This window comes from Actinomycetospora cinnamomea, from assembly GCF_003096675.1.
Lineage (GTDB): Bacteria > Actinomycetota > Actinomycetes > Mycobacteriales > Pseudonocardiaceae > Actinomycetospora > Actinomycetospora cinnamomea.
The window spans coordinates 1-115,046 of record NZ_QEKW01000003.1 but is presented as its reverse complement, the minus strand read 5'-3'; the positions used below and the strand labels follow the sequence as shown (position 1 = coordinate 115,046).

At 74.9% G+C, this 115,046-nt stretch carries 106 protein-coding genes and 1 pseudogene (1 of these 107 running past the window's edge); 68 read left to right on the top strand and 39 right to left on the bottom strand.

Going from position 1 to position 115,046, the window contains the following annotated elements; translation table 11 throughout:
• Positions 1-1,005 carry the 3' portion of a gluconeogenesis factor YvcK family protein gene (locus C8D89_RS07505; protein ID WP_279323360.1) on the top strand. 87 nt of this gene lie to the left of the window's left edge, so 1,005 of the gene's 1,092 nt are visible here — the last part of the coding sequence; the start codon falls outside the window, past its left edge; the stop codon is at positions 1,003-1,005.
• On the top strand, positions 996-1,985 hold the full coding sequence (gene whiA, locus C8D89_RS07500) for a DNA-binding protein WhiA (RefSeq protein WP_116707496.1): 990 nt from the start codon (positions 996-998) through the stop codon (positions 1,983-1,985). Before C8D89_RS07505 ends, whiA begins: the two co-directional genes overlap by 10 nt.
• On the opposite strand, the gene C8D89_RS07495 is transcribed toward whiA, so the two are convergent.
• Positions 1,951-3,324 (bottom strand): MFS transporter, encoded by a 1,374-nt coding sequence (locus tag C8D89_RS07495; RefSeq protein ID WP_116707495.1) that lies wholly within the window; start codon positions 3,322-3,324, stop codon positions 1,951-1,953. The genes whiA and C8D89_RS07495 overlap by 35 nt on opposite strands.
• A 243-nt stretch (positions 3,325-3,567) precedes the next feature.
• On the opposite strand from C8D89_RS07495, the gene gap reads away from it, so the two are divergent.
• From gap to C8D89_RS07465, 6 genes are all read left to right on the top strand, one after another.
• Positions 3,568-4,584, top strand: coding sequence for a type I glyceraldehyde-3-phosphate dehydrogenase (gap, locus tag C8D89_RS07490; RefSeq protein WP_116707494.1), 1,017 nt, complete (start codon positions 3,568-3,570; stop codon positions 4,582-4,584).
• Complete coding sequence (locus tag C8D89_RS07485) at positions 4,584-5,819, top strand: phosphoglycerate kinase (protein ID WP_116707493.1); 1,236 nt, start codon at positions 4,584-4,586, stop codon at positions 5,817-5,819. The genes gap and C8D89_RS07485 overlap by 1 nt, the downstream gene beginning before the upstream one ends.
• Positions 5,819-6,607, top strand: a complete 789-nt coding sequence (tpiA, locus tag C8D89_RS07480) for a triose-phosphate isomerase (protein ID WP_116707492.1) — start codon at positions 5,819-5,821, stop codon at positions 6,605-6,607. The genes C8D89_RS07485 and tpiA overlap by 1 nt, the downstream gene beginning before the upstream one ends.
• Before the next feature lie 225 nt (positions 6,608-6,832).
• Positions 6,833-7,069, top strand: a complete 237-nt coding sequence (gene secG, locus C8D89_RS07475; RefSeq protein ID WP_116707491.1) for a preprotein translocase subunit SecG — start codon at positions 6,833-6,835, stop codon at positions 7,067-7,069.
• A 54-nt stretch (positions 7,070-7,123) separates the two neighbouring features.
• The gene (locus C8D89_RS07470; RefSeq protein WP_116707490.1) at positions 7,124-7,468 is read left to right on the top strand and encodes an RNA polymerase-binding protein RbpA; all 345 of its coding nucleotides are present in this window, start codon (positions 7,124-7,126) and stop codon (positions 7,466-7,468) included.
• Positions 7,469-7,482: 14 nt separating this feature from the next.
• Entirely contained in the window at positions 7,483-8,757 is a 1,275-nt protein-coding gene (locus C8D89_RS07465; RefSeq protein ID WP_116707489.1) for a TrpB-like pyridoxal phosphate-dependent enzyme, read from the top strand.
• 12 nt (positions 8,758-8,769) lie between these two features.
• On the opposite strand, the gene C8D89_RS07460 is transcribed toward C8D89_RS07465, so the two are convergent.
• Complete coding sequence (locus C8D89_RS07460; protein WP_116707488.1) at positions 8,770-9,309, bottom strand: DUF488 domain-containing protein; 540 nt, start codon at positions 9,307-9,309, stop codon at positions 8,770-8,772.
• 94 nt (positions 9,310-9,403) lie between these two features.
• Here C8D89_RS07460 and mdlC point away from each other — a divergent pair, with 94 nt between their 5' ends.
• A complete protein-coding gene (mdlC, locus tag C8D89_RS07455) occupies positions 9,404-10,987 on the top strand; it encodes a benzoylformate decarboxylase (protein WP_116707487.1) in 1,584 nt (527 codons plus the stop codon).
• On the opposite strand, the gene C8D89_RS07450 is transcribed toward mdlC, so the two are convergent.
• Together C8D89_RS07450 and C8D89_RS07445 are read right to left on the bottom strand one after the other, a co-directional pair.
• A complete protein-coding gene (locus C8D89_RS07450; protein WP_116707486.1) occupies positions 10,984-11,859 on the bottom strand; it encodes an alpha/beta fold hydrolase in 876 nt (291 codons plus the stop codon). The genes mdlC and C8D89_RS07450 overlap by 4 nt on opposite strands.
• 68 nt (positions 11,860-11,927) lie before the next feature.
• The gene (locus C8D89_RS07445) at positions 11,928-12,314 is read right to left on the bottom strand and encodes a nuclear transport factor 2 family protein (RefSeq protein ID WP_116707780.1); all 387 of its coding nucleotides are present in this window, start codon (positions 12,312-12,314) and stop codon (positions 11,928-11,930) included.
• 88 nt (positions 12,315-12,402) lie between these two features.
• Here C8D89_RS07445 and C8D89_RS07440 point away from each other — a divergent pair, with 88 nt between their 5' ends.
• Both C8D89_RS07440 and C8D89_RS07435 read left to right on the top strand, forming a co-directional pair.
• On the top strand, positions 12,403-15,567 hold the full coding sequence (locus C8D89_RS07440) for an ATP-binding protein (RefSeq protein WP_165825591.1): 3,165 nt from the start codon (positions 12,403-12,405) through the stop codon (positions 15,565-15,567).
• Positions 15,568-15,669: 102 nt separating this feature from the next.
• Positions 15,670-16,842: an MFS transporter gene (locus C8D89_RS07435; protein WP_165825590.1), complete on the top strand. Its 1,173-nt coding sequence runs from the start codon at positions 15,670-15,672 to the stop codon at positions 16,840-16,842.
• A 16-nt stretch (positions 16,843-16,858) separates the two neighbouring features.
• On the opposite strand, the gene yczR is transcribed toward C8D89_RS07435, so the two are convergent.
• Entirely contained in the window at positions 16,859-18,358 is a 1,500-nt protein-coding gene (yczR, locus tag C8D89_RS07430; protein ID WP_116707483.1) for a MocR-like transcription factor YczR, read from the bottom strand.
• A 121-nt stretch (positions 18,359-18,479) separates the two neighbouring features.
• Between yczR and C8D89_RS07425 the strand changes: the two genes are divergently transcribed.
• Positions 18,480-18,761, top strand: coding sequence for a hypothetical protein (locus tag C8D89_RS07425; RefSeq protein ID WP_116707482.1), 282 nt, complete (start codon positions 18,480-18,482; stop codon positions 18,759-18,761).
• Here C8D89_RS07425 and pgl read toward each other — a convergent pair.
• The 6 genes from pgl to tkt are packed head-to-tail and all read right to left on the bottom strand — an operon-like array spanning position 18,758 to position 27,015.
• Positions 18,758-19,534: a 6-phosphogluconolactonase gene (gene pgl, locus C8D89_RS07420; protein ID WP_116707481.1), complete on the bottom strand. Its 777-nt coding sequence runs from the start codon at positions 19,532-19,534 to the stop codon at positions 18,758-18,760. The two genes, C8D89_RS07425 and pgl, sit on opposite strands and share 4 nt — an antisense overlap.
• Positions 19,531-20,493: a glucose-6-phosphate dehydrogenase assembly protein OpcA gene (locus C8D89_RS07415; protein WP_116707480.1), complete on the bottom strand. Its 963-nt coding sequence runs from the start codon at positions 20,491-20,493 to the stop codon at positions 19,531-19,533. Before C8D89_RS07415 ends, pgl begins: the two co-directional genes overlap by 4 nt.
• 16 nt (positions 20,494-20,509) lie before the next feature.
• Positions 20,510-22,075: a glucose-6-phosphate dehydrogenase gene (zwf, locus tag C8D89_RS07410; protein ID WP_243417932.1), complete on the bottom strand. Its 1,566-nt coding sequence runs from the start codon at positions 22,073-22,075 to the stop codon at positions 20,510-20,512.
• Positions 22,072-23,766: a glucose-6-phosphate isomerase gene (locus C8D89_RS07405; protein WP_116707478.1), complete on the bottom strand. Its 1,695-nt coding sequence runs from the start codon at positions 23,764-23,766 to the stop codon at positions 22,072-22,074. The genes zwf and C8D89_RS07405 overlap by 4 nt, the downstream gene beginning before the upstream one ends.
• The gene (gene tal, locus C8D89_RS07400; protein WP_116707477.1) at positions 23,763-24,887 is read right to left on the bottom strand and encodes a transaldolase; all 1,125 of its coding nucleotides are present in this window, start codon (positions 24,885-24,887) and stop codon (positions 23,763-23,765) included. Before tal ends, C8D89_RS07405 begins: the two co-directional genes overlap by 4 nt.
• A 31-nt stretch (positions 24,888-24,918) precedes the next feature.
• Positions 24,919-27,015: a transketolase gene (tkt, locus tag C8D89_RS07395; protein ID WP_243417971.1), complete on the bottom strand. Its 2,097-nt coding sequence runs from the start codon at positions 27,013-27,015 to the stop codon at positions 24,919-24,921.
• A 537-nt stretch (positions 27,016-27,552) separates the two neighbouring features.
• On the opposite strand from tkt, the gene C8D89_RS07390 reads away from it, so the two are divergent.
• The gene (locus C8D89_RS07390) at positions 27,553-28,488 is read left to right on the top strand and encodes a heme o synthase (protein WP_243417931.1); all 936 of its coding nucleotides are present in this window, start codon (positions 27,553-27,555) and stop codon (positions 28,486-28,488) included.
• Between the two features lie 112 nt (positions 28,489-28,600).
• Positions 28,601-29,452: a hypothetical protein gene (locus tag C8D89_RS07385; protein WP_133251836.1), complete on the top strand. Its 852-nt coding sequence runs from the start codon at positions 28,601-28,603 to the stop codon at positions 29,450-29,452.
• 73 nt (positions 29,453-29,525) lie between these two features.
• Here the strand turns inward: C8D89_RS07385 and C8D89_RS07380 are convergent, their stop codons facing one another.
• From C8D89_RS07380 to mptB, 5 genes are all read right to left on the bottom strand, one after another.
• Positions 29,526-30,500: a quinone oxidoreductase family protein gene (locus tag C8D89_RS07380; protein ID WP_116707473.1), complete on the bottom strand. Its 975-nt coding sequence runs from the start codon at positions 30,498-30,500 to the stop codon at positions 29,526-29,528.
• A gap of 1 nt (position 30,501) precedes the next feature.
• Positions 30,502-31,476, bottom strand: a complete 975-nt coding sequence (locus C8D89_RS07375) for a COX15/CtaA family protein (protein ID WP_243417930.1) — start codon at positions 31,474-31,476, stop codon at positions 30,502-30,504.
• 65 nt (positions 31,477-31,541) lie between these two features.
• Positions 31,542-32,255 carry an ABC transporter permease gene (locus C8D89_RS07370; protein WP_116707779.1) on the bottom strand — a complete coding sequence of 238 codons (714 nt, stop codon included), beginning with the start codon at positions 32,253-32,255 and terminating at the stop codon, positions 31,542-31,544.
• A 148-nt stretch (positions 32,256-32,403) separates the two neighbouring features.
• Entirely contained in the window at positions 32,404-33,333 is a 930-nt protein-coding gene (locus C8D89_RS07365; protein ID WP_116707471.1) for an ABC transporter ATP-binding protein, read from the bottom strand.
• Positions 33,334-33,343: 10 nt separating this feature from the next.
• Positions 33,344-34,891, bottom strand: a complete 1,548-nt coding sequence (gene mptB / locus C8D89_RS07360) for a polyprenol phosphomannose-dependent alpha 1,6 mannosyltransferase MptB (protein WP_243417929.1) — start codon at positions 34,889-34,891, stop codon at positions 33,344-33,346.
• A gap of 188 nt (positions 34,892-35,079) precedes the next feature.
• Here mptB and C8D89_RS07355 point away from each other — a divergent pair, with 188 nt between their 5' ends.
• The 7 genes from C8D89_RS07355 to C8D89_RS07325 are packed head-to-tail and all read left to right on the top strand — an operon-like array spanning position 35,080 to position 41,547.
• Positions 35,080-35,787: a helix-turn-helix transcriptional regulator gene (locus C8D89_RS07355; protein ID WP_116707470.1), complete on the top strand. Its 708-nt coding sequence runs from the start codon at positions 35,080-35,082 to the stop codon at positions 35,785-35,787.
• On the top strand, positions 35,784-37,250 hold the full coding sequence (gene sufB / locus C8D89_RS07350; RefSeq protein ID WP_116707469.1) for a Fe-S cluster assembly protein SufB: 1,467 nt from the start codon (positions 35,784-35,786) through the stop codon (positions 37,248-37,250). The genes C8D89_RS07355 and sufB overlap by 4 nt, the downstream gene beginning before the upstream one ends.
• Entirely contained in the window at positions 37,247-38,527 is a 1,281-nt protein-coding gene (sufD, locus tag C8D89_RS07345; RefSeq protein WP_116707468.1) for a Fe-S cluster assembly protein SufD, read from the top strand. The genes sufB and sufD overlap by 4 nt, the downstream gene beginning before the upstream one ends.
• Positions 38,528-38,587: 60 nt before the next feature.
• Positions 38,588-39,370 (top strand): Fe-S cluster assembly ATPase SufC, encoded by a 783-nt coding sequence (gene sufC, locus C8D89_RS07340; RefSeq protein WP_116707467.1) that lies wholly within the window; start codon positions 38,588-38,590, stop codon positions 39,368-39,370.
• On the top strand, positions 39,367-40,680 hold the full coding sequence (locus C8D89_RS07335) for a cysteine desulfurase (protein ID WP_116707466.1): 1,314 nt from the start codon (positions 39,367-39,369) through the stop codon (positions 40,678-40,680). The genes sufC and C8D89_RS07335 overlap by 4 nt, the downstream gene beginning before the upstream one ends.
• Complete coding sequence (gene sufU / locus C8D89_RS07330; RefSeq protein WP_116707465.1) at positions 40,677-41,156, top strand: Fe-S cluster assembly sulfur transfer protein SufU; 480 nt, start codon at positions 40,677-40,679, stop codon at positions 41,154-41,156. Before C8D89_RS07335 ends, sufU begins: the two co-directional genes overlap by 4 nt.
• Complete coding sequence (locus tag C8D89_RS07325; RefSeq protein WP_116707464.1) at positions 41,149-41,547, top strand: metal-sulfur cluster assembly factor; 399 nt, start codon at positions 41,149-41,151, stop codon at positions 41,545-41,547. Before sufU ends, C8D89_RS07325 begins: the two co-directional genes overlap by 8 nt.
• Positions 41,548-41,687: 140 nt before the next feature.
• Here the strand turns inward: C8D89_RS07325 and C8D89_RS07320 are convergent, their stop codons facing one another.
• The 5 genes from C8D89_RS07320 to C8D89_RS07300 form a co-directional block, all read right to left on the bottom strand.
• Complete coding sequence (locus tag C8D89_RS07320) at positions 41,688-42,746, bottom strand: adenylate/guanylate cyclase domain-containing protein (RefSeq protein ID WP_116707463.1); 1,059 nt, start codon at positions 42,744-42,746, stop codon at positions 41,688-41,690.
• Complete coding sequence (locus C8D89_RS07315) at positions 42,743-43,189, bottom strand: universal stress protein (protein ID WP_116707778.1); 447 nt, start codon at positions 43,187-43,189, stop codon at positions 42,743-42,745. The genes C8D89_RS07320 and C8D89_RS07315 overlap by 4 nt, the downstream gene beginning before the upstream one ends.
• Before the next feature lie 71 nt (positions 43,190-43,260).
• Entirely contained in the window at positions 43,261-44,493 is a 1,233-nt protein-coding gene (locus tag C8D89_RS07310) for a lycopene cyclase family protein (RefSeq protein ID WP_116707462.1), read from the bottom strand.
• Entirely contained in the window at positions 44,490-44,927 is a 438-nt protein-coding gene (locus tag C8D89_RS07305; RefSeq protein WP_207787115.1) for a hypothetical protein, read from the bottom strand. Before C8D89_RS07305 ends, C8D89_RS07310 begins: the two co-directional genes overlap by 4 nt.
• 59 nt (positions 44,928-44,986) lie before the next feature.
• Positions 44,987-45,760, bottom strand: a complete 774-nt coding sequence (locus C8D89_RS07300) for an SDR family oxidoreductase (RefSeq protein ID WP_116707461.1) — start codon at positions 45,758-45,760, stop codon at positions 44,987-44,989.
• Positions 45,761-45,865: 105 nt separating this feature from the next.
• Here C8D89_RS07300 and C8D89_RS07295 point away from each other — a divergent pair, with 105 nt between their 5' ends.
• The 7 genes from C8D89_RS07295 to egtD all read left to right on the top strand — a co-directional run bounded on the left by C8D89_RS07295 (position 45,866) and on the right by egtD (position 54,709).
• Positions 45,866-47,491 (top strand): ABC-F family ATP-binding cassette domain-containing protein, encoded by a 1,626-nt coding sequence (locus C8D89_RS07295; RefSeq protein WP_116707460.1) that lies wholly within the window; start codon positions 45,866-45,868, stop codon positions 47,489-47,491.
• 170 nt (positions 47,492-47,661) lie between these two features.
• Positions 47,662-47,871, top strand: coding sequence for a helix-turn-helix domain-containing protein (locus C8D89_RS07290; RefSeq protein ID WP_116707459.1), 210 nt, complete (start codon positions 47,662-47,664; stop codon positions 47,869-47,871).
• 144 nt (positions 47,872-48,015) lie between these two features.
• Positions 48,016-49,881, top strand: a complete 1,866-nt coding sequence (locus C8D89_RS07285) for an ABC transporter ATP-binding protein (protein WP_116707458.1) — start codon at positions 48,016-48,018, stop codon at positions 49,879-49,881.
• 150 nt (positions 49,882-50,031) lie between these two features.
• Positions 50,032-51,456 carry an ergothioneine biosynthesis glutamate--cysteine ligase EgtA gene (egtA, locus tag C8D89_RS07280; RefSeq protein ID WP_243417928.1) on the top strand — a complete coding sequence of 475 codons (1,425 nt, stop codon included), beginning with the start codon at positions 50,032-50,034 and terminating at the stop codon, positions 51,454-51,456.
• Positions 51,453-52,850: an ergothioneine biosynthesis protein EgtB gene (gene egtB / locus C8D89_RS07275; protein ID WP_116707457.1), complete on the top strand. Its 1,398-nt coding sequence runs from the start codon at positions 51,453-51,455 to the stop codon at positions 52,848-52,850. The genes egtA and egtB overlap by 4 nt, the downstream gene beginning before the upstream one ends.
• A gap of 1 nt (position 52,851) precedes the next feature.
• Positions 52,852-53,685 (top strand): ergothioneine biosynthesis protein EgtC, encoded by an 834-nt coding sequence (gene egtC, locus C8D89_RS07270; protein WP_116707456.1) that lies wholly within the window; start codon positions 52,852-52,854, stop codon positions 53,683-53,685.
• A gap of 52 nt (positions 53,686-53,737) precedes the next feature.
• Positions 53,738-54,709 (top strand): L-histidine N(alpha)-methyltransferase, encoded by a 972-nt coding sequence (egtD, locus tag C8D89_RS07265; protein ID WP_116707455.1) that lies wholly within the window; start codon positions 53,738-53,740, stop codon positions 54,707-54,709.
• Positions 54,710-54,717: 8 nt separating this feature from the next.
• On the opposite strand, the gene C8D89_RS07260 is transcribed toward egtD, so the two are convergent.
• The 3 genes from C8D89_RS07260 to C8D89_RS07250 are packed head-to-tail and all read right to left on the bottom strand — an operon-like array spanning position 54,718 to position 56,197.
• Positions 54,718-55,200, bottom strand: a complete 483-nt coding sequence (locus C8D89_RS07260) for a cupin domain-containing protein (RefSeq protein ID WP_116707454.1) — start codon at positions 55,198-55,200, stop codon at positions 54,718-54,720.
• Positions 55,197-55,664 carry a hypothetical protein gene (locus C8D89_RS07255; RefSeq protein ID WP_116707453.1) on the bottom strand — a complete coding sequence of 156 codons (468 nt, stop codon included), beginning with the start codon at positions 55,662-55,664 and terminating at the stop codon, positions 55,197-55,199. The genes C8D89_RS07260 and C8D89_RS07255 overlap by 4 nt, the downstream gene beginning before the upstream one ends.
• Positions 55,661-56,197: a DUF1772 domain-containing protein gene (locus tag C8D89_RS07250; RefSeq protein WP_207787114.1), complete on the bottom strand. Its 537-nt coding sequence runs from the start codon at positions 56,195-56,197 to the stop codon at positions 55,661-55,663. Before C8D89_RS07250 ends, C8D89_RS07255 begins: the two co-directional genes overlap by 4 nt.
• Before the next feature lie 173 nt (positions 56,198-56,370).
• Between C8D89_RS07250 and C8D89_RS07245 the strand changes: the two genes are divergently transcribed.
• Together C8D89_RS07245 and C8D89_RS07240 are read left to right on the top strand one after the other, a co-directional pair.
• Positions 56,371-57,513: a sensor histidine kinase gene (locus C8D89_RS07245; RefSeq protein WP_116707452.1), complete on the top strand. Its 1,143-nt coding sequence runs from the start codon at positions 56,371-56,373 to the stop codon at positions 57,511-57,513.
• Positions 57,510-58,172, top strand: a complete 663-nt coding sequence (locus C8D89_RS07240) for a response regulator (RefSeq protein WP_116707451.1) — start codon at positions 57,510-57,512, stop codon at positions 58,170-58,172. The genes C8D89_RS07245 and C8D89_RS07240 overlap by 4 nt, the downstream gene beginning before the upstream one ends.
• Here C8D89_RS07240 and C8D89_RS07235 read toward each other — a convergent pair.
• The 5 genes from C8D89_RS07235 to C8D89_RS07210 form a co-directional block, all read right to left on the bottom strand.
• Positions 58,136-58,834 (bottom strand): hypothetical protein, encoded by a 699-nt coding sequence (locus tag C8D89_RS07235; protein WP_116707450.1) that lies wholly within the window; start codon positions 58,832-58,834, stop codon positions 58,136-58,138. The two genes, C8D89_RS07240 and C8D89_RS07235, sit on opposite strands and share 37 nt — an antisense overlap.
• A gap of 55 nt (positions 58,835-58,889) precedes the next feature.
• Positions 58,890-59,330 carry a hypothetical protein gene (locus C8D89_RS07230; RefSeq protein ID WP_116707449.1) on the bottom strand — a complete coding sequence of 147 codons (441 nt, stop codon included), beginning with the start codon at positions 59,328-59,330 and terminating at the stop codon, positions 58,890-58,892.
• Positions 59,331-59,397: 67 nt separating this feature from the next.
• Entirely contained in the window at positions 59,398-60,216 is an 819-nt protein-coding gene (locus C8D89_RS07225; protein WP_116707448.1) for a hypothetical protein, read from the bottom strand.
• Positions 60,217-60,642: 426 nt separating this feature from the next.
• Positions 60,643-60,891: a DUF397 domain-containing protein gene (locus C8D89_RS07215; protein ID WP_116707446.1), complete on the bottom strand. Its 249-nt coding sequence runs from the start codon at positions 60,889-60,891 to the stop codon at positions 60,643-60,645.
• 106 nt (positions 60,892-60,997) lie between these two features.
• A complete protein-coding gene (locus tag C8D89_RS07210) occupies positions 60,998-61,873 on the bottom strand; it encodes a helix-turn-helix domain-containing protein (protein ID WP_116707775.1) in 876 nt (291 codons plus the stop codon).
• A 193-nt stretch (positions 61,874-62,066) separates the two neighbouring features.
• Between C8D89_RS07210 and C8D89_RS07205 the strand changes: the two genes are divergently transcribed.
• The 5 genes and pseudogenes from C8D89_RS07205 to C8D89_RS07185 all read left to right on the top strand — a co-directional run bounded on the left by C8D89_RS07205 (position 62,067) and on the right by C8D89_RS07185 (position 67,648).
• Positions 62,067-62,906: an SAM-dependent methyltransferase gene (locus tag C8D89_RS07205; RefSeq protein ID WP_116707445.1), complete on the top strand. Its 840-nt coding sequence runs from the start codon at positions 62,067-62,069 to the stop codon at positions 62,904-62,906.
• 10 nt (positions 62,907-62,916) lie between these two features.
• Positions 62,917-63,453, top strand: coding sequence for a class I SAM-dependent methyltransferase (locus tag C8D89_RS07200; RefSeq protein WP_116707444.1), 537 nt, complete (start codon positions 62,917-62,919; stop codon positions 63,451-63,453).
• A 99-nt stretch (positions 63,454-63,552) separates the two neighbouring features.
• Positions 63,553-65,055, top strand: coding sequence for an aldehyde dehydrogenase family protein (locus C8D89_RS07195; RefSeq protein WP_116707443.1), 1,503 nt, complete (start codon positions 63,553-63,555; stop codon positions 65,053-65,055).
• A 46-nt stretch (positions 65,056-65,101) separates the two neighbouring features.
• Positions 65,102-66,742: pseudogene (gene betA, locus C8D89_RS07190) on the top strand (choline dehydrogenase); the annotation flags it as partial.
• A gap of 243 nt (positions 66,743-66,985) precedes the next feature.
• Complete coding sequence (locus C8D89_RS07185; RefSeq protein ID WP_116707441.1) at positions 66,986-67,648, top strand: HAD family hydrolase; 663 nt, start codon at positions 66,986-66,988, stop codon at positions 67,646-67,648.
• A 63-nt stretch (positions 67,649-67,711) separates the two neighbouring features.
• On the opposite strand, the gene C8D89_RS07180 is transcribed toward C8D89_RS07185, so the two are convergent.
• Positions 67,712-68,737, bottom strand: a complete 1,026-nt coding sequence (locus tag C8D89_RS07180; protein ID WP_116707440.1) for a class I fructose-bisphosphate aldolase — start codon at positions 68,735-68,737, stop codon at positions 67,712-67,714.
• A 176-nt stretch (positions 68,738-68,913) separates the two neighbouring features.
• On the bottom strand, positions 68,914-71,754 hold the full coding sequence (locus C8D89_RS07175) for an aconitate hydratase (protein ID WP_116707439.1): 2,841 nt from the start codon (positions 71,752-71,754) through the stop codon (positions 68,914-68,916).
• A gap of 402 nt (positions 71,755-72,156) precedes the next feature.
• On the opposite strand from C8D89_RS07175, the gene C8D89_RS29700 reads away from it, so the two are divergent.
• The 10 genes from C8D89_RS29700 (at position 72,157) to C8D89_RS07125 (ending at position 82,397) form a co-directional block, all read left to right on the top strand.
• The gene (locus C8D89_RS29700; RefSeq protein WP_207787113.1) at positions 72,157-73,500 is read left to right on the top strand and encodes an NlpC/P60 family protein; all 1,344 of its coding nucleotides are present in this window, start codon (positions 72,157-72,159) and stop codon (positions 73,498-73,500) included.
• 166 nt (positions 73,501-73,666) lie between these two features.
• A complete protein-coding gene (locus tag C8D89_RS07165; protein WP_279323359.1) occupies positions 73,667-74,767 on the top strand; it encodes an AAA family ATPase in 1,101 nt (366 codons plus the stop codon).
• 103 nt (positions 74,768-74,870) lie between these two features.
• Positions 74,871-75,947 carry a DUF58 domain-containing protein gene (locus tag C8D89_RS07160; RefSeq protein WP_423716858.1) on the top strand — a complete coding sequence of 359 codons (1,077 nt, stop codon included), beginning with the start codon at positions 74,871-74,873 and terminating at the stop codon, positions 75,945-75,947.
• On the top strand, positions 75,947-76,921 hold the full coding sequence (locus C8D89_RS07155; protein WP_165825609.1) for a VWA domain-containing protein: 975 nt from the start codon (positions 75,947-75,949) through the stop codon (positions 76,919-76,921). The genes C8D89_RS07160 and C8D89_RS07155 overlap by 1 nt, the downstream gene beginning before the upstream one ends.
• Before the next feature lie 112 nt (positions 76,922-77,033).
• A complete protein-coding gene (gene fabG / locus C8D89_RS07150; protein ID WP_116707438.1) occupies positions 77,034-77,738 on the top strand; it encodes a beta-ketoacyl-ACP reductase in 705 nt (234 codons plus the stop codon).
• A gap of 21 nt (positions 77,739-77,759) precedes the next feature.
• Positions 77,760-78,527 (top strand): enoyl-ACP reductase FabI, encoded by a 768-nt coding sequence (gene fabI, locus C8D89_RS07145; protein ID WP_116707437.1) that lies wholly within the window; start codon positions 77,760-77,762, stop codon positions 78,525-78,527.
• A 37-nt stretch (positions 78,528-78,564) separates the two neighbouring features.
• Positions 78,565-79,623, top strand: coding sequence for a ferrochelatase (locus C8D89_RS07140; protein ID WP_165825589.1), 1,059 nt, complete (start codon positions 78,565-78,567; stop codon positions 79,621-79,623).
• A 144-nt stretch (positions 79,624-79,767) separates the two neighbouring features.
• Positions 79,768-80,589 carry an N-acyl homoserine lactonase family protein gene (locus C8D89_RS07135; protein WP_116707436.1) on the top strand — a complete coding sequence of 274 codons (822 nt, stop codon included), beginning with the start codon at positions 79,768-79,770 and terminating at the stop codon, positions 80,587-80,589.
• Positions 80,590-80,605: 16 nt separating this feature from the next.
• Positions 80,606-81,898 (top strand): hydroxyacid-oxoacid transhydrogenase, encoded by a 1,293-nt coding sequence (locus C8D89_RS07130; protein ID WP_116707435.1) that lies wholly within the window; start codon positions 80,606-80,608, stop codon positions 81,896-81,898.
• 19 nt (positions 81,899-81,917) lie between these two features.
• Positions 81,918-82,397 carry an FmdB family zinc ribbon protein gene (locus tag C8D89_RS07125; RefSeq protein ID WP_116707434.1) on the top strand — a complete coding sequence of 160 codons (480 nt, stop codon included), beginning with the start codon at positions 81,918-81,920 and terminating at the stop codon, positions 82,395-82,397.
• A gap of 117 nt (positions 82,398-82,514) precedes the next feature.
• Here the strand turns inward: C8D89_RS07125 and C8D89_RS07120 are convergent, their stop codons facing one another.
• Complete coding sequence (locus tag C8D89_RS07120; RefSeq protein WP_116707433.1) at positions 82,515-83,306, bottom strand: hypothetical protein; 792 nt, start codon at positions 83,304-83,306, stop codon at positions 82,515-82,517.
• Positions 83,307-83,593: 287 nt separating this feature from the next.
• Between C8D89_RS07120 and C8D89_RS07115 the strand changes: the two genes are divergently transcribed.
• The 9 genes from C8D89_RS07115 to C8D89_RS07075 all read left to right on the top strand — a co-directional run bounded on the left by C8D89_RS07115 (position 83,594) and on the right by C8D89_RS07075 (position 92,401).
• The gene (locus C8D89_RS07115) at positions 83,594-84,535 is read left to right on the top strand and encodes a DUF3097 family protein (RefSeq protein WP_243417927.1); all 942 of its coding nucleotides are present in this window, start codon (positions 83,594-83,596) and stop codon (positions 84,533-84,535) included.
• A gap of 41 nt (positions 84,536-84,576) precedes the next feature.
• The gene (locus C8D89_RS07110) at positions 84,577-85,053 is read left to right on the top strand and encodes an NfeD family protein (RefSeq protein WP_116707431.1); all 477 of its coding nucleotides are present in this window, start codon (positions 84,577-84,579) and stop codon (positions 85,051-85,053) included.
• A complete protein-coding gene (locus C8D89_RS07105) occupies positions 85,053-86,234 on the top strand; it encodes an SPFH domain-containing protein (protein WP_116707430.1) in 1,182 nt (393 codons plus the stop codon). The genes C8D89_RS07110 and C8D89_RS07105 overlap by 1 nt, the downstream gene beginning before the upstream one ends.
• Before the next feature lie 30 nt (positions 86,235-86,264).
• Positions 86,265-87,932 (top strand): glutamate--tRNA ligase, encoded by a 1,668-nt coding sequence (locus tag C8D89_RS07100; RefSeq protein WP_116707429.1) that lies wholly within the window; start codon positions 86,265-86,267, stop codon positions 87,930-87,932.
• A gap of 3 nt (positions 87,933-87,935) precedes the next feature.
• Positions 87,936-88,718 carry an alpha/beta fold hydrolase gene (locus C8D89_RS07095; protein ID WP_116707428.1) on the top strand — a complete coding sequence of 261 codons (783 nt, stop codon included), beginning with the start codon at positions 87,936-87,938 and terminating at the stop codon, positions 88,716-88,718.
• 107 nt (positions 88,719-88,825) lie between these two features.
• Positions 88,826-89,332, top strand: coding sequence for a PH domain-containing protein (locus C8D89_RS07090; RefSeq protein WP_423716856.1), 507 nt, complete (start codon positions 88,826-88,828; stop codon positions 89,330-89,332).
• Positions 89,329-90,882 carry a PH domain-containing protein gene (locus C8D89_RS07085; RefSeq protein ID WP_243417925.1) on the top strand — a complete coding sequence of 518 codons (1,554 nt, stop codon included), beginning with the start codon at positions 89,329-89,331 and terminating at the stop codon, positions 90,880-90,882. The genes C8D89_RS07090 and C8D89_RS07085 overlap by 4 nt, the downstream gene beginning before the upstream one ends.
• A 72-nt stretch (positions 90,883-90,954) precedes the next feature.
• Positions 90,955-91,407, top strand: a complete 453-nt coding sequence (locus C8D89_RS07080; RefSeq protein ID WP_133251835.1) for a hypothetical protein — start codon at positions 90,955-90,957, stop codon at positions 91,405-91,407.
• Positions 91,408-91,414: 7 nt separating this feature from the next.
• A complete protein-coding gene (locus C8D89_RS07075; protein WP_116707426.1) occupies positions 91,415-92,401 on the top strand; it encodes a DUF3616 domain-containing protein in 987 nt (328 codons plus the stop codon).
• Between the two features lie 47 nt (positions 92,402-92,448).
• On the opposite strand, the gene C8D89_RS07070 is transcribed toward C8D89_RS07075, so the two are convergent.
• Complete coding sequence (locus C8D89_RS07070; protein ID WP_116707425.1) at positions 92,449-93,915, bottom strand: NAD-dependent succinate-semialdehyde dehydrogenase; 1,467 nt, start codon at positions 93,913-93,915, stop codon at positions 92,449-92,451.
• A gap of 113 nt (positions 93,916-94,028) precedes the next feature.
• Here C8D89_RS07070 and C8D89_RS07065 point away from each other — a divergent pair, with 113 nt between their 5' ends.
• The 3 genes from C8D89_RS07065 (at position 94,029) to C8D89_RS07055 (ending at position 96,847) form a co-directional block, all read left to right on the top strand.
• The gene (locus C8D89_RS07065; protein WP_279323358.1) at positions 94,029-95,555 is read left to right on the top strand and encodes an FAD-dependent oxidoreductase; all 1,527 of its coding nucleotides are present in this window, start codon (positions 94,029-94,031) and stop codon (positions 95,553-95,555) included.
• A gap of 169 nt (positions 95,556-95,724) precedes the next feature.
• Entirely contained in the window at positions 95,725-96,018 is a 294-nt protein-coding gene (locus C8D89_RS07060; protein ID WP_133251834.1) for a hypothetical protein, read from the top strand.
• Between the two features lie 139 nt (positions 96,019-96,157).
• Positions 96,158-96,847, top strand: coding sequence for a class I SAM-dependent methyltransferase (locus tag C8D89_RS07055; protein WP_133251833.1), 690 nt, complete (start codon positions 96,158-96,160; stop codon positions 96,845-96,847).
• Between the two features lie 77 nt (positions 96,848-96,924).
• Here the strand turns inward: C8D89_RS07055 and C8D89_RS07050 are convergent, their stop codons facing one another.
• Positions 96,925-99,024: an alpha/beta hydrolase gene (locus C8D89_RS07050; RefSeq protein WP_116707421.1), complete on the bottom strand. Its 2,100-nt coding sequence runs from the start codon at positions 99,022-99,024 to the stop codon at positions 96,925-96,927.
• Between the two features lie 152 nt (positions 99,025-99,176).
• Here C8D89_RS07050 and C8D89_RS28700 point away from each other — a divergent pair, with 152 nt between their 5' ends.
• Positions 99,177-100,850 (top strand): bifunctional AfsR/SARP family transcriptional regulator/alpha/beta hydrolase, encoded by a 1,674-nt coding sequence (locus C8D89_RS28700; protein ID WP_165825588.1) that lies wholly within the window; start codon positions 99,177-99,179, stop codon positions 100,848-100,850.
• Here C8D89_RS28700 and C8D89_RS07030 read toward each other — a convergent pair.
• Together C8D89_RS07030 and C8D89_RS07025 are read right to left on the bottom strand one after the other, a co-directional pair.
• Positions 100,777-101,400 carry a TVP38/TMEM64 family protein gene (locus C8D89_RS07030; protein ID WP_133251831.1) on the bottom strand — a complete coding sequence of 208 codons (624 nt, stop codon included), beginning with the start codon at positions 101,398-101,400 and terminating at the stop codon, positions 100,777-100,779. The two genes, C8D89_RS28700 and C8D89_RS07030, sit on opposite strands and share 74 nt — an antisense overlap.
• A gap of 112 nt (positions 101,401-101,512) precedes the next feature.
• Entirely contained in the window at positions 101,513-102,103 is a 591-nt protein-coding gene (locus tag C8D89_RS07025; protein ID WP_207787112.1) for a putative glycolipid-binding domain-containing protein, read from the bottom strand.
• A gap of 113 nt (positions 102,104-102,216) precedes the next feature.
• Here C8D89_RS07025 and C8D89_RS07020 point away from each other — a divergent pair, with 113 nt between their 5' ends.
• From C8D89_RS07020 to C8D89_RS07000, 5 genes are all read left to right on the top strand, one after another.
• Entirely contained in the window at positions 102,217-103,452 is a 1,236-nt protein-coding gene (locus tag C8D89_RS07020; RefSeq protein WP_116707418.1) for a DUF7847 domain-containing protein, read from the top strand.
• A gap of 2 nt (positions 103,453-103,454) precedes the next feature.
• Positions 103,455-104,111, top strand: a complete 657-nt coding sequence (locus C8D89_RS07015) for a DUF4129 domain-containing protein (protein ID WP_116707417.1) — start codon at positions 103,455-103,457, stop codon at positions 104,109-104,111.
• A complete protein-coding gene (locus C8D89_RS07010) occupies positions 104,108-105,331 on the top strand; it encodes a DUF4350 domain-containing protein (protein WP_133251830.1) in 1,224 nt (407 codons plus the stop codon). The genes C8D89_RS07015 and C8D89_RS07010 overlap by 4 nt, the downstream gene beginning before the upstream one ends.
• A 70-nt stretch (positions 105,332-105,401) precedes the next feature.
• The gene (locus tag C8D89_RS07005; RefSeq protein WP_243417969.1) at positions 105,402-106,385 is read left to right on the top strand and encodes an AAA family ATPase; all 984 of its coding nucleotides are present in this window, start codon (positions 105,402-105,404) and stop codon (positions 106,383-106,385) included.
• Positions 106,386-106,393: 8 nt separating this feature from the next.
• Positions 106,394-107,701: a DUF58 domain-containing protein gene (locus tag C8D89_RS07000; RefSeq protein WP_116707415.1), complete on the top strand. Its 1,308-nt coding sequence runs from the start codon at positions 106,394-106,396 to the stop codon at positions 107,699-107,701.
• A gap of 57 nt (positions 107,702-107,758) precedes the next feature.
• Here the strand turns inward: C8D89_RS07000 and C8D89_RS06995 are convergent, their stop codons facing one another.
• Genes C8D89_RS06995 through C8D89_RS06985 form a run of 3 tightly spaced genes read right to left on the bottom strand, consistent with a single transcriptional unit; the run spans position 107,759 to position 109,669 of the window.
• Positions 107,759-108,187, bottom strand: a complete 429-nt coding sequence (locus C8D89_RS06995) for a VOC family protein (RefSeq protein ID WP_116707414.1) — start codon at positions 108,185-108,187, stop codon at positions 107,759-107,761.
• A 35-nt stretch (positions 108,188-108,222) separates the two neighbouring features.
• Complete coding sequence (locus C8D89_RS06990; protein ID WP_243417924.1) at positions 108,223-108,654, bottom strand: helix-turn-helix transcriptional regulator; 432 nt, start codon at positions 108,652-108,654, stop codon at positions 108,223-108,225.
• A gap of 7 nt (positions 108,655-108,661) precedes the next feature.
• On the bottom strand, positions 108,662-109,669 hold the full coding sequence (locus C8D89_RS06985) for a stage II sporulation protein M (RefSeq protein ID WP_116707764.1): 1,008 nt from the start codon (positions 109,667-109,669) through the stop codon (positions 108,662-108,664).
• A 41-nt stretch (positions 109,670-109,710) separates the two neighbouring features.
• On the opposite strand from C8D89_RS06985, the gene C8D89_RS06980 reads away from it, so the two are divergent.
• The 5 genes from C8D89_RS06980 to C8D89_RS06960 all read left to right on the top strand — a co-directional run bounded on the left by C8D89_RS06980 (position 109,711) and on the right by C8D89_RS06960 (position 114,951).
• On the top strand, positions 109,711-110,658 hold the full coding sequence (locus C8D89_RS06980) for an RDD family protein (RefSeq protein ID WP_116707413.1): 948 nt from the start codon (positions 109,711-109,713) through the stop codon (positions 110,656-110,658).
• Positions 110,659-110,818: 160 nt separating this feature from the next.
• A complete protein-coding gene (locus tag C8D89_RS06975) occupies positions 110,819-111,277 on the top strand; it encodes a hypothetical protein (RefSeq protein ID WP_116707412.1) in 459 nt (152 codons plus the stop codon).
• A complete protein-coding gene (locus C8D89_RS06970) occupies positions 111,274-113,166 on the top strand; it encodes a cytochrome c oxidase assembly protein (RefSeq protein WP_116707411.1) in 1,893 nt (630 codons plus the stop codon). The genes C8D89_RS06975 and C8D89_RS06970 overlap by 4 nt, the downstream gene beginning before the upstream one ends.
• A 59-nt stretch (positions 113,167-113,225) precedes the next feature.
• Positions 113,226-114,428, top strand: coding sequence for an MFS transporter (locus C8D89_RS06965; RefSeq protein WP_116707410.1), 1,203 nt, complete (start codon positions 113,226-113,228; stop codon positions 114,426-114,428).
• A 4-nt stretch (positions 114,429-114,432) separates the two neighbouring features.
• Positions 114,433-114,951: a GNAT family N-acetyltransferase gene (locus C8D89_RS06960; RefSeq protein ID WP_116707409.1), complete on the top strand. Its 519-nt coding sequence runs from the start codon at positions 114,433-114,435 to the stop codon at positions 114,949-114,951.
• Positions 114,952-115,046: the final 95 nt, after the last annotated feature.

Below are 115,046 nucleotides of genomic sequence, written 5' to 3'. Positions count from 1 at the left end.
GACGACATCACCGCGGTCGTGGTGGTCGCCGACGACGGCGGCTCCTCGGGGCGGATCCGTCGCGAGCTGGACATGCTGCCGCTGGGCGACCTGCGCATGGCCCTGGGCGCGCTGGCCGGCCAGGAGCACCCGGGCCCGGAGAACACGCTGTGGCAGCGGCTGTTCGAGCACCGCTTCGGCGGGCACGGGGCGCTGGCGGGGCACGCGGTCGGGAACCTCGTGCTCGCCGGCCTGCTGGAGGTCCTCGACGACCCGGTGGCCGCGCTCGACCAGGCCTGCCACCTCCTGGGGGTGCGCGGGCGGGTGCTGCCGATGAGCACGCACCCGGTGGACATCGAGGCCGACGTGACCGGCATCCGCGGTCCCGCCGGCGGTGACGAGGGCCGCGACGTCGCGCACCGCATCCGTGGTCAGGTCGCCGTGGCCACGACGCCCGGGCGCGTGCAGCAGGTGCGCCTCGACCCCCGCCGGCCGAAGGCCTGCCCCGAGGCGTGCGACGCCCTGCGCCGTGCCGACGTCATCACGCTCGGGCCGGGCTCGTGGTTCTCGAGTGTGCTGCCGCACCTGCTGGTCCCCGAGCTGTTCACCGCGCTGAACGAGAGCGAGGCGCGGCGCGTCCTCGTCCTCAACCTGGCGCCGCAGCCCGGCGAGACCGCCGGGTTCTCGCCCGAGCAGCACCTCGAGGTGCTGGCCGCGCACGCCCCCCGGCTGCGCCTCGACGTCGTCGTCGCCGACACCGCCGCGGTCCCCGAGCCCGACCGTCTGCGCCGCGGCGCGGAGGCGTTCGGCGCGGAGACCCTGCTGACCACGGTCGGGACGCCCGACGGCAGCGCCCGCCACGACCCCGAGGCGCTCGCCGAGGCCCTGGCCGACGCCGCACACCACCGGATGGAGCACCGCGAGCCCTCGGGTGTCGCGGCCCGGTCCGGCGGCACGGGCACGACCATCGATGGCGGCCCCGACCCCGCCCGCCCGCACCAGGAGGAGGACCGAAGGTGGCCATGACCGCAGCGGTCAAGGACGAGCTCAGCCGGCTCGCGGTGACCAAGACGTGCTGCCGCCGCGCCGAGGTGGCGGCCCTGCTGCGCTTCGGCGGCGGGCTGCACATCGTCGGCGGCCGCGTCGTCGTCGAGGCCGAGCTCGACACCGGTGCCGGGGCCCGCCGCCTGCGCGGGGAGATCCACGACCTGTACGGGCACAACCCCGAGGTCCACGTGCTCTCGCAGGGCGGCCTGCGCAAGGGCACGCGCTACGTCGTCCGGGTGGCCGCCGACGGCGACTCGCTCGCGCGCCAGACCGGTCTGCTCGACCCGCGGGGCCGCCCGGTGCGGGGGCTGCCGCCGCAGGTCGTCTCCGGCGGCGTGTGCGACGCCGAGGCCGCGTGGCGCGGGGCGTTCCTCGCCCACGGCTCGCTCACCGAGCCCGGCCGCAGCTCGGCGCTGGAGATCACCTGCCCGGGCATGGAGGCCGCGATGGCGCTGGTCGGCGCCGCCCGACGGCTCGGCGTGGTGGCCAAGGCCCGCGAGGTCCGCGGCGCCGACCGGGTGGTCGTGCGCGACGGCGACGCCATCGGCGCGCTGCTGACCCGCCTCGGCGCGCACACCTCGGTGCTGGCCTGGGAGGAGCGCCGCATGCGCCGCGAGGTGCGCGCGACGGCCAACCGCCTGGCGAACTTCGACGATGCGAACCTGCGCCGCTCGGTCAAGGCCGCGGTCACGGCCTCGGCGCGGGTCAACCGGGCGCTGGAGCTGCTCGGCGACGAGGTCCCCGACCACCTGGTGCAGGCCGGGCGCCTGCGGGTGGAGCACGAGCAGGCCTCGCTGGAGGAGCTGGGCCAGCTCGCCGAACCGCCGATGACCAAGGACGCGGTGGCCGGGCGCATCCGGCGTCTGCTGGCCATGGCCGACAAGAAGGCCAAGGACATGCGCGTGCCCGACACCTCGTCGGTGGTCACCGAGGAGATGTCGGAGATGGCCGACCGCTGACCGTCTCGTCGTCCTCCATGGCGTTCTGATAGGTCTCGGTGAGGGCCCAGACGCAGGCGACCGCGACCAGCGCCAGCACGATCATGTAGACCGAGATCGCCATCGTCGTGCCGGTCGCGGCGAGCAGGGCGGTGGCGATCACCGGCGAGAACCCGCCGCCCAGCGCCGCACCGATCTGGTAGCCGAGGGACGCGCCGCTGTAGCGCACCTGCGCGCTGAACATCTCCGAGAAGAACGCGGCCTGTGGCCCGTACATCATCGACAGGGCGAGCTGGGCCACGACGAGCGCGATGGCCAGCGCGACCGGCGAGGCGGTGTCGATGAGCAGGAAGAACGGGATGGCCCACACCGCGGTCGCGAGCGCCCCGAACAGGTAGGTGCGTCGCCGCCCGATCCGGTCCGACAGGGCCGCGAAGGCCGGGAGTGCGGCGATCTGGACGATCGAGGCGATGAGGATCGCCACCAGCACGGTGGTGGTGGACAGCCCCAGGTCCTCGGTCGCGTAGTCGAGGATGTAGACGATGTAGATGTAGAACGTGGCGTTGACGACGATGAACGCGCCCGCGCCCAGCAGGATCTGGCGGGGGAACCGGCGGAACGCCTCGACGATCGGCGAGGAACCGCGCTGGGGCGCCGCGGTGCCGGCCTGCTCGGCCTGCTGGGCGCGCAGCTCCTGCAGGTGGCGGAAGGCCGGGGTGTCCTCGAGCTTCTTCTGGGCGTAGACGGCGACCCCGATGAGCAGCACCGAGACCAGGAACGGGACGCGCCAGCCCCAGGCGGCGAACGTCTCCGGCGCCGTCTGCGACGCCAGGACGATGAACAGGACCTGTCCGAAGATCACGCCCAGCGGGACCCCGACCTGCGCGAAGCTGCCGTAGAACCCTCGCCGGTGGCGAGGCGCGAACTCGGTGGCCAGGAGGACCGCGCCACCCCACTGCCCGCCGACGGCGAGGCCCTGCACGAACCGCAGGACGGTCAGGATGATCGGTGCCGCGATCCCGATGGTGGCGTAGGTCGGCAGGACACCGATGAGGGTGGTGCCGACCGCCATGGTGAAGAGCGCCGTGAGGAAGGCCTTCTTGCGGCCCACGCGATCGCCGAAGTGGCCCCACACCACGCCGCCGAGCGGGCGGGCGAGGAACGCGACGCCGAAGACGCTGAAGGTCAGCAGCGCCCCGGCGGTCGGACTCGCCTCCGGGAAGAACAGGTCCGGGAAGACCAGCGCGGCGGCCGTCCCGAAGATGAAGAAGTCGTACCACTCGATGGTCGAGCCCACCGCGCTGATGGCCGCGACCTTCCGGATCGAGCGTTCGTCGAGACGTCCCGCTTCCTCCGCCATGACCTGCTCCTCACGCCGTGAAGCACGTGTGAAGGGAGAGTGCCCGCTCGCGGATCGGGCCATTCGCACGGACCGGGCGGGTGGTGACGACGTCCCGAGGAGGTGTCGCCCACGAGCGGGAGGGCTGGGGCGTCCGCGACCGTTAGGGTGGCGCCCCCACGGGGAACGTCGTCACTCGAGCGCAGCGCGGCGCGGGTGTTCCCCGGCGAGACGACCGACGCACGAGAGGCAGGGCGAGGCGCAGTGACGGTCCGCATCGGGATCAACGGGTTCGGTCGTATCGGACGCAACGTGTTCCGCGCGCTCGAGGTGCAGCGCGCGGCGGGCACCGCCGACATCGAGGTGCTCGCGGTCAACGACATCACCGACAACAAGACGCTGGCGCACCTGCTGCGCTACGACTCGGTGCACGGCCGCTTCGACGGCACCATCGAGGTCTCCGACGACGCCCTCGTCGTCAACGGACAGACGATCAAGGCGCTCGCCGAGAAGGACCCGGCGAACCTGCCCTGGGGCGACCTCGGCGTCGACGTCGTCATCGAGTCCTCCGGGATCTTCACCGACGCCGACTCGGCGTCCAAGCACCTCAAGGCCGGCGCGAAGAAGGTCGTCATCTCCGCCCCGGCCAAGGGCGAGGACCTCACGGTCGTCATGGGCATCAACGACTCGGCCTACGACGGCAGCCAGAACATCCTGTCCAACGCCTCGTGCACCACGAACTGCGTCGCGCCGATGATCAAGGTGCTGCACGACGCGTTCGGGCTCGAGACCGGCTTCATGTCGACGATCCACGCCTACACCGGCGACCAGCGGATCCACGACGCCCCGCACAAGGACCTGCGCCGCGCCCGCGCCGCCGCGTCCAACATCATCCCGACCACCACCGGTGCCGCCCAGGCCACCGCGCTGGCGCTGCCCGAGCTGGAGGGCCGGCTCAACGGCCTGGCCTACCGGGTGCCGGTCAACGACGGCTCGGTCACCGACCTCACCGCGACGCTGAACACCGACGTCACCGTCGAGCAGGTCAACGAGGCGTTCCGGAAGGCCGCCGAGGGCGAGCTGAAGGACGTCCTGGTCTACACCGAGGACCCGATCGTCTCCACCGACATCGTCGGCGAGGCCGCGTCGTGCACCTTCGACGCCGGGATGACCAAGGTGCTCGGCAACCGGACCGTGAAGATCGTGGGCTGGTACGACAACGAGTGGGGCTACTCCAACCGCGTCGTCGACCTGACCACCCTCGTCGGCTCGAAGCTCTGATGCGGACCCTCGACGACCTCGTCGCGGAGGGGGTGCGGGACCGGTTCGTGCTGGTCCGGTCCGACCTCAACGTTCCCCTCGACGGCTACACGATCACCGACGACGGCCGCATCCGGGCCGCGTTGCCGACCATCACCCGGCTGCGGGAGGCCGGGGCCAAGGTGGTCGTCACGGCGCACCTCGGCCGGCCGAAGGGTGGCCCGCCGCCGGGCCGTGACCCGGTCGAGAGCCTGTCGCCGGTGGCGGCGGGGCTCGGCCAGCTGCTCGACGAGCGGGTGCTGCTCGCCAAGGACGTGGTGGGCGAGTCGGCCCGACGGGTCGCCGAGGCGCTGCGCCCGGGTGGCGTGGCCATGCTGGCCAACGTGCGCTGCGACGCCCGCGAGACCGGCGACGCCGACGAGCGGGCGCAGCTGGCGGGCGAGATCGCCGCGCTGGTGCCCGGGGGCGCGTTCGTCTCCGACGGCTTCGGAGTGGTGCACCGCGAGCAGGCCTCGGTGGTGGAGATCGCGCGCGAGCTCCCGGCCTACGGCGGCGACCTCGTGGCCCGGGAGACCGAGGTGCTGCGCCGGCTCGTCGGCGATCCCGAGCGGCCCTACGTCGTGATCCTCGGCGGGTCCAAGGTCTCCGACAAGCTCGGGGTGCTGTCGAACCTGCTGCCGAAGGTCGACAAGCTGCTGGTCGGCGGCGCGATGTGCTTCACGTTCCTCGCCGCGCAGGGCTACGACGTGGGCGGGTCGAAGCTGGAGTCCGACCAGGTCGACACCTGCAAGGACCTGCTGGGCCGCTACGCGGACACCCTCGTGCTGCCCACCGACGTCGTCGTCGCCTCGGAGTTCTCCGCCGACGCCGACACCCGAACGGTGTCGGTGTCGGACATGCCCGAGGGTTGGATGGGCCTCGACGTGGGCCCCGAGACGGTGTCGGCGTTCGGCGCCGCGCTCGACGGCGCGGCCACGGTGTTCTGGAACGGGCCCATGGGCGTGTTCGAGATGGCCCCGTTCGCGGCGGGCACCACCGGGGTCGCCGAGGCCGTCGCGGCGTCGAGCGCGTTCAGCGTCATCGGCGGCGGCGACTCGGCGTCGGCGATCCGCGCGGCGGGCCTCGACGAGGGCCGCTTCGGCCACATCTCGACCGGCGGCGGCGCGTCGCTGGAGTTCCTCGAGGGCCACGTCCTGCCGGGCATCGCCGTCCTGGAGCCCTCCCGTCACTCCGCTCGCCCCGGCGAGGGGACCTGATGGCCGCGCGGAAGCCCCTCATCGCGGGCAACTGGAAGATGAACCTCAACCACCTCGAGGCCATCGGCGTCACCCAGAAGCTCGCCTTCGCCCTGCCGGGCAAGTACTACGACGTGGTCGACGTGGCCGTGCTGCCGCCGTTCACCGACCTGCGCAGCGTGCAGACGCTCGTCGACGCCGACGCCATGCCGATCACCTACGGCGGCCAGGACCTCTCGCCCGAGGACTCCGGGGCGTTCACCGGCGACGTGTCCGGGGCGATGCTCGCCAAGCTCGGCTGCACGTGGGTGGTGGTCGGGCACTCCGAGCGCCGCACGATCCACGGCGAGGACGACGCCCTGGTCAACCGCAAGGTGCGGGCGGCGCTGCGCCACGGCCTGACCCCGATCCTGTGCCTGGGGGAGGGCGAGGACGTCCGCGAGGCCGGCGACCACGTGCGGTACTGCACCGCCCAGCTCGACGGAGCCCTCGAGGGCCTGGCCGCCGACGACGTCGCGAAGATCGTGCTGGCCTACGAACCGGTGTGGGCGATCGGCACCGGGAAGACCGCCGGGGTGTCCGACGCCCAGGAGGTCTGCCACGCGCTGCGCGAGCGGCTGCGCGAGGTCCACGGCGGCCCGGTCGCCGACGGCGTGCGCATCCTCTACGGCGGCTCGGTGAAGTCGGACAACGTCGCGGACCTCGTGAAGTCCGACGACGTCGACGGCGCCCTGGTCGGCGGGGCGAGCCTGAACCCGGAGGGCTTCGCCGAGCTGTGCGCCCTCGCCGCCGGCGGCCCTTTGCCCTGACGGGCTCGTGCGTGCTTTCCCGTGCTGGAGCACGGGAAAGCACGCACACCCTCATCCGTGTGCGCACCGCGTACGCCCGGCCGGAGATCACGGAACGCCGGGGCGTTACGGGGACGTCGCAGGAGCGGGGTATCGTGCCCCATACGCACCGATCCCGCACGGCGGGGCGGTCAGAGCCCCGTCCGGCCCGGACGGGGTCGGCACCCGGAGGTCACGGACACCGACATGCGACTGTTCCTCGACATCCTGCTCATCGCGTCCAGCGTGCTGCTGGTGCTGCTGGTGCTCCTGCACCGCGGGCGGGGCGGCGGGTTGTCGTCGCTGTTCGGCGGCGGGGTCCAGTCGAGCCTCGCCGGGTCGAGCGTCGTCGAGAAGAACCTCGACCGGCTCACCCTGTTCGTGGGTGCCATCTGGCTGATCTCCATCGTCGGCACGGGGCTGCTCGTCAAGATCGAAGGCTGACGGGCGGCCCGGGCCGAGTGCCGGGCCGCCCCTGGACGCGGAGGTACTCCGGCGATGGCGACTGGCAACGCGATCCGAGGCACCCGGGTGGGGTCGGGCCCCATGGGGGAGTCCGAGCGCGGGGAGAGCGCGGCGCGCACCGTGGTGTCGTTCTGGTGCTCGAACGGCCACGAGACCCGCCCGTCGTTCGCCGTCGACGCCGAGATCCCCACCAGCTGGGACTGCCCGCGCTGCGGCCTGCCGGCCAACACCGACGAGAAGAACCCGCCGCCGGCCAAGCGCACCGAGCCGTACAAGACCCACCTGGCCTACGTGAAGGAGCGCCGCTCCGACGCCGACGGTGAGGCCCTGCTCGACGAGGCGCTGGCGAAGCTCCGCGCGAAGCGCGGCGAGAGCTGACACGATGCCGGGCCATGGTGGCCCCGGCAGTCGACACACGATTCTCGCTCGGTCAGTCCGAGATCCCCACGGCCTGGTTCAACGTGGCGCCCCACCTGGCGTCACCGCTGGACCCTCCACTGCACCCCGCGACCCGCGAGCCCGTCGGCCCCGACGACCTCGCGCCGCTGTTCGCCCAGGAGCTGATCGGCCAGGAGATGTCGGCCGACCCGTGGATCGACATCCCGGGCGAGGTCCTCGACGTCCTGCGCCTGTGGCGGCCCACGCCGCTGGTGCGCGCCCGGCGGCTCGAGGCCGCGCTGGGCACGCCCGCGCGGATCTACTTCAAGGACGAGTCGGTCTCGCCGGCCGGGTCGCACAAGCCGAACTCCGCGGTGCCGCAGGCGTTCTACAACGCCCGCGAGGGCATCACGCGCCTGACCACCGAGACCGGTGCGGGCCAGTGGGGAACGGCGCTGTCGTTCGCGTGCGCGCAGTACGGCCTCGAGTGCGCGGTCTACATGGTGCGCAAGAGTTTCGAGCAGAAGCCCTACCGCAAGGTCATCATGGAGACCTGGGGCGGCACGGTCGTGCCGTCGCCGATCGACGACCCCTCGCACCCGGGCTCGCTGGGCGCGGCGATCTCCGACGCGGTCCGTGACGCCGTCGGCCGCGAGGACACCCACTACGCGCTGGGCTCGGTGCTCAACCACGTGCTGCTGCACCAGACGGTGATCGGGCTCGAGGCCCAGCAGCAGCTCGCAGCCGCGGGGGAGACCCGCCCCGACGTCGTGATCGCGCCGTGCGGCGGCGGGTCGAACCTCGGCGGCATCGCGCTGCCGTTCCTGCCGGACGCCTCGGTGCGCCTGCTCGCCGCCGAGCCGGCGTCGTGCCCGACCCTGACCCGGGGCCGCTATGAGTACGACTACGGCGACACCGCGGGGTTCACGCCCCTGATGAACATGTACACGCTCGGCCACGACTTCGTGCCGCCCGGCATCCACGCGGGCGGGCTGCGCTACCACGGCGACTCGCCGATCATCTCCAAGCTGGTCCACGAGGGCCGCATGGAGGCCGTGGCGCACCGCCAGCGGGCGGTCTTCGAGGCGAACGTGCTGTTCGCCCGCGTCGAGGGGAAGGTCCCGGCGCCCGAGGCCGGCCACGGCATCGCCTCGGTGATCCAGGAGGCGCGCGACGCGGCCGAGAAGGGCGAGGACCGCGTCATCCTGTTCAACTACTGCGGCCACGGCCTGCTCGACCTCGCCGCGTACGAGGAGTACCTCGGCGGGCAACTCGTCGACGAGCCCTGAGCCGAGCCCTGCTCACCCGGTGCCGGGGAGCGGCTCCTGCCCGTCGTCGTAGACGAGCTGCTCCCCGGCCCGCCGCACTCCGTCGGTGGGTCGGTGCTCCGGGGTGCGCCCGTCGTGCATGAGGTGGCGGACGGGCACCCCGCGCACCAGCGTCACGTGGTCGGCGACGAGGCGGCGGTGGCAGCGCCACCACACCGACTCCGAGCACAGGATCGCGGTGGGCTCGTCGGCGGCGAGCAGCGCGTCGACGGCGGCGGTGAACGCCGGGGTGCGCATGTGGGCGGCGTAGCCGGCGAACGCGGCGTTGCGCAGGGCGGTGTCGGGCGAGTCCCGCGGGACCGACCGCCGCCCGCCCAGGCGCTCCTCCCAGCGGTAGTCCACGCCGTGCTTGCGCAGCGTCGGGCCCAGGGCCTCGCGCGCCACCGAAGGGTCCCGGCGGCTGCCCGGGTAGCGGCGGACGTCGACGACCGCGGCCACCCCGGCGCCGGCCACGAGCCGCGCGAGGCCCGGGCCGTCGAGCGTGCCGTGCCCGACGGTCCAGAGCGTGTCCACGGCGGAGGGGTACCCCGGGCGTCGTCACCGCGCGGCGTTCCGCGCAGCGGGAGGACGGTCGCGCCGCCGAGCGTCCCCGTGGTGGAGTGCCCGCGTGACAACCGTCCGCGACGCCTCGCTGGCCCTGCTGCGCGCACACGGGATCACGACGATCTTCGGCAACCCCGGCTCCACCGAGCTGCCGATGTTCCGCGACTTCCCCGACGACTTCCGCTACGTCCTGGGCCTGCAGGAGTCGGTCGCTGTGGCCATGGCCGACGGTCACGCGCAGGCCACCGGCCGGGCGGCGCTGGTGAACCTGCACTCGGCGGCCGGGGTGGGCCACGGGCTCGGCAACGTGTTCACCGCGTTCCGCAACCGCACGCCCCTGGTGCTGGTCGCCGGCCAGCAGGCGCGCTCGCTGCTGGTCGGCGAGCCGTTCCTCTACGCCGAGCGCCCGACCGAGTTCCCCGAGCCGTACGTGAAGTACAGCCGCGAGCCCGCCCGCGCCGAGGACGTCCCCGCCACGCTGGCGCGGGCGATCCACGTGGCGACGACCCCGCCGTGCGGTCCCGTGCTGGTGTCGGTGCCGGTCGACGACTGGGACCGCCCCGCCGTCCCGGTGCCCCCGCACCACGTCGCGGGCACGGTCGCCGGCGACCCGGCTGCGCTGGCCGGCGTCGCCGACCAGCTCGCCGCCGCGGGGACCCCGGCGTTCGTGGTGGGCGGCGAGGTCGACCGCGACGACGCCTTCGACGACGTCGTCGCCCTGGCCGAGCGTCACGCCGCCCGCGTGTACGTCGCGCCGATGTCCCCGCGCTGCGGCTTCCCCGAGCGCCACCGGCTCTTCGGCGGCTTCCTGCCCGCGGCGCACGCCGGCATCCGCGCCGCCCTCGACGCGCACGACCTGGTCCTGGTGCTCGGGTCGCCGGTGTTCCCGTTCCACACCGAGGGCACTGGTCCGGGTGGTGGCGCCGGGGACACCGCCGTGCCGGAGGGCACGGCGCTCGTGCAGCTGACCGAGGACCCGTCGCACGCGGCGTGGACCCCGGTCGGCACGTCGATCGTCACGGGTCTGCGCCACGGCGTGCGGGCGCTGCTGGCCGGCCCGCCGCCCCCCGACCGCCCGCTGCCGGCGCCCCGTCCCGCGGTCGCGCGGGCCGCCGCCGACGGCGACGTCATCACCGAGGAGCTGCTGCTGCAGACCCTCGCCGACCTGCGGCCCGCCGACTCCGTCGTGGTCGAGGAGGCCCCGGCCACCCGCGGCCCGATGCACGACCACCTGCCGTTCGACCGGCCCGCGAGCTTCTACACCTGCGCCAGCGGGGGGCTGGGTCACGGCCTGCCCGCGGCCGTCGGCGTGGCGCTGGCGCGCCGCGAGCGCGTGGTGGCGCTGGTGGGCGACGGGTCGGCGATGTACGGCATCCAGGCGCTGTGGTCGGCCGCGCGGCTCGGGGTGCCGCTGACCGTCGTCGTCGTGCACAACGACCGCTACCGCGCGCTCGACCAGTTCGCCGAGCACTTCGGCATCACCAAGACCGTCGGCCACGCGATCCCCGGCCTCGACTTCGTCGCCCTCGGGGCCGGCCAGGGAGTGCCCGGTGTGCGCGTCGAGCGTCCCGGCGAGCTCGAGCCGGCGCTGGCCGAGGCCCTGCGCGCGTCCGGCCCGGTCGTGCTCGACGTCCTCGTACGCTGCTAGGAGCCCGAGGCGGCGTCGGTGGCGTCCACCGCCCGATTGATCAGCTCGACGAGCTCGGCGTGCACCGCGTCGGGCTGCTGAACGGGGAGGAAGTGGCTGCCCGGCAGCACCACGAAGCGTCCGGCCGGGATCGCCTCGGCGCGTCGCCGCAACGACAGCGGGTCGACGAACGCGTCGAAGCTCCCCGCGACGACGGTGACCGGGAACACTGCCGGCACCGGCTCGTGCGCGGGCGGCCGGCTCGCCTCGAGGACCAGGCGGGAGAACCACTCCCAGTCGTGGCCGGCGAAGGTGCGGATGGTGTCCGCCAACGCCCCGGAGGCGGGGTGATGCCCCGCGCCGAGGTCGACCGACGACACCGAGGACGACCAGACCGAGCCCGCCGCGGCGACCGGTGGGCCGACCCACCGCAGCATCCACGCGCTCGTCCGGCCGAGCTGCTCCCGGGCCGCCGGCGGGGTCCCGGGGGGTACGCGCAGGAGCTGGAAGGGCGCGCCCGGGGCGCCCCCGACCGCCAGGATCCCGGCGACGCGCTCCGGGGCCCTCCGCGCGACCTCGAAGGCGATACCGACCCCCAACGACCAGCCGACGAGCACCGCGCGCTCGAACCCGACCTCGTCCATCACGGCCTCGAGGTCGTCGGCGTGGTCCTCGAGTCGGATCCGGCGCTCGTCGGCGGGGCGTTCCGAGCCGGCCAGGCCGCGGTGGTGCCAGCCCACCGCACGGATGCCGCAGGTGGGCGTGGCCAGGAGGGGCCACGAGCCGTGCGAGGCGCCGATGCCGTTGCTGATCACCACGGCCGGTCCCCGGGCCTCGTTGTCCCACAGCCGGAGCGAGGTGCCGTCGCGTCCCCGGGCCACGTCCTCGCGCATGGTCCCGACCCCAGCGCACGGCGCCGCCGTCCGCCAGGGGCGGACGGCCCCCGGTCGGGCCGAGGCAGTCAGCCCTTGACGTAGGCGCTCTTCTCGGCCACGAGCCCGTCCCGCACGGTGAACAGGTCGACCCCGCGCACGTGGCCGTTCCCCCAGTCGTAGCGCCAGCACGCGACCACGCGGTCCCCGGCCTCGATCACCTCCTCGGTGCGGAACTCGCCGTCGGGCGACGCGCCGAACAACCGCGCCCATGCCGCCCGTACCGCCTCGGCGCCCACGTGCCGGACGCCGTCGGGAGGCGTGGTGTCGTCGAAGACGCAGTCCGGCGTCATCGTCGCCATGATCGCGTCGAGGTCCCGCGTGGCGAAGGCCTCCTGGAACCGGCGCACCGCGGTGCCGGCGCCGATGGTCCTCGTGGCGGTCGTGACCGGGCCTCGTTCGTGGCCGTCGCCCATGACGTCCTCCGTCTCGAGAGGGGTTCGGACGCCGGGCACGGTAGGTGTCCGTCCTTGCGCTTCCCTGGCGGAGGACCACACTGTCGGCGTGCCACGGGTGCACCTCCAGCTGCTGGGGCGCTTCCAGGTGCGCCGGGAGGGTGAGGAGGTGCCGCCGACCGCCTTCCGCGGCCGCAAGGTGCGCACGTTGCTGCGGGTCCTCGCCGTCCACCGCCCGGCCCTCGTGCCCCACGACGTGCTGGTCGAGGCGCTCTGGCCGGATCGCCCGCCGGCGGACCCGGTGGCGAACCTCAACGTGCTGGTCAACCGCGCCCGGCGCGCGGTGGGCGACCCGGCCGCCGTCCGCACCGGGACCTCGGGCTACGCCCTGGGCGATGTCTCGTGCGACCTCGACGGGTTCGCCGCCGCGCTGCACGCCGCGAGGACCGGGCGTGACCCCGCCGCGGTGCTCCGCTCGGCGACGGCGGCGCTCGCGTCGTGGGGCGAACCGCTGGCCGAGGACACCTACGCGGACTGGGCGCAGGAACCCCGCGAACGACTCCGCCGGGAGCGGGTCGAGGCCTGTGAGCTGGCCGCGGAGGCGGCCCTGACCATGGGCGAACCGCGGGCGGCCGCCGCCACGGCGGCCGAGGCGGTGGCGGCCGAGCCCCTGCGTGAGCACGCGGTCCATCTCCTGGCGCGCGCCCTGGACGCGGCGGGGGACCGGGCCCGCGGGCTCGACACGATCGCGCGGTTCCGCGCCCGGCTCGCCGACGAGCTGGGCCTGGATCCGTCACCCGCGCTGGACGCCCTGCAGACCGCCCTGCTGCGCGGCGGCGCGAGCCAGGGCCCGCCCGGGACAGGCGCCGCAGGCCCCCCGACGATCACCGACGTGCCCTTCGTGGGGCGCGAGGACGAGGTCGGCGCCGTGCGCTCGGGCATCGCGGCGCGCCGGGTGGTCGTCGTCTCCGGTCCCGCCGGTGCCGGCAAGTCCCGTCTGGTGGCCGAGGCACTCCGGGGCACGGGTCTCCCGGTGGTGGCGACGCGGGCGTTCTCGTCGGAGCGTGCGGAGAGCTGGGCGGTCGCCCGGGGCCTCGTCGCGGAGGCTCTGGCGTGCGACGTGACGACGGCGCACGACCTCCCGCCCCGGATGCGCGAGGCCGTGGGGTGGCTGCTGCCGGAGTTCGAGACCGCACCGCCTGCGACCCTCGACGGGGAGAGCCGCCGGGCGCTGGTGCTGGCCACCGCGCTCCGGGTGCTGGAGGCCGTGAGCGTCGAGGGCGCGGTGCTGGTCGTCGACGACCTGCAGTGGGCCGACGCCAGCAGTCGCGCCCTGGTCGGGTCCGCCCTGGATCGCCTGCCGTTCCTGACCGCGGTGCTGGCCCTCCGCCCGGACGAGATCGACACTGCCGGGCTGCGGCGGATCGTCGGGGACCGGGCGGCCACCGAGATCCGTCTCGGCCGCCTGCCCCCCGATGCGGTGGAGGCGATGGTCGACGACCCTGCGCTCGCGCGGGCGCTGCGGGCGTCGACCGACGGCACCCCGTTCGCCGTGCTCGAGGTCCTGCGTGAGCTCTGGGCGCGCGGCGTGGTGGGGACCCCCGACGCGGTACCGCTGGCCACCGAGCTCGGCCGGGACGGCCAGCGCCGCGCGATCGTCCGCCGTGTCCGGCGCCTCGACGACGCGGCCGCGACCCTCGTCGCGCTGGTGGGCCTCCTCGGACGTGAGGCACCGGCTCGAGTCCTGGCCACGGCCGCCGGCACCGAACCACGGACGACGCTCGCGGAGCTCTCGGAGCTCGCCCGTCTCGGCCTGCTGCGCCTCGGCGAGGCGGGCTGGGCCCCCGCGCACGACCTCGTGGGCGACGCCGTCCAGGAGATGCTCGAGCCCGCGGAGCGGGTCCGCCTGCACGGGGCGCTCGCCGGCGCGCTCGCGGCCGGGGGCGGCGACGATCCCGAGGTGGCCCGCCACCACCGCGAGGCCGGCGACCCCGTCGCGGCCGCCGAGGCCTACCTGCGTGCGGCCCGGCGGGCGCTCGACCAGCGGGGCCTCCGGGAAGCCCGCGAGCTCGCGACCTCGGGCCTGGCGCTGCACCCCTGTCGCGACGCGCGCGTCGCGCTCCTCGACGTGCGTGCCGAGTCCGCCGCGGCGCTCGGCGACCTCGACGAGGCCCTCGCCGATCTCCGGGACGGCCTCGGCGAGGACGCCCCCGGCCGGCCCCACCGGCTGGCCCGGTCGGCCATGTTCACGTCGGGTGCGCGAGACCTGCGGCGGGCCGCGGAGCTGGCCGAGCTCGCCCTGGTCGAGGCCGGGGACGACGACCCGGCGGAACGTGCCGCGGCGCTGGAGACCGCCGCGGTGCTGGACATGAACCTCGAGCTCCCCGAACGGGCCCGGGTCCGCGCGGACGAGGCGCTCGCGCTGTACCGGCGGCTCGGTGACGGCCGTGGCGTGGCCCGCATCCTCGACGGCCGCGCGATGGCGACGTTCCTCGACGGGAAGGTCCGCGCCGCTGTCGACCTCTTCGCCCGGGTCGCGCACCTGTTCTCCGACTCCGGGGACCTGTTGCGGGTGGTCACGCCGCGCTCTACCCGCGGGCATGGACTGGTGTTCGCCGGCCGACCGGCCGAGGGTCTCGCCGAGACCGACGCCGCCCTGCGCCTGGCCCGCGAGCTCGCCATGCCGGAGGGCCAGGCCTACGCGCTCTGGCACCGTTCGGAGGCGCTCTCGGCGCTCGGCCGCGTCGACGAGGCCGAGGCCGACGCCCGCGAGGCGCTGCGGATCGCCCGGGACGCCGGGCACCGGGGCTGGACCGCGACGGCGTGCCGGGCCCTGGGCATCGCGATGCAGGCCCGTGGTGACCTCGAGGCGGCGACCGCCGCCTTCGCGGAGTCGGCCACCGTCGCCGGCGACGCGTTGAGCCTCTTCGCCTGCTGGGCCGCCGCCCGCTCGGCGCTGGTCGCGGTGGCCCGGGGGGACCTCGTGGACGCCGGACGCGACGTCGACCGCGCGCTCGGCACCGGTCCCGGCCTGGGACGTCACGAGGCGCGCTGGGCCCGGGTCGAGCTCGCCGCCGCGCGTGGTGACCCGCGCTGCGCCCGATGGGCCATCGAGGCACGGCGGGCGGCCGAGGACGCGGGGGCCACGGCGATCGTGCCCCGGCTCGTCGAACTGGGGGCGCGGCCGTCCTCCCGCGACCCGTCGTCAGCAGGACGAGGAGCCGGCGCCCTCCGCGACGGGTCGGCAGCCGGGACTCGACGAGCGTCGTCCTGATCTCACAGCCGGTCACCGTCCACGCGTCGGATGCCGTGTTCGACCTGTGACCGTCGTGGCATCGGCGTGCGGGCGGGTCCTCGGCCGGGTGACGATCGACGGATGCGTTCCGCCGAGGCCCGTCTCGCCGTCGCCGGGGCCGCGGTCGTGGGCGTGGCGTTCGGGATGGGCCGCTTCGCGTTCGGACTGACGTTGCCGGCGCTGCGGATGGACCCGGCACTGTCGGCGGGCGGGCTGGGCGACACGATCCTGGGGCTCATCGCGTCGGGCACCTTCGCCGGCTACCTCGCGGGCATCCTGCTCGCGCCCGTCCTCGCCCGGCGGTTCGGGCCACGCGCGCCCACCACCGTGGGCAGCGTCTGCGGCGCCCTCGGCGGCACCGTCGTCGCCGTGGCACCGTCGGCCGGCGTGCTCGCCGCCGGTGCCGTGCTCACCGGCAGCGCCGCCGGCTGGGTGTGGGCCCCCTACTCCGACCTGGCCAGGGTCGTGGCCGACCCGTCGCGCCGCCCGCGGACGCTCGCCGTGATCAACACGGGGACCAGCGTCGGCCTGCTCGTCGTGGGAGCGGTGGGATTGGTCGCGACCGGTGGCGCGGGGTGGCGGGTGGTGTGGGCGGCCATCGGGTTCGCGTCCGCGGCGGCCGGGCTGCTCAACCTGTGGTGGAGTCCCCGGGCGGAACGAACCTCGCCGCGCGGCGGGCGCGCGGCCCCGAGGGGCACGGTGTGGCGGCTCGCGGTGCCGTCGGTGTACTCGGTCGCCTACTACGTGGGCACCACGACGTTCTTCACCTGGGCCGCCGACACGCTGCGGCGCGCCGGCCTGCCGTCGTCGGCGGGCCCGGTGCTCTACGTGGTGGTGGGCCTGACCGGGCTCGTCGCGCTGGCGACCGGAGGCTGGAGCGCCCGCTTCGGCACCCCCCGGGTGGCGGCGGCGTGCCTGGGCGCGGTCGCCGTGGCGCTGGCTGCCCTGGGTCTCGGCGGCGGGTCGTGGCCGGTCGCCCTCGTCGCCGCCGTCGTCTTCGGGCCCGGCTACATGAGCGGCGCCGCCGTGATCGCGGTCTGGACCACCGAGCTCGTGCCGGAGCGCCCCGGGGAGGCGATGACGGCCGTCGTCGCCGTCGGCGCAGTGAGCGCGGTGATCGCCCCGACCGTCGTCGGCCTCCTGCTCGGCGCCGTCGGGCTGCCCGTCGTCCTCGTGGGTCTCGGCGTGCTGCTGGTGGCGACCGCCGGGGGCGTGCTCGCGGCCCGGAACGGTCGCCGCGCCCGGCCCGGGTGACGGGGGCGCGCGGACCTCACACGACCGTCGTGAGCGTCGCGGTGCCGGCGCCGAGCGCGTCCCAGGCGTCGGCCAGGCGCGCGACCGCGTCGTCGAGCGCGTCGGTGGAGAGGGTGTAGGGCAGGCGCAGGTGCTGCTCGAAGGCGCCGCCGGTGCCGAAGCGGGGGCCCGCCGCGAGGTGGACGCCGTGACGGGCCGCCGCCTCGACCAGCGCGCTCGAGCGGGGCGCGCCGAGATCGACCCACAGGCTGAAACCCCCGGAGGGCGACGGCGCGTGCCACTCCGGGAGCGCCGCGGCGAGTGCGGCCCGCAGGTGGTCGCGACGGTGGGCGTACATCCTCCGGCTCGTGGCGACGATCTCGTCGAGGCGGCCGAGCAGGTTCACGGCGACGAGCTGTTCGAGCACCGGGGTGGCGATGTCGTCGGAGCTGCGCGCCGCCGCGATGCGGCGCAGCAGGGTCCGCGGCGCCCGCATCCAGCCGATGCGCAGGCCGCCCCAGACGGTCTTCGAGAGCGACCCGGTGGTGATCACGGGAGTGCCGCCGCCGGCGGCGGCCGCGTAGGCCCCGAGCGGGGGCGGGCCGGGCGCGTCGAGCCACATCTCGCGCAGGCAGTCGTCGACGACGATCGGCACGCCGTGGCGGCCGGCCGCGGCGACGACGGCCGCGCGCGTCTCGGCGCTCATCACCGCGCCGGTGGGGTTCTGGTGGTCGGCGACGAGGTAGGCCAGCGCCGGCGCCCCCGCACGCATCGCCGCGGCCATCGCCTCGACGTCCCATCCGGGGCGCCCGTCGCGCTCACCCATCGCCACGGGCACCGGACGGGCCGACACGTGCCGCACGAGGTCGATGGCGCCCGGATAGGTGGGCTGCTCGAGCAGCACCCGGTCGCCGGGTCGCACGAGCGCGCGGGCGACCAGGGCGTGGGCGTGCTGGGCGCCGGCGGTGACCATGACCTCGTCGGGTGAGGTGTGCAGCCCCTGGTCGGACAGGCGTGCGGCGATGCCCTCGCGCAGCGCGGGCAGGCCGAGCACGTCGTAGCCGGTGCCCGCGAGGTGGGTGGGCAGCTCGGCGAGGGCCCGGGCGCCGGCCTCGGCCATGGCCTCCATCGGGGCCCACGGCGCGGCGTGGGCGAGGTCGATGACCTCGGGCCCGTCGGGGCGCCGTCCCGGCACCCAGTCGCCCATGGGCGCGAAGGGCGTCACGGGCGCGGTCGAGGCGGCGGCCGGTGCCGTGGCCGGCAGCGCCGTCCACGTACCCGAGCCGCGTCGGCGGTGGAGGTGACCGGACTCGCGCAGCCGGTCGTACGCGGCGGCGACCGTGCCCCGCCCCACGCCGAGCGCCGCCGCCAGCTCGCGCTCGCTGGGCACCCGCGTGCCGACGGCCAGGCGCCCGTCGGCCAGCAGCGAGGTGATGCGCGCGGCCAGGGCGGTGTGCCCCGCCTCGCCGCGCACGGTGCCGTCACGCCACCCGGTCAGCAGCCGCGCCAGCCCGCCGGCGCCCACGTGGTCCTCCATGGACCGCGATGATGCCACTTCTGCCAATCGTTCTGCCACTCGACGAGGATTGGCCCTTGGCGGCGCTGCCACTAGAGGCCAATGTTGGGGACCAGAGAAGCCACTCGGAGGAGGAGACCCCATGGCCACCATCGTGTTCGGCGTCCTCGTCGTCGCCGCGTTCATGGCCGCCACCCGCTACGGCGCCGACTCGCGCGCCGGCGGCGACCCCACCGGACGCGACCCCGTCTGGACGGCCGACCCCACCCGCGAGCACACCCCGCTGCGGGACCTCGCGCTGGTCCGCGCCCTGTCGGCGCGCTGGGCCGCCTACCTGCGGATCTGCGACTCCTACGAGCGGTCGCTGCGTCCGTGGGAGACCCCGCCGGCACCGGTGGAGCGGACGCGCCACCCGGTCGCCTAGTCGGCGACCGACAGCCTCGCGGCGGCCCCGCGGTCGAGCAGCCACAGCGTCCGCTCGGTGCCGCGCAGGCCGGCCAGGGGCACGTCGACCTCCGACGCGCCGGCGTGGGCCCGGGCGAGGGCCTCGGCCTTGCCCTCCCCGGTGGCCACGAGCCAGATCTCGCGGGCGTGCCGGGCGGCGGGCAGGGTCAGGCTGACCCGGGTGGGCGGCGGCTTCGGGCAGTCGCGCACCCCGACGACCCCGGCGCCCCCCGCGTGCACCGCGGGGGAGTCGGGGAAGACCGACAGCACGTGGCCCTCGGGACCGCAGCCGGCGAGCAGCACGTCGAACGCGGGGACCGTGTCGCCGCCCAGCCGCGCCGCGGCCGACGACAGCACCTTGGCGTAGGCGTCGGCGGCGAGGTCCGGGTCGCCGCCGCCGGCGTCCTCCGGGGCGTCGAGGGCGGCCATCGGGTGCACGCGGGCCGGGTCGAGGGGCAGCGCGTCGAGCAGCGCCTCGCGGGCCTGGGCGTCGTTGCGCTCGGCGTCCCCGGCCGGGACGAAGCGCTCGTCGCCCCAGAAGACCTCCACCGCGGCCCAGTCGACCTCGTCGCGACGGTCCGACGACCGCACCTCGCGCAGCATCGCGATGCCCACGCCGCCGCCGGTGAGCACCACCGATACGGTGCCGCGCGCCCGCTGAGCCGCCGCCAGGGCGGTGATCAGGCGGTCGGCGGCGTCGGCGGCCGTGGCCTCGGCGTCGGGCTGGACGACGACCTCCGGCGCCGGGTTCACGCGGACACCTTCTTCGTCGACCGCGACCGCCCCGACGGCCTGTTCTGCGAGGCCTCGAGCGCCTCGGCGAAGATGTCGTCGGGGTCGAGGCGGCGGAGCTCCTCGGCCAGGCACTCGCGGGTGGTGCGCCGGGACAGGGCGACACGGCGGTCCGGCTGGTTGGGCTGGCTGAGCACCGCGCTCTTCGCGTCCAGGCGGCGCAGCTCGACGGCCCCGCTGGGACGCTCGAGGCGCACCGTCGCGATCTGCCCGCCCTGGCCGCCGGGCACGTCCTGGTTCTGCCGCGTGACCGGGCAGCCCAGGCGCGAGGACAGCCAGCCGGTGAGCAGGTCCGCCGACGCGGAGTCGGACGCGCCCGACACCGACGCCTTGGTGACCGGCTCGTGCGGCGGCTGGTCGAGGGCAGCGGTCAGCAGGGCGCGCCAGCTGGTGATGCGGCTCCACGCGAGGTCGGTGTCGCCGGGGTGGTAGCGCTGGCGCAGCTTGCCCAGCGCCTTCGACGGCGACCGGGCCGAGGAGACGTCGGTGATCCGCCTGCCCGCGACCTGGCCCACCGGGTCCTCCGACGGCGACGCCGGTGCCTCGCCCGGCCACCACGCGACGATCGGGGCGTCGGGCAGCAGCAGCGGCACCACGATGGCGCCGCCCTGGTCGGCCAGCGGGCCGTACATCCGCAGCACGATGACCTCGCTGGCCCCGGCGTCCCCGCCGATGCGGATCTGCGCGTCGAGGCGCGACGCCGCCCGCCGGATCCCGCGGGCGAGCACCAGCACGCGGCACGGGTGCTCGCGGCTCGCGTCGTTGGCGGCCTGGATCGCGGCCTCGGCCTCGGGGCCGTCCTCGGTGATGATCAGCAGCGTGAGGACGCGCCCCAGGGCCACCGCGCCCGCGCTCTCGCGCAGGTCGACCATCGTGCGGTTGACCGCCGACGTGTCCGTCGACGGCAGGTCGACGATCATCGGCCCCCCTCCGGGTTCACGGTCTCCTCCAGGTGCGACCGGTGCGCTCGAGCAGGACGTCGGCCGACCGCGGGCCCCAGGTGCCGGCCGGGTAACTGTCCGGCGAGCCCTCCCGGTGCCACTTCTCGATCACGGGGTCGAGGATGCGCCAGGACAGCTCGACCTCGGTGTTGGTGGGGAACAGCGACGGCTCGCCGAGCAGGACGTCGAGCAACAGGCGCTCGTAGGCCTCGGGGGAGGCCTCGGTGAACGCCGTGCCGTAGCCGAAGTCCATCGTGACGTCGCGGACCTCCATGCCCGAGCCCGGCACCTTCGAGCCGAACCGCAGCGTGACTCCCTCGTCGGGCTGCACGCGCACGACCAGCGCGTTCTGGCCGAGCTCCTCGGTCATGGTCTGGTCGAACGGCAGGTGCGGCGCCCGCTTGAACACGACGGCGATCTCGGTGACCCGCCGGCCGAGCCGCTTGCCGGTGCGCAGGTAGAACGGCACGCCGGCCCAGCGGCGGGTGTTGATCTCGCAGGTGATCGCCGCGTAGGTCTCGGTGACCGAGTCGGGCGGGAAGCCCTCCTCCTGCTGCAGGCCCTTGACCTCCGTCGAGCCCTGCCACCCGCCGGCGTACTGCCCGCGGGCGGTGGTCTCGTCGAGCGGCTCGGCGAGCTTCGTCGCCGACAGGACCTTGATCTTCTCCTCGCGGAGGTCGTCGGGGGAGAAGGAGACCGGCTCCTCCATCGCCGTCAGCGCGAGCAGCTGCAGCAGGTGGTTCTGGATGACGTCGCGCGCCGCGCCGATGCCGTCGTAGTAGCCCGCGCGGCCCCCGACGCCGATGTCCTCGGCCATCGTGATCTGCACGTGGTCGACGTGGTGGGCGTTCCAGATCGGCTCGAACAGCTCGTTGGCGAACCGCAGCGCCAGCAGGTTCTGGACCGTCTCCTTGCCGAGGTAGTGGTCGATGCGGAACACCGAGTCCTCGGGGAAGACGTCGTTGACGATCCCGTTGAGCTCCTGGGCCGAGCGCAGGTCGTGGCCGAACGGCTTCTCGATGACCACGCGCCGCCACACGTCCCCCTCGTCGTCGGCCAGCCCCGAGCGCGAGAGCTGCTTGCAGACGGTCGGGAACGCCGACGGCGGGATCGACAGGTAGAACGCGTGGTTGCCGTTGGTGCCGCGCTCGGCGTCGAGCTCGGCGACGCACCGGGCCAGGTTGTCGAAGGCCGCGTCGTCGTCGAACGTGCCCTGCACGAACCGCAGGCCCTCCGACAGCCGGTCCCAGACCTCCTGGCGGAACGGGGTGCGGGAGTGCGACCGGACCGCGTCGTGGACGACCTCGGCGAAGTCCTGGTCCTCCCAGTCGCGCCGCGCGAACCCGACCAGCGCGAAGCCGGGCGGGAGCAGGCCGCGGTTGGCCAGGTCGTAGATCGCCGGCATGAGCTTCTTGCGCGCCAGGTCGCCGGTGACCCCGAACAGCACGAGTCCCGACGGGCCCGCGATGCGCGGCAGGCGCTTGTCGCGGGCGTCGCGCAGCGGGTTGGACCACTCGTCGTGCGCCGAGCCGTGGCCGGTCGCGCCCGACACTCGGGTCACCGGCTCACCTCCCGAACAGCGTTGGCGACGGCCACCAGCCCCGCCGCCCGGTCGGCGAGGTGCAGGCGCAGCACGGGGCGGGCGGTGACATCTCCCTGAGGCCTGCCGTTCTTCGGCGCCGCGAGCACGCCCGCGTCGCCGCGGGCCTGTGCGTGCTCGAGGGTGCCGAACGAGAACGGCTGGCCCGGGATCGCCAGGTCGTCGGCGACCGAGCCCGTGACCTGCAGGAACGTGCCGTTCTGGTGTCCGCCCTTGTGGTACTGGCCCGTGGAGTGCAGGAACCGGGGGCCCCAGCCGAAGGTGACCTGCAGGCCCGTGGCCTTCGCGAGCTCGGGACGCAGGGTGGCGAACGAGGCGTCGTCGAGACGGTCGAGGTAGGCCTGGATCGCCACGTAGCCGGCCTCCGGCGTGGCGTCGACCAGGGCCTGGATCGCCGCGGCGAGCGTGGCCGGGCTACCCAGCCAGCCCGCCTGTTCGGCGGAGCCGGCGACCCGGACCTCGACCGGCCCGTCGGTGAGGACCGGGGCGTCGTCGTGGGTGCCCGCCCCGTCGCCGGAGCCGGCCGCGGCCAGCAGGTCGCGGGTGGCCTGTTTCGCCGACTCGACGTCGGGCTGGTCGAACGGGTTGATCCCGAGGAGGCGACCGGCGAGGGCGACCGCGGTCTCCCAGAGAAGGAACTGCCCGCCGAGGCTGCCGGTGACCGACACCCGAGCGCCGCCGGCGGCCGGCCCGATCGCGATCGGCGTGGCGTCCGGGCCCGCGTCGGCGAAGCCGGGGGCCTCCGGCCCCTCGACCACGACGGGGAGCAGGCCGGTGCCCTGCTTGCCGGTGGACTCGGCGATGAGCTGCTCGGCCCAGTTGCCGAAGCCGACGAGTCCGGACCCGGTGTCGGCGAGCACGACCTTCTCGGCACCGGCGGCGTGCGCGGCCGCCATCGCCGCGGCGAGCACGACGGCCGGGTTGTCCGCGGCGTCGCGGGCCAGCGCCGGCGCCGCCTCGGCGGCCTCGTCGAGCAGCGCGCCGACGTCCACCCCGGTCAGCGCCGAGGGCACCAGGCCGAAGGCGGTGAGCGCGGAGTAGCGGCCGCCCACACCCGGGTCGGCCTCGACGAGCCGGCGGAAGCCCTGGTCGCGGGCGAGGTCGCCGAGCGAGGTGCCCGGGTCCGTCACCGCGACCATGCGCGAGGCGGCGTCGATGCCGTTCGCCTCGAAGACCTGGGCGAAGATCCGGCGCTGGCTGTCGGTCTCGACCGTGCCGCCGGACTTCGACGACACCACGAGGACGGTGCGGCTGAGGTCGCCCGCGAGCGCGTCGGACACCTGGCCCGGATCGGTGGTGTCCAGCACGACCAGCGGGTACGCACCTCCGATCTCGGCCCCCGACCGCGTCGCGCAGATGACCTCGGGGGCCAGCGACGACCCACCCATGCCCGCGAGCACCACACGGTCGACGCCGTCCTCGTGCAGCTCGCGCCGCAGGGCGTCGAGCTCGGCGACCAGCGGCCGCGAGGTGTTGTGCAGCAACGTCCACGACAGGCGCTTCGACGCCTCCGGCTCGGCGTCCGGGCCCCACAGCGTGGGGTCCTGACCCGCGAGCTTCGAGGCCGCCGCGTCACCGACGAGCTTCTCGACCAGGGACGCCGCCGCCTCGGCGAGCCCCTCGTCCGTGATCTCGACCCGGGGCGTGGTCACGCCTGCTCCGGGCTGCGCCGGGTCAGCTGCTCGGACACGGTGTCGGTGAGCTCCTGCCACGAGTCGGCGAACTTCTGGACGCCCTCGTTCTCCAGCGTCAGGTAGACGTCGTCGATGTCGATGCCGACGTGGGCGAGCCCGGCGAACACCTCGCGCGCGGCGTCCTCGGTGCCGCTGACGGCGTCGCCGTGCAGCTCGCCGTGGTCCGCGAACGCCTCGAGCGTCGCCTCCGGCATCGTGTTCACCGTGTTGGGTGCGACGAGCTCGGTGACGTAGAGGGTGTCGGGGTAGGCCTTGTTCTTCACGCCCGTCGACGCCCACAGCGGGCGCTGCGGCTTCGCGCCGGCGCCCTGCAGCGCCGCCCACCGCTCGGTGCCGAACACCTCGAGGTAGGCGGCGTAGGCCAGCCGGGCGTTGGCGATGGCGGCGGTGCCGCGCAGGTTGAGCGCGGCGTCGGAGCCGAGCGCCTCGAGGCGCTTGTCGACCTCGGAGTCGACGCGCGAGACGAAGAACGAGGCGACCGAGGCCATCGAGGTGAGGTCGTGGCCGTTGGCCCGCGCCTGCTCCATGCCGGCGAGGAAGGCGTCCATCACCTGCCGGTAGCGCTCGACGGAGAAGATCAGCGTGACGTTGACGCTGATGCCCTCGGCGAGGGTGCGGGTGATCGCCGGGATGCCCTCGAGGGTCGCCGGGATCTTGATCATCAGGTTGGGCCGGTCGACCGTCTTCCACAGGTCGGCGGCCTCGGCGACGGTGGCCTCGGTGTCGTGGGCCTTGCCCGGGTCGACCTCCAGCGAGACGCGGCCGTCGACGCCGCCGGTGCGCTGCCACACGCCGCGGAACACGTCGCACGCGCGCCGGACGTCCTCGGTGGTCAGCTCACGGATGGTGCCCTCGACCGAGGCGCCACGGGCGGCGAGGGCGTCCAGCTCCTCGGCGTAGTAGTCCGCCTGCGCGAAGGCGCTGGCGAAGATCGTCGGGTTGCTGGTGACGCCGACGACCTCGGACTCCTCGATCAACGAGGCGAGGTTGCCGGACTCGATGCGCTGGCGCGACAGGTCGTCGAGCCAGATGGAGACGCCGGCCGCGGAGAGGTCGGCGAGGGGGGTGCTGCTGGCCATGGGATGTCCTCCTCGAGACGCGGGACCGGGCCTACGACGAACGCTCGTCGCGCTCGGCGGCGCGGGCGAGCGAGCGGCGCCCGGCCTCGACCACGTGCTCGGTGGTGAAACCGAACTGCTGGAACAGGGTCTTGTAGTCGGCGCTGGCCCCGAAGTGCTCGATCGAGACGCACTCGCCGTCGTCGCCGACGAACTTGTGCCAGGTCTGGGCCACCGCGGCCTCGACCGACACGCGGGCCTTGACCTCGGGCGGGATGACGTGGCGGGTGTAGGAGCGGTCCTGCGCCTCGAACCACTCCACGCAGGGCATGCTCACCACGCGGGTGGGGACGCCCTCGTCCTCGAAGACCTTCCGGGCCTCGACGGCGATCTGGACCTCCGAGCCCGTGGCGATGAGCACCAGTCGCGGCTGGCCGCCGGACGCGTCGGCCAGGATGTAGCCGCCGCGCAGCACGCCGTCGGTGTCGGTGCCCTCGAGCACCGGCAGGTTCTGGCGCGTCAGCGCGAGACCGGCCGGCCCGGTCGGGTTGTCGAGGATCGCGCGCACCGCCGCCGCGGTCTCGTTGGCGTCGGCCGGGCGCACGATCGACAGGCCGGGCACGGCCCGCAGGGAGGCGAGCTGCTCGATGGGCTGGTGGGTGGGGCCGTCCTCCCCGAGACCGATCGAGTCGTGGGTCCAGATGTAGGTCGTCGGGAGCTTCATCAGCGCCGCGAGGCGGACCGCGGGGCGCATGTAGTCCGAGAAGATCAGGAACGTGCCGCCGTAGACGCGGGTGCCGCCGTGCAGCGCGATCCCGTTGAGGATCGAGCCCATCGCGTGCTCGCGGACACCGAAGTGCAGCGTCCGGCCGTACGGGCTCATCTGCCCCCACATGGTGGTGGAGACCGTCGACGGCCCGAACGAGTCGGCGCCCTTGATCGTGGTGTTGTTGGACTCGGCGAGGTCGGCCGAGCCGCCCCAGAGCTCGGGCAGCACCGGCCCGATCTCACCGAGGATCTTCTGCAGCGCCTTGCGGGTGGCGACCGGGTCGGAGCCGGGCTCCCAGGTCGGGAGCTTCTCGTGCCAGCCGTCGGGCAGCTGGCGGCGCGCCATGCGCTCGAGCAGCGCGCGCCGCTCGGGGTTCTGCTGCGCCCAGGCGTCGAACCGCTCGTCCCACGCCTCGTGCGCGGCCTTGCCCCGCTCGCCGACCGCCCGCGTGTGGGCGAGGACGTCGTCGTCGATCGCGAAGTGCCGGTCGGGGTCGAAGCCGAGGATCTCCTTGACCGCCCGGACCTCGTCCTCGCCGAGGGCGGCGCCGTGCGCGGCCCCGGTGTTCATCTTCTCCGGCGCGGGATAGCCGATGACCGTGCGCAGCGCGATGAAGCTCGGGCGGCCGGTCTCGGCCCTGGCGTTGGCCAGCGCCTCGCGGATGCCGACCACGTTCTCGCCGCCGCGCACCACCTGGGTGTGCCAGCCGTAGGCCTCGTACCGGCCGACCACGTCCTCCGACAGCGCGACCGTGGTGTCGTCCTCGATCGAGATGTGGTTGTCGTCGTAGATCACCACGAGGTTGCCCAGCTGCTGCCGGCCGGCGATCGAGCTGGCTTCGGCGGTGACGCCCTCCTGGATGTCCCCGTCGGAGGCGATGACGAAGATGTGGTGGTCGAAGGGGCTCTCGCCCTGCGGGGCGTCCGGGTCGAACAGCCCCCGCTCGCGCCGGGCGGCCATCGCCATGCCCACCGCGGACGCCAGGCCCTGGCCCAGCGGGCCGGTGGTGATCTCGACGCCCGGCGTGTGGCTGTACTCGGGGTGGCCCGGCGTCGCCGAGTCCCAGGTGCGCAGCTCCTGCAGGTCCCGCATCTCCAGCCCGTAACCCGCGAGGAAGAGCTGCAGGTAGAGCGTGAGGCTCGAGTGGCCCGCGGAGAGCACGAAGCGGTCGCGACCCTGCCAGTGCGGGTCGGACGGGTCGTGGCGCATGGTGTGCTGGAAGAGCTCGTAGGCCAGCGGCGCGAGCGACATGGCCGTGCCCGGGTGGCCGTTGCCGACCTTCTGCACGGCGTCGGCGGCGAGGACGCGGATCGTGTCGACGGCCTTCTGGTCGAGCTCGGACCAATCGTCGGGGCGGTGCGGTGTGGTCAGGGCCTCGATCTCGTCGAGCGACTCACTCGCGGGCTGCGTGCTGCTCACGTCGGTGGCGGTCACGAACCGTGCCTTCCTCAGCGTCTCGGGAGTCGCGGTCTGCCTGTGCTCCGACCACGGCTCGTCGGTCCTCGTGCCCGGGCTGCGCGTCAGCGGCGGCGCCGGCGTCCGCCCCGGTCAGGGCGATGCTCCCACGGGATCGATTCGGGTCGACCACCGCGCGAGTTCCGGCACACGGCCCAGTGTGGGCGCAGGACACCGATGCGGACCAGGGCTCGATACCGCGTCGTCCCACGTCCGGCCGGATACCCTCGCCACCCGTCGGGGACACCGGCGACCTATGATCGCCGGGTCGTTCGACGACCCGTCCGTGATCCGCCGCGGGACGGTCACCCGGCCGTGACGTGGCGGACACCGCAGCGGGCGGGGACGCCCCCCGCGAGCGATCCGCGCCCGAGGGGTGCAGACTCGTCGACGACAGCGTGTAGGAGACGCGCGGGGTCGTGACCGAAGCAGTTCCTGTCCACCACAGCGAGGTGCCCCCGAGTGAGCACGGCGGTCGGCTCGGCTCCCGCGACGCGGCGGGGCGGTCTCCTCGCCACCCTGCGGGCCTACCTGGCGCTGACCAAGGCCCGGATCATCGAGCAGCTGCTCGTGGTCACGGTGCCGGCGATGATGCTCGCCCAGCGGTCGGTGCCCTCGCTCTGGCTCGTGCTCGCCGTCCTGGTGGGCGGCGCGGGGGCGGCGGCCAGCGCGCACGCGCTGAACTGCGTGGTCGACGCGGACATCGACGCGAAGATGGCGCGCACCCGGAAACGGCCCCTGGCCCGTGACGCCGTCCCGCGCTCGCACGCCCTGGTGTTCGGCCTGGCGCTGGGCGCCGCGTCGGCGGTGTGGCTCGGGCTCACCGCGAACTGGGTGGCCGCGGGCCTCGCGGTCGTCGCGATCGCGTTCTACATCCTCGTCTACACACTGCTGCTCAAGCGCCGGACCTCGCAGAACATCGTGTGGGGCGGCGCGGCGGGCTGCATGCCGGTGGTGATCGGCTGGGCGGCGGTGACGGGCACCGTGCAGTGGCCGGCGCTCGTGCTCTTCGCGATCATCTTCTTCTGGACCCCGCCCCACTTCTGGGCGCTGGCGATGCGCTACCGCGACGACTACGCGGCCGCGGGCATCCCGATGCTCCCCGTCGTGGCCTCGCCCCGGCGCGTCAGCCGCCAGATCGTCGCCTACTCGTGGGCGATGGTGGCCTGGTCGGCGCTGCTCGTGCCGGCGACCTCGTGGATCTACCTCGGCGCCGCGGCCCTCGGCGGCCTCTGGTTCCTGGTCGCGGCGCACCGCCTCGACGCGGCGGTCAAGCGCGACGAGGTCGTGCAGTCGATGCGCCTGTTCCACCTCTCGAACACCTACCTCACCGGCCTCTTCGTCGCCGTCGCCGTCGACTCCGCGGTCGGCTGGCCGGTCTTCGGCTGGCCGTTCTGAGGTATCGCCTCGCGAGGGGCACACCAGGCCGCTCCACGAGCTTCCTGACCTGCCTCCTGTGCCCCTCGCGCCGGGCCGGAACCTCGGCGCACCCGCCGTGGTCCAACAGGGCGTGCAGAGCCCACGCCCGTTCCGGGGCCGGCAGGCCCGCGACGCCGGCCTCGTGACCCGCGGTGTCCTCGCGGGACCCACCACCCGCAGGCTGTTCCCCGACGTGCACGTCGCCGTCGAGGCTCCCGACGACCTGCGCACCCGCGCGATCGCCGCCTCGCTCCTGGTGCCCGGCGCCGTCGTGGGGGGCCACGCGGCCGCCGAGCTCCTCGACGCGTCGTGCGGGCCGGTCGACGCCGCGGTCGACCTGATCGTCGGGCGCCACCGGACGCGCTCGCGACCCGGACTACGGGTCCGCCAGGACGTGCTGGGCGACGACGAGGTCGTCGAGGTCGACGGGGTGCGGGTCACCACGGCGCGGCGGACGGCGTTCGACCTGGCCTGCCGCCTCGAGCACGTGGAGGCGGTGGTGGCCGTCGACGCGCTCGCGCGCGTCGGGCGGTTCGCTGCGGAGGAGCTGCTCGCCCTCCGTCCGGGGGCACGAGGGACGAGGCGGCTGCCGCGCGTCGTGGCCGCCGTGGACCCCCGCGCCGAGAGCCCGCCGGAGACGCGGACGCGGCTGGCGCTCGTCGCCCAGGGGGTGCCGCTGCCGGACCTCCAGGTCGAGGTGTTCGACGCCCACGGGATCTTCGCCGGTCGTGTCGACATGGGCTGGCGACGGGCACGGGTCGGGGTCGAGTACCAGGGTGACCACCACCGCACCGACATGGTCCAGTGGCGGCGCGATCAGGCCCGGCTGGCGGACCTCGCGGCCGCCGGCTGGCTGATCATCCCGGCCACCGCCCGCACCCTGCGCCGGCCGGATGTCCTCGCCGAACAGGTCATGGGCGCCCTGGCCGACCGATCTCGTTGATCAGGAGCACACCGAGCACGTCAGGAGGACGCGGAGGGTGCCTGGTGTGCCCCTCGCGAACGGGGAGCAGCCGTCAGGGCTGCAGTAGCAGCTTGCCCGTGGTGCGGCGGGACTCGAGGTCGCGGTGGGCGTCGGCGGCCGCGTCGAGGGGATAGCGCCCGCCCACGCGCACGTCCAGTTCGCCGGTGGCGACGGCCGAGAACACCGCGTCCGCGCGGGCGGCGAGGGCCTCGGGGGTGCGGACGTGCCAGTGCAGCGAGGGGCGCGTCAGGTAGAGCGAGCCGCCGCTGTTGAGGCGCTGCGGGTCGACGGGCGGGACCGGGCCGCTCGCGGCGCCGTAGAGCGCCAGCACGCCGCGGACACGCAGGCTCGCCAGGGAGGCGTCGAAGGTCGCCCGCCCGACGCCGTCGTAGACCACGGCGACGCCCTCGCCGTCGGTGAGGGCGCGGACCCGCTCGGCGAGGTCGTCGGGATCGGGGCCGTAGCGCAGGGTCTCGTGGGCGCCGGCGCCGCGGGCGAGGGCGTCCTTCTCCTCCGACGAGGTCGTCGCGATGACGAAGGCGCCGGCCGCGCGGGCCATCTGGCACAGCAGCAGCCCCATCCCGCCGGCCCCGGCGTGGACGAGGACGGCGTCGCCGGGGGCCACGGGGTGGGTGTCGTGGACGAGGTAGTGCGCCGTCATGCCCTGCAGGACCACGGCCGTCGCCGTCTCGAGGTCGAGCGCGTCGGGGACGGCGGCGAGCTCCGCGGCGGGGACGGTCGCGAGCGTCGCGTAGGAGCCGAGGGTGTTGGTCCAGGTCACGCGGTCGCCCGGCGCGACGCTGGTGACCCCGGGGCCGACCGCCCGCACCGTGCCGCCGCCCTCGAGGCCGGGCACGAAGGGCAGCGCGGTGGGGTAGATGCCGGTCCGGAAGTACGTGTCGATGTAGTTGACGCCGATCGCCGCGACCTCGACGAGCGCCTCGCCGTCGCCGGGCTCGGGGTCGGGCAGGTCGGCGGGCTCGAGCACCCCGGGGCCGCCGAGCGTCGAGACCCGGATCGCGTGCACGTCAGACCGTCCCGGCGAGCGCGCGGGCGGGGGCGTCGTCCGGCAGCGGGCCGGACACCGGTGCGGGCTCGGCGGTGGCGGCCCAGAGCCAGGCCGTCGCGGCCGTGGTGACGACCGCGCCGAGCACGTGCAGCGCGACGAGCAGCTCGGGCACCCCGAGCGCGTACTGCACACCGCCCAGCGCGCCCTGCGCCAGCGTCACCGCGACGAGCACGCGCAGGCGCACCAGGACCGCGCGGGGCGCCGACACCGCGTGGACCATGAACCCGGCGCCGACGAGCAGGCCGAGGAACGCGAAGAGCAGGTGCGCGTGGGCCGTCGCGAGCGTGGGCAGGGGGATGGCGGCGAGGCGCGGGGTGGCGGCGTCGCCGCCGTGCGGGCCGGCTGCGGTGACCAGGGTGCCGGCCACGAGCAGCGCGGCGAGCACCACCGCAGTGACGGCGAGGAGCCCGCGCAGCGCCGCCGGTACGGCGGGGCGCCACGGCGTCCCCGGCGGGGCGGCCATCGCGGCCGGGGAGGTCTCGCGCACCAGCAGGACGGCGAGCCAGATGAGCGGGATCGTCACGAGGAAGTGGGGCGCGACCGTGTACCAGGCGAGACCGGCGAGCACCGTGATCCCGCCGATCACGGCCTGGGCGACGACCCCGAGCGGCATCGTCGCGGCCAGTAGCACCAGGCGGCGTCGGCGGGGGCGGACGTTCAGCGCCGCGAGCAGGCACGCGCCCGTGACCAGCACCAGCGCGATGCCGAGCAGGCGGTTGCCGAACTCGACCCACTGGTGCAGCACGGCGACCTCGCGGTGCGGCACCGGCACCAGGCTGCCGGGGAAGCACTGCGGCCAGGTGGGGCAGCCGAGCCCGGACCCGGTCACGCGGACCGTGGCGCCGGTGACCGCGATGCCGGCCTGGCCGACCAGGGCGGCGATCGCGAGGCCACGCATGAGGCGGCGCGGTGTGGCAGGGAGGCGCTCCAGCACGACGACGATCCTATGACGGGCGGCGCCGCCGAGCCGGACGACCTACGACGGCGTGTAGGGGACGTTCAGGACCAGCGGACGGTGCGGCTCGCGACGAGCCCGGCGACGAGCGTCCACACGAGCAGCACCAGGACCTGCCCGAGGGTCGGCGTCCCCCCCAGCAGCGCGGCGCGCAGGCCCTCGGCGAGGGCCCCGGACGGCAGCAGGGTGACGACGGCCGCGAGCGGGCCGGGCAGCGCCGCGACCGGCAGCAGCACCCCGCCGGCGAAGAGCAGCACGAACCAGACGATGTTGGCGACGGCGAGCACGAGCTCGGCGCGCAGCGTGCCGCCGAGCAGCACGCCCACCGCGCCGAACGCGGCCGTGCCCAGCACGACGAGCAGCAGCACCCAGCCCAGCGACCCCGTCCCCGGGCGCCAGCCCAGGGCGAGGGCGACGGCGCCGAGCACCACGAGCTGCACGAGCACCACGGCCGCCATGCCCCCGAGCCGCCCGACGACGATCAGCCAGCGGGGGACGGCGGTGGCCGCGAGGCGGCGCAGCACCCCGTAGCGGCGGTCGAAGCCCAGGGAGATCGCCTGGCTCGTGAACGCCGTCGAGATCACCGCGAGCGCGAGCACCGAGCCCAGCACCGACGTCACGCGTGGCTCCGGCAGCGGCACCACCCGCAGCAGGGCGAGGCCCACGAGCAGGGCCAGCGGGATGATCAGCGTGAGCAGCACCTGCTCGCCCTGGCGCAGCGCGAGCCGCGTCTCCAGGCCCACCTGGGTGGCGAGCATCCGGCCGAGCGGCCCGCGACCGGGCGCGGGGGTGAACGTGCCGGGGGCGAAGCGGGGCGCGTGGCCGTCCGTGCTCACGATCCCACCCCCGCCGACGGGCGGCCGGGCGTGACGGAGGAAGGACCGGCGGCCCGGTCGTTGCGGGGGCTCACGAGCGCAGCTCCCGCCCGGTGAGCTCGAGGAACACGTCCTCGAGGCTGCGCCGCGCGACGCGCAGGTCGTCGGCGAGCACCCCTTGGCGCGCGCACCACGACGTCACCGTGGACAGGACCTGCGGGTCGATCGCACCCTCCACGAGGTAGCTGCCCGACGTGGGCTCGGAGACCGTGCAGCCCTCGGGCAGCGCCGACGCCAACAGCCGCAGGTCCATGCCCGGCGCGGCGCGGAAGCGCAGCTCCCGGTCGGCGCCGGCGGCCGTGAGCGACTCGGGGCTGCCCTGGGCGACGACCCGGCCGTGGTCGACGATCACGATGTGGTCCGCGAGCTCCTCGGCCTCCTGCATGAGGTGCGTGGTCAGCAGCACCGCGACGCCGTCGGCGCGCAGGGCGCGCACGAGCTCCCACACCAGCCGGCGGCCCTGCGGGTCGAGGCTCGCGGTGGGCTCGTCGAGGAACACCAGCTCGGGCCGGCCGACGACGGCGCACGCCAGCGCGAGGCGCTGCTGCTGGCCGACCGAGAGCCGCTTGTAGGGCTTGCGGGCGCAGGAGGCGAGGCCGAGGGTCTCGACGAGCCAGTCGGGGTCGAGCGGGTCGGCGGCGCAGGCGGCGACGAGACCGACCATCTCGCGGACCCGGACACCGGGGTAGGCGCCGCCTCCCTGCGGCATGACGCCGACGCGGGAGCGCAGGGTGTCGGGCGCGCCGGCGGGGTCGACGCCGAGCACCGCGACCCGTCCCTCGTCCCGGGACCGCAGGCCCTCGCACACCTCCACCGTCGTCGTCTTGCCGGCGCCGTTGGGGCCGAGCAGCGCCAGCACGCGGCCGGGCGCGAGGTCGAGGTCGAGCCCGTCGACCGCCGGGTGGCCCTGGTAACGCACGACGAGCCCGCGCACCTCCAGCGCGCTCGTTGCACCCGACACGACCGACAGCCTAGGTCGCCGGGGTGCGCGGCACGCGCCCGCGCACGGCCAGCAGCGGGACCACGGCGAGCAGCGCCGCGGCGGTGATGGCCATGGGGAGCTGGTAGGTGCGGAACGAGAAGTCCGCGCCCGTGGGCGGCACGAGCAGGGCCACGATCGCGCACACGGCGACGGCGAAGCCGCGGATGCGCGGGTTCACCACCGACGCGGCGAGCGGGACGATCGCCCACAGCAGGTACCAGGGGTGCAGCACGGGGCCGGCGAGGAACACCGCGCCGAAGCCGTAGCCCATCCCGGCGACGGCGTGCAGGCGACCGTTCAGCACCTGGAACACCAGCCACAGGCACACCAGCGCGGCGACCCCGAGGCCGGCGGCGCGTGTGAGGTCGAGGACGGACTCGGTGTGGTCGCCGAGGCCCAGGACACCGCCGAGCCAGCCTCCGAGCACACCGAGGTCGGTGGTGACCGACAGCCAGCTGCGCAGGAGGTTGGGCACCGAGAGCGCCTGGATCCACCCGAAGCCCAGCCCGCTGCCCACCGACACCGCGGCGACCGTCCCGAGTCCCAGGGCCGAGCACGCCGCGCCGTAGCGGACCAGTCGCCCGAACCCGCCGCCGCGCTCGCGCGCCACGTGGGCGGCGAGGAAGCCCAGCGCCAGCACCGCGGGGATCTTGCCCGAGGCGCCGAGCCCGATGAGGAGCGCACCCAGCACCCACGAGCGGCGCATCCCGATCTCGAGGCCCGCCAGGACGACGCCGAGCATGATCGCGTCGTTGTGGATGCCGCTGACGAGGTGGAACAGCACCAGCGGGCTGACCGCGAGCCAGAGCGCCGCGATCGGCTCGACGCCGGCGCGACGGGCGAGGTGCGGCACGGCCCAGATGACGAGCCCGAGCGCGATCAGCACGAGCACGCGGTGCAGGTAGACACCGAGCACGATGTCGTCGCCCGCGATCCACGTGATGAGCCGGCCGAACGTGAGGAAGCCCGGCCCGTAGGGCGACGGCGTGGTGCGCCAGATCGTGGGGATGCTGGCCACCAGCGGGTCCGACAGGCCGAGCGCCTGGGCCGCGCCGTAGACGTAGGGGTCGAACCCGCGCGAGACCACCTCGGCCTGCGAGAGGTAGCCGTAGACGTCGGTGGAGAACAGCGGCGGCGCCACGGCGAGCGGCGCCATCCACATGACGAGGATCCGCGTCAGCTGGCGCACGGACAGGCGCACCCGCCCCGGCCACGCGAGCCGGCCCAGCCAGAGCCAGGCGAGCACGAGCATGCCCATGCCGAGGTAGGCCAGCGTCAGCGAGACCGTCGGCATCCGCGCCCACAGCCCGAGCACGCGGGTGCCGAGCAGCGGGTTGTACGCCGGGGCCGGCGTGGCCCCGCAGCCCAGCGCGCCGATGGCCATCAGCAGCGCGCCGGTGAACCCGAAACGACGCACCGTGCGCAGCCGGCGGCGCTCGTCGGGCGTGGGTGGGGGAGGCGTGGCGCCCGGGGGCGTGACGGCTGCCGTCGGCGCCGTCGGCCCCGGGGCCCGCGGGGCCTGCGCCGTCCCGGTCACGGGGCGGGACGATACCGAGGGGCACCGACGCGCCTGCCCCCGTCCCCGCACGCTCGCGGCAGGTGAGGTCACCCTGGGTGAGGTCGATCACCATCGGATCCGCCGACCCCGCTTTGCGGAGGGGGCACTAAATACGCAAGACTGGCGTTGTCAAAAGGCGGGACCGGCACGCGCAGGAGGTGGAGGCCATGGGTGGCGACGGGCACGACGGCCGCACCCGGGATCTCATCGTGCGCCGCCTGCTCGAGCACGGGCCGACGACGGCGACGGACCTCGCCGGGGTGCTGGGTCTCTCGGGTGCCGCGGTACGCCGCCACCTGGAGGCGCTCGTCACCGACGGCACCGTCTGCACGCGCGAGGCGCCCCGGACGTCGGGTCGCGGTCGCGGCCGGCCCGCCCGCCAGCACCTGCTCACCGAGCAGGGACGCCGTCGCGCGGGTCGGGGCGAGGACGACGTCGCCGATCTGGCCGTCGCCGCGCTGCACGACCTGGCCGACGCGGCGGGGGAGGAGGCGATCCGCGCCTTCGCCCGCCGTCGCGTGCTCGGGCTGCTGGCCGAGCACCGCGGCGAGATCGGTGAGCAGGCCGACCGTCCGGCCCGGGTCGAGGCCCTGGCCGGGGCGCTGTCCCGCGAGGGCTACGCGGCGTCGTCGCGGCCGACCACGGCGGGCGCCCAGCTCTGCCAGCACCACTGCCCGGTGGCCGGCGTCGCCGCCGAGTTCCCCCAGCTCTGCGAGGCCGAGACCGAGGTGTTCGCCGAGCTGCTCGGCACCCACGTGCAACGGCTCTCGACCATCGCGCGCGGCGACGCCGCGTGCACCACGCACGTCCCCCGACAACCCGGTCCCACCACCACCTCCACCACCACCCTCGTCAAGGGAAGGCAGGTCGTATGACCACCTCCGCGGAGCGGACCACCCCCGCCGCCTCGTCGATCCCAGGGGCCCCCGAGCTCACCCAGGAGGAGACCCTCGCGGCGCTCGGGACCTACCAGTTCGGGTGGCACGACACCGACGTCGCGGGCGCCAGCGCGCAGCGCGGCCTCAACGAGGCGGTGGTGCGTGACATCTCGTCGAAGAAGGACGAGCCGGACTGGATGCTCCAGTTGCGGCTCAAGGCGCTGAACACCTTCGAGAAGAAGCCGATGCCGCAGTGGGGCTCGGACCTCTCGGGCATCGACTTCGACAACATCAAGTACTTCGTCCGGTCCACGGAGAAGCAGGCCGCCAGCTGGGAGGACCTGCCCGAGGACATCAAGGCGACGTACGACAAGCTCGGCATCCCGGAGGCCGAGAAGGCCCGTCTGGTGGCCGGTGTCGCGGCGCAGTACGAGTCCGAGGTCGTCTACCACCAGATTCGCGAGGACCTGGAGCAGCAGGGTGTCATCTTCATGGACACCGACACCGGGCTGCGCGAGCACCCGGAGCTGTTCGAGGAGTACTTCGGCTCGGTCATCCCGGCCGGCGACAACAAGTTCTCCGCGCTGAACTCGGCGGTCTGGTCCGGCGGCTCGTTCATCTACGTGCCGAAGGGTGTCCACGTGGACATCCCGCTGCAGGCCTACTTCCGGATCAACACCGAGAACATGGGCCAGTTCGAGCGGACGCTGATCATCGTCGACGAGGACGCCTACGTCCACTACGTCGAGGGCTGCACGGCGCCGATCTACTCGAGCGACTCGCTGCACTCCGCGGTCGTCGAGATCGTCGTGAAGAAGGGCGGCCGCTGCCGCTACACGACCATCCAGAACTGGTCGAACAACGTCTACAACCTGGTCACCAAGCGCGCCAAGGCCGAAGAGGGCGCGACCATGGAGTGGGTCGACGGCAACATCGGCTCCAAGGTGACCATGAAGTACCCGGCCGTCTGGCTCACCGGGCCGCACGCCAAGGGCGAGGTGCTCTCGGTGGCGTTCTCCGGCGAGGGCCAGCACCAGGACGCGGGCGCGAAGATGGTGCACCTCGCGCCGCACACGTCGTCGACGATCATCTCGAAGTCGGTGGCGCGCGGCGGGGGGCGCACCTCGTACCGCGGCCTCGTGCGCGTCAACAAGGGTGCGCACCACTCGCGGTCCACGGTGAAGTGCGACGCGCTGCTGGTCGACACGATCAGCCGCAGCGACACCTACCCGTACGTGGACGTCCGCGAGGACGACGTGACGATGGGCCACGAGGCGACCGTCTCGAAGGTCAGCGAGGACCAGCTCTTCTACCTGATGTCCCGCGGCCTCACCGAGGACGAGGCCATGGCCATGATCGTGCGCGGGTTCGTCGAGCCCATCGCGCGCGAGCTGCCCATGGAGTACGCGCTCGAGCTCAACCGCCTGATCGAGCTGCAGATGGAGGGTGCTGTCGGATGACGGCGGAGGAGACCGGGCCGGTGGCTTCGAGCGGGGGCGGCGTCATCGACGCCCCCGGCTCCCCGGTCCTCGACGTGGACCCGGGCATCGCGTCGGCGAGCCCGAAGACCGCGCCGTGGGAGGAGCGGCACACCTCCTACGACGTCGAGGCCTTCGAGGTCCCGCGCGGGCGCGAGGAGCAGTGGCGGTTCACGCCGCTGCGGCGCCTGCGCGGTCTGCACGACGGTTCGGCGACGGCCACCGGCCGCGTCGACGTCACGGTGCGCGCCGGCTTCGGCGACAGCGCCGAGGACGACCTGACCGGCTCGGGCGTCCGCGTCGAGACCGTCGGGCGCGACGACGCCCGCCTCGGCGACGGCGGCATCCCCGCCGACCGGGTCGCGGCGCAGGCGTGGTCGTCGTTCACCGAGGCGCACGTCGTGACGATCAACGAGGCGCGCTCGGACGACGCGCCGCTGACCGTCACCGTGACGGGCCCGGGCGAGGGTCGGGTGGCCTTCGCCCACGTGCAGCTGCGCCTCGAGCGCCACGCCGAGGCCGTGGTCGTCCTCGACCACCGCGGCTCGGGCACGGTCGCGGCCAACACCGAGCTCGTGGTCTCCGACGGCGCGAAGCTCCTGGTCGTCGAGGTGCACGACTGGGCCGACGACGCGGTGTACGTCGGTGCCCAGCACCTGTCGGTGGGCCGTGACGCGACGATCCGGCACACGTCGGTGACGCTCGGCGGCGACCTGGTGCGTCTCTCCCCGGTGATCAACTACCGGGAGCCCGGCGGCGACGTCGAGCTCGACGGGCTGTACTTCGCCGACGGCGGGCAGCACTTCGAGCAGCGCCTGCTCGTCGACCACTCGATCCCGCACTGCCGGTCGCGCGTGACGTACAAGGGCGCGCTGCAGGGCGCTGTCGACTCAGCGGGGGGTACCGCGGCGCACACGGTGTGGATCGGCGACGTGCTGATCCGCAAGGCGGCCGAGGGCACCGACACCTACGAGCTCAACCGCAACCTGCTGCTCACCGACAACGCGCGGGCCGACTCGGTGCCCAACCTCGAGATCGAGACCGGCGAGATCGTCGGCGCGGGTCACGCCAGCGCCACGGGACGATTCGACGACGAGCAGTTGTTCTACCTGATGGCGCGGGGGATCCCGGAGGCCCAGGCACGCCGCCTGGTCGTGCGCGGGTTCTTCGGCGAGGTCATCCAGAAGATCCGCGTGCCCGCGCTGCGCGACCGGCTCGAGGCGGCCATCGAGGCCGAGCTCGAGGCCGTTGGAGCTTGATTCTGGCTGGCGCGTGACGGCCACGTCCCCCACCACCACGGACCGCTGAGAGAGAGCCTGATGTCCACCCTCGAGATCCGCGACCTGCACGTCGAGGTCGAGACCGAGTCGGGTCCCAAGGAGATCCTGCGCGGCGTCGACCTGACCGTGAACTCGAACGAGACCCACGCGATCATGGGCCCGAACGGCTCGGGCAAGTCCACGCTGGCCTACTCGATCGCCGGCCACCCGAAGTACACCGTGACCCAGGGCCAGGTCCTCCTCGACGGCGAGGACGTCCTGGAGATGGCGGTCGACGAGCGCGCCCGCGCCGGCCTGTTCCTCGCGATGCAGTACCCCGTCGAGGTGCCCGGCGTCTCGATGTCGAACTTCCTGCGCAGCGCCGCCACCGCCACCCGCGGCGAGGCGCCGAAGGTGCGGCACTGGGTCAAGGAGGTCAAGGGCGCGATGTCCGACCTCGAGATCGACCCGGCGTTCGCCGAGCGCAGCGTCAACGAGGGCTTCTCCGGCGGCGAGAAGAAGCGGCACGAGGTGCTGCAGATGGCGCTGCTCAAGCCGAAGTTCGCCGTCCTCGACGAGACCGACTCGGGCCTCGACGTCGACGCGCTGCGCGTCGTCAGCAAGGGCGTCAACGAGTACAAGGCGCAGTCCGACGTCGGCATCCTGCTGATCACGCACTACACCCGCATCCTGCGCTACATCTCCGCGGACCGGGTCCACGTGTTCGTGAACGGGCGGGTCGCCGAGTCCGGCGGCCCCGAGCTCGCCGACGAGCTCGAGGAGAACGGCTACGTGCGCTTCCTCGGCGCCGCCGAGTCGAGCAAGGAGGAGCAGCCGGCATGACGGTCCTCGCACCCACCGCTGGTGGCTCCTCCGGGGGTGCGACCCTGGATGTCGCGGAGATCCGTGCGGACTTCCCCATCCTGAGCCGCACCGTCCGTGACGGGAAGCCGCTGGTCTACCTCGACTCGGGGGCGACGTCGCAGCGCCCGCGCCAGGTGCTCGACGCCGAGCGGCACTTCCTCGAGACGTCGAACGCCGCGGTGCACCGCGGGGCGCACGCGCTGGCCGAGGAGGCCACCGACGCCTACGAGTCCGCGCGCGAGCGCATCGCCGCGTTCGTCGGAGCCGACATCGCCGAGGTGGTGTTCACCAAGAACGCCACCGAGGCGATCAACCTCGTCGCCTACGGCATGGGCAACGCGTCGGTCGGTGAGGGCGTCGATCCGGCCGCCGAGCGCTTCCGTCTCGGGCCGGGCGACGAGGTCGTCACCACCGAGATGGAGCACCACGCCAACCTCGTGCCGTGGCAGGAGCTCTGCCGGCGCACGGGCGCGACGCTGCGCTGGTTCTCCGTCACCCCGGACGGGCGGCTGGACCTCGAGAACGACCCGATCACCGAGCGGACCAGGGTCGTCGCGTTCACCCACCAGTCGAACGTGCTCGGCACGGTGCCGCCGGTCGAGGAGATCGTGCGCCGGGCGAGGGCCGTCGGGGCGTACACGGTGCTCGACGCCTGCCAGTCGGTGCCCCACGCGCCGGTCGACCTCCACGCCCTCGGCGTCGACTTCGCCGCGTTCTCCGGGCACAAGATGCTCGGGCCGTCGGGCATCGGCGTGCTCTACGGGCGCCACGAGCTGCTCGAGGCCCTGCCGCCGTTCCTGACCGGCGGCTCGATGATCGAGATGGTCCGGATGGAGGGCGCGACGTACGCGCCGCCGCCGGCGAAGTTCGAGGCCGGTGTGCCGATGACCTCCCAGGCCATCGGGCTGGGCGCGGCCGTCGACTACCTGTCCGCGATCGGCATGGACGCGGTCAAGGCCCACGAGAACGAGCTGACCGGCGCGGCCCTGATCAAGCTGCAGGACCTGCCGGGCGTGTCGATCGTCGGCCCGCGCACCACCGAGGCGCGCGGCGGGGCCGTCGCGTTCACGATCGAGGGCATCCACCCGCACGACGCGTCGCAGGTGCTCGACGACTCGGGCATCGCCGTCCGCGTCGGGCACCACTGCGCGTGGCCGCTGCACCGGGCCTTCGGCGTGCAGGCGTCGATCCGCGCGAGCTTCCACGTGTACAACACGATGGAGGAGGTCGACGCGCTGGTCGCGGGCGTGCGGCGGGCGCAGGAGTTCTTCGGGACGGTGCCTGAGTGAAGCTCGACTCGATGTACCAGGAGATCATCCTGGACCACTACCGCAACCCCCACGGCCACGGGCTGCGCGAGCCCTTCGAGGCCGAGGTGCACCACGTCAACCCGACGTGCGGCGACGAGGTCACCGTGCGCGTTCACCTGTCCGGTGGCGAGGGTCGGGACGCCAAGGTCGAGGACCTCTCCTACGACGCCCTGGGCTGCTCGATCAGCCAGGCGGCGACGTCGGTGGCCCACGACCTGCTCGTCGGGCACACGGTGGGCGAGGCGTTCGAGACGCTCGACGCCTACCAGGCCATGGTGCAGGGACGCGGGAAGGTCGAGCCGGACGAGGACGTGCTCGAGGACGCCGTCGCGTTCGCCGGCGTGGCCGCCTACCCGGCGCGCGTGAAGTGCGCGCTGCTCGGGTGGCTGGCGTTCAAGGACGCTGTTGCCCAGGCTCGAGGGCCGCAGGCTCAAGCTGGAGGTACCCATGAGTGATGACACCGTGACGCGCGGGGCGGCCGGCATGCCCGAGGCGCCCTCGACCAGCACCGACCTGCCCTCGGTGGACGACCTCGAGGAGGCCATGCGCGACGTCGTCGACCCCGAGCTCGGCATCAACGTCGTCGACCTCGGCCTGCTCTACGGCATCGACGTGCACAGCGACGACGCCGGCCCCGTGGTCACGCTCGACATGACCCTGACCTCGGCGGCCTGCCCGCTCACCGACGTCATCGAGGACCAGGCCCGCGCGGCCCTGACCCAGGGTGCCGGCGGCGGCCTGGCGAAGGACGTGCGCATCAACTGGGTCTGGATGCCGCCGTGGGGTCCGGACAAGATCACCGACGACGGGCGCGAGCAGCTCCGGGCCCTGGGCTTCACCGTTTGAGCTCCGCTCTCGTGCGTGCTTGCCCGTGCCAGGGCACGGGCAAGCACGCACACCCCTGCGGCTGGCCTGGACGGCGGGGCCGCCTCTCGTGATCAACGGGGACTTCGCGCGCCTAGAAGCAGCGAACAGCGCGTTCGCTGCTACTTCTCGCGCACGACGTGCGGGCGGAGGTGGCGGTAGCCGCGCACGGACAGCGGGGGCACGGCGCGGATCTCCAGGTTCAGGTCGGTGGCGCGCAGGGCCTCGGTGAGGTCCTCGTCGACGAGCACCGAGCCCGGGCGGGCCTCGGAGGTCAGGCGCGCGGCGATGTTCACGACCGGGCCGTAGACGTCGCCGTAGCGGGGGAGCACCTCGCCCAGCGCCATCCCGACGCGCAGCTCGATCCGCTCGCCGTCGGGCACCTGCTCGTGCAGGCGGAACGCGATGTCGACGGCGTCCTCGACGCGGTCGCACACGAAGAGGATCTCGTCGCCGAGGGTCTTGACGATCCGTCCCCGCCGGCGGGCGACGATCTCGGTCGACACGGTCTCGAAGCGCTCGAGCAGCGACCGCAGGTCGGACTCGTCGATCTGGCGGCTCAGGCGCGTGAAGCCGACGATGTCGGCGAAACCGACGACCGTGCGGTTGCCCGCCGCTCGGTCCGCGTCGGGGTCCGCGAGATTCGCGAGCATCCTCCCCGCCGTGACGGCGAGGTGACGGCGCCACACGTAGGACTGCAGCTTCTCCAGCGTCGGGACGAGCGCCTCGACCGCCGCGACGACCGCGTCCGGGTCGTCGGCGTGACCGGCGTCCACGATCGTGCGGCGCACCAGGTTGGCCTGCCACTCCGCGAGCCGTCCGAGGCCCTGGCCGAGCGCGCGGGCGACGGCCAGTTCCTCGGCCTCGTCGAAGGCGTCGGCCTCGAGCAGCCGGCCCGAGAGCCCGAGCGCCTCGAGGTCGGCCTCGGCGAAGCCGCGCACGTCGTCGGGCGTGGCGGGGAATCCGAGCGCGCTCCAGAGCCGCGAGGTGTGCTCGGGGCTCAGGCCCGTGCGCTCGTGGACCTCGCCGCGCGTCATGGTCCGCGGGCCGCCCAGGAGCAGGTCCTCGATCCGCTCCTGGGCCCGCGCCCACCGCCCTGGGTCCGTGCCTTCCGGGTCGTCGTCCGGGCCGTCGTCGTCCGGGCGGTCGTCGTCCGGGCCGTCGTCCGGACCCGCCGTCACGTGGTGTGGACGATGAGGACGTCGCTGCCGGCGCGCCGGGAGATGCCCTGGGGGACCGAGCCGAGCAGGCGCCCGGCGAGGCTGTTGAGCCCCCGGTTGCCGACGACCACGAGGTCGGCGCCGCGGTCGGCGACGACCTCGATGACCCGTTCGATCGGGTCGCCCTCCACCGCCACGGTGTCGATCTCGATCGAGCCCTTGGTGGAGGCCCGCTCGCGGGCGTCGCGCAGCGTCTCCTCGGCCGGCGTCGACCCGACGACGTGGAAGGCCGCGTCGTCCCCGAGCGCCTGCTCGGCACCCGCGGTGTTCCTCGCCGGCTTGTAGGCGCAGATGATCAGCAGGAGGGCCTTGCTGTCGGCCGCGATCGTCGCGGCGCGGTCGACGGCGCGGAACGACGACTCCGAGCCGTCGGTGCCGACGGCCACGATCTGGTAGGCACCCATGGTCGGGAGCACCCCTTCTGGTCCGGTGACGGGTCACCGACCCGTCACGATGCCGGTCCGCGAGCGTACCGCTATTGCTCCGTTCGGACGCTGTGGGCCCCGAGCAGCGTTCCCCTGATCAGGTGGAGGCGCAGGCGGGGGGTCAGCCGACCGAACAACGAGGTCATGGCCGCCACCGATGCGGTGACGTCGTCCCGGGCGTCCAGGTAGGCCCGCCGGTGGGCCGGCGGCAGCGTGAAGAAGCGGTCGAAGAACCCGGGCACGTCCTCCGGCGGCATCGCCAGCAGGGTCTCCAGCCCGCGGCGGCGCAGCGCGTGCACGGTCACGGCGGCGGGGGAGCGGACGACCCTCCGCGCGGCGCGGGCCGCGGCGGCCGGCTCGGCCCCGCCGTGCAGCGCGTCGGCGATCACCGCGGCGAGCTGCGGCGCAAGGCGCAGCGAGGTGGCGAGGCTGAAGCCGGACGCCGGGTGCACCAGCGGATCGGCCGCGCCCACCGCGACGACGCCGGCGGGCGAGCGGTGGCGCGGCGAGTCGACCGGGAAGCGCACCTTCTCCACGGCGCCCGGGTCGTCGGGGATCTCCGCATCGGTGAGGCCCGCGGCCCGCAGCCGCGCCCGCAGGCGGGTGCGCAGCTCCGGCATCGGCAGCCCGGGCCGTCGTGCGAGCGAGGTCTCCTCGAGCAGCACCCGCCGGTCGTCCAGCGGCACGGCGTAGAGGAACGTGGGCCAGCCCGGTCGGCCGTGGCGCGGGCGCCAGTCCATGAACAGCAGCCGGTCGCCGCTGACCCGGGCGGCGACCTCACGGTCGACGACGACCCCGAACGCGGTCTGCTCGGCCCGCGGGCCGCCGCCGGTCGCGCCGCGCCGGGCCAGCGCCTGGCGGGCCCCGGTGGCGTCGACGACGACCCGCCCGCTCGCGGCGGTGCCGTCGTCGAGCACCACGGCGGGGTGACGGCCGGGGCCCGCCGCCACCGCCGACACGGCCCGGCCGCGGCGCAGGGCCACCGCCGGGTCGGTGAGGTGCTCCTGGAGGGCCCTGGTGTCGAGGACGACGTACTCGTCCTCGAGCTCGTGGGTGTGGCGGGCGACCACGACGCCGCGCCCGCGCGCGGCGACGACGTCGGCGGGCAGGTCGTCGGGCAGCTCGTGGTGCCAGGACCCGTAGGTGTGGGTCCACGCGTGGTGCGGGCGCGGGTCGACGAGGAGCGTGCGCAGGTCCAGCGCCACGCAGGCACGGGCGAGCGCACGTCCCGCCGGGCCGGCCCCGGCGATCACCACGTCGGCGACGGGGGCGGCCGGGCTCACCGCTCGCGGTCCTCCCCGCGTCCCGAGCCCCGCCCCTGCTGTGACCCCTGCTGTGACCCCTGCTCCGACTCGGCCCGGGCCATCTCCTCGAGCCTGGCGCGGTCGGCCTTCGCGCGGGCGTTCCAGCGCCGCATCTCCGTTGGGTAGCCCGTGACCTGCACGTCGTGGCACGCGACCTTCACCGAGCGGGCGAGCTTCTGTGCGGCGCGCGGTGTGCCGACCCGGCGCCGGGTCCACTCGCCGTCGAACGCCACGGCCACGACGGTGGTGTCGGTGGCCGTGGTCTCGGGTTCGACGTAGAAGGCGACGCCCTCGCGCGTGCGGGCGAACGCCCGCAGGTGCTCGAGGTCGGCCGGCGTGGCCTCCCGGTCGAGCACCTGGCGGCGCTCACCGTCGCCGCCCCCGCCGCGGCGCCACCTGCTGAACAGACCCATGCGGCTCCACCTCCCGATCACCCCCATTCTGCCCGGACCGGCCTGTGGTGCTCGTGGGCTCACGTGCTGCCTGTCGCGAGGAGGCCGCCGTCCACCCGAACGGTCTCCCCGGTGATCCAGGACGCGGCGTCGGAGACGAGGAAGCCGACGAGCGCGGCGACGTCCTCGGGAGTCCCGAGGCGGCGCATCGGGTAGCGCCCGGCGACCTCGTCCTCGCCGTGGGCGTAGAGCGCCTCCGCGAACCGGGTCCTGACCACGGCGGGCGCCACGGCGTTGACGCGGATCGTCGGGCCGAGCTCCCAGGCCAGCTCCTCGGTCAGCCGGATGAGCGCGGCCTTCGACGCCCCGTACGCGCCGATCACGCCGCTCGACCGCAGCCCGCCGACCGAGGCCATGTTGACGATCGCGCCGCCGTGCGCGCCCATCCAGGCCCGGTGGGCCTCCTGCACGAAGCCGAGCGCGGCGACCACGTTGACCTCGAACGTCTTGGAGACCGCCCCGAGGTCGGCCTGCACGAGGGGGCCGTAGTGCGGGTTGATGCCGGTGTTGTTGACCAGGACGTCCAGGGCGCCGAAGCGCTCGACCGTGGCGTCGACCGCCGCCGCCCGCGCGGCCGCGTCGCCCGCGTTGCCGGGGACGGCGAGCACCCGGTCGGGGGCGCCCAGGGAGGCTGCCGCCTCCTCGAGCTCCGGGCGCTTGCGGGCGGTGATCGTCACCGAGGCGCCCCGCTCGAGCAGGTGGCGAGCGACGCCCAGTCCGATGCCGCGGCTGGCGCCGGTGACGAGGGCGACACGGCCGGCGAGATCGGGCGCGGGAGGGGTGGCGTCGGTCATGGGCGCACCCTAGGCGGCCGGGACGACGGGGCCGGTCGCCTACACTGGAGGGGTCCGCGCGGCGTCCGTCCCGCCCGCACCCGACCTCGTCGAGGACTCCTCCCTGTGATCACCGCGTCCGATCTCGAGCTGCGTGCCGGCTCGCGGGTTCTGCTGTCCGGCGCGACCCTGCGGGTGCAGCCGGGGGATCGGATTGGGTTGGTGGGGCGTAACGGGGCGGGCAAGACGACGACGTTGCGCAGCCTGGCCGGGGTGGGTGAGCCCTACGGCGGGGAGGTTCGTGCGACCGGGCCGGTGGGCTATCTGCCGCAGGATCCCCGGGAGGGGGATCTGACGGTGCTGGCGCGGGATCGGGTCCTGTCGGCGCGGGGGCTGGATGATCTGCTGCGGCAGATGGAGAAGACCCAGAGCGCGATGGCCGAGCTGGCCGACGACGCGGCGCGGGACCGGGCGATCGCGCGCTACGGGCGGCTCGAGGAGCGCTTCGCCGATCTGGGTGGGTACGCCGCGGAGAGCGAGGCGGGGCGGATCTGCGCGAACCTGGGGCTGCCCGACCGGGTGCTGGGCCAGCCGTTGGGCACGTTGTCGGGGGGTCAGCGCCGCCGGGTCGAGCTGGCCCGGATCCTGTTCGCGGCCTCGGGTGACTCGGGGGGGAACGCGGGCACGACGTTGCTGCTCGACGAGCCGACCAACCATCTCGACGCCGACTCGATCGCCTGGCTGCGCTCGTTCCTGCTGGCCCACGAGGGTGGGTTGGTGGTGATCAGTCACGACACCGCGTTGATCGAGGCGGTGGTGAACAAGGTGTGGTTGCTGGATGCCACCCGCGGCGAGCTCGACGTCTACAACATGGGCTGGGTCAAGTACCAGCAGGCCCGCGCCGACGACGAGGCCCGCCGGCGCCGGGAGCGGGCCAACGCGGAGAAGAAGGCCGGGGCGTTGCAGGCCCAGGCCGCGAAGATGGGCGCCAAGGCCACGAAGGCGGTGGCGGCCAAGCAGATGGCGCGTCGGGCGCAGGCGATGCTCGACGGGCTGGACGAGCAGCGGGTCGAGGACAAGGTGGCCCACATCCGGTTCCCGGCGCCGGCGGCGTGCGGGCGGGTGCCGATGACCGCGGCGGGCTTGTCGAAGACCTACGGGTCGCTGGAGGTGTTCACCGGGGTCGACCTGGCCGTGGACCGGGGTTCGCGGGTGGTGATCCTGGGGCTGAACGGGGCGGGGAAGACCACGCTGCTGCGGATCCTGGCCGGTGCCGAGCACCCCGACACCGGGCAGGTCGTGGCCGGGCACGGGTTGCGCACCGGCTACTTCGCCCAGGAGCACGACACCCTCGAGATGGACCGCACGGTGTGGGAGAACGCGCGCAGCGCCGCCCCGGACACCGGCGAGCAGCAGCTACGCACGCTGCTGGGGGCGTTCCTGTTCACCGGCGAGCAGCTCGACCAGCCCGCGGGCACCCTCTCCGGCGGAGAGCGCACCCGCCTGGCGCTGGCGGGGCTGGTGTCCAGCGCGGCGAACGTGCTGCTGCTCGACGAGCCCACCAACAACCTCGACCCGGCCAGCCGCGAGAAGGTCCTCGACGCGCTGCGCCGCTTCGAGGGCGCGGTCGTGCTGGTCACCCACGACCCCGGCGCGGTCGAGGCCCTCGAACCCGAACGGGTCATCCTGCTTCCCGACGGCACCGAGGACCACTTCTCCGCCGAGCACCTCGAACTCGTCGAGCTCGCGTAGCAGGAGAACGAGCCGAACACGGCGTTCCCGCTGCTCTGCAAGGCCATGGAGATCACTCCGATCGGCCGAACCGCTTACCGATCACGAGAAGTGTGCCGTGGCGCACACTGCTTGCGCCGATCATCATGGTTCGACCGGCGACCCGAGGTCGGACGAGGGGTGGGATCGAGATGGCCGATCTGAAGAAGGGTGCGCGCATCACCGGCACCCAGCGTGACAAGCTCGCCACGGACCTGAAGAAGAAGTACGAGAAGGGCGCGAGCATCCGCTCGCTGGCCGAGTCGACCGGGCGCTCGTACGGGTTCGTGCACCGTGTCCTGTCGGAGTCCGGCGTCACGCTGCGCGGGCGCGGTGGCGCCACGCGCACGAAGAAGAAGTAGCGCGGCGCCCGGACGGGGGGTACACCCGCCCACGGACCCGGTGGACACCACACGCCGGCCCCGTGGCGCGGGTGCTTGACCTCGACATTGCTCGAGGTCGCACGCTCGGGGCACACGGTCCGACGAGCGTGAGGACGGCGAGCGATGGACGGCGCCTGGTCGTTGATGATGTCCGCGGCCCGGGCCGAGGGCCTGCCGCGGTCGGTGCCGAGGGGCACACTGCCCCGGATCTGGCGCTTCGCGCGCCGTCACCACCGGATGCTCGCGGTGTTCCTCACGCTGGCGACCGCCTCGGCGGTGATCGGTGTCGCGACGCCGGTCCTCGCCGGGCAGGTGGTGCGGGCGATCACGGGGTCGTCGGCGCCGTCGGTGGTCGTCGTGCTGGCCCTGGTCATCGCGGGGCTGGCCGTCGTGGATGCCGGGGTGACGCTGGTCGAGCGCTGGCTGTCCTCGCGCATCGGCGAGGGCCTGATCTACGACCTGCGTCTCGCGGTGTTCTCCCACGTGCAGCGCATGCCGCTCGCGTTCTTCACGCGCACGCGGACCGGGTCGCTGGTCAGCCGGCTCAACAACGACGTGATCGGCGCGCAGCGGGCGTTCACCTCGACGCTCTCGGGCCTGGTCACCAACGCCATCCAGCTCGTGCTGGCCGTCGTCGTCATGCTCGCTCTGGCCTGGCAGGTGACGCTGCTCGCGCTGGTGCTGCTGCCGGTCTTCCTGCTGCCCGCGCGGCGGATGGGCCGGCGCATCGCGGCGCTGCAGCGCGAGTCGGCCGACCTCAACGCGGCGATGACGGGGCAGATGACCGAGCGCTTCTCCGCGGGCGGGGCGACGCTGGTCAAGCTGTTCGGCCGCCCGGAGGCCGAGGCCGACGAGTTCGGCGAGCGCGCGGACCGGGTGCGCGCGGTGGGCGTGCGCACCGCGATGGTCAACCGCGTCTTCCTGACGTGCCTGACGCTCGTCTCCGCGCTGGCCTCGGCGCTGGTCTACGGGCTGGGCGGGTGGCTGGCAGTCACCGGCAGCCTGGACGCGGGCACGGTCGTCAGCCTCGCGCTGCTGCTCACGCGCCTCTACACGCCGCTGACCTCGCTGGCGAACGCCCGTGTGGACGTCATGAGCGCGCTGGTCAGCTTCGAGCGGGTGTTCGAGGTGCTCGACCTGCAGCCGGCGCTCACCGAGCCCGCGCACCCGGCGCCGTTGCCCGACGGCCCGCTGGGGGTGCGGGTGCACGACGTGCACTTCACCTACCCCTCGGCGTCGGCGGTGTCGCTCGCCTCGCTGGAGGAGGTCACGCGCCTCGACGACCGCGCCGGGCACGAGGTGCTGCACGGTGTCGACCTCGCCGTCGCGCCCGGCCGGATGCTCGCCCTCGTGGGCCCGTCGGGGGCGGGGAAGTCGACGATCGCCTCGCTGCTGCCCCGGCTCTACGACGTCGACTCGGGCGTGATCGAGATCGGCGGGGTGGACGTGCGCGAGCTCTCCTTCGCCGACCTGCGCGGCGCGGTCGGCGTCGTCACCCAGGACGGGCACCTGTTCCACGACACGGTGCGCGCCAACCTCCTGTACGCGGCGCCGGACGCGACCGACGTGCAGCTGCGCGAGGCGATGGTGCGGGCCCGCCTGGGCGAGCTGCTCGACGAGCTGCCCGCCGGGCTGGACACCGTGGTGGGGGAGCGGGGCCATCGCCTCTCCGGCGGGGAGCGCCAGCGGCTGACCATCGCGCGCCTGCTGCTCGCCTCCCCGCGGGTGGTGATCCTCGACGAGGCGACCGCCCACCTCGACTCGGAGTCGGAGCAGGCCGTGCAGGAGGCGCTGTCGGAGGCGCTGGTCGGGCGCACGGCCGTGGTCATCGCGCACCGGCTGTCGACGGTGCGGTCCGCCGACGTGATCGCGGTGGTGGAGCACGGGCGGGTGGTCGAGCAGGGGACGCACGACGAGCTCCTCCGCCGGCGCGGGCGGTACGCCGACCTCTACCACACCCAGTTCGCGTCGTCACCGTCCGCTGCATGAGCGATCACTCACAGTGATCTACGCATCTCGGACGGTCCTCGGTCGAACCCCTGCGGGTGACGGGGGGCGCGTGTAGCGTCGATCCGCAGTCCGTGCGCAGCGACCTCCGGGACATGACCGGGCGGTCCATCGGTCCATCGAGGAGGCCCCGTGCACGCTCCGCTCCACTCCGCGCGCCCGCCGGGCGCTCCGGAGGTCGTGGTCGCGCACCATCGCATCCCGACCGACCCCGCGTCGCCGCTGCGCGACCGCGCGACGGCGGAGGCCTACGTCGCCTCGGTGTGCTTCAAGCACGGGCCGCCGCGGCTCGTCGGCACCGAGCTCGAGTGGCTCGTGCGCCACGACGACGACCCCACCCGCCCCCTCGACCCGGCCGCCCTCGCCCGTGCCCTCGGGCCCCACGCCCCGGCCACCCTCGCCGCCCTGCCGGCCACCCGTCGGGACCTGCACCCGGCCCCCGCCACCTCCGGATCCCTGCCGCTGCCCGCCGGCGGGACGCTCACCGTCGAGCCGGGGGGCCAGGTGGAGATCGCCAGCCCACCCCTGCCCGGCGTCGGCGACCTCGTACGCGCCGTCCGTGTCGACGCCGCGGCCCTGCGCACGCTGCTCGCCACCGAGGGCCTGAGGGCGGTGCCGCGGGCCGGGGACCCGCTCCGACCGCCCCGGCGCCTCCTGCAGATCCCGCGGTACGCGGCGATGGAGGCCGCCTTCGACCGCATCGGGCCCCACGGGCGCACCATGATGTGCTCGACCACCGCGGTGCAGGTCTGCGTCGACGCCGGCGAGGGCGCGGACGTCGCCCACCGGTGGGCGGCACTGCACGAGCTGGGGCCGGTGCTGCTCGCCGCGTTCGCCAACTCCCCGGTCGTCCACGGTCGTCGCACGGGGTGGAAGTCGTCGCGCATGGCGAGCTGGCTGGCCCTCGACCCACAGCGCACCTGCCCGCCCGAGCGTCTCGGCGCCGACCCCGCCCGGGACTACGCGCGCCGGGCCCTGGACACCCGGCTGTTGTGCGTGCGCCGCGACGACGACCCGGACACCTCGTGGGCGGCGCCCGACGTCACGTTCGCCGACTGGATGGACGGGCGCCTCGACCCGGGGCCGACGCGATCGGACCTCGACTACCACCTGACGACGCTGTTCCCCCCGGTGCGCCCGCAGGGCCACCTCGAGGTGCGCTACCTCGACCAGCAGGCCGGCGACGAGTGGGTCGTGCCGCTGGTGGTGGTGGCCGCGCTGATGTCCGACGCCGACACCGTCGCCCGGGCGCGCGCCGCCGCCGAGCCCGCGGTCGGCCGCTGGACCGCCGCGGCGCGCCACGGGCTCGCCGACCGGGTGCTGCGCCGCGCCGCCGGTGAGGTCTTCACCCAGGCCCACCGCACCCTGGCCGGGCCGGCGTTCGCCGACCTCGACGACGACGTCCGCGAACTCGTCGAACGGGTGATCAGCAGGCGCGTCCTGCGCGGGCGCTGCCCGGCCGACGAGCCCCTCGACGAGGCCGAGACCCAGCTGCCCCCCGATCCCGACGACACCGAGCCGTCACCGGCCCCCCGACCCGGAGGTGAGCGACCGTGACCGCCACCGACCCCAGCACCGACCCCAGCACCGACCCCAGCACCGACCCCAGCACGTGCACCGGCCCCGGCGGCACCGAACGGGCCGCGCTCCGTCGCCGCCTCGCCGCCGAGCTCGCGGCCGCCCGGGCCCGCACCCGCGCGCTGACCCACGACGTCTTCGACCCCGACGACGCCGACTTCACCCGCCAGCACTCGCCGCTGATGTCGCCGTTCCACTGGGACGTCGCGCACATCGCGAACATGGAGGACTTCTGGCTGGTGCGCCGCGGGGCGGCCGACACCGACCTGGTCGACGGCGTGCGCGAGGACGTCGACCACCTCTACGACGCGTTCACCAACCCGCGCGCCGGCCGGCCCGCGCTGCCGCTGCTCGATCCGGACGAGGCGCGGGTGTACGGCGACCGCGTGCGCGAGCGGGCGCTGGCCCACCTCGACGCGACGTCGTTCGACGAGCGCCGCACGCTCGCCGGCGGCTTCCTGTTCGGCATGATCGTCCAGCACGAGCAGCAGCACGTGGAGACGATGCTCGCCACCCACCAGCTCCGCGCCGGAGCGCCGGTGCTGCACGCCGACCCGCCGCCGCCGTCCGTCGTCCGCGGCCTGCCCGGCACGGAGGTGTTCCACCCCGGCGCGGAGTTCCTGATGGGCACGTCCAGCGAGCCCTTCGCGCTGGACAACGAGAAGCCCGCGCACCCCGTGCGCGTCGCCGACTTCTGGCTCGACGCGGCGCCGGTGACCAACGCCGAGTACGCCCGGTTCGTCGACGCCGGCGGGTACGACGACCCGCGCTGGTGGTCGCCCGAGGGGTGGGAGCACATCCGGGCCGAGGGCTGGACCGCGCCGATGAGCTGGGAGCGCGCGGACGGGCGCTGGTACCGGACGTCGTTCGGGGTGCGCGAGGAGATCCCGGCCGACCAGCCGGTGCTGCACGTGAGCTTCGGGGAGGCGGCGGCCTACGCGGCGTGGGCGGGCAAGCGCCTGCCCACCGAGGCCGAGTGGGAGTTCGCGGCCCGCTACGACCACGCCACGGGCACCACCCGGCGCTTCCCGTGGGGCGACGAGGACCCCACTCCCGAGCGCGCCAACCTCGACCAGCGTCACCTGCAGCCCGCTCCGGTCGGCGCCTACCCGGCCGGCGCGTCGCCGCTGGGCGTGCACCAGCTCGTCGGCGACGTGTGGGAGTGGTGCGACTCCGGGTTCGAGGGTTACCCGGGGTTCGAGCCGTTCCCGTACAAGGAGTACTCCGAGGTGTTCTTCGGCGGCGACTTCCGGATGCTGCGCGGGTCGTCGTTCGGCGTCGGCACCCCCAACGCCCGCACGACGTTCCGCAACTGGGACCTGCCGATCCGCCGGCAGATCTTCTCCGGCTTCCGCTGCGCCCGGTCCGCCTGACGTGTGCCGCCACCTGGCCCACCTGGGCCCGACGCCGGTCACGCTCGCCGCGGTCGTGACCGAGCCGCCGCACTCGTTGCTGGTGCAGAGCTACGCCCCTTCGGACATGCGTGGCGGCGGCACCGTCAACGCCGACGGGTTCGGCGTCGGCTGGTACGTGCGTGATCTTCTGAGCTATAGCTCAGAAGATCACGCACGTGGGGAGCCGGTGCTGTACCGCCGCGACGACCCGATGTGGACCGACGCGTCGTTCCTCGACCTCGCGCGGGCGGTGGAGACCACCGCGCTGGTGGCCGCGGTGCGCTCGGCGACCGTGGGCATGCCCGTGTCGACGGCGGCGTGCGCGCCGTTCCGTGGCGAGGCGGGCGGGTCGACGTGGCTGTTCAGCCACAACGGGGTGGTCCGGGGCTGGCCGCACAGCGTGGCCGACCTGGCCGCGACCCTCCCCGCCCTCGACCTGCTGACCCTCGAGGCGGCCACCGACTCCGCGCTGCTCTGGGCACTGGTGCGCGCCCGCATCGCGGCGGGCAAGGACGCCGCCGACGCGGTCGCCGGCGTCGTCACCGAGGCCCTCGCCGCCGCCCCCGCGTCGCGGCTGAACCTGCTGCTCTCCGACGGCGCGCAGGTCGTGGCCACGGCCGTGGACCACGCCCTGTCGTACCGCACCCACGCCGACGGGGCCGTCACCGTCGCCTCCGAGCCCCTCGACGACGACGCCGCGTGGACCGCGGTGCCCGACGGGTCCCTGCTCGTCGCCCGCCCCGGCGGCCCGCACGACCCACCGGCCGTGACCGTCACGGCCCTCTCGCCGCACGGCCCGTTCCCGCTGCCGTGAACGCCGGCACGCGAGAAGCGTGTCCCGACCCCCAGGACGTGAACCGACACCGATGAGCCTGCCCGCGCTCGACGTACACCTCACCGCCGACGACGCCGACGCCGCGCTCCGCGCCGACGCCCGCCGCGGTCTGACCGCGACCCCGAAGGTGCTGTCCCCGCAGTGGCTCTACGACGCCCGGGGGAGCGAGCTGTTCGAGCAGATCACCGCGCTGCCGGAGTACTACCCCTTCACCGCCGAGCGCGAGGCCCTCGCCGAGCACGCCGACACGATCGCCCGCGCCGCGGCCGCCGACACGCTCGTCGAGCTGGGCTCGGGGTCCTCGTCGAAGACCCCGGTGCTGCTCGACGCGCTGCACCGCGCGGGCACGCTGCGTCGTTACGTGCCCGTGGACGTCTCGCCGTCGGCGCTCGAGGAGGCGGTGCCGGGCCTGGTCGAGGCCTACCCGGGGCTCGACGTCCACGGCGTCGTCGCCGACTTCACCCGTGACCTGCGAAGCGTGCCGCGCGACGGGCGCCGGCTGGTGGCGCTGCTCGGCGGGACGCTGGGGAACTTCGAGCCCGGCGACCGCCAGGTGTTCCTCGCGGCGCTGGCCGACGCGCTGGACCCGGGGGAGGCGTTCCTCGTCGGCACCGACCTGGTCAAGGACGAGGCGACGCTGGTCGCGGCCTACGACGACCGGGACGGCGTGACCGCCGCCTTCGACCTCAACGTCCTCGCGGTGCTCAACCGGGTGCTCGGCGCCGACTTCGACCGCTCGGGCTTCGACCACCTGGCGGTGTGGGTGCCGCAGTCGAGCCGCATCGAGATGCGCCTGCGGGCGCGGCGGGCGATGCGGGTGCGCGTGCCCGAGCTCGACCTGGAGGTCGACTTCGCCGCGGCCGAGGAGATGCGCACCGAGATCTCCACGAAGTTCACCCGCGAGGGCATCCGCGGCGAGCTGGACGCCGCCGGGTTCTCCCACGACGGCTGGTTCACCGACCCGCAGGGCCGCTTCGCCCTGTCGCTGGCCTGCCGTCGCTGACGCCCGCCTCACCCGCGGTGCAGCCGGGCCAGCAGCCGCCACACCGGACGCTGCACCGCCTCGGGGACGCCGGCGAGGGCGAACGGGAGGCCGTGGCGGACGTTGATCGCCGCGAGCTCGCGCAGCGGCGGCATCCGGCCGGCCCGCGCGAGCGCCCGGAACTGGTCCTCGAGCGGTCCGGCGGGCTCCTCGGTCGCGCGGATGCGGGCGGGCTCGTCGAAGGGGTTGGCGAAGCCGTGCGCCACCGTCGGGGGGACGACGGCGGTCTCGCCGGGGCGCAGCACGCGGGCCTCGCGTCCGACCACCACGCGGAGGCGTCCCTCCAGCACCGTGAACGTCTCGGTCTGCGTCCGATGGCGGTGCCGCGGTGGCCCCGCGAGACCGGGCGGGAGCACCCCCTCGATCTCGAAGGTGCCGCCCCCGTCCCGGCCCGACCGCAGGATCGTGACGGTCTCGCCCGTGGGCAGGTGGAGCACGGGGTGCTCGGTCATCGCGGGTTCTCCGAGGGGCTCGACGGACGCTCGGGCACGACGCGGCACAGCACTGCGGCGACCGCGCCGGCGACCACGCCCACGAGTGTGCCGGTGACCAGGCTCGACGCCGCGGTCGCCACCCGCAGGACGACCTCGGTGGTGGCCGGGTCGGTCCCGGCGAGGCGGCCGCCCAGGGCCGGCGCCGCACCGGCGAAGGCGGCGTCCCAGAACAGCTGGTGACCGGCGGCGAGGAACACTCCGTACAGGGCGCCGATCACCACGACGGTCCCGAACGGGTGCGGGGGACGGCGCCAGAACACGACGCCGACCCAGCACGCGGGCGGGACGACCACGAGCACCGCGGCGAGCGCGGTGCCCTCCTCGACGGTCCCGAGGTCGTGCAGGGGGATGCGCACGGCGGCCAGGGCGGCGAGCGCGATCAGCACCGGCCAGGAGAACCCGAGGGTCCGGTCGCCGCTCATCGGGCGGCCTCGAGACGCTGAGCGGCCCCGGGGTGCGCCGCGGCGGTGGACCGGAGCCGGCGCCACAGGGCGACGAACGCCAGCCCCGCGGTCACGGCGCTCCCGACGAGGCGCACCCCGTGCCCGGCGACGAACTCCGCAGCGACCTCCCGCAGGTACGCGGGCGAGTGCGCCCCGAGCGGGTCGACGAACATGATCTCGTTGCGGGGCCAGAAGAAGGCGGCGGAGAAGAGGAACTCGCAGACGACGAAGACCGCGGCCGCGGCGGCGGCCCACCAACGCAGGCGCGGCTCCCGCCACGTGAGGACGGTGGCGGCGAGCAGCGTCAGGACCGTCGCCGCGCCGAGCGGCGGGTAGTAGTCGCTCGGCCCGGAGACGACGAGGAAGTCGCGGGCTCGCTCCAGCGACGCCGGGGCGTCGGCGAAGATGTTCGGGTAGAGGATCACGGTCTCGGCGGCGATGCCGCCGAACGAGATCATGGTCGTCCACACGGTCGCGGCGAGCGCGGCCGTGGTGAGCGTGGCGCGGGACATCGCGGGCCTCCTGGCGGTGCGGTTCGGTCGGCCCCGGACGCTAGGAGCGGGCCGTGCGCCGGTCTGCCGCGTCGCGGCGCGGGCCGGTGTCGCCTCTCGACGTACGCCGTCGCCCGCGACGCACGCCTCTCGACGGCGGTGCGCGGGCCGCCGCGGGCCTACGCTCCGGCAGGGTGCCGATCGCCCGTCCCACCCGCGTCGAGGCGCTGCTCGCCCTCGCGGTCGCCGCCCTCGTGGCGATCGCGGTGCTCACCGATCCCGGCCCGGCGAGCCGGGTCGGGCTCGCCGCCGCGTTCGCCGTCGTGCTCGCGGGGTCGCTGCTGCTCGCCCGGCAGTGGCCGCTGCCGGTCCTCCTAACGACCTCGGTGGCCCTCGCGCTGTACTACGTGCTCGACCTGCCCGCGATGGGGCTCGCGGCGCCGGTGGCGCCCGCGCTCTACCTCGCCGCCGAGCGCGGGCGGGCCCTCGCGGCGGCGGCCATCGGAGCGGTGCTGCTCGCCGTCTCGGTCACGGCCCGGCTCGTCGAGGGCGACGACCTCGCCGTCGTCCTCGGCGCCGGCCTCGGCTCGGAGGCGGCGCTCGTGGCCGCGGCGGTCGCGCTCGGGGACGCGGTGCGCAACCGCCGCTCGCTGCGGGCGGAGTACGCCCGGCGCGCCGCCGCGGCCGACGAGGAGCGCCGGCGTGAGGCCGCCGCGCAGGTCGAGGCCGAGCGGGTGCGCATCGCGCGGGAGCTGCACGACACGTTGGGCCACGCGATGTCGGTCGTCGCGGTGCAGTCCGCGGCGGCGCAGGAGGCGCTCGACGACGGGGACGGGCCCGCCGCCCGCACCGCGCTCGCCGCGATCCGGACCGCCGGCGCCGGGGCGATGACCGAGCTGCGCGCCACCGTCGGCACCCTGCGCCGGCAGGCGGAGCGCGGACCCGCGCCGGGACTCGACGGGCTCGCCGCGCTCGCCGAGCGGGTCACCGGCGGCGGCCTGCCGGTCGACCTGCACGTCGAGGGCGAGGTGGACGGCCTGCCCGTGGTCACCGGCGCCACCGCGTACCGGATCGTGCAGGAGGCGCTGACCAACACCCTGCGGCACGCCCACGCCGGCCGGGCCACCGTCACGGTGTGCGCCGACGCCGCCGGGCTCACCCTGGACGTCGTCGACGACGGGCGCGGGCCCGCACCGGGGCCGGCGGGCGCCCGGCACGGGCTGCGGGGCATGACCGAGCGCGTCGAGCTGCTCGGGGGCGCGCTCGACGCCGGCACGACGCGGGACGGCGGCTACCGCGTCCACGCCCACCTCCCGGTGCGCCGGAGCCGGCCGTGAGCGAGGTGCGGGTGGTGCTCGTGGACGACCAGCACCTCGTGCGCACCGGCCTGCGGGCCCTGCTCGAGCGCGCGCCCGACCTCGCGGTCGTCGGGGAGGCCGGGGACGGCGCGACGGGGCTGGCCGTCGTGCGGACCGAGCGGCCGGACGTGGTGCTGATGGACGTTCGCATGCCCGGCACCGACGGTCTGCGGGCCACCCGCGCGATCGTGGCCGACCCGGCCCTCGCCGGCGTGCACGTGGTCGTGCTGACCACCTTCGACGACGACGAGTACCTCTTCGACGCGATCCGCGCGGGCGCGGCAGGCTTCCTGCTCAAGGACACCGGGCCCGAGGCCCTGCGGGAGGCCGTGCGCACGGTGGCGCGCGGCGACGCGCTGCTCTCCCCGTCCGTGACCCGCCGGGTGCTCGCCGCGGCGGCCCGGACGCCGGCCCCGGACACGGCCCGGGTCGCCGGGCTCACGCCCCGGGAGCGGGACGTTCTGGCGCAGGTCGGCACCGGACGGTCGAACGCGGAGATCGGTGCCGCGCTGCACCTGAGCCCCGACACGGCGCGGACGTACGTCAGCCGGCTGCTGACCAAGCTCGGGGCCCGGGACCGGGCCCAACTCGTGGTCGCGGCCTACGAGAGCGGGCTGGTCCGGCCCGGGGACCGCTGAGCCCGCCCCTCGCCGAGCGCGGCCACCGAGGACACGGTCCACGACGGCGGGGAACCGTGGGACGCGGTGGGGCCGGCCGGGCCTCGCGGCGACATGGCCGAGAGCGGTGCGAGCGACACCGGCCGCGCGGGCGGCGCGTCGTGGGTCTCGGGGTGCTCGCCGGGGTCGGGCGAGGCGGGGTCGGGGGAGGCGGGGCCGGGGGAGGCGGGGTCGGGGGAGGCGGGCGCGGTCGGCTCGACCTCCCAGCTCCCGTTCACCGGGCGACGCTGGAGGGTCGGGCCCGCGGTGAGGGCCTCGACCTCGACCTGGCGCAGGCGGCGGCGGGCCCGCTCGACGTGGCGGGCGGCGCCCCGGACGACGACCGCCACCACCAGCCGGTCGCCGTGCGGGTCGGGCACGGCGTGCAGGAGGTGGTGGCGGCCGTCGCCGGTGTCGACGGTGAGCTCGGCGCGGGGCCCGGTGTCGTCGGCCGTGCCGAGGGCGTCCGACGCGCGGACGAGGTCGGCGTGGCCCGCCCCGAGGAGCTCGAGGTCGGCGAGGGAGGGGTCGTCGGCGTAGCCGTCGAGGATCAGCCCGCTCCCGACGTCGACGAGGGTGGCGGCGAGGATGCGCCGGTCGTCGAGCAGCGGCTTGAGCACCGCCGACAGCCCGTCCGACCGCACGCACGTCAGGTGGCGATGACGCCCCACCCTCGCCGCCCCCGTCCGTTCCTCGTCGTCAGCGGCGCCCGACCTGCTGGTAGTAGCCCTGGTCCTGCGGCGGGACGGCCGGGGCCGAGGACGGGTCGTCGAGGTAGAAGCGCTGGCCGATCATCCGCAGGTCGCGCCGCGCCATGGCGAGGTTGGCCTGCTGGCGGTTGAGCACCAGGTAGAAGAACAGCTTGTCGTCGCCGTTCGAGTAGATCGGCCGGATGAGGTGGTACTGCGTGTCGAGCGTGATGAGGATGTCCTCGATCGTCTCGCGCAGCCCCAGCTTCTGCATCACGTCGAACTTCGCGCGCACGACCTCGCTGTTGCCGGGGGCGGCCACGTCGAGGTCGAACTCGGCGCTGCCGCCGCGCGAGCCGAGGGTCATGCCGCTGTCGTAGTCGACGATCGCCACGGCGAACGCGCCCTTGATGTTCGCGGCCTGGTTGAGGGCGTACTCGATGTCGCTCACTGATTCCTCCGTGTCGGGGTCGCTCCGGGGGAGCGGGTGGGGAGTGCGGGGCGACCGGCGACGGCCGTCACGCGGTCGGTCCGAGACGCAGCAGGCCGGCGAGCACGCGGCGCAACGTCTCCGGGTCGGTGCGCCAGCGCTGGGTGAGGACCCCGGCACTGTCGCGCATCGTCGTGGGTAGCCGTGCGGGCTCGGCCGGCGGCTGGGGCCGGGCGGCTACGACGGCGGCGGGACCCGCCGGCGCGCGGGGCGCGGGCAGGGCGGGCACGGCGACCGGGACGGCCGTCGTGCGCCCGGCCGGCGGTCGGGCCCACGGGGCGGGCGCCGGCGACGCTGCCGGCGGGCTCGCCCGGGACGGTGGTGCGGCCGGGACCGACGGCACGGCCGGGACGGCCGGGGTCGCCGCCGGGGTCCGCCGGGGGAACGGGACGCCGACCGGACCACTGCTCGACCGGACGGCGGGGGACGGGTCGGGGGCCGGCGTGGCCCCGGCCGGGGCGGCGGTGGTGATCGCGGCGAGCCGCCGCCGTGCCAGGGCGAGGTTGCCCTCGTCGCGGCGCACGCGCAGGTAGACCCACGGACCGTCCGCGACGCCGCCGACCGCGCGCACCAGGTGGTACGCGACGTCGGTGGTGACGATGAGGTCCTCGAGGGTCCGGCCCCGGTCGGTCGCGACCGCTCCGGCCCGGTGGCCCCAGGCGAGCACCGCTGCGGTGGCGCCACCCTCGTCGGCCCCGATCTCGGCGAGCACACGCCCACCGGACGCGTCGAGGAGGCACGCGTGGGCGAGACCCGGCAGGTCGCGGACCGGCGCCAGCCGTTCCGCACCCGGCGACGGGGTCGCCGGGTCCGCGGGAGCCCCCGGTCGTGCGGCCTCCTTGATCACGGAACCCTTTCGCTCGCCTCTCGATGCGGTCACGAGCCTACACCCGCGTTATCACGCACAGCGATCGGCCGGACGCTGGCACCCCACCGATCGGGGACGGACCGTATCGTCCGGACAAAGAATGATGACGCTACGCCGATCGGCGGCGGGATCGCCGGTCAGGTGGAGGCGTGGGCACCAGTCGAGCGAACCGGCTCCGAGGGCGACGGTCCTCGACGCCGGGCGCCTCGCCCGCGGCAGCTGCGCAGGAGGGACACCGGCTCGCCGGGGGCGCGGCGAGGGAGGAGGCCCAGACGGTGGCCCGGCACATCGCCTCGTAGCGCCCGTCGCCGCCCTGGGCCGCCAGGAACGCGGCGTCCGACACGGCGTGGTCGGTGCCGTCGACGGCGCACGTCAGCCACAGCGGGCGGCCGGGACCGGCGCGCCTCACGACGAGGACCGCGCGTCGCCGAGCAGGTCGTCGTACGCGCCCCGCTTGATGTCGGCGAGGAACGACGACAGCTCGGCGACGGAGAAGACCAACGCCGGACCCTCCGGGAACCGCGAGTTGCGCACCGCGACGCCCTGGGCGGGCACGGGGGCGAGCTCGACGCAGTTGCCCTGCTTGCCCGAGCGCGCGCTCTTGCGCCACGTCACGTCGGGGAGGGCGACGCGTGCGTTCGGGACCTGGCCCATGCGACCGCCTCGCTCATCTGCACGTGCATCCGGTGGGTGCAGACCGGACAGTAGCAACGGATCCTTGCGGATGCACGTGCACGCGGCGGGTGCCGTCCGGGCGGATTCAGCGCTCGGCGGCGAGCTTGGTGAGGTACTGGCGCGTCTCGTCCGGGGTCAGCGCGTCGACGGCCACGCGGTCCATCACGCGGCTGTACGCCTCGACCTCGCTGCGCTTGTCCAGGTAGGCCGCGGCCGTGAGGTGCTCCTGGTAGACGAGGTCGGGCAGCTCGGGCTCGGCGAAGCGCAGGATCGAGAACGAGCTCTCGGCGGCGTAGCCGGACATCGTGAACGGCAGGACCTGGATGACGACGTTGGGCAGCGCGGCCAGCTCGAGCAGGTGCTCCACCTGCGCGACGAGCGCCGAGGGACCCCCGATGGGCCGGTGCAACACGGACTCGTCGAGGATCGCCCAGAACGTCGGCGCGTCGCGGCGGCCCAGGGTCTGCTGGCGGCGCATGCGCACCTGGAGGCGCCGCTCGTCGTCCGGCGTCGCGCGGTCGGGGTGGCCCGAGGTGATGACCGCGCGCGCGTAGTCCTCGGTCTGCAGCAGGCCCGGCACGAACAGCAGCTCGTAGGTCTGGATGCGCGAGGCGCTCATCTCCAGGCCGACGTAGTCCTCGAACCAGGCGGGCAGGACGTCGCCGTACGGCTGCCACCAGCCCGGCTCGTTGCTGCGCCTGGTCATGTCGAGCAACAGCTCGCGCTCGTCGGCCGCGGTGACGCCGTACATCGTCAGCAGGTCGGAGACGTCGCGCTCCTTGAAGCCGACCTTGCCGGCCTCGAGGCGGCTCATCTTCGAGTCGGACCCGCGGATCGACCACGCGGCCTCGGAGCGGGCGACACCGGCGCGCTCGCGCAGGCGGCGCAGCTGCGCGCCCAGGATGATCCGGCGCGCGGTGGGCCCGGTGCCCTCCGGCTCGCCCTGTTCCCACTCGGCCACGGTGGTCCGCTCCCCGCTGTCGGGTCCCCGGACGGCCGTCCCACGGTCCCCACGTGCCCCGGGCGTGCCGCCGAGCACGAGACGTTACACGCCGGGCGCAGCGCGTGTCCGCTCCTCGCCCCGGGACCGCCCGCGCGCCGTTACCCTCCTAGGGTGAGCGCCCGTTCGCGATCGCACGCCTGATGGGAAGCCGATGACCGCTGCGCATTCCTCGTCCCGTTCGGGGTCCGCACCCAGTTTCATCGACACGACGAAGGCGAGCATCGCGCGCGTCTACGACACGGCGCTGGGCGGCAAGGACAACTACCCCGCCGACCGCGAGGTCGTCGAGAAGCTGCGCCAGGTCGCGCCGGAGATCGAGCAGTTCACCGTCGACCACCGCGCCTTCCTCGTGCGGGCGGTCCGGTTCCTCGCCGGCGAGGCCGGCATCGACCAGTTCCTCGACCTCGGCTCCGGGCTGCCCACCGCGGAGAACACCCACCAGGCGGCGCAGCGCCTGCGCCCGGAGGCCCGGGTCGTCTACGTCGACAACGACCCGACGGTCGTCGCGCACGGGCGAGCCCTCCTCGAGGAGAACGACCGGACGTTCTTCTCCCCGGGCGACCTCACGAACCCCCGCGAGGTGCTCGAGGACCCCGTGGTCACCCGCAACCTCGACTTCGCGCGGCCGATCGCGCTGCTGCAGCTCGGAACGCTGCACCACTACGACGAGACCGGGCTGTCCTGCACCGAGATCATGAAGCAGTACGTCGACGCCCTGCCCTCGGGCAGCTACGTCGCGCTGAGCCACTTCCTCGACCCGCAGGACGAGGACAGCGTCGTGGCCCGGCGCATGGAGGACGTCTTCCTGCACAGCCCGCTGGGCACCGGCCGGTTCCGCACCCGCGAGCAGATCCTCGCGATGATGCCGGGCCTGGATCTGGTGGACCCCGGCCTCGAGCTGTGCGTGAAGTGGTGGCCGGACGGCCCTCAGCTCAAGCCCCTCGTCGCCGCCCAGCGCTGCATCGCCGGCGTGGTGGGCCGCAAGCCCTGAGGCCGGCCCGGTGAGCGCGTCCGACCGCGAGCGCTGGGACGCCCGCTTCGCCGACGGCCGCCTCGCCGAGCCCGCCCCGCCCGACGCGCTGGTCGGTCGGGAGCACCTGCTGCCCGCCGCCGGGCGTGCCCTCGACGTCGCCTGCGGGCGGGGCGAGGTCGCGGTGTGGCTCGCCGCGCGCGGTCTCGCCGTCGACGCCGTCGACGTGTCCCCGGTGGGGCTCGCCGCGGGCCGGGCCCGGCCGGGCGGCGAGGCGGTCCGGTGGATCGAGGCCGACCTCGCCGAGGGGCTGCCGGTCGCCGGGCCCTACGACGTCGTGGTCTGCCAGCGCTTCCGCGACCCTCGCCTGTACCCGGCCCTGACCGCCGCGCTCGCCCCGGGTGGATTGCTGGTGGTGACGGTGTTGAGCGGCTCCGGGGGCCCGTTCCGGGCGCCACCGGGCGAGCTCCTCGCGGCGTTCGGCCACCTCGCGGTGCTCCACCAGGAGGAGTCCGGCGGGCGAGCGAGCCTCGTCGCCCGCGCCGCCGCGGGGGACCACGGGCGCTGAGGTCCCCGACGAGGATGGTGTCGGCCGGGGCACCGGGGCGATACTCGTCCGGGCCCGTCGTGGGGCCGACCGGGTGACGAGGCCGAGGAGGCGCCGGGCGTGGGGCAGCTGTTCATCGACGGAGCGTGGACCTCGGCGGTCGACGGAGGACGTCGGGAGATCCGGTCTCCCGCCGACGGGAGCCTCGTCGCGGAGGTCGACGAGGCCGGGGCGAAGGACACCGAGAAGGCGATCGCCGCGGCGCGCCGCGCGTTCGACGACGCCCGGTGGTCCTCGGTGCCCGCGGCGCAGCGGGGTGACCTGCTCCTGCGCGTGGCCGACCTGCTCCAGCGCGACCGCGACCGCATCGCCCGCGCCGAGACCCGCGACACCGGCAAGCGGGTCGCCGAGAGCGAGATCGACGTCGACGACGTCACGAACTGTTTCCGCTGGTTCGGCCACCTCGCGGCCGCCGACGACGGCCGGCTGGTGGAGACCGGCATCCCGACCGCGCGCAGCAAGGTCGTCCACGAGCCGGTCGGCGTGTGCGGCCTGATCACGCCGTGGAACTACCCGCTGCTCCAGACCGCGTGGAAGGTGGCCCCGGCGCTGGGCGCGGGCTGCAGCTTCGTGCTCAAGCCCAGCGAGCTGACCCCGCACACGGCGATCATCCTCGTCGAGCTGCTGGCCGAGGCCGGCGTGCCCGACGGCGTCGCCAACCTCGTGCTCGGTGCCGGCGCGAGCGCGGGCGCGCCGCTGTCCAGCCACCCGGACGTCGACATGGTCAGCTTCACCGGCGGGCTGGTGACCGGACGGCGGATCATGGAGTCGGCGTCGGCGACCGTGAAGAAGGTGGCCCTGGAGCTGGGCGGCAAGAACCCGTTCGTGCTCTTCGCCGACGCCGACCACGAGACCGCGGTGGACAACGCGCTCACCGCGATCTTCCTGCACTCCGGACAGGTGTGCTCCGCGGGCGCGCGGCTCGTGGTCGAGGAGTCCGCGCACGACCGGATCGTCGACGACCTCGTCGAGCGGGCGCAGCGGATCCGCCTCGGCGGGCCCGACGACCCCGACACCGAGACCGGTCCGCTCATCTCCGCCGCGCACCGGGAGAAGGTCGAGGCGTACGTGGCCGCGGGCGTCGCGGAGGGCGCGGTGCTGCGCTGCGGCGGCGAGCGCCCCACCGACGAGCGCCTCGCGAACGGCTACTACTACCCGCCGACGATCCTCGACCACTGCAACCAGGACATGTCGGTGGTCCACGACGAGTCGTTCGGCCCGGTGCTCACCGTCGAGACGTTCACCGACCTCGACGACGCGGTGCGGATCGCCAACGACACCGAGTACGGCCTGGCGGGTGCTGTGTTCTCCGCCGACCACGGCACGTGCGAGGAGGTCGCGGCCCGCCTGCGCCACGGCACGATCTGGATCAACGACTTCGGGCCCTACGTCCCGGCCGCCGAGTGGGGCGGCTTCGGCCACTCCGGCGTCGGGCGCGAGCTCGGGCGCGCCGGCCTGGCCGAGTACCAGGAGCCGAAGCACATCTGGACCAACACCCGGCCGGGACCGACCGGGTGGTTCCCCTCGTCGACCAGCCGGTCGACCCCGGGGAGCGGTTCGTGAGCGCGCCGCCGACGACATCGACGCCCGCGCAGACCAAGGAGGACTTGTGACCGAGCAGACCTGGGACTACGTCATCGTCGGAGGTGGCTCGGCCGGTTCCGCCCTGGGCAACCGGCTCAGCGCCGACCCCGGAACGAAGGTCCTCGTCCTCGAGGCGGGCCGCACCGACTTCATCGTCGACCCGTTCATCCACATGCCCGCCGCCCTGCCCTACCCGATCGGCAACCGGCTCTACGACTGGAAGTACGAGTCCGAGCCCGAGCCGTACATGGGCGGCCGGCGCGTCTACCACGCTCGCGGCAAGGTGCTGGGCGGTTCCAGCTCGATCAACGGCATGATCTTCCAGCGCGGCAACCCGATGGACCTCCAGCGCTGGGCGCAGGACGAAGGCATGGCGAGCTGGGACTACGCCCACTGCCTGCCGTACTTCAAGCGCATGGAGACCTGCCTCGCCGGCGCCGACGCCTGGCGGGGCGGCTCGGGCCCGCTCGTCCTCGAGCGCGGACCGGCCGACACCCCGCTGTTCGGCGCGTTCTTCGAGGCGGTGCAGGAGGCCGGCTATCCGTTGACCGACGACGTCAACGGTTACCGCCAGGAGGGCTTCGCGAAGTTCGACCGCAACGTGCACCGTGCCCGCAGGCTCAGCGCGGCCCGGGCCTACCTGCACCCGGTGAAGAACCGCAAGAACCTGACGATCGAGACCCTGGCCACGGTCACCGGCCTGACGACCCGGGGCAGCCGGGTCACCGGGGTGGACTACCTCCGCGGCGGCAGGCTGCACCGGCACGCGGCGGCGCGCGAGGTCGTCCTGTGCGGGGGCGCGTTCGGATCCCCGCAGCTGCTGCAGCTCGCCGGTATCGGCAACGCCGCGGAGCTGCAACAGCTCGGCATCGGCGTCGTCGCCGACCTCCCCGTGGGGGAGAACCTGCAGGACCACCTCGAGGTCTACATCCAGCACGCCAGCAAGCAGCCGGTCTCGATCGCCCCCTGGCTCAAGCGGCGGCACATGCCGCGCATCGGCCTGGAGTGGTTGGCGCGCACGGGCGTCGGGGCCAGCAACCACTTCGAGGCCGGCGGATTCATCCGCAGCAACGACCGGGTCGCGTGGCCCAACGAGATGTTCCACTTCCTGCCCATCGCGATCCGCTACGACGGTTCGCAGCCGGCCGCCGAGCACGGCTACCAGGTGCACATCGGGCCGATGTTCTCCGACGTGCGCGGCACGGTGAAGATCAGGAGCACCGATCCGCGGCAGCATCCCGAGATCCGGTTCAACTACCTGTCGACCGAGAACGACCGGCGCGAGTGGATCGAGATGGTCCGGGCCGCGCGCAACATCCTCGAACAGCCGGCGTTCGCGCCGTTCAGTGCCGGGGAGATCTCGCCCGGGCCGTCGGTGGAGACCGACGACGAGATCCTCGACTGGGTCGCCCGCGACGCCGAGACCGCGCTGCACCCCTCGTGCACCGCGAAGATGGGCGTCGGACGGGACAGCGTCGTCGACCCGGGCAGCATGCGGGTGCACGGCGTCGACGGCGTCCGGGTGGTGGACGCCTCGGTGTTCCCCTACGTCACCAACGGCAACATCTACGCCCCGGTGATGATGGTCGCCGAGAAGGCCGCCGACCTGATCATGGGCAACACCCCGCTGGCTCCGCTCGACGTGCCGTACTACCGGGCCGGCGAGGGCATGCCCCTCTACCCCCCGGGCGACCCGCGCAACGACGCGTGGGACGCCACCACCGACCCGCCCAGCGCGGCCCGGGCGGTCCCGGCGCCCGCCCGCACCGGGGGCGGCGACCCGGCGCTCGCCCGGCCCGCGGAGGTCCGGGGCGAACCCGCGATGACCGGCGACGCCCGCGCCGGGTTCACCCCGAGCGACGGCTGACGGCCGGCATGGTCCCCGGGTCCACCGGGGATTCCGGGGACCATGACCGGCACCGTGATCCTCGACGTCGACGGCACGCTCGTCGACACCAACTACCACCACGCGCTCGCGTGGTACCGCGCGTTCCGCCGCTACGACGTCACGATCCCGGTGTGGACGATCCACCGTCACATCGGCATGGGCGGCGACCAGCTCGTCGGTGCCGTCGCCGGGGAGGACGTGGACGCCCGCCACGGCGACGACATCCGCGCGGCCTGGACCGAGGAGGCCGACGCCATGCTCGACGAGATCAGCGCGCTGCCGGGCGCCCACGCCCTGCTCGAGGCGGTCAAGGACGCCGGGTTCACGCTGGTCATGGCGAGCTCGGGCAAGCCGCACCACGTCGAGCGCTACGCCGAGCTGATCGAGGCCGGCGAGCTCGCCGACGCCTGGGTGAGCTCCGGCGACGTCGAGCAGACCAAGCCCGCGCCCGACCTGCTGCAGGTCGCCATGGAGCGGGTCGGCGCCGAGGCCGCGGTGGTCGTCGGCGACTCCGTGTGGGACTGCCGGGCCGCCGCCCGCCTCGGGCTGCCGTCGGTGGCCGTGCGCACCGGCGGCTTCTCGAACGAGGAGCTCCGCGAGGCCGGCGCGACGTCGGTCTACTCGTCGGTCGACGAGCTCACCGCGGACGTCCCCTCGCTGAAGCCTCAGGAGCCACAGGCCTGATCCCCGTCGGGTGCGCTCGCCGTGCGACGCCACCGACCCCCGCACCGTGGCGCGGCGAGGAGGTCACGACGCCGCGCGCTCGGCCTCGGAGCTCCAGTCGCCGCGGTTGGCGGCACCGGTGAGCCGCAGGCGCGTGGCGAACGCGTCCTGGGCCGCGGCCACGTTCTCCTCGGCCCCCGCCCACACCGCCATCGGGCGGCCCTGCAGCGCGCGGGCGTAGGAGAAGCTGATCGTCCACGGCTGGGGGCCCCGGCGGGCGATCGCGTCGAGGTTGGCGTTGGCCTGGGCGTCGTCCTGGCCGCCGGAGAGGAACACGATGCCCGGCACCGCGGCCGGAATGGTGCGCCGCAGCACCTCGACGGTGCGGTCGGCGACCTCGTCGGGTCCGGCCTGGTCGGCGCCCGCGTAGCCGGAGACCACCATGTTCGTCTTCACCAGCACGCCCTCGAGCGCGACGCGCTGGCGGCGCAGGTGCTCGACCGTCGCGGCCAGGACCTGCTCGGTGACCTCGGCGGAGCGGTCGATCCCGTGGTCGCCGTCCATGATCGACTCCGGTTCCACGATCGGCACCAGCCCGGCCTCCTGCGCCAGCGCGGCGTAGCGGGCCTGGGCGTGCGCGTTGACCTCGATCGCCGTCGGGGTGGGCAGCGCCTCCGACACGCTGATGACCGAGCGCCACTTCGCGAACCGCAGACCGAGCGCGGCGTACTCGGCGAAGCGCTCGCGGAGCCCGTCGAGACCCTCGGTGACCTTCTCGCCCGGGAAGCCCGCGAGGTCCTTGGCACCCGCGTCGACCTTGATGCCCGGCACAATCCCGCGCCGGCGCAGCGTCTCGACCATGCCGGTCCCGTCGAGCGCGTCCTGACGCACGGTCTCGTCGTAGAGGATCACCCCGCCGAGGCGCTGCTCGACGTCCTTCGTCGTGAACAGCAGGTCGCGGAAGCGCCGCCGGTTCTCCTCGGTGGACTCCACCCCCACGGCCTCGAGGCGCTTGGTGATCGTGCCGGTGCTCTCGTCGGCCGCGAGGATGCCCTTGCCGTCGGCGAGGATCTCGCGCGCGGTCTCCTGCAGGGTGGACAGCGTCGTCATCGTCCTCTCCTTCCGTCACGGCGAGGATTGACCGCGACGACGCCCGCCATGCCCCGGCGGCGGACGACGGCGGGTTGGCGGGCTGGTTCCGTGAGGCCCCCCGAAAGCAGCGAACGCGCTGTTCGCTGCCTCTAGCGCAGCGAACAGCGCGTTCGTCCCGAAACCCGGGAGCCCGCTCAGCCCAGCATCTTGCGCAGGACGTACGGCAGGATGCCGCCGTTGCGGTAGTACGCCGCCTCGCCCGGGGTGTCGATGCGCAGGCGCGCGTCGAACTCGATCGCGTCCCCGGACTCGGGCGTCGCCGTGACGTGCACGGTGTCGGGCACGTCGCCGTCGTTCAGCGCCGTCACCCCGCTGATCGCGAAGGTCTCGGTGCCGGTGAGGCCGAGCGAGTCGGCGTTCTGGCCCTCCGGGAACTGCAGCGGCAGCACGCCCATGCCGACGAGGTTGGAGCGGTGGATGCGCTCGTAGCTCTCGGCGACGACCGCGCGGACCCCGAGCAGCGTCGTGCCCTTGGCCGCCCAGTCACGCGACGAGCCCGAGCCGTACTCCTTGCCCGCGAGCACGACCAGCGGCGTCCCCGCCTCGGCGTAGTGCTGCGCGGCGTCGTAGACGTACGCCTGCTCGCCGCCCTGGGTGTAGTCGGCGGTGTAGCCGCCCTGCGGCAGCTCGCCGCCGTCCCCGGTGGGCAGCAGGTTGCGCAGCCGGATGTTGGCGAACGTCCCGCGGATCATCACCTCGTGGTTGCCGCGGCGCGAGCCGTAGGAGTTGAAGTCCTTGCGCTCGACCCCGTGCGCCTTGAGGTACTGCCCGGCGGGCGAGTCCTCCTTGATGGACCCGGCGGGGGAGATGTGGTCGGTGGTCACCGAGTCGCCCAGCTTGAGCAGCACCCGTGCCCCGTCGATGTCGGTGACCTCGCCGGGCTCGCGCGACATGCCCTCGAAGTACGGGGGCTTGCGCACGTAGGTGGAGTCCTCGTCCCAGGTGAAGGTCTCGCCCTCGGGGGTGGGCAGCGAGGTCCAGCGCTCGTCACCGGCGAAGACGTCGGCGTAGCCCTGGGTGAACTGCTCGGGCGAGAGCGCCGACGCGATGACCTCACCGATCTCCTGCGGCGAGGGCCAGATGTCCTCCAGCAGCACCGGGTTGCCCTCGGTGTCGTGGCCGAGGGGCTCCGTCGTGAGGTCGAGGTCCATCGTCCCGGCCAGCGCGTAGGCCACCACGAGCGGCGGGCTCGCCAGGTAGTTCATCTTCACGTCGGGGTTGATGCGGCCCTCGAAGTTGCGGTTGCCCGAGAGCACCGCGGTGACCGCGAGGTCGTTGTCGCTGACCGCCGCGGAGACCTCCTCGATGAGCGGGCCCGAGTTGCCGATGCAGGTGGTGCAGCCGTACCCGACGAGGTTGAAGCCGAGCTTCTCCAGGTAGGGCAGCAGGCCCGAGCGCTCGTAGTAGTCCATGACCACCTTCGAGCCCGGGGCCAGCGACGTCTTCACCCACGGACGACGCTGGAGGCCCTTCTCGACGGCGTTGCGGGCCAGCAGCGCCGCGCCGACCATCACCGACGGGTTCGAGGTGTTGGTGCACGACGTGATCGCGGCGATGGTGACCGCGCCGTGGTCGAGCTCGAGCTGGGTGCCGTCGGCCAGCGTCACCGGGACCGGGTTGCTGGGGCGGCCGTTCGGGTCGACCGGCGCCCGGTGGACCGGGCGGTCCTCCTCCCTCGACTCCGTCTCCGACGTGGGGTCGGAGGCGGGGAAGGTCTCGGCCACGGCCTCGTCGGTCTGGCCCTCGGTGCCCTCGGAGCCGTCGGCGTAGTCCGGCAGCGCCTGGCGGAACGACTGCTTGGCCTCGTCGAGCCGGATGCGGTCCTGCGGGCGCTTCGGCCCGGCGATCGACGGGACGACCGTCGAGAGGTCCAGCGAGAGCGTCTCGGAGTAGTCCGGCTCGTGCGACGGGTCGTGCCAGAGGCCCTGCTCCTTGCAGTAGGCCTCGACCAGCGCGACCTGCTCGTCGTCGCGGCCGGTAAAGCGCAGGTACTCCAGCGTCTCGTCGTCGATCGGGAAGATCGCGCAGGTGGAGCCGAACTCCGGGCTCATGTTGCCGATCGTGGCGCGGTTGGCCAGCGGCACGGCGCCGACGCCCTCGCCGTAGAACTCGACGAACTTCCCGACGACGCCGTGCTCGCGCAGCATCTCGGTGATGGTCAGCACGAGGTCGGTGGCAGTGGCGCCGGGGGGCAGCTCGCCGGTCAGCTGGAAGCCGACGACCTTGGGGATGAGCATCGACACCGGCTGGCCCAGCATGGCCGCCTCGGCCTCGATGCCGCCGACGCCCCAGCCCAGCACGCCGAGGCCGTTGACCATCGTGGTGTGCGAGTCGGTGCCGACGAGCGTGTCGGGGTACGCCTGGCCGTTGCGCGTCATGACGACCCGGGCCAGGTGCTCGATGTTGACCTGGTGGACGATGCCTGTGCCCGGCGGGACGACCTTGAACTCGTCGAACGCGGTCTGGCCCCAGCGCAGGAACTTGTAGCGCTCCTCGTTGCGCTGGTACTCGAGCTCGACGTTGCGCTCGAAGGCGTCCGGGGTGCCGAAGAGGTCGGCGACCACCGAGTGGTCGATGACGAGCTCGGCCGGCGCGAGCGGGTTGACGTTCTGGGCGTCGCCCCCGAGCTCCGTGACGGCCTCGCGCATCGTCGCGAGGTCGACGATGCAGGGCACGCCGGTGAAGTCCTGCATGACCACGCGGCCGGGCACGTACTGGATCTCGGTGTCAGGCTCGGCGGTGGGGTCCCAGTCGGCGAGCGCCCGGATGCCGGCCTCGGTGGTGACGAGGCCGTCCTCGGTGCGGAGCAGGTTCTCCAGCAGCACCTTGAGGCTGAACGGCAGGCGCTGCGAGCCCTCGACCGCCGACAACCGGAAGATCTCGTACGACCGGCCGCCGACCTCGAGGGTGCCCCGGGCACCGAACGAGTCGACGCTCTCCGTCGATCCGCCGTCGGACTGGTCTGGCGAGCTCACGGCCACGTTCCTCCTTGTTCCTCACGGGCGCGGCGGGTGGGTGGCGCTCGTCCGCGCTCCGGGGTCGGTGGGTCCCGGCGGCGTCGCCGGGCGGCCCCTCCGGGTTCCCGCGCCGCGGCGGGTCCGAACGGGACGCCTCGAGGTGGTGGTCCGCTGTGTCGACGACGCTCGACCCGGGGGTCGGTCCGGAGTCTCGCGCACCCGCCCGGGCGGCGCACTCCCGACCCGTCCCAGTCTAGGCCGCGACCTGCGGCGGGGCGGCCCACGCGCGCCACGGGCGAGCGTGATCACGCCACCCACCCGGGCGATGCGCACCACACCAGCGCGTGTCGGTCCGCACCCGGGGCGTCACCGCCGTCCAGGGTGCACGGGCCCGCCACGAGCCCGACGGAGGAGGACGGCGTGCCCGCCCTGCGCACCCCCGCGGTCCTGGTCGGCCTCCTCCTCTCGCTGCTGCTCACCGCACCCGCCGCACCCGCCGCGCTCGCCGGACCGGCGACGCCGGTGCCGCCGACGCCGCCCCCGTCCCCGGATCCCGCCACCGACCGGGCCGGGGAGGCGGGTTCGCTGGTGGCCCGCATCGCCTCCGCACGCGCCGCGCTGGACGCCCTCACCGAGGACCTCGGCGAGCGCCAGGAACTCGCCAACCGCGCCCTCGCCGACGACACCGCCGCCCGGCAGCGCGCGGACGAGGCCCGCCGCGCCGCCGAGGAGAGCCGGCGGGGCGCCGACGCGGCCGTGGCCGCCGCCGAGCGCGCCCGGGCCGACGTCGACGCGTGGATCACCGCGTGGTTCCAGCAGGCCGACGTCCTCGGCCCGCTCTCGGTGCTCTCCGGTGCGGCGGGCCCCGACGACGTCGCGGCGCGGGCGCACCTGCGTGAGGTCGTGACGGCCGACCAGCGGGAGGCGCTCGAGCGGGCCGAGCTGGCGCGGATCGAGGCGGCCAACGCCGACTCCCGGGCCCGGGCCGCCCGGGAGGAGGCCGACACGGCCGCCGCCCGCGCCGCGGAGGCCCGCGCAGCCGCGGACGCCGAGCTGGCGCGGGTGCGCACGGACACCGACGCCCAGTCCGCGCGGCTGCGCGAGCTCGGCGCGGAACGCGACGCCGCCGAGGCGCGCCTGGCCGAGCTCGAGGCCGCCGACCCGGCACTCGCGGCCCAGCGGGAGCGCGCCGAGGCGTTCGACGAGGCCGCGAGCGCCCGCGAGGCGGCCCGCGACGAGCGAATCCGGCTCGCCGCGACGACACCGGACGCCGCGGAGGACCCGCTGGCCGCCGCCGGCGTCGACACGACCGGGATGAGCGACGAGGTCCGCACCGTCCTCGAACGGGCCCTCTCGCAGCTCGGCGTCGTCTACGCCTGGGGCGGCGGCGACGCCGAGGGTCCGACCCTGGGCATCCGTGACGGGGGCGTGGCCGACAGCTTCGGCGACTTCGCGAAGACCGGGTTCGACTGCTCCGGGCTGATGATCTACGCGTTCGCCGCCGCCGGGAAGGACCTGCCGCACTACAGCGGCTACCAGGCCGAGGCGGGGCCGCGGGTGCCGCTGGCGGAGCGACGTCCCGGCGACCTGCTGTTCTGGGCCGAGGACGACGGGGCGGGCGCGGTGCACCACGTCGCGCTCTACCTGGGCAGGGTGAACGGCGAGGACCAGATGGTCGAGGCCCCCGAGTCGGGGAAGACCGTCCGGATCACGTCCCTGCGGCTGGACGACGAGATCGTCCCGACCGTGACCCGGCTGCTCTGACCACCCGGGACCGTGCCGACCGAGGCGTTCACGGCACCCTCACCGGCCGTCCCGTTGCCTGGACGCGTGGCGGGTACCGTGCCGCCCCGGACGCCCACGTCCGGTGGGGACCGTGGGACAGCGACTGCCACCGGCGGACGCCGGGGCGATCGGGGAGGGACGCGGGGTGACCGATCAGCCCGGGGAGACGCAGCGTCCGAGGGAGCACGCCGACCGAGGAGCTCGAGCGTTCGACCAGGAGACGCAGCAGGCCACGCCGGCGCACGACGCCGAGCAGCTCGAGCGCACCGTGCTCGAGGTCAAGCGCGTCATCGTCGGCCAGGACCGGCTCGTCGAGCGGATGCTCGTCGGGTTGCTGGCCAAGGGCCACCTCCTGCTCGAGGGTGTGCCCGGGGTGGCGAAGACGCTCGCGGTGGAGACGTTCGCGCGCGTCGTGGGCGGATCGTTCGCCCGTATCCAGTTCACCCCCGACCTCGTGCCCGCGGACATCCTCGGCACGCGGATCTACCGCCAGGGCCGCGAGGAGTTCGACGTCGAGCTCGGGCCGGTCGTCTCGAACTTCGTGCTGGCCGACGAGATCAACCGTGCGCCGGCGAAGGTGCAGTCGGCGATGCTCGAGGTGATGGCCGAGCGCCACGTCTCCATCGGCGGCGAGACGCATCCGATGCCCGACCCGTTCCTCGTGCTCGCCACGCAGAACCCGATCGAGAACGAGGGTGTCTACCCGCTGCCCGAGGCGCAGCGCGACCGCTTCCTGTTCAAGATCCTCGTCGAGTACCCGACGGCCGACGAGGAGCGCGAGATCGTCTACCGGATGGGCGTGAGCCCGCCCTCGCCGCACCGCGTGCTCGACCCCGGCGAGCTGCGCCGGCTCCAGGACGTCGCGGCGCAGGTGTTCGTGCACCACGCGCTCGTCGACTACGTCGTGCGCCTCGTCGTGGCCACGCGTGCGCCCGCCGAGCACGGCATGACCGATGTGGGCGGCTGGGTGGCCTACGGCGCCTCGCCGCGCGCGTCGCTGGGGATCATCGCGGGCGCCCGCGCGCTCGCCCTGGTCCGCGGGCGCGACTACGTGCTGCCCCAGGACGTCGTGGACATCGCCCCGGACGTGCTGCGCCACCGCCTCGTGCTCTCGTACGACGCGCTGGCCGACGGCGTCCCGGTCGACCACGTCGTGACGCGCGTGCTGCAGACCGTCCCGCTGCCCCAGGTGTCGGCGCGCCCGGTCGGCATGGGCCCCGCCCCGGTGCCGGCGGCGGGACGATGATCCCGGACCCGTGACACAGCACGACGACACACCGGCGGCGCGGGTGCCCAACCCCGGGCCGCGACCTCCGGCTGCGCCCCCGGCGACGACGCCGGCCGGCGAGGTGCGTCCGGAGTGGGCGCCGCCGCCGACCTCGCCGGCGCCGGTGACCGCGGGGGACGTCTCGGGCGAGCGGGCCCAGGCCCGCCTGGCGGCCTCGCTGCGCACCCTGGAGCTCACGGTCCGCCGCCGCCTCGACGGGCTGCTGCAGGGCAACCACCTCGGTCTCGTGCCGGGCCCCGGCACCGAGCCGGGGGAGCCGCGGCCCTACCAGCCCGGCGACGACGTGCGCCGCATGGACTGGGCGGTCACCGCGCGCACCACCGAGCCGCACATCCGCGAGACCATCGCCGACCGCGAGCTCGAGACGCAGCTCGTCGTCGACCTCTCGCCGAGCCTCGACTTCGGCACCGCGGCCTGCGAGAAGCGCGACCTCGTGGTCGCGGCGTGCGCGGCGGTCGTCCACCTCACCCGCGGCGGGGGCAACCGCGTCGGCGCCGTGGTCGCCACCGGCGCGCGGACCGAGCGCCTGCCCGCGCGCGGCGGGGAGACCGCGGCGCGCGAGCTGCTGCGCCGGATCGCCGGCACCCCGCCGGCCCCGGAGGGCACGCGCGGCGACCTGCCCGGGGCGCTCGAGGCGCTGCGTCGCCCGCCGCGACGGCGCGGGTTGGTGGTCGTGGTGTCCGACTTCCTCGGCGACGTGGACTGGGAGCGCGCGTTGCGGGCACTGCGGGCCCGTCACGACCTGCTGGCGGTCGAGGTGGTCGACCCCCGCGACGAGGAGCTGCCCGACGTGGGCACGGTGGTGCTCGCCGACCCCGAGACGGGGCACCGCCGCGAGGTGACCACGACGGCGACGCTGCGCCGGCGCTTCGCCGCCGAGGCCGCCGCGCACCGGGCCCGGGTCGCCGCGGCGCTGCGCGGGGCCGGCGCGGCGCACCTCGTCCTGCGCACCGACCGCGACTGGGTCGCCGACGTCGTGCGCTTCGCCGTCGCCCGCAAGCGCGGCTGGTCGGGCGGGGCCACCACGGGGCGGGTGCCGACGCCCGCTCCCGGGGCCGCGACATCTCCCGGGGCGTCTCCCGATGCCGGGATCGAGCTCCGTTCCGCGGCGTCCCCCGGCCCGTTCGGGAGGGCGTGATCGTGTTCGCGCACCCCTGGTGGTTCCTGCTGCTGCTGGTCGTCGCCGCGCTGGCGGTCGGTTACTGGTGGATCAACCGCCGCCGCCAGCGCTACACGATGCGCTTCACCAACCTCGCGCTGCTCGAACGCGTCGCCCCGCGGGGCCCGGGGCGCTGGCGCCACGTGCCGATGGTGCTCGTGCTCGTCGCGCTGGTGCTCATGACGATCGCCCTGGCCGGACCCCAGGGCACCGCGCAGGTGCCGCGCAACCGGGCGACGGTCATGCTCACCATCGACGTCTCGCTCTCGATGCGCGCCACCGACGTCGAGCCCTCGCGGCTGCAGGTGGCCCAGACCGCCGCCTCGGCGTTCGCCGACCAGCTGCCGGCGGGCATCAACCTCGGCCTGTCGTCCTTCGCCGCCACGCCGAGCACGCTGGTCACGCCCACCACGGACCGGCAGGCGGTCAAGAACGCGATCGGCAGCCTGCAGCTCGCCGAGTCCACGGGCACCGGCGACGCGATCCGCGCGAGCCTCGCCGCGATCCGGGCGTTCGGCGCCCAGGTCCGGGGCCCCGAGGGCCCGCCGCCGGCGCGGATCATCCTGCTCTCCGACGGCAAGCAGACCACCCCGACCACCGACCCCGCCGACGACCGCGGCGCCTATCCCGCGGCCGCCGAGGCCAAGGCCGCCGGCGTGCCCATCTCGGCGATCTCGTTCGGCACGGAGTACGGAGAGATCGAGATCGACGGCCGGCCGGTCTCGGTGGCGGTCGCCGACGACCAGATGCGTGAGATCGCCCAGCTCTCCGGCGGCGACTTCCGCCGCGCGTCCAACGAGCTGGACCTGCGCGAAACCTACGCGACGCTCGCCGAGCAGGTCGGCTACGAGGAGCGCACGGTCGACCTCTCGGGGCGCTGGTTCCTCGCCGCGACGATCCTCGTGCTGCTCGGCGCCGGGACCGCGATCGTCACGGGCCAGCGTTTGCCCTAGCGGGCGTGTGCGCGCTTGCCCGGGCACGGGCAAGCGCGCACACGCGCGCAGCGCAAAGCCGGTAGCGTGCCGCCCGCCGTCAGGACCGTCGAGCCCGATCGAGAGGAGTCGCGTGAGCCGCGTCGTGCTGGTCACCGGAGGCAACCGCGGGATCGGGCTCGCCACGGCGCGCGAGTTCGCCGAGCGCGGGCACACGGTGGTGGTCACCCACCGCTCGGGCGAGCCGCCGGAGGGGCTGCACGGGGTCCGCTGCGACGTCACCGACTCCGCCCAGGTCGACGCGGCGTTCTCGCAGGTCGAGGCCGAGCACGGGCCGGTCGAGGTCGTGGTCGCCAACGCCGGGATCACCCGTGACGGCCTGCTCATGCGCATGCCCGAGGACGCGTTCACCGACGTGCTCGACGCCAACCTCACGGGCGCCTGGCGGGTCACCCAGCGCGCGATCCGCGGGATGGTCAAGGCCCGGTTCGGGCGGCTGGTCTACGTCTCCAGCGTCGTCGGGCTCACCGGCGCGCCGGGCCAGGCGAACTACGCGGCGTCGAAGGCGGGGCTCATCGGTCTCGCCCGCTCGACGGCGCGCGAGCTGGGCGGGCGCGGCATCACCGCCAACGTCGTCACCCCCGGCTACGTCGAGACCGACATGACCGCCGAGCTCACCGACAAGCGCCGCGAGGAGCTGCTCGGCTCGATCCCGCTCGGGCGGGTCGCGGCGCCCGAGGAGGTCGCCAAGGCCGTGGCCTGGCTCGCCTCCGACGACGCCGGCTACGTCACCGGCGCCGTGCTGCCCGTCGACGGCGGCGTCGGCATGGGCCACTAGAACCGATCACCGAGGAGACACATGACAGGCCTGCTCGAGGGCAAGCGCGTCCTCGTCACGGGGATCATCACCGACGCCTCGATCGCCTTCCACGCGGCGAAGGCCGCTCAGGAGGCGGGGGCGACGGTGGTGCTCACCGGTTTCGGGCGCCTGTCGCTGGTCAAGCGCGTCGCGCAGCGCCTCCCGCAGGAGGCGCCGGTGATCGAGCTGGACGTGCAGAACCAGGAGCACCTGGACGCCCTCGCCGACAACGTCCGCGAGCACGTCGACGGCCTCGACGGCGTGCTGCACTCGATCGGCTTCGCGCCCATGGAGGCGCTCGGCGGCAACTTCCTGCACACGCAGTGGTCCGACGTCGCCACCGCCGTCGAGGTCTCGGCGTACTCGTTCAAGTCCCTCGCGATGGCCTGCAGGCCTCTGCTGGGCCGCGGTTCGTCGCTGGTCGGCATGGACTTCGACAACACCGTCGCCTGGCCCGGCTACGACTGGATGGGTGTGGCCAAGGCCGCGCTCGAGGCCACCACCCGCTACCTCGCGCGCGACCTCGGCCCCGAGGGCATCCGCGCGAACCTCGTCGCCGCCGGCCCGGTGCGCACCATGGCCGCGAAGTCGATCCCCGGCTTCGACACCTTCGAGGAGGCCTGGGTGCAGCGCTCGCCGCTGGGCTGGGACCTCGCCGACCCGACGCCGGTGGCGAAGACCATCTGCGCGCTGCTCTCCGACTGGCTGCCGGCCACCACCGGGGAGGTCGTCCACGCCGACGGCGGCTACCACGCCATGGGCGCCTGACCGTGTAGCTCGCCGGATCCGGGGGGATGCTGGGGTCGTGAGCGACCCCTACGACGCCGTGCTGGTGCTGTCCTTCGGCGGACCCGAGGGCCCGGACGAGGTGCGACCGTTCCTCGAGAACGTCACCCGCGGGCGGGGCGTGCCGCCCGAGCGCCTCGACGCGGTCGAGGAGCACTACCAGCACTTCGGCGGCGTGAGCCCGATCAACGAGCTGAACCGCCGCCTGGTCGCCGACCTGTCACGGGCGCTGCGGGAGTCCGGGCGGGACCTGCCGGTGTACTTCGGCAACCGCAACTGGCACCCCCTCGCCGCGGACACGGTGACCGGGATGGCGCGCGACGGCGTGCGCCGCGCGCTCGTGTTCGCGACCAGCGCCTACGGCGGGTACTCGGCCTGCCGTCAGTACCACGAGGACATCGCCCGGGCCCGGGAGGCCGCGATCGAGCGGACCGGGTCGGCGCCGGACCTCGTCAAGCTGCGCCACTTCTACGACCACCCGCTGTTCGTCGCGTCCGTCGCCGACGGGGTGCGCGCGGCACGCGAGCGCCTCGACGCGGGGCACGACGCCCGGCTCGTGTTCACCGCGCACTCCATCCCGCTCTCGGCCGACCGCACCGCCGGGCCGCCCGAGGAGGGCGGGCACCGGTACTCGCGGCAGATGACCGAGGCCGCCCGCCTCGTCGCCGACGCCGTCGGGACGTCCGAGCACGACCTCGTGTGGCAGTCGCGCTCCGGCCCCCCGCAGATCCCGTGGCTCGAGCCGGACATCGTCGACCACCTGGACGACCTGCACGACCGCGGGGTCGGTGCCGTCGTCGTGAGCCCGGTCGGCTTCGTCTCCGACCACCTCGAGGTGGTCTGGGACCTCGACAACGAAGCCGCCGCGCACGCCGAGAAGCTGGGCATGGGCTTCGCCCGCGCCGCGAGCGCCGGCTCCGACCCGCGCTTCGTCGAGATGGTCGTCGAGCTGATCGCCGAGCAGACCGACGCGGCGCCGGTCCGCGAGCTCGGGACCGGGCCGCGTGCGGGGGTGGGGTGCAACGGCACCCCGTGCCACCCGGGCTGCTGCGAGCCCGCCGCGAGGCCCACGCGCTGAGGCGGGGGAGCCCTCCGCGCCCTGTTGCCGATGATCGTCGGCGTGGCTAGTGTCCGGCGTCACGTGGTCGGTGTTGCATGCATCGTCGTGCGGCGACCCGGCCGTGTTCCCCCATCTGCACGTGGCACCCCGGAGGATCCCTCAATGGCGGCGAGCGGCGAGATCAAGGTCAGCATCCTGGACTGCGGGGCGATGACCGCGGACCTCACGTGGTTGCTGCTCAAGCCCGGGCGTTCGATCCGCCCCCGCCAGATGCGTGACCAGCCCACCGAGTGGGCCGACGTCCCCACCCACTGCGTCCTCGTCGAGACCCCCGACGGCACCCTGCTGTGGGACACGAGCTGCCCGCGGGACTGGGAGGAGCGGTGGGGCCCGACGGGCCTGCAGGACTTCTTCCCGTACGAGAAGGTCAGCGAGGAGGAGTTCCTCGACTCGCGGCTGCGCCAGCTCGGCATCGGCACCGACCAGATCGACTACGTGGTGCTCTCGCACCTGCACTTCGACCACTGCGGCAACGCCGACATGTTCAAGGACTCCTCCGCGAAGCTCGTCTGCAGCGACAAGGAGAAGGAGTTCGCGTTCGGGTTCGACGGGCTCTTCACCGGCGCCCACCTCAAGACCGACTACCAGGACCTGAACTGGGAGACGGTCTCGGGCGACACCGAGTTCCTGCCCGGGGTGACGCTGTTGCAGACACCGGGGCACACCCCTGGATGCATGTCGATGCGCGTCGACCTGCCCGACACCGGCACCATGATCTTCACCTCGGACGCGGTGTACATGGGGGAGAGCTACGGCCCGCCCACCACGCCGGCGGCCATCGTCAACGACATGGGCCAGTTCTACTCGTCCGTCGAGAAGATCCGCGGCATCGCGGAGGAGACGGACGCGACCGTGGTCTTCGGCCACGACCCCGACCAGATCCGGCAGCTCAAGACCGTGGGCAACGGCGGCCACTACACCTGATCGGAGCTCCACCCCCATGAGCGTCCCCCCGGTCCCCACCGAAGAGTCGGTGTTCACGTGGGGCGCCCCGCCGCTGAAGTTCGGCGCCGGCGCCTGTGACGAGATCGGCTTCGACCTGTCCCAGTACGGGGCGCAGCGCATCCTGCTCATCACGGACCCCGGCATGCAGCAGACGGGCCTGCCCGACCGCATCGCCGACCAGATCCGCCGCTACGACATGACCGTCGAGATCTTCGACGGCGTGCACGTCGAGCCCACCGACGACTCGATGAACAAGGCCGTCGGCTACGCCACGGAGCAGGGTCCGTGGGACGGGTTCGTCGCGGTCGGCGGCGGCTCGGCCATCGACACCGCCAAGGCCGTCAACCTGCTGACGACCTACCCCGGCGACCTGATGGACTACATCAACAAGCCGGTCGGCAAGGCCCAGGTGCCGCCGGGCCAGCTCAAGCCGCTCATCGCGGTGCCCACCACTGCGGGCACGGGCTCGGAGTCCACGGCGATGTGCATCCTCGACGTGCTCTCACTGCGGGTGAAGACCGGCATCAGCCACTGGCGTCTGCGCCCGACCATGGCCGTGGTCGACCCGCTGCTGACGATGACCCTGCCGCCGGAGGTCACGGCGTCGGCGGGCATGGACATCGTCTGCCACGCACTCGAGTCCTACACCGCGCGCTGGTACACGAGCTTCGACCGCAAGAAGCCCGAGGAGCGGGTGACCTACTGCGGCTCCAACCCGGTCTCCGACCTGTGGTGCGAGAAGTCCATGACGCTGCTCGCGCGCTCGTTCCGCACGGCGGTGGAGCGGGGCGAGGAGGACGTCGACGCCCGCATGGACATGATGATGGCGGCGACGTTCGCGGGGATGGGCTTCGGCAACTCCGGGGTGCACATCCCCCACGCCAACGCCTACCCGATCGCCGGCCAGGTGCGCGACTTCCGTCCCGCGGGCTACCCGCAGGACGAGCCGATGGTGCCGCACGGCATGTCGGTGTCGCTGACCGCGCCGGAGGCGTTCCGGTTCAGCTTCTCCTCCGCCCCCGACCGGCACATGACCGCCGCGCGGTTGCTCGGGCCGGATGCGGAGAAGCAGAACGACGCCTCGGAGCAGTTGCCGCACGTGGTCACCGAGCTGATGCGCGACATCCACATCCCCAACGGGATCGGCGAGGTCGGCTTCGGCGAGGACGACATCGGAGACCTCGTCGACGGGACCATGAAGCAGCAGCGTCTGCTGGCCACCTGCCCGCGGATGCCGACCGAGGACGACATCGCGGACATCTTCCGGAAGTCGATCCAGAACTGGTAACCCGAGGCCTGGTGGCGCTGTGCCGATCTACGACTACCGCTGCGACTGCGGCGTGCGCTTCGAACGTCTGGTCGCCCTCTCGGCGCCCACCCCGCCGTGCCCGGAGTGCGGCGGGGAGGCGCGCAAGGTCCCGTCCCGCCCGGCCCTGCACGGCCTCGCCGACCCGGGTCCGTCCAAGGAGTACATGCCCCAGACGTGGCGGGGCACCCACCACGGCGACCGGGAGTACGTGACCGGCCTGCAACGCCAGTGGGAGAAGCGCGAGCGTCTCGAGGCCAAGCACCCGGAGCTGCGCGGGGACACCCGCCCCGTCGCGGCGCACGAGGGTCGCTACGAGCGTGCGCCCCTGCGCAAGGGCGAGCCGTACCTGCCCGGCGCATCGGGGTCGTCGGGGTCGTCGGGGTCGTCGGGGTCGTCGCCACCGTCGTCCGGGGACGGCGGGGGCTCCTCGGGCGGGCACGGCCACGGCCACGGGCACGGCCACGGGCACGGGCATTAGTCGACGCGGCCGGAAACCGTGTCCCCGTGCCGACTGGATGATCATCAGGCCTGCCGGGTGGCCGTGGTTCTCCACGCGGCCTGGAGGGGGAGCCTGCTGATCAGCGGGAGCCCGGGCTCAGGCGGCGGTGAGCGCCCGGACGGTCTCGGCGACGGCGGCGACGCGGGCCGCGCGCACGGCCGTGGCCAGGGGGCGCAGGGCGTCGGTGCGCGCGAGGGCGGCGGAGGCGGACACCGCGCCGCCCGGGTCGTCGCCGGAAGCCGCGACGAGGATCGCCTCGACCTCGTCGGCGTGCTGGAGGACCCGCAGGGGACGGCCCGGCGTCCCTGCCGGCCAGGCGGCGTGGGGGCGGCGGCGCAGGGCGTCGGCGATCTCCTCGCGCACGCCCGCCCGGGGCCGGGCGACGTCCATCGCGGCGAGGGTGTCGGCGGCGTCGCGTACCGACCCGCGCAGGTCGTGCTCGGCCTCGGACAGGCTCGGGTGCGGCCCGGGTGGGACGTCGTCGACGAGGTGCACGGTCCAGCGCAGCACGCCGTCGGCGACGGGCGCGGGTACGGCGGCGAGTCCGGCGCCCGCGAGCACCGCGCACTCGCCGGCCTCCAGCGCCGCGACCCGCAGCGCGGCAGGTCCCGGCAGGCCGCGGACGTCGCCCGGGGCAGGCATGACCAGCCGCGCGTCGGCCCCGATCGGCGCGGTGCGACGGCGGGCGAGGACGAGCAGGGCGGCCATGCCCGTGCCGGCGCGGTCCGGGGTCGGCAGATCGGTCACGGCAGCCGTCGCGGCGTCGGCGGCGACCACGTCGTGGGCCTCGGACCACGGGGCCAGCGCGTCGAGGACGTCGTCGGCCGCGGCGGAGCCGGCGAGCCACGCCGCGCTCCAGACGGCCAGGGAGGCACTCGGGCAGGGCACCCGGACGACGATACGGGCGCTCGGCGACCCCGGCCGCCGAGCGGGCACCGAGACGCCGCCGGCCCGGGGTGTGGAGCGAGGGACGCCCTGGCTGCGCCCGGGGCAGCGGGGGTGACCCTCGCTCCACGAACCGCCCCCCACCCCGCCCGCCCGCCGCAGCAAGGGACGCCCTGGCTGCGTCCGGGGCAGCGGGGGTGACCCTCGCTCCACGAACCGCCCGCCCCGCCGACGCGACGCTGGGCGTGTCGACCCCGGACGACCGGCGTGCGCCGTTAGCGTCCGGGCCCGTGGCGAGGACTCAGGGCCGGGGCATGCACGGCTCCTCCGGCGATCCCGGTTTCCGCTCCACCGGCGGGGCCGTGCGGGCGCCGGGTCGCGGCGGCACGCCCTCGTCGGGCGCCGGGCGCACCGGGGGTCTGCCGGGGCTCGCTCCGCACAGGCCGAAGCGCGAGGTCGTCTCCGTCGTCGCCGAGCCGGGGCTCGTCGTGGAGGACGCCGCCGAGACGTTCTGCGGGGCCGTGATCCGCGCCGACGTCCGAGAGGTCGTGCTCGAGGACTCCGCGGGACGGCGCAGGCTCTTTCCCAACAAACCCGCCGCGTTCCTGCACGAGGGCCGTCCGGCGACGCTCGTGCCGCCCCAGCGCGCGGCCGGTCCGTCGACGACGCCGCAGCGCTCGGCCTCGGGCTCGCGGCGGGTGGAGGCCCACCGCGCGAAGACCGCGCTGCCCCACCGCATCTGGGTCGAGGGCCTGCACGACGCCGCGATCGTCGAGCGCGTCTGGGGCCACGACCTGCGCGTCGAGGGCGTGGTCGTCGAGCCCCTCCACGGTGCCGACGTGCTCGTGGAGGCCGCCCAGGAGTTCGGGCCGGGCCCCGACCGGCGGCTCGGGGTCCTCGTCGACCACCTCGTCACCGGCTCCAAGGAGTCACGCATCGCCGAGGGCCTGCGCCGCGAGCTGGGCCCCGCCGCCGCGCACGTCCTCGTGCTCGGGCACCCCTACGTCGACATCTGGGAGGCCGTGAAGCCCCGGGCGGTGGGGATCGCGGCGTGGCCGACGATCCCGCGCGGGATCGAGTGGAAGAAGGGCGTGTGCGAGGCCCTCGGCTGGGGCGACGAGCGGGACGGCGCCCACCGCGTCCTGGCGTCGGTCTCGACGTGGACCGACCTCGAGACGCCCCTCATCACCGCCATGGAGCAGCTGATCGACTTCGTCACGGTCGGCCCCTGAAACCACCCGCGGTGACTGTGGCGTCTGGCACACTCGGCGATGTGATCCCGCTGCTGTGGCTGATCGCGGGAGTCCTGCTGGTCGCCGCCGAGATGCTCTCCGGCGAGTTCGTGCTGCTCATGCTCGGCGGTGCCGCGCTCGCGGCCGCCGGGGCCTCCGCGCTGGGCGTGCCGCTCGGTGCCGATGTCGCCGTGTTCGCGCTGGCCGCCGCCGCGCTCGTCCTCCTCGCCCGGCCCGCGCTGCGCCGTCGACTGGACCGCCGGGCCCCCGACGGCGAGGTCAACGCGGGCCCCCGGGCCCTTCTCGGCGTCCCGGCCGAGGTCGTCGAGACCATCCACGGCCCGGAGGCGGGCACGGTCCGCATCGCCGGCGCCCTCTGGACCGCCCGCGCTCTGGACGAGGGCGACGTGCTCGCGGCGGGCGAGGCCGTGATCGTGGTCGACATCCGTGGCGCGACCGCCGTCGTCGCCGGCTCGGGGGCGACCACACCCCACCCACCCCTGCAGGGAGAGAGCTGATGGAACCCGTCACGCTCGTGCTGTACATCGTGATCGCCGCCGTGCTGATCCTCGTCGTGACGGCGGTCGTCAAGAGCATCACCGTCGTCCGCCAGGCGGAGGCCGCGGTCATCGAGCGGCTCGGGCGCTACCAGCGCACCGCGTCGCCGGGGCTGACGTTCCTGGTGCCGTTCATCGACCGCATCCGCGAGCGGGTGGCGCTGTGGGAGCAGGTGGTGTCGTTCCCGCCGCAGCCGGTGATCACCCAGGACAACCTGACGGTCTCGATCGACACGGTCGTCTACTACCAGGTCACCGAGCCCCGCAACGCCGTCTACGAGATCAACGACTACATCAACGGCGTCCAGCAGCTGACCACCACCACGCTGCGCGACGTCGTCGGCGGGATGAGCCTCGAACAGGCCCTGACGTCCCGCGAGATGATCAACACCGGGCTGCGGCGGGCCCTCGACGACGCCACCGGGCCGTGGGGGCTGCGCGTCGTCCGCGTCGAGCTCAAGGCCATCGACCCGCCGCCGTCGATCCAGGACTCGATGGAGCGGCAGATGAAGGCCGACCGCGAGAAGCGCGCGATGATCCTCACCGCCGAGGGGCACCGCGAGGCCGCGATCGCCGAGGCCCAGGGCAACAAGCAGGCCGCGATCCTCTCGGCCGAGGGCGCGAAGCAGGCGGCCATCCTCGCCGCGGAGGCCGAGCGGCAGTCGACGATGCTGCGCGCACAGGGCGAGCGTGCCGCGCAGTACTACCAGGCTCAGGGCGAGGCCAAGGCGATCGAGAAGACGTTCGCCGCGATCAAGGCCGGTCGCCCGACGCCGGAGATGCTGGCCTACCAGTACCTGCAGACGCTGCCGCAGATGGCGCAGGGCGAGGCCAACAAGCTCTGGGTGGTGCCCAGCGACTTCGGCAAGGCGCTCGAGGGCTTCACCAGGATGCTCGGGGCGCCGGGCGAGGACGGCGTCTTCCGGTACCAGCCGACCCCGGACGACGGGGCCGGCGTATCGCGCCCGGGGGCCACCGACGACGACGTCGCCGACTGGTTCGACACCTCGACCGACCCCGAGATCGCCAAGGTCGTCGCGGCGGCCGAGCAGCGCGCCGACGCGGCCGTCGCCGAGCCGGGCGCGAACGGGTCCGGACGGCACGCCGGCGGCGAGGGCGGCGTGCCCACCGACACCGTCTGAGCCGGGGACCACCTCGTAGGATCGGTCCCCATGCTCGACCGCGCCCTCGTCGACGGCCTCTTCCCCGACGACCTGCCCGAGCCCGCCGAGCTCGAGGAGCGCTACCCGCCGCGCGGTCTGCCCGAGGGCGCCCTCGTCACCCGCTTCGGGCCCAGCCCGACGGGCTTCGTGCACGTCGGCGGTCTCTACACGGCGATGGTGTCGCGCGACCTCGCGCACTCGACGGGCGGCGTCTACGTGCTGCGCATCGAGGACACCGACCAGAGCCGGGAGGTCGCGGGCGCCGACGCGCAGTTCCGGCGCGCGTTCGAGGCTTTCGACCTGGTGCCCGACGAGGGCGACCTGGTGTTCACGGCGCTGCCGGAGCCGCGCGGCGACTACGGGCCGTACCACCAGTCGCAGCGCGCGGCGATCTACCAGACCTACGTCCGCGAGCTCATGCGTCAGGGGAAGGCCTACCCGGACTTCGCGACCAAGGAGGAGCTCGCGCAGATCGCCGAGGCCCAGCGGACGCTGAAGCTCCCCACCGGCTACTACGGGCGCTGGGCGCCGTGGCGCGATGCGAGCGAGTCCGACGTGCGCGCGGCGCTCGAGGCCGGGACGCCCTGGGTCGCGCGGTTCCGGTCCGACGGTGCGGTGGGGGAGCGGTTCGCGTTCACCGACCGGCTGCGGGGCCGGGTGGAGATGGAGGACAACCACAACGACGTGGTGATCCTCAAGAGCTCGGACAGCTCGCTCCGGCTGCCGACCTACCACTTCGCGCACGTCGTCGACGACCACCTCATGCGGACAACCCTCGTCGTGCGCACCGAGGAGTGGCTGTCGTCGGTGCCCGTGCACCGCCAGCTGTTCGCCGCGCTGGGCTTCGCGCCGGTCGACTACGCGCACCTCGCGCCGCTGATGAAGCAGGAGGGCGGCTCGAAGCGCAAGCTCTCCAAGCGCAAGGACGCCGAGGCCGCCGTCGACTTCTACCTCGAGGCCGGCTACCCCGTGCCCGCCGTGCAGTACTACCTGCGGGGGCTGGCCAACCCCCGCCTGGCCGAGCTGCCGCTGGTTGAGGCGCTCGCCACGCCGCTTCGCCTCGACGAGTTCGGGCTGGCCGGGCCGCTGGTCGACACGGTGAAGCTGTCCGACATCTCCGCCGACCACATTGCCACGCTGCCCGGGCCCGAGGTGCTCGCCGGGGTGCGGGGTTGGGCGTCGGAGTACGACCCCGAGATCGTCAAGGTGCTCGACGCGAACCCCGAGCTGGCCGCCGCGGCGATCGACGTCGAGCGGGTCGGCGTGGAGAACCCCCGCAAGGACCTCGCGAAGTGGTCGGACTTCCGCGAGGCCTACGGCTTCTTCTTCCCCGAGCTGTTCACCGACGTCACCGACGCGGGGGACGAGCGCTTCGGCGGGCTCGACCCGGCGCTGGTGCGCGCGGTGGCCGCCGACCTCGCCGACGGCTACGTCCACGAGGGCGACCAGCCGACCTGGTTCCAGCAGATCCGGGACCTCGCGGCCCGGCACGGCTTCGCGCCCAACCCGAAGACGTACAAGAAGGACCCCGACGCGTACCCGGGCATGCTCCGCGACGCCGCGAACGTCGTCCGCGTGGCGATCACCGGCGCGCAGCGCAGCCCCGACCTCTACGAGGTCACCCGGGCCCTGGGCGGCGACGAGGTCGTGCGCCGCCTCCGGGCGCTGGCGGGCTGAGCCGTGGACGTGGTCGTCGACGGGGTCCGGATCGCCTATGACCGCGCAGGGTCGGGCGGGCGCCCACTGATCCTCGTCGGCGGCCTCGGGCAGATGCGGGCCACCGACCCGGCGACCCGCGCGCTGACCACCGAGCTCGCCGGCCGCGGCTTCGACGTGGTGCACCACGACCGGCCCGGGCGCGGGGACTCCGGTGACCCGGCCGACGGCGTTGCCACGCTGGCCGGCGAGGTCGCGGCGGTCGCGGCGCTGCTCGACGAGCTGGGTGGGCGCGCCGCGCTCTACGGCAGCTCCTCGGGCGGGGCGATCGCGCTGGCGGCTGCGACGCAGATGCCGGGCGTCGACGCGCTGGTGCTGTGGGAGGTGCCGGTCGGCACCGAGGGCGGCGCCGAGGCCCGGGCGTGGCGCGCGGGCATCCTCGAGCGCGCCGCGGCCGGTGACCGCGAGGCCGTGCTGCGGTTCGCGATGGAGGGCATGCCCCCCGAGTGGCTCGACGGGATCCTCGGCGGACCCGACCGCGAGCGATACCTGCGGATCGCGCCGACGATGTCCGCCGACGCCGAGGCGCTGGCGTGGGCGGCGGACGCGCTGGCCGACGGCACCCTGGCGCGTGTGACGGTGCCGACCACCGTGCTCACCGGCACCACCTCCTGGCCCTTCCTCGTCGACGCGGCCGACGCGCTCGCTGACGCGCTGCCCGGCGCGACGCGGGCCGAGGTGCCCGGCGCCGCACACGGCTGGGAGCCCGCGGACCTGGCCGAGGTGCTGGCCGAGGCCCTGGGCTGAGTCCACCTTCGGTCCGTCACCGCGGTACCGACGACCGTGGTGATCCCGTCGCACGGCGCGCGACGATCACGGTCCCGTCGCCGTCGCCGAGGAGCCTGCCCGTGGTCATCACCGAGCCGTCCCGCGACGAGGTGGGCCTGCGACCCCCGACACACCCCCTGCCGCCCCGAGTGCGCACCTGGTGGCGGATCCACGCCCTGGGCTGGCCCGGCGCGGCCGTCGTGGTGCTGCTCGTGCTCGCGTGGCTGATCGCGCCGGCCGCGGCGTGGCTGGGCCTCGCCGCGGGCGTCGTCGCCGCCGTGGGGCTCGTCGTCGGGCTCGCGCTGCCCGCGTACTGGTACCGCGTGCACCGCTGGGAGGTCACCGACGAGGCCGTCTACACGCGCTCGGGCTACGCGTGGCAGGAGTGGCGGGCGGCGCCGCTGTCGCGGGTGCAGACGGTCGACCCCACGCGCGGCCCGCTGCAGCGGCGTCTCGGGCTGGCGACGCTCGTGGTCACCACCGCGTCGGCCAAGGGCGCGGTCACGGTCGCGGGGCTCGCCGGCGACGAGGCCGACGCCCTCGCCCACCGGCTCACCCGCGAGACGCGTGCCGTGCCCGGGGACGCGACGTGACGCGCGCGGAGGTCCGCGAGGCCGGCGCACCCGCGACGGGGGAGGTGCCGTGGCGCCGCCTCGACCCCCGCACCGCGCTGGCGTCGGGCGCCCTGACGCTCGGGGTCGGCGTCGCGGGTGGCGTGCCGACCGTGGCCGGCTTCGCGGCACGGGGCTCCGGGGCGACGGCCCTGGTCGCGGGGATCGTCGTCGGCGCCGTGGTCGCGCTCGTCGGTGTCGTGGTGGGCGCGGAGAAGGTGCGGCTCGCGCGGACCCGCTTCCGCGTCGGGCTCGAGCGCGTCGAGCTGCACTCCGGGATCCTCGTGCGGACGCGGCGCAGCCTGCCCCGCGAGCGCATCCGGTCGGTCGACGTACACGCCGACCCGGTGGCGCGGGTGCTGGGGCTCGCGACGCTCCGCGTGGACACGGCCCGGCGGGCCTCCGTCGCCGACCGGCCGCTGGAGCTGCGGTGCGTGCGCCGCGAGGAGGCCGAGGCCCTGCGGAGCGAGCTGCTCGTCCGCCGGCGGGACGACGAGACCGCCGGCACCGGCCTGCTCGCCGCCCTCGACCCGCGGTGGACCCGCTACGCGCCGCTGTCGTTCCTCACCCCGGCGCTCGGCGCGGCCGCCGCCGGCGCCGTCATGCAGGTGGCGCAGTGGGTCGGGTTGGAGAGCACGGTCGTGGACGCAGTCGTCGCCGGGTGGCGCCGGCTCGGGACACTCGGGACCGTCGCCGTGGGGCTCACCGCGGTCCTCGTCGTCGGCGCCGTCGCCTCGGTCGCCGCGTTCGTCGAGGCCTGGTGGTCCTACCGGCTCGAGCGCGAGCCGTCGGGGACGCTGCGGGTGCGGCGGGGCCTGCTGACGACCCGCTCGACGACGCTGGAGGAACGCCGCCTGCGCGGGGTCGCGCTGGTCGAGCCGCTGGGCGTGCGCACCGCCGGCGCCGCCCGCGTCGACGCCGTCGCGACGGGCCTCGCGACGGCGGGCGGCGAGGAGAGGACCGACGCGGCCGGCCTCCTGCCCGCCGCCCCCCGGGAGCTCGCCGAGCGGGTCGCGGCCGCGGTGCTGCGCGAGCCGGTGTCGCCGACGCGTGCCGCCGTGATGCGCACGCACCCGGTCGCGGCGCGGGGCCGGCGGGTGCGCTGGGCGACGGCGGGCGCGCTGGTCCCCGCCCTGGTGCTGGCGGCGCTGGGAGCCGTGGTCGCGGGGCCGTTCCTCGTCGCGGCGGCCGCGGTGGCGGTGGCCGGGCTGGTCGCCGGGCCCCTGCTCGGACGGGCCGCGTACCGCGCGCTGGGGCACGCGGTGCACGAGGCCTACGTCGTCGTGCGCGGCGGGCTCGTGCGGCGACGCACGGTCGTCCTGCGTCGCGACGGGGTCATCGGCTGGTCGGTGCGGCAGTCGTGGTTCCAGCGGCGCGTGGGGCTGGCGACGCTCTGGCTGACCACGGCCGCCGGGGACCAGGCGTACGCCGTGCGGGACGTGGCGGCCGCCGACGCCCCGGGATTCGCGGCCGAGGTCGTCGGCGACGTCGTCCGCCCGTTTCTCACCGAGCGTCACTCCACGATCGGGTAGCCGCCGGGGCGCTGGGCCGGATGGGACATACTCTGCGCGACTATCGACGCAGCGTCACGACGAGGTGCACCCATGACCGTCACAGCCCCTGCACGCCGATCACGCACCGCCCCGACCCGCGACGGTGCTCCGCCGGGTCCGCGCCGGCGGCCGGTGGTGCTCGGCACCCTCGCCGTCGCCCTCGTCGCGGGCGGCCTGCTCGCCGGCTGCGGCGGCACCTCGAGCTCGGTGAGCTGCTCGGGGAACAACTGCCGCGCGACCGTCACCGGTGCCCCGGTCGAGGTCAGCCAGCCCGACCCCAACCAGACCTCGCGGGCGGGCCGCTCCACCACCCGCCGCCCGCCGCGGAACAACGACGGCGTCGACTTCACGGTGAACGCGCTCGGTGCCGGCTGGGCGGACATCGAGGACGACGGCACCGTCACCCGCATCCCGCAGGGCGGCACCTTCGTGGAGGACGGTTCGACCGTGCGGCTCGAGTCGTCGGACGGGCGGACCGCGGTCTTCACGTTCACGCGGCGGTGAGGGTCCGGTGACCGTGCGACCCGTCCGGCTGCACCTCGGGGTCCACGCCGCCACGAGCGGGCTCGACGTCTCCGGGGTGGCGGCGGCGGGCGACACCCTCTTCCTCGCCCCCGACGAGGGCGCGTCCCTGCTGCGCCTGCGCCGCGACGGGGAGGGCTGGGGGAGTCCCGAGGAGGTGCCGCTGGCCGACGCCGTGACGCTGCCCGGGAAACCGGGGGACGAGGTCGACGCGGAGGGCCTCGACCTCGTCGACGGGGCGCTGTGGGTGGTGGGCTCGCACAGCGCGAAGCGCAAGCGGGTCCGGCCCGGGACGCCGGCGGGGGAGGTGCAGGCCCGGCTGGCCCGGGTGTCGGCGGAGAAGTCCCGGCGGCTGCTGGCCCGGCTGCCCCTGCGTGACGGTCCGGACGGGCCGTGGCCCGCGGCGGGCGCCGGGGCCCGGCTGCCGTCGGGACGGCGCGGGCTGCTCGGGGCGCTGGCCGACGACGAGCACCTGGGCCCGTTCCTCGGCGTGCCCGGCAAGGACAACGGGTTCGACGTCGAGGGGCTCGCGGTGGTGGGGGACCGGGTGCTCCTCGGCCTGCGCGGCCCGGTGCTGCGGGGGTGGGCGGTGCTGCTCGCGCTCGCGCTGCGCGCCGAGGGCGCCGAGCTGGTGCTCGACGGCGTCACCAAGCACGTCGCCGACCTCGACGGGCTGGGCGTGCGCGACCTCGCCCGCGACGGCGACGACCTGCTCGTCCTGGTCGGGCCGACGATGGTGCTCGACGGCCCGGCCCGGATCGTGCGCCTGCCCGGGGCGGCGGCGAACCCGCTGCCGCCGGCGATCCGGCGCGAGGAGGTCGAGGTCGTGGCCGAGCTCGCCGTCGGCGTGGGGTGCGACCGCCCCGAGGGCCTCGCCGTGCTGCCCGAGGGCCTGCTCGTGCTGCACGACACCCCCGCCGCCCACCGCCTCGACGACCAGACCCTCGTGGGGGACCTTTGGCCTACGGCCTTGTGAGTGCTTGTCCGTGCCCCAGCACGGACAAGCACTCACAAGAGCGGAGCTCAAACGTTCATCGCCACGTACTTGATCTCCAGGTACTCGTCGATGCCGACGCTGCCGCCCTCGCGGCCCAGGCCGGACTGCTTCCAGCCGCCGAACGGGGCGCCGGCGTTGGACACCATGCCCTGGTTGAGCCCGACCATGCCGGCCTCGAGGCGCTCGGAGAGCCTGATCGCCCGGGAGAGGTCCTTGGTGTACAGGTAGCTGACCAGCCCGAACTCGGTGTCGTTGGCCGCCCGGATCGCCTCGTCGTCCTCGGTGAACGTGAAGATCGGCGCCACCGGGCCGAAGATCTCCTCCTTGGCCAGGCGGGCCGAGGTGGGCACGTCGGAGAGCACGGTGGGCGGGTAGAAGTACCCCTGGCCCGACGGGATCCGCCCGCCCGTGCGCACCGTGGCGCCCTTCTGCACCGCGTCGTCGACCAGCTCGGCGACCTTGTCGCGCTGGTCGGCCTCCACCAGCGGGCCGACCTCGACGCCCTCCTCGGTGCCCCGCCCGACCTTCATGTCGCCCATCCGCTCGGTGAGCTTCTTCGTGAACTCCTCGGCGACGTCGGCGTGCACGTAGAAGCGGTTGGCCGCGGTGCACGCCTCGCCGATGTTGCGCATCTTGGCGAGCATCGCGCCCTGCACCGCGTCGTCGACGTCGGCGTCGGCGCACACGACGAACGGCGCGTTGCCCCCGAGCTCCATCGACGTCTTGAGCACCTGCTCCGACGCCTGCTGCAGCAGCTTCTGCCCGATCTCGGTGGAGCCGGTGAACGAGAGCTTGCGGATGCGCCCGTCGGTGATCAGCGGGCCCATCACCTTGCCGGTGGACTTCGTGGTGACGACGTTGAGCACGCCGTCGGGCAGGCCCGCCTCGGCGAGGATGTCGGCGAGCTTGAGGATGGTCAGCGGCGTCAGCGAGGCCGGCTTGATGACCATCGTGCAGCCTGCCGCGATCGCCGGGCCGATCTTGCGGGTGCCCATCGCCAGCGGGAAGTTCCACGGCGTGATCAGCAGGCAGGGCCCGATCGGCTGGCGCATGACCAGCACCCGGCCCGAGCCGGTGGCGTTGACCTTCCACTCCCCGGAGATGCGCACGGCCTCCTCGGAGAACCAGCGGAAGAACTCCGCGGCGTAGGTGATCTCGGCCTTGGACTCGGCGAGCGGCTTGCCCATCTCCAGGGTCATGAGCATCGCGATGTCGTCGGCGCGCTCGGTGATCAGCTCGAAGGCGCGGCGCAGGATCTCGCCCCGCTCGCGCGGGGCCGCGGCCGCCCAGTCGGGCTGCGCCGTGTGCGCGGCCTCCAGCGCGGCCATCCCGTCCTCCGGCGAGGCGTCGGCCACGTCGCAGAGGATCTGGCCGGTGGAGGGATCCTCGACGCCGAACGTCTTCTGCTCGGTCGCGTCGCGCACCGCCCCGCCGATGATCAGCCCCTTCGTGACCTCGTCGATCACGCGGCGTTCCCGCTCGGTCTCGGGCATCGGTCCCCTCCCGCTCGCACGCTGTGACGCCCCACTCGTCGGGCGTCGGTGCTCGGCTAGGTGCCCCCGTCCCGCCGGGCCCATGCCCGCCGGGCGGCCTAGGCTCTGCCTCCGTGTCCGGCCTGTTCCGTCCCCACCACCACGTGCGCGCCCGGCCCGACCTCCCGCAGCGCGTGGGTCCGGACGCCACCGCCGTCGTCGTCGGCGGCGGGATCGCCGGCGTCTCCGCCGCGCTCGTGCTCGCCGAGCGCGGGGTGCGTGTCGAGCTGCTCGAGGCGGCCCCGCACCTCGGGGGCCGGCTCGGCACGTGGGACCGGACGCTGGCCGACGGCAGCGAGGTCGTCGTCGAGCACGGCTACCACGGCTTCTTCCGGCAGTACTACACGCTGCGCGACGTCCTGCGCCGGATCGACCCCGACCTCGGCTTCCTGGCTGACGTCGGCGGCTACCCGATCGCGAGCCGGCCGTCGGTGGGCTGGGAGCCCGAGGACTTCACGCGGCTGCCGCGCACCCCGCTGCTCAACCTCGTCGCGCTCGTCCTGCGCAGCCCCAGCTTCAAGCTGCGCGAGCTGCGCCGCGTCGACGCCGACGAGGCGCTGGCGATGCTGCACTACGACCCGGTGCGCACCTACGCCGAGCACGACCACCGCAGCGCCGCCGAGCTGCTCGACGCCCTCGGCTTCTCCGACCGCGGCCGGGCGATGCTCTTCGAGGTCTTCGCGCACTCGTTCTTCAACGTGGAGCAGCGCTACTCCGCCGCCGAGTTCCTGGCCATGTGCCACTTCTACTTCACCGGCAACCCCGAGGGCCTGGGCATGGACGCCCCGACCGAGGACTACCGCACCGCGCTGTGGGAGCCGTTCACCCGCCTGCTCGAGAAGCACGGGGCGACGGTGACCACCGGCGCGCGGGCGGTGTCGCTGCGCCCGGACGGGGCGCGGGGGTGGGCGGTCGACGTGGAGCGCGAGCCCGCCCGGAACGCCCGCCACCTGGTCGTCGCGACCGACGTGCCGGCCACCCGTGACCTCGTCGCCGCCTCGCCCGAGCTGGTCGCCGCCGCCCCGGGGCTGGCCCGGCGCATCGCGGCCCTGCCCGGCGGCGAGCCGTACGTCGTGGCGCGCCTGTTCTGCGAGGGCGACGTCGACCCCTCGCGGGCGGTGTTCACCGGCGTCACCCGCGAGCGGGTGCTCGACTCGGTGACGCTGTTCCACCGGCTCGAGGGCGGGTCGGCGCGGTGGGCGCGCGAGCGCGGCGGGTCGGTGGTCGAGCTGCACTCCTACGCCTGCCCCTCGGGGGCGTCGCTCGACGAGCTCGTCGCGGCGATGCGCGAGGAGATCGCGGCGCTGTGGCCCGAGGCCGCCGACCTCCGGGTGATCGACGTCGACGCCCACCGGTACACGAACGCGCCCGGCTTCGACCCCGGCTACCACCTCGTGCGCCCGGGCGTGCTGACCGACGCCCGCGGCCTGCGCCTGGCCGGTGACTGGGTGGCGTGCGACGTCCCGTCCGCGCTGATGGAGCGGGCCGCGGTCACCGCCGTGACCGCCGCCAACGACGTCCTGCGCGAGGAGGGCGTCGCCCCTGAGCCGATGCGTTCCATCCGCCCGCGCGGGATCCTGGCCGCCCGTCCACGTGCGTGATCTTCTGAGCTATAGCTCAGAAGATCACGCACGTGGGGTGAGAGGACGAGGGGCGCGGGGACGCGATACCGTCTGCGCGCCGGCGACGGGGGTCGCGGCCCGCGCCGGGCGACGCCGGCGGGACGACCTGGGAGGGACACGAGTGCCGAAGACCTGGACGGCCGCACGCGTGGCGGGACTGGTGGGCGTGCTGCTCGCCGCGAGCGTCGCCCTGAGCGCCTGCGTCTTCAGCGCCGAGCCGGCCCCGGGTTCGCCCACCGACCCCAACACCTTCTCGACCTCGGGCTTCCCGCCGCCGGGCCCGCCCCCGCAGCCCGGTGTCATCACCCCCGACCCGGTCGCGCCCCCGGCGCCGTCCGAGGCGCCACGCCCGCCCGAGGGCCCCGTGCCCACGGAGGGGCCGGCCACCAGCGCCCCGGAGCCGGAGCCGACCGGCGCGCCGGCCCCGCCGCCCGGGAGCTAGTCGGGACGGCGTTCCCCCGGCGGCGCACGGGCCCGGCGGGTGCTGTCACGTCCGTGACAGTCCGGTGCCATCGGCACGGCAGGGCATCCGCCGATGATCGTCCTCGTCACGCTCGAAGCGACGATGAGGAGTGAACGCCATGCCCCGCCCCGACACCGAGATCGACGAGTCCCCGTCCGGGGACGCCGGCCCCGCCTTCGACCACGGGGCGGTGAGCCGGTTCAACGCCTGGTTCTTCACCGCCTTCGCCGGCTACCTCAACCACGTCGCCCGCGACCACAAGCAGCAGGCGTTCAGCGGGCTGCAGCCCGGGGCCTCGGTGCTGGAGATCGGGGCCGGCACCGGCGCGAACCTCCACCACCTCCCGACCGGCGTCCACCTCTACGCCGTCGAGCCGAGCCTGCGCATGCACGACCGGCTCCGTCGGCGGTGCGCGGCCGCCGGGATCGAGGTGACGGTGCTGCCGGTCGGCGCGGAGGCGATCCCCCTACCCGACGCCTCGATCGACGAGGTCATCTGCTCGCTGGTCCTGTGCACCGCCGGGGATCCCGACGCCGTGCTGGCCGAGGTGCGCCGCGTGCTGAGGCCCGGTGGGCGCTTCCGCTTCGTCGAGCACGTCGCCGCACCGCGCCCCGGTGTCCGCGCCCGGGTCCAGCGGGCGATCCGGCGCCCGTGGGGTTGGATCTTCGAGGGCTGCGACCCGCACCGGGCCACCCCGGACACGGTGGAACGGGCCGGGTTCAGCGAGGTGCGGGTCGAGCGGCGCCGACTGCGCCACTCGGTCTTCTGGCCGGTCAACACCGCGGCCTGGGGGATCGCCGTCCGGTGACGACGGCGGTGGTCCGAGCAGGACGACGAGGGGGCCCGGCGGGCATCGCCCGCCGGGCCCCCTGTCGTCGTGCACCGTCAGAGCAGCTCGGCGAGCAGATCGGCGGCCCGCGCGGCACCGTCGGTCTCGACGTCCCGGTACCGGACCGGCCGACCGATCTCCGTGGCGATCGCCTCCGCGACGACGTCCGGGTCCGCACCGGCATAGTCGAGGCGGCGGCCGGCGCCGTGGCGGTCCAGCCGGTGGCGCACGTGGTACTGCTGCTCGAAGTGGTGCCGCAGGGGGACGTAGAGGAACGGGCGCTTGGCCGCGGTCAGCTCCATCGTGGTGCTGAGGCCGCCCTGCACCACCGCCAGGTCGCAGGCGGCGAGATGCCGGTGCAGGTCCGGCACGTAGGCGCGGGCCTCCACGCCGTCGCGACGGGGCAGCGCCGCCGGGTCGATGCGCGGCCCGGTCACGACGACCATGCGCAGGCCGGGGACACGGCGCGCGGCGGCCGGGTAGGCGTCGACGACCCGGCGCAGCAGGTCCGTCCCCACGCCCGATCCGCCGACGGTCACCAGGCAGACCTGCTCGTCGGGGGAGTAGCCGAGCTCGGCCCGCAACGCCTCGCGGTCGCTCAGTGTGTCCGGGTCGAACCCCGTCACATAGCCGGGGAACGAGAAGTGCTCCTCGGTCCACTCGCGGATGCCGGGCAGCCCGGGTCCGAAGGTCCCCGGAACGACGTCCTCAGGGTTGCCGACGAAGATCGACCGGTCGCGCACCCAGCCGTGCCGCTCCACGTGCTCGAGCATCTCGGCATTGTGGTCGGCGGCCAGCCGGGCCTCCTCCGCGTCGCCGTCGTCCATGGGCAGGAACCCGACGAAGTCGGTGAGCCACGCCAGCGGCGCCCGCTTGAGGTGGGGGTGCTCGTGCCAGAAGTGGTCGACGTCCCACGCCTCGTCGGCCACGACCAGGTCGTAGCCGCCGTCCTCGACGACCTCCTGGAACAGGTGGAAGTTCGCGACCAGGATCTCGTCCATCTCGCGGAACGTCCGGAAGCAGTGCAGGTCGTGCTCGCCGGACTCCGACTCCAGGTGTGCCGACTCGCTGGCGAGGGACCGACCGGCCGGGTGAACCCGCTCCCCCGCGCGGGCCAGCACCGAGCTCACCGGGTCCTGCGTGAGCCAGTCGATCGCCAGGTCCGGCACCCGCCGGCGCAGCTCCTCGGCCACGGCCCGGTCCCGGCGCACGTGCCCCAGCCCGATCGGGGAGGAGAGGTAGAGCGCACGCCGTGGCCGCGATCTCGGGCGGGACCACGTCCGGGCGTCGACTCGGCGCCCGGTGACCCGGCACGCGAAGTCGTGGACGAGCCGGTTGACGACCACCGGGTCGCGGGCGTTCGGCGCGTGCCCCGAACCCTCGAGGGTCACGAGCGTGCCCCCGGTCAGCTCCGCCGTGCGGGCGCCCCACGCGTAGGGATTGATCTCGTCGTCCGGCGCGTGCAGGACCAGCACCGGACACCGGAGGGACCCGACGACGGTCTCGAAGTCCACCGGGTCGTCCAACCGGGCCCGCATCGTGTCCACGACGACCTCGGGCGTGGTGTCGAGACCCCACCGGACCCCGTCCTCGATGTGCTTGCTCGAGTGGGGCTCGGGGAAGACGCGGCCGAAGAAGAACCCCAGGAAGTCGGGCCAGTCGTCCCGCCAGTGGCGCGCGTTGAACTTGTCCCAGCCCTCCGGTGCGGCCACCTCGGCCGTGAACCGGGCGGCGGTGAGCACCGGATGGGAGGTGAACGGGATGCCCGGGGCGATGAGGGCCATGCCGGAGACCCGCTCGGGGTGGCGCGCGGCGAGCAGGACCGCGTACTTCGCTCCACGGGACAGGGCGACCACCAGCGCCTCGGTGGTCGTGGTGGCGTCGAGCACGGCGATGGTGTCGTCCACGTACTGGTCGTCGGCATAGGCCGTCGGCCCGGTCGGGCGGTCGGATCGCCCGTTGCCCCGCCCGTCGACGACGACGACCCGCCAGTGGCGGGCCAGGTAGGGGATCTGGGCCTTCCACACGCGTGCGTGCACGATCGACCAGCTCGGCATGAGCACCACCGTGGGTGCGTCGTTCTCGTAGACCTCGTAGTGGACCCGGACGCCGTCGCGGTCGACGGATCCGGTGTGGTCGGGGTAGCGGGCACGCATCGTCGAGCTCCTCGGGTGGGGTCGTGGCGGGGTCAGGTCGGGCCACCGTCGACCTCCCGGTTGGCGTCGGGCTGTCGCCGACCTGCCACCGGGCCGACAGACGCCGCCCGCGTCCCGGGCCCGATCGAGGTCCGGGAGGAGAGAATCGGCCGGTGACCAGCACCGCGCCGAGGTTCCGTGTCCTCGGGCCGCTCGAGGTGGCCGGCGAGGGGGGTCCTCGTCCGGTGCACGGTGAGCGGCAACGGACCCTGCTGGCCGCACTCCTCGCCGCCCGCGGCGCGACCGTGTCCGCGGACACCCTCGTGGACCACCTGTGGGGCGACGCGCCTCCCGACAAGCCGGCCGGGGCGCTGTACAGCCAGGTGTCCCGGCTGCGGCGTGCCCTCGGCGACGTCCTGGCCGACGACGCCGAGCTGGTGACGGGCGCCCGCGGCTACGCACTGGCCGTGCCCCCGGACGACGTCGACGCGCTGCGGTTCGAGCGGCTCGTCGCCGCAGCACGGTCGGCGACCGGCGACGAGGCCGCGGCGCTCTACGACGAGGCCCTGGCGCTGTGGCGCGGTCCGGCCTACGACGGCTTCGCCGACCTCCACCCCGCGTCCCTCGAGGGCATCCGGCTGGACGAGCTGCGTCTGGCCGCCGTCGAGGAGCGGGCGCGGATGCTCCTCGCGCTCGGCCGGGCGGAGTCGGTCATCCCGGAGATGGAGGGCTTCGTCCAGGCCCACCCGCTGCGGGAGGAGGCCCGGGCCGTCCTCATGCGCGCGCTCTACGCCCACGGGCGCCACACCGCGGCGTTGCAGCTCTACCAGGACTACCGGGAGCGGCTGGCGGAGGAGCTCGGGCTGGAGCCCTCGGCGGCCCTCCGGCGGCTGCAGGGAGAGATCCTCAGCCATGCGGTGGAGCCGCCCGCGACACCGCGCCCGCCGACGCGCCCCGTAGAGGGCGCTACCGGCCGCGTCGCCGGCACCCTGGACACCCTCCAGGTGCGCTACCTGCGCCACGCGGGCAGCCGCATCGCGCACGCCACGGTCGGCGACGGGTCTCCGCTGGTGGTGGTGCCCGCCTGGGTGACCAGCCTGGACGTCATCGCCTCCGGCCGGGACCCCCGATCCTCCCTGCTCGAGCGCCTGGCCGGGGGCACCCGCCTCACGCTGTACGACCGACTCGGCGCCGGGCTGTCGCGATCGGAGGAGGTGGACTTCTCGCTGGCCGCGTCGGTCGCGGAGCTCGAGGCGGTGGTGGAGCACACGGGCCCCGCCGCGCTGCTCGCGGTGTCCCAGTCGGGGCCGGCCGCGGTGTCACTGGCCGCGCGCCGGCCCGATCTGGTGACCCGATTGATCCTCGTGGGGACGTTCGCGAACGCGCACGAGGTGTTCCGCGACGCTCGCGTCAACCAGGCGATCGTCGACCTCGCACGCGGCCACTGGGGGATGGGCGCGAGGCTGCTGGCCGACCTCTACCGGCCGGGGGCCTCGACGGACGCGGGGCGGCACCTGGCGCGGGTGCTGCGCGACTCGGCCGACGGGGAGGTGGCCGCGGGATACCTCGAGGAGATGTACCGCACCGACGTCTCCGGGCTGCTCCCGGCGGTCACCGCCCCCGCCCTGGTCATGCACTACCGCGGCGATCGGGTCATCCCCTACCGCGGCGCCCAGCAGCTCGCCCGCGGTCTGCCCGACGCCCGGCTGGTGCCGCTGGAGGGGCCCTTCCACCTGCCCGACGCGGCCGACCTGGCCCGCATCGTCGAGGCGATCACCGACTTCCTCGGCCCGCCGCCGGCGTCCGGGCGCACAGCAGCACCCCGACCAGGCCGATCGTCCCGCTGACCGCGAACACGCCGAGCGCGCCCGGGGAGAGCGACCCGGTGACGGCGTCGCCGAGGAGGACGGCCGCGGAGGTGCCGGGCACGAGACCGATCGCGGTACCGACCAGGTAGTGCCACCACCGCACGCTGGTGACCCCGAGCGTGTAGTTCAGCGGCGCGAACGGGATGGCCGGCACGAGCCGGACCGAGGTCACCGACAGCAGGCCGCGCGACGACATGCGCTCCTCGACCGCGCGCACCCGGCCCGGTCCGAGGCGCTCGACCGCCCGCCCGCCGAGACGCCGCACGACCGCGAACGCCACGGCCGCGGACACCGTGCTGGCCACGAGGCACAGCCCGAGCCCCAGCCAGGGCCCGAACAGCACACCGGCGGACAGCGAGAACATGGTGCGGGGCAGGGGCGTGGTGGTCACCAGCGCGTGGACCAGGAGGAACGCCACGGGCGCCCACGCGCCCAGCGCCTCGACCCGGTCGCGCAGCGCGAGCGGGGCGGGCATCGGCACGGTCAGGGCGACGACGACGGCCACGAGGAGCAGGGCGCCCAGGACCACCCAGCGGACCCGGACGCGAGGGAGCCGCGGTCGAGCGCGTGCGGCGTCGCCGCGACCCGTGTCCACCGCGTGCCTCCACCCCGGGCTCGGGAACCGGACACCCTGAGGGTACTCAGCCGACCCGGTTGAACAGCCCCTGATAGGCCACGACGAGCCCCACCGGGTCGACGGTGATCGCGAACTCGCCGTAGGTCGGGTCGGCGTAGGTGTAGGTCGCCAGGCCGCGCGCGTCGTCGGGCCCGCGGCGGTAGACCTGCCGGACGCGGTGCACCGCGAGCGAGGGCACGTCCAGCCACGCCACGTCGACCGACGCCTCGCCGCCGACGGGCAGACCCAGCCGGTTCACGGGCAGCGCGTTGGTCAGCGGCGTCGCGGACACGTCGACGTCGGTGCAGCCGCGCAGCTCGGGCCACGGTCGGCCGTCGAGGGTCCACTCGCCGAGCGCGTCGACCGACAGCGTCACCCGCTCGAGCCCGTCGTCGGCGAGCACCTCGACGAACACCGTGCGGGTCAGCCAGCCCCGGTCGGCGATGACAGAGAACCGCAGCGACCACGCCCCCGCGTCGTCGCGCACCACCGCGGCGCCGTCGAGCAGGTGCGCCCCGTCCGGGTGTTCCCGGTCGGGGGTGAAGTCCGAGAGGGCGCCGTGGGCGAGACCGTCGGAGATGTCGAGCCGCCGCCACAGCGCGGAGTGCAGGGCCACGGGGGGAGATCGTGGCAGACCGCCTCCGGGCGCCCGGCGGCGATCCGCGCGTGCCGGTCGGGGGTCCGTGGGACGATCGGGGCGACGGTGTGCGGAGAGGGGAGCGTCCCGAGGTGAGTGGTCCGTCCGACCCGAGCGGCGAGCCGTCGGAGGCCCGCGGCGACGAGCCCACGCCGCCCCGGGGCACGCCGGGTCCCGGCGCGGTGCCGGCCTGGGATCCGGGCGCGACCGAGGGCGGGTCGTCCGGCCACGGTGCTGCGGGCCAGGGCCCGTCCGGGCAGGGCGCCCCCGGTCCGCAGCCCTACGCACCGGGTCCGGGGTACGGGCCCCCGCCCGGCCACGGCGGGTACGGGCCGCCGCCCGGGGGCTACGGCGCCCCGGGGCCGGGCGCGCCCGGCCCGTTCGGGATGCCCCACCGGGCACCGAAGCCGGGCATCGTCCCCCTGCGCCCGCTGGGTCTGGGCGAGATCCTCGACGGCGCGCTCGGCTACATCCGCGCGCACCCGCGCATCGTGCTGGGCACGTCGGCGATCGTCGCGGTCATCAGCCAGCTCCTGCAGGTGGCCCTCCAGCTCTTCCTGGCGTCGTCCACCACCTCGCTCGGCGGCTCGCCCGACCTCGCGCAGCTCACGGGCCTGCTGGCCGGCGCGAGCGTCACGGGGCTGGTGCTCGTCGCCGTCACCCTCGTCGCCACGGCCGTGCTCACGGGCGTGCTCATGGTCGTGATCAGCCGCTCGGTGCTCGGCGCCCCGGTCGAGGCGGGAGAGGTGTGGCGTGCGGCGCGGCCCCGCGTGCCCGGGGTGCTCGCCGTCGCGCTGCTGGTCGCGCTCATCGGCATCGGGATCCTCACCGTCGCCCTGCTGCCGGGGCTGGTACTGCTCGCCGTCGACACGGCGCTGGGGGTCGGCGTCATGGTGCTGGGCTTCCTCGCCGGAGTCGTGGTGCTCATCTGGATCTCCGTGTCGCTCTCGCTGGCGACGCCGGCCTACGTGCTCGAGGGCGTCGGCGTGCGCGAGGCGCTGCGGCGCTCGTGGTTCCTGGTCAGTGGCCGGTTCTGGCCGGTGTTCGGCATCCAGTTGCTCGGCGCGCTCATCGCCGGGGTCGTCAGCCTCGTGATCGGCCTGCCGTTCCAGGTGCTCGGCAGCGCGCTCGGGTTCGCGAGCGGCAGCGCCGACCCCGCCGGCGTGACGCTCCCGGTCCTGCTGCTCAGCGCCCTCGGCGGCATCATCGCGATGACCCTGACCACGCCGTTCCAGTCGGGTGTCACCGGCCTGCTCTACGTCGACCAGCGCATGCGCCGCGAGGGCTTCGACATCGAGCTGCAGCGCGCCGCCGCCGGCGGGCGCTGACCGTGCCGGCCGTCCCCTCGCCCCCGGGGGCGCCCTCGCCGGGGACGGTCCCGATCGACCTCGGCGCCGATCCGGCCCGGGAGCTCGCGCGCGAGGAGCTCGCCCGGCAGGTCTACCGCGACGCCCGGCCCGACCCGCTGCTCTCGGGTCTGCAGTGGCTCGCCCGCCGCCTCGACGACCTGCTCCGCGCCGCCTCGGGCATCTCGCCGGGCGGGGGCTGGGGCCTGGTGGTGCTCCTCGTCCTGCTGGTCGCCGTGGTGCTCGTCGTCCGGCGCCGCTTCGGTCCCACGCTGCGCACCGCGTCCGCCCCGGGCGCCGTCCTGGGCAGCAGCGAGCTGAGCGCCGACGAGCACCGGCGTCGCGCCGACACCCACGCCGGCGCGGGGCGCCACGACGACGCGGTCCGGGAGCGGATGCGGGCGATCGTCCGCGCGCTGGAGGAACGCACCGTCCTCGAGCCGCGCCGGGGCCGCACCGCCGGTGACGCGGCGCGCGAGGGCGGCCGGGCCCTGCCCGGCGCGGCCGGCGCCCTGGCCGAGGCCGCGCACCTGTTCGACGAGACGGTCTACGGCGGTCGTCCCGCCGACGCGGCCGCCGACGCCCGGATGCGCGCGGCCGACGCCACCGTCGCGGCCACCCGGCTCGTGCCCACCTCGTGATCGAGACCGTGATCGACGGGGACTCCGGACGCGTCGAAGCAGCGAGTTCAGGGGAGCACGCCGACAGGGCGTTCGCTGCGAACCCGAGGCGCCGGCGCCGGCGCGGCCCGGTGCTCGTCGGCGCGCTGGTGCTGGCGGCGGCGCTGCTCGTCGCGCTGGTCGGCGTCGCGCCGCGCACCGGGGAGCTGCGTCCCGACGCCGCGTCGCCCGAGGGCTCGATGGCGCTGGTCCGCGTGCTCGAGGGCCGGGGCGTGCGGGTCACGCCGGTCACCGACCTCGACGCCGCGGACGCCGGGCCTGGCCGCACGGTGTTCGTCGCCCGGCCCGCGCAGCTGAGCACCCGCCAGCGCGACGCCCTCGCCGCGTCGGGCGCCGACCTGGTCCTCGTGCGCCCCGACGAGCGCACCCTCACCGCGCTCGCCCGGCGCGTGGCGATCGAGCCCGTCGAGCTCCCGGAGCCGGCCGCGCCGGCGTGCGCGCTGCGGGCCGCCGTGCTCGCCGGCCCCGTCGACCTCGCGGGCGCCGCCTACACCACCACCGACCCCCTCGCCGCGCGCTGCTACCCCACGGGCACCCCGAGCGGCGCGGCCTCCCTCGTCGCGGTCCGCGACCGGGGACGCACGGTCACCGTCGTCGGGGACGCGACGCCCTTCACCAACGACGCGCTGGACGAGCGGGGCAACGCCGCGCTCGCCCTCGCCCTGCTCGGCGCCCACCCGGAGCTGCTCTGGTACCTGCCCGTCCCGCCCCCGGCCGAGCCGGGTCAGGAGCAGGCCCCCACCGAGCTGCTGCCGCCGGGCTGGCTGTGGGGGCCGGTCCAGCTGCTGGTCGCGGGGCTGGCGGTCGCGCTGTGGCGGGGCCGGCGCCTCGGCCCGGTCGTCGCCGAGGACCTGCCCGTCGTGGTGCCCGCCGGCGAGACGGTCCGGGGCCGGGCGCGGCTCTACCGCCGCGCCGGGGCGCGGGACCGGGCGGCGGCCGCGCTGCGCGACGACGCGACCCGCGACCTCGCGACCCGCCTGGGAGTGCCGCGGGGGGCGGGCGCGCCCGCCGTCGCCGACGCCGCCGCGGCCCGCACCGGGTGGCCGGCCGCGAGGGTCGCGGACGTCCTGGACGGGCCGCCGCCCGCCGACGACGCCGGGCTCGTCGCGCTGGCCGACGAGCTCGACCGGCTGCGGGCCACGGTGCGCGAGGCCTCCGGTGCGACCGGCGCGGGCGCGTGATCGGATGGCGCGCGTCGGAGGAGGGGAGGACCGGGTGACCGGGGAGCAGCCCGCCGGGGACACGGCCGTGGTGACGACGCCGGACGGGCCCCGCGACGTCAGCGGTGTCGAGGCCCGCGAGGCCCTGCTCGCCCTGCGCCGCGAGGTGGCCAAGGCCGTCGTCGGCCACGACGCGGCGGTCACGGGCCTGGTCATCGCCCTGCTGTGCCGCCGGCACGTCCTGCTCGAGGGCGTCCCCGGCGTCGCCAAGACGCTGCTGGTGCGGGCGGTGGCGGCGGCGCTGTCCCTCGAGGACCGGCGCGTGCAGTTCACCCCCGACCTCATGCCCGGCGACATCACGGGCTCGCTGGTCTACGACTCCCGCAGCGCCGAGTTCTCGTTCCGCCCCGGGCCGGTGTTCACCAACCTGCTGCTCGCCGACGAGATCAACCGCACCCCGCCGAAGACCCAGGCCTCGCTGCTCGAGGCGATGGAGGAGTACCAGGTCTCGGTGGACGGGACGCCGCGCCCGCTGCCCGACCCGTTCGTGGTGGCCGCGACCCAGAACCCCGTCGAGTACGAGGGCACCTATCCGCTGCCCGAGGCCCAGCTCGACCGCTTCCTGCTCAAGCTCGTGCTGCCCCTGCCCGCGCGCGACGACGAGATCCGCATGCTCGCCCGCCACGCCGAGGGCTTCGACCCGCGCGACCTCGCCGCCGCGGGCGTCCGCCCGGTGGCCGGCGCGGCGCACCTGCGCGCGGCGCGGGCCGCGGTCGGCCAGGTCACCGCACGTCCCGAGGTGCTCGCCTACGTCGTCGACCTCTGCCGGGCCACCCGTGCGTCACCGTCGCTGCGGCTCGGGGTCTCCCCGCGCGGGGCGACGGCGCTGCTGCTCGCCGCGCGCAGCTGGGCCTGGCTCTCGGGTCGGACGTACGTCACGCCCGACGACGTCCAGGCGCTCGCCCTGCCCGTGCTGCGCCACCGGGTGGAGGTGCGCGCCGAGGCCGAGCTCGAGGGCGTCACCGCCGACGGCGTCGTCACCGGGGTGCTGGGCGCCGTACCGGTGCCGCGCTAGGGGCGGGCGTGGCCGTCACCGGGCGTCTCGCGCTGCTCGTCGCGCTGGGCGCGCTGGTCGTCGGGTTCGCCCTGCCCTCGCTGCTCGGCGTGCTCGTCGTGACCGGGGTGCTGGCGCTCGCGGCGGTGGCCGACGCGCTGGCGGCCGTGCCCGTCCGGGCCCTGGCGCTCGAGCGCGAGCAGGAGCCGGGCACCGTCACGACGCTGCGGCTGGGGGCCTCGCTCGACGTCGCCCTGCGCGTGAGCAACCCGACCCGGCGGCGCGCGGTGCTGCTGCTGCGCGACGCGTGGGAGCCCTCGGCCGGCGCGGTCCCGTCCCGGCACCGGCTGGTGGTGCCGGCGGGGGAACGGCGCCGGGTCGTCACCACGCTGACCCCCACCCGGCGCGGCGACCGCGACGCCGTGCGGGTCACGGTGCGCTCGACCGGCCCGCTCGGGCTCGCCGCGCGCCAGGGCCGGCGCGACGTGCCCGCCCGCGTCCGGGTGCTCCCGCCGTTCTCCTCGCGCCGCCACCTGCCCGCGCGGCTGGCCCGGCTGCGCGAGCTGGACGGGCGGCGGGCGGTCCAGGTGCGGGGGCAGGGCACCGAGTTCGACTCGTTGCGCGAGTACGTCCCCGGTGACGACGTGCGCTCGCTGGACTGGCGGGCCTCGGCGCGGTCGCCCGAGCTGGTGGTGCGCACCTGGCGCCCGGAGCGCGACCGCCACGTGCTCGTGGTGATCGACACCGGGCGCGCCGCCGCGAGCCGGGTGGGTGACGGCCCGCGGCTCGACGCGGCGCTCGACACCGCGCTGCTGCTGGCCGCGCTGGCGTCCCGGGGCGGTGACCGCGTCGACCTGGTCGCCCTCGACCGCGAGGTCCACGCCTCGGTGCAGGGCGCCACGGCCGGCGACCTCCTGCCCGCGCTGGTCACGGCCATGGCCCCGCTCGAGCCCCGGCTGGTCGAGACCGACATGCGCCTGCTCGCCGCGACCGTGCTGGCGCGGGCGGGGCGGCGCAGCCTGGTCGTGCTCCTCACCGGGCTGGACGAGGCGGCCGTGCGCGAGGGCCTCGACCCCGTGCTGCCGGCCCTGCTGCGCCGCCACGCCGTGCTGGTCGCGGCCGTCGCCGACCCGGAGCTCGCGGTCATGGCCGCCGGGCGCGGCGACGCCGAGGCCGTCTACACCGCCGCGGCCGCCGAGACCGCCCGCGCCGCCCGCCGCCGCGTCGTCGAGCGCCTCACCCGCCGGGGCGTCGAGGTCGTCGACGCCGCCCCCGACGACCTGCCCCCGGCCGTCGCGGACCGCTACCTCGCGCTCAAGGCAGCCGGTCGCCTTTGAGCTGCGCTCTCGTGCGTGGTTTCCCGTGCTCCAGCACGGGAAAGCACGCACATGCCGTCAGGCGAAGTCGGCCGGGGTGAACGACCGCGGCTCGACGAGCACCAGCCAGTTGCCGGAGTTGTCGCGCATCACGGCCTCCACGCCGTAGGGGCGCTCCTGGGGCTCCTGCACGAACGTGACGCCCAGCTCGGCCAGCCGCTCGTGGTCGGCGCGGCAGTCGTCGGTGGTGAGCCCGAAGCCGCCCATGGTGCCGTTGGCCAGCGCGCGCCGAACCGCGCCGGCCATGTCCTCGTCGAGCGGCGGGCCGGGGACCATGAGCGTCACCTCGAGCTCGGGGTGCTGGGGGTGCTTGACCGTCACCCAGCGGAAGCCCTCGCCCATCGTGATGTCCGTGCCCTCCACGAACCCCAGGACGTCGCAGTAGAACTTCTTCGCGTCGTCCTGGTCGGTGACGTACAGGGTGACCAGCGAGATGTTGGTGATCATGCAGAGGATCCTGCCGCGTGACCGGGGCGCCCCGGCTACTCCGGAATTGCTCGGTCCGACAGCCCGTGCATCAGGACGAAGCAGCCGGGGACCCGCGGGGCGCCGGTGAGGGCCCACCGCGCCTGGTACTGCGACGGGCTGCTGCCCACGAGCTGGCGGAACCGCGACGAGAACGACCCGAGGGACTCGTAGCCGACGAGCCGGCAGATCTCGGTGACCGTGAGGTTGGTGGCGCGCAGCAGATCCTGGGCCCGCTCGACGCGGCGCTCGGTGAGGTAGGCGTGCGGGGTCAGGCCGTAGGTGCGGGCGAAGCAGCGCAGGAAGTGGTACTTCGACAGCCCGGCGACCGCGGCGAGGTCGTCGAGGTCGAGGGGCTGGGCGTAGTCCCGGTCGATGCGGTCGCGGGCGCGGCGCAGGCCGACCAGGAGGTCCTCGGGCACGGGTGGGTGCGCGCGGTGGGCCGTCACGACGCGCTCACCCCGCCGCCGGCAGCGCGGCACCGCGCCGGTCGGTGCCGAGGTCGGCCAGGGCGGGGGCCGTGGACCCGTGGCGGCGCACCAGCACCACGCCCCACAGCACGTAGGCCACGAACCCGGCCTCGGCCAGCACGCCGATGCCGATGCGCGCCGCGGTCGGCAGCCCCGACGGCGTCACGAACGCCTCGATCACGCCCGACACCAGCAGCAGGACGGCGACGCCGAGCGCGATCCCGACCGTGGTGCGGCCCTGGCGCGCGAGGGACTCCGAACGGCTGAGCGGGCCGGGGTCGATCCACGACCATCCCAGCCGCAGCCCGGCCCCGGCGGCGACGAACAGCGCGGTCAGCTCGAGCAGCCCGTGCGGCGTGATCAGCCCGAAGAAGAGGTCGGCGCGGCCGTTGGCGGCGAGGATGCCGCCGGCGATGCCGACGTTGACCACGTTCTGCAGCAGCACCCACAGCACGGGCAGGATCAGCACGCCGGTGACGAGGCAGACCGCGGCGATCCAGGCGTTGTTGGTCCACACCCGTGCGGCGAACGACGACGCCGGGTTCGAGCTGTAGTAGGACGCGAAGTCCTCCTCCACCAGCCGCCGGGTCTCCGCGGGCGGCAGGATCGCCGACGCCACGTCGGGGGAGCGGGCGACCCAGGTGCCGACCGCGACCATCACCACGGCACTGAGCGTCAGCGTCGTGAGCCACCACCGCCACGATGCCGCGAGCGCCACGGCGAAGCCGACGGTCGCGAACCGCGTGACGTCGCGCCAGGACGGGCCCGCCGAGCCGGTGATCGCCGTGCGGGCGCGGGCGACGAGCGTCGAGAGCCGGGCGACGAGGGCGGGGTCGGGCGAGGTGGAGCGCACCACCGAGAGGTGGGTGGCCGCGCGCTCGTAGAGCGCCACGGCCTCGTCGACCTCCTCGCCGGTCCAGCGGCGCCGCGCGAGCAGCACCGCGAGCCGGTCCCACTCGGGCCGGTGCGCGGTGACGTAGGCGTCGACGTCCACACCGCCGATCCTGCCGGACCGCGACACCCGCGTGCGGCACGATGGTCGTCGTGGAGCGGGTGGTGATCGGCGAGGCGGTCGAGCTGGACGTCCGCACCGCGCGCCTGCCGAGCCGCTCGCTCGCCCTGGCCCTCGACGTGCTGCTCATGGCCGTGCTGCTCGTCGCGGTGCTGCTCGTGATGTCGGCGGTCGGCGCGGAGGTCGACCCGGCGCTCGCCGCGGCGGTGTCGCTGACGACGACGGTCGGCGTGTTCGTGGGCTATCCGCTGCTGTGGGAGACGCTGACCCGTGGCCGCTCGCCGGGGAAGTACGCGATGGGGCTGCGGGTGGTGCGCGTCGACGGCGGGCCGATCGTCTTCCGCCACGCCCTGGCCCGCGCGCTCGCCGGGTTCATCGTCGACTTCGGGCTGCTCTCGCTGTTCACCGGCCTGATCGGGATCGTCGTGTCGGCGAGCTCGTCGCGCGGCCAGCGGGTCGGCGACCTGCTGGCCGGCACCGTCGTGGTCCGCGAGCGCCTGCCGGGCGGGGCGTTCACCGGCCTGCCGCCGGTGGATCCGCGGCTCGCGGCGTGGGCCACCGGCTGGGAGCTCTCCCGCCTGCCCGACGACCTGGCCCTGGCCGCGCGCCAGTTCCTCGTGCGCGCCCCGCAGATCGCGGGGTCCGTGCGGTACGCGCTCGCCGACCGCCTGGCCGCCGACGTCGCCGCCCGCGTCGCCCCGCCGCCACCCGCGGGCGTGCCGGCCGAGGCCTACCTGGCCGCGGTGCTCGGCGAGCGCCACCGCCGCGAGGTCCGCCGCCTGGGCGCGAGGTCGGCGTGGGGCGGTTCGCCCGGGGCCCCACCATCGGTCGCCCCGGCCCCGGCCGCTCCGTTCCCCGCCCCGTTCCCCGCCGCCCCGCGGCCGGAACGGCCGGGCGCTCCGACGCACTCCGTGCCGGCACCCGAGCCCGAGCGGGCCCCGTCGACCGGCGGCTTCGCGCCGCCCGGCTGATCACCCCACCGCGCTGATGCTTCGACAACCGGAGCGTCTCCGTCGACCCCCGCGCCCCCGGCTCGCGCCGCGCCGGCGGATCGCGCCGTGATGCTTCGGGATCCGGCGCATCCCCACCCCCGCGGCGCGGCCGGGACCGGGGGCTTGTCACGATCGGGACGTGCCCCCGGAGCCCGCGACCGACGCGACCGAGGCGACCGAGGCGACCGACGCCGCCGCCCGGTCGCCGGTACCCTCCCGCCGCCCCGGGGTGGTCGTCGCGGCGCCCGTGCTGGGGGCGATGGCGCTGGTCAGCGCGTGGACGGGATGGGGCGGCCTGGCGCTGGGGCTGCTCGCCGTCCTCGTCGGGCTGGCCGCGCTGGCGCGCCGACGGGGGCGGGCCGACGTCGGCCGGCGCGGACCGCTCGCCGGGCTGGCGCTGGGTGTCGTCGCCGTCGGGATCGCGGTCGCGGTGGAGTGGAGCACGCTCGCGGGCGCGGTCACCTACCTCGAGACCGGCGGGGTGCGCACGCTCGACGAGTGCATGCGCCAGGCGCAGAACGAGAAGGAACAGCACGTCTGCAAGTCCCAGCACCTGGACGAGTACCGTGCCCGCTACCCGGGCCGGCTCGACCCGTGACCCGCCGCGCCGCCGGCGCTGCCGGTGCCGTGGTCCTCGGCCTGCTCGCCGCCGCCGTCGCGGTGCTCGTGCGCGGGCCGGTCGGCTACCCGGAGCTCGGGCTCGCCGATCCCGGGGTCGCGGTCCGCGTCGCGGTGCCGGTCCTGCGCACCGTCGCGCACCTGGCCGGGGCGGCGACGGTCGGCGGGCTGCTGGTCGCGCTGGTGATCGCCGCCCCGCCCGCCGGCGGCGACCCGTTCACCGACACCGGGCGCCGGGGCCTGCGGATCGCACGGTGGGCGGCGTGGGTCGGGGCGGGCGCGGCGGCCCTGTCGGTGCTGGCGACGCTCGCGGACTCCACCGGCGGACGCCTGCCCGGGGGACCGGGCCTGGCCACGGTCATGCTCGCCCGCGGCGAGCCGCTGAGCTGGCTGGTCGCGGCGGCCTGCGGGGTGACGGCAGCCCTGGCCCTCGGGGAGGTGCGGCGCTGGAGCGGCGCGGCCGGGACGCTGGTGCTCATGGGCGCGGGGCTCCTCGCGCCCGTCGCGACCGGGCACGCCGCGGACGGCGTCGGCCACGACCTCGCGCTCCCGGCGACCGCCGCCCACGTCCTCGCTGCCGCGGCGTGGACGGGGACGCTCGGCGTGCTGTTGCTGGGCGGCGGCGACGTCGACGCGCGGACGCGCTGGCGGGCCGCGCGCCTCGGCACGCTCGCGGGCGTCGTCACCGTGGTCTCGGGCGCCGTGGCGGCGGCGGTCGCGCTGGACGGGCCGGGCGGCCTCGTCACGGACTTCGGCGTGCTCGTCCTGCTCACGGCCGCGCTCGCGGTGCTGGCCGGTGCCGCGCTGTGGCGGCGGCGCACCGGGCGCGTGCACGGGGTGGTCGAGCTGGGCGTGCTCGCGGTCGTCGTCGGGCTCTCGGCGGTCGCGACCCGGGCGGTGCCGCCGGTGCAGGCCCCCGGCGCGGCGAGCACGCCGACCGCACTGCTGGGCTACGGCCTCGCCGCCCCACCGACCGCGCCGGTGCTCGCGACGTCCTGGCGTCCCGACCTCACCGCCGGCACGCTCGCGCTGCTGCTCGCCGGGCTCTACGCGGCCGGCCTGCGGCGCCTGGCCCGCGAGGGCGCGCGGTGGCCGTGGGGCCGGTCGCTGGCGTGGTTCGGCGGGTGCGCGCTGCTGGTCGTCGCGACGTCGTCGGGGCTCGGGCGCTACGGGCCGGCCGTGCTGTCCGTCCACGTCGCCGGGCACATGCTCGTCGCCACCGCCGTCCCGCTGCTCCTGGCGCTCGCCGCGCCGATCGTCCTGGCCCGCCGCACGCTCCCCGAGGCGCCGCCCGGCGGTCCGGAGGGGCCCGCGGAGTGGCTCGAGCACGTCCTCGCCGCGCCGACGGTCCGGGTGCTGACCCGCCCGCTGGCCGGGGTGGTGCTCGTCGTCGCGTCGCCGGTGCTGCTCTACCTGACGCCCGTCTTCGCCCTGACCCAGCCGCTGGGCTGGTTGCAGCCGCTGATGACCCTGTGGTTCCTCGGCGTCGGCGTGCTGTTCCTCGGCCCGCTGGTCGCCGGGCCGCCCGACGGACCGGGGCTGCCGCACCTCGCGCGGCTCACGGTCCTGCTCGCCACGATGCCGGTGCACGCGCTCGTCGGCCTGGCCCTGCTCGCGGCCGACCACCCCGTCTCGCGGACGCCGGTGCTGCCGGCCGACGGCGGTGCGGGCCAGATCTTCATCGACGACTTCTTCGTGCGCCTGCGCCTTCCGTGGGCGCCCGACCTGCCCGCCGACCAGCACCTGGCGGGCGTGCTGACCTGGGTGCTGGGCGACGTGCCGCTGCTCGTCGCGGTGGTCGCCGTGCTGGTCGCGTGGGCCCGGCAGCCGCGCACGGGTGACGCGGACCTCCTCTCCGGGCTTCGCTGAATCCCACGATGTGGGAACCTCGTCCTGCACAGTGGGCGGTACCGGCGTAGACAGGCGGGGTGGGATCACGTCGGCGGTGGGTCGTCCTCGCCGTCGGCGTCGCGGCGCAGACCGCGGCGTCGGCGCTCGTCTACGGCGTACCCTTCCTCGTCCCCACCCTGCGCGACGAGCGCGGGCTCTCGCTCGCCGCGGTCGGCGTGGTGGTGGCCGCGCCGACGCTCGGGCTGCTCGTCGCGCTGATCGCGTGGGGTGCGGTCGTCGACCGCGTCGGCGAGCGGGTGCCGATGGCGCTCGGCCTGGGCGCGTGCGGGGTGGTCAGCGGCGTGCTGGCGCTGCTCTCGCCGGGCTCGCTGGTGGTGGCGATCGCGCTGCTCGTCCTGGCGGGGATCGGGGCCGCCTCGGTGAACGCCGCGAGCGGGCGGCTGATCATGGGCTGGTTCGGCGTCGAGGAGCGCGGCGTCGCCATGGGCATCCGCCAGACCGCGCAGCCCCTCGGCGTGGCCGCGGCCGGCCTCGTGCTCCCGACGCTCGCGGCACGCGAGGGCTCGCTGTCCGCGCTGGTCTGGCCGGCGCTGGCGTGCCTCGTCTGCGCCGGGCTCGTGCTGCTCGCGGCCGCCGACCCGCCGCGCGCGCCCCGGGAACCCGGCGCGGCCCCGCCCGCCTCGCCCTACCGCAGCGCGGTCCTGCCGCGCGTGCACGGGGCGAGCGCGCTGCTGGTGCTGCCGCAGTTCGCGATCTCGGCCTTCTCCCTGGAGTACCTGGTGCGCGAGCAGGGGTGGTCGCCGGGCGCGGCCGGGGTGTTCGTGGCCGTCGCGCAGCTCGCCGGGGCGGGCGGGCGCATCGCCAGCGGCTGGTGGTCCGACCGCGTGGGCTCGCGGCTGCGCCCGATGCGCCTGCTCGCGGTGGCCAGCGCCGGCGTGCTGCTGGTCTTCGCGCTGGGCGACCTGACCGTCGGGGCCGTCGCCGTCGCCGCCATCGCGGCCGGCTCGATCATCACCGTCGCCGACAACGGGCTGGCGTTCACCGCGACCGCCGAGATGGCCGGTACCGCCTGGTCCGGGCGGGCGCTCGGTATCCAGAACACCACCCAGAACCTCGTCGCGACCGCTGCCCCGCCGGTGCTCGGGGCGGTCATCGGGCTGTCGAGCTACGCGGCCGGCTTCGCCCTCGCCGCCCTCGCCCCGCTCGCAGCGATCGCGATCACGCCCGTGCGCGCGGAACCCGTGGCCGAACGCGTCGCCGCCCGGGCCGACGGGGACTGAACCGGTGGGGTGGACCATCCGCCGCGCCGTCGACGCCGACGCCGACCGGATCGGGGCGATCACCGTCGCGGGGTGGCGGCACACCTACCGCGGCATCGTCGCCGACGACCGGCTCGACGCCCTGGACCCGGCGGTGTTCGCCGCATCCCGCCGGCAGGCGATGGCCGCGCCGGAGCCGACGGCGGTGTTCGTGGCCGAGGACGGCACGGGGGTGCGCGGCTATTGCACGGTTGGGCCGCTGCGCGTCCCCGACGTCTCCGGCGACACGACCCTGCCCAGCGCCGAGCTGCACAGCCTCTACGTCGACCCGCCGGTGATCGGCACCGGGGCGGGCGCCGCGCTGCACGACGCGGGCATCGCCCACCTCGCGGCGTGCGGCTACCGGCGAGCGGTGCTGTGGGTCTACACGGCGAACGCCGCCGCCCAGGCGTTCTACGCCCACCGCAGCTGGCACGCCGACGGCGGGCCCTACCGGCCGCCGGAGTGGTCGGCGCCCGCCACGCGCTGGGCCCGGGCCCTCTAGCCCAGGCCTTTCACCGGACCGGCTCTGACACCGGGGTCTGAATGACGAAAGGTGCTCCTGACCTGCGATGATCTGTCTTGCTGAGGGACAGAATC

What these genes read in the sequence shown, in the direction of transcription:
- C8D89_RS07415 (WP_116707480.1), bottom strand. Translation starts at nt 20,493, where the DNA reads ATGATCGTCGACCTGCCGTCGACGGACACGTCGGCGGTCAACCGCACG.
- C8D89_RS07050 (WP_116707421.1), bottom strand. Translation starts at nt 99,024, where the DNA reads ATGCGTGCCCGCTACCCCGACCACACCGGATCCGTCGACCGCGACGGC.
- C8D89_RS07315 (WP_116707778.1), bottom strand. Translation starts at nt 43,189, where the DNA reads ATGGGTGCCTACCAGATCGTGGCCGTCGGCACCGACGGCTCGGAGTCG.
- C8D89_RS07180 (WP_116707440.1), bottom strand. Translation starts at nt 68,737, where the DNA reads ATGACGACGCTGTCCACCCTGCAGGAGACCGCGCGCGAGATCCTCGCC.
- tal (WP_116707477.1), bottom strand. Translation starts at nt 24,887, where the DNA reads ATGGCCAGCAGCACCCCCCTCGCCGACCTCTCCGCGGCCGGCGTCTCC.
- C8D89_RS07470 (WP_116707490.1), top strand. Translation starts at nt 7,124, where the DNA reads ATGGCGACTGGCAACGCGATCCGAGGCACCCGGGTGGGGTCGGGCCCC.
- C8D89_RS07250 (WP_207787114.1), bottom strand. Translation starts at nt 56,197, where the DNA reads ATGTCCCGCGCCACGCTCACCACGGCCGCGCTCGCCGCGACCGTGTGG.
- C8D89_RS07260 (WP_116707454.1), bottom strand. Translation starts at nt 55,200, where the DNA reads ATGACCGAGCACCCCGTGCTCCACCTGCCCACGGGCGAGACCGTCACG.
- C8D89_RS07450 (WP_116707486.1), bottom strand. Translation starts at nt 11,859, where the DNA reads ATGCGCGAGGACGTGGCCCGGGGACGCGACGGCACCTCGCTCCGGCTG.
- C8D89_RS07355 (WP_116707470.1), top strand. Translation starts at nt 35,080, where the DNA reads ATGGGTGGCGACGGGCACGACGGCCGCACCCGGGATCTCATCGTGCGC.
- C8D89_RS07370 (WP_116707779.1), bottom strand. Translation starts at nt 32,255, where the DNA reads ATGCTCGCCACCCAGGTGGGCCTGGAGACGCGGCTCGCGCTGCGCCAG.
- C8D89_RS07070 (WP_116707425.1), bottom strand. Translation starts at nt 93,915, where the DNA reads ATGCCCGAGACCGAGCGGGAACGCCGCGTGATCGACGAGGTCACGAAG.
- C8D89_RS07465 (WP_116707489.1), top strand. Translation starts at nt 7,483, where the DNA reads ATGGTGGCCCCGGCAGTCGACACACGATTCTCGCTCGGTCAGTCCGAG.
- C8D89_RS07425 (WP_116707482.1), top strand. Translation starts at nt 18,480, where the DNA reads ATGGCCACCATCGTGTTCGGCGTCCTCGTCGTCGCCGCGTTCATGGCC.
- C8D89_RS07100 (WP_116707429.1), top strand. Translation starts at nt 86,265, where the DNA reads ATGCTCGACCGCGCCCTCGTCGACGGCCTCTTCCCCGACGACCTGCCC.
- C8D89_RS07485 (WP_116707493.1), top strand. Translation starts at nt 4,584, where the DNA reads ATGCGGACCCTCGACGACCTCGTCGCGGAGGGGGTGCGGGACCGGTTC.
- C8D89_RS07055 (WP_133251833.1), top strand. Translation starts at nt 96,158, where the DNA reads ATGCCCCGCCCCGACACCGAGATCGACGAGTCCCCGTCCGGGGACGCC.
- C8D89_RS07285 (WP_116707458.1), top strand. Translation starts at nt 48,016, where the DNA reads ATGGACGGCGCCTGGTCGTTGATGATGTCCGCGGCCCGGGCCGAGGGC.
- egtD (WP_116707455.1), top strand. Translation starts at nt 53,738, where the DNA reads ATGAGCCTGCCCGCGCTCGACGTACACCTCACCGCCGACGACGCCGAC.
- yczR (WP_116707483.1), bottom strand. Translation starts at nt 18,358, where the DNA reads ATGGAGGACCACGTGGGCGCCGGCGGGCTGGCGCGGCTGCTGACCGGG.
- C8D89_RS07215 (WP_116707446.1), bottom strand. Translation starts at nt 60,891, where the DNA reads ATGGGCCAGGTCCCGAACGCACGCGTCGCCCTCCCCGACGTGACGTGG.
- C8D89_RS07105 (WP_116707430.1), top strand. Translation starts at nt 85,053, where the DNA reads ATGGAACCCGTCACGCTCGTGCTGTACATCGTGATCGCCGCCGTGCTG.
- C8D89_RS07300 (WP_116707461.1), bottom strand. Translation starts at nt 45,760, where the DNA reads ATGACCGACGCCACCCCTCCCGCGCCCGATCTCGCCGGCCGTGTCGCC.
- sufB (WP_116707469.1), top strand. Translation starts at nt 35,784, where the DNA reads ATGACCACCTCCGCGGAGCGGACCACCCCCGCCGCCTCGTCGATCCCA.
- C8D89_RS07255 (WP_116707453.1), bottom strand. Translation starts at nt 55,664, where the DNA reads ATGAGCGGCGACCGGACCCTCGGGTTCTCCTGGCCGGTGCTGATCGCG.
- C8D89_RS07495 (WP_116707495.1), bottom strand. Translation starts at nt 3,324, where the DNA reads ATGGCGGAGGAAGCGGGACGTCTCGACGAACGCTCGATCCGGAAGGTC.
- C8D89_RS07185 (WP_116707441.1), top strand. Translation starts at nt 66,986, where the DNA reads ATGACCGGCACCGTGATCCTCGACGTCGACGGCACGCTCGTCGACACC.
- C8D89_RS07305 (WP_207787115.1), bottom strand. Translation starts at nt 44,927, where the DNA reads ATGGGTCTGTTCAGCAGGTGGCGCCGCGGCGGGGGCGGCGACGGTGAG.
- C8D89_RS06980 (WP_116707413.1), top strand. Translation starts at nt 109,711, where the DNA reads ATGGTCGTCGTGGAGCGGGTGGTGATCGGCGAGGCGGTCGAGCTGGAC.
- C8D89_RS07130 (WP_116707435.1), top strand. Translation starts at nt 80,606, where the DNA reads ATGAGCGTCCCCCCGGTCCCCACCGAAGAGTCGGTGTTCACGTGGGGC.
- C8D89_RS07335 (WP_116707466.1), top strand. Translation starts at nt 39,367, where the DNA reads ATGACGGTCCTCGCACCCACCGCTGGTGGCTCCTCCGGGGGTGCGACC.
- C8D89_RS07435 (WP_165825590.1), top strand. Translation starts at nt 15,670, where the DNA reads ATGCGTTCCGCCGAGGCCCGTCTCGCCGTCGCCGGGGCCGCGGTCGTG.
- fabI (WP_116707437.1), top strand. Translation starts at nt 77,760, where the DNA reads ATGACAGGCCTGCTCGAGGGCAAGCGCGTCCTCGTCACGGGGATCATC.
- C8D89_RS07325 (WP_116707464.1), top strand. Translation starts at nt 41,149, where the DNA reads ATGAGTGATGACACCGTGACGCGCGGGGCGGCCGGCATGCCCGAGGCG.
- sufD (WP_116707468.1), top strand. Translation starts at nt 37,247, where the DNA reads ATGACGGCGGAGGAGACCGGGCCGGTGGCTTCGAGCGGGGGCGGCGTC.
- tpiA (WP_116707492.1), top strand. Translation starts at nt 5,819, where the DNA reads ATGGCCGCGCGGAAGCCCCTCATCGCGGGCAACTGGAAGATGAACCTC.
- C8D89_RS07135 (WP_116707436.1), top strand. Translation starts at nt 79,768, where the DNA reads ATGGCGGCGAGCGGCGAGATCAAGGTCAGCATCCTGGACTGCGGGGCG.
- C8D89_RS07080 (WP_133251835.1), top strand. Translation starts at nt 90,955, where the DNA reads ATGACCGTCACAGCCCCTGCACGCCGATCACGCACCGCCCCGACCCGC.
- C8D89_RS06995 (WP_116707414.1), bottom strand. Translation starts at nt 108,187, where the DNA reads ATGATCACCAACATCTCGCTGGTCACCCTGTACGTCACCGACCAGGAC.
- sufC (WP_116707467.1), top strand. Translation starts at nt 38,588, where the DNA reads ATGTCCACCCTCGAGATCCGCGACCTGCACGTCGAGGTCGAGACCGAG.
- C8D89_RS07290 (WP_116707459.1), top strand. Translation starts at nt 47,662, where the DNA reads ATGGCCGATCTGAAGAAGGGTGCGCGCATCACCGGCACCCAGCGTGAC.
- C8D89_RS07205 (WP_116707445.1), top strand. Translation starts at nt 62,067, where the DNA reads ATGACCGCTGCGCATTCCTCGTCCCGTTCGGGGTCCGCACCCAGTTTC.
- secG (WP_116707491.1), top strand. Translation starts at nt 6,833, where the DNA reads ATGCGACTGTTCCTCGACATCCTGCTCATCGCGTCCAGCGTGCTGCTG.
- C8D89_RS07445 (WP_116707780.1), bottom strand. Translation starts at nt 12,314, where the DNA reads ATGGGCGACGGCCACGAACGAGGCCCGGTCACGACCGCCACGAGGACC.